General features: G+C 70.3%; 98 protein-coding genes, 7 pseudogenes and 1 riboswitch. Of the genes and pseudogenes, 47 read left to right on the plus strand and 58 right to left on the minus strand.

What is annotated here, in order from left to right; translation table 11 throughout:
• Positions 1-143 precede the first annotated feature (143 nt).
• A complete protein-coding gene (locus ACZ499_RS31365; protein ID WP_468679584.1) occupies positions 144-767 on the minus strand; it encodes a short chain dehydrogenase in 624 nt (207 codons plus the stop codon).
• A gap of 157 nt (positions 768-924) precedes the next feature.
• Between ACZ499_RS31365 and ACZ499_RS31370 the strand changes: the two genes are divergently transcribed.
• On the plus strand, positions 925-1,800 hold the full coding sequence (locus tag ACZ499_RS31370; protein ID WP_468679585.1) for a LysR family transcriptional regulator: 876 nt from the start codon (positions 925-927) through the stop codon (positions 1,798-1,800).
• 213 nt (positions 1,801-2,013) lie between these two features.
• On the opposite strand, the gene ACZ499_RS31375 is transcribed toward ACZ499_RS31370, so the two are convergent.
• Complete coding sequence (locus ACZ499_RS31375) at positions 2,014-2,205, minus strand: hypothetical protein (RefSeq protein WP_468679670.1); 192 nt, start codon at positions 2,203-2,205, stop codon at positions 2,014-2,016.
• Between the two features lie 34 nt (positions 2,206-2,239).
• Positions 2,240-2,383, minus strand: a pseudogene (locus ACZ499_RS31380) (nuclear transport factor 2 family protein); the annotation flags it as partial.
• A gap of 355 nt (positions 2,384-2,738) precedes the next feature.
• On the opposite strand from ACZ499_RS31380, the gene ACZ499_RS31385 reads away from it, so the two are divergent.
• The 4 genes from ACZ499_RS31385 to ACZ499_RS31400 all read left to right on the plus strand — a co-directional run bounded on the left by ACZ499_RS31385 (position 2,739) and on the right by ACZ499_RS31400 (position 5,297).
• The gene (locus tag ACZ499_RS31385; protein ID WP_468679586.1) at positions 2,739-3,143 is read left to right on the plus strand and encodes a TetR/AcrR family transcriptional regulator C-terminal domain-containing protein; all 405 of its coding nucleotides are present in this window, start codon (positions 2,739-2,741) and stop codon (positions 3,141-3,143) included.
• Between the two features lie 104 nt (positions 3,144-3,247).
• Entirely contained in the window at positions 3,248-3,562 is a 315-nt protein-coding gene (locus ACZ499_RS31390) for a hypothetical protein (protein WP_468402017.1), read from the plus strand.
• A gap of 22 nt (positions 3,563-3,584) precedes the next feature.
• Complete coding sequence (locus ACZ499_RS31395) at positions 3,585-4,655, plus strand: M14 family metallopeptidase (RefSeq protein ID WP_468679587.1); 1,071 nt, start codon at positions 3,585-3,587, stop codon at positions 4,653-4,655.
• A gap of 327 nt (positions 4,656-4,982) precedes the next feature.
• Positions 4,983-5,297 carry a hypothetical protein gene (locus ACZ499_RS31400; RefSeq protein ID WP_468679588.1) on the plus strand — a complete coding sequence of 105 codons (315 nt, stop codon included), beginning with the start codon at positions 4,983-4,985 and terminating at the stop codon, positions 5,295-5,297.
• 408 nt (positions 5,298-5,705) lie between these two features.
• Here ACZ499_RS31400 and ACZ499_RS31405 read toward each other — a convergent pair whose 3' ends face one another.
• The 6 genes from ACZ499_RS31405 to ACZ499_RS31430 form a co-directional block, all read right to left on the minus strand.
• Positions 5,706-6,449 carry an aKG-HExxH-type peptide beta-hydroxylase gene (locus ACZ499_RS31405; protein ID WP_468679589.1) on the minus strand — a complete coding sequence of 248 codons (744 nt, stop codon included), beginning with the start codon at positions 6,447-6,449 and terminating at the stop codon, positions 5,706-5,708.
• Positions 6,450-6,628: 179 nt separating this feature from the next.
• Positions 6,629-7,585: a JmjC domain-containing protein gene (locus tag ACZ499_RS31410; RefSeq protein WP_385821347.1), complete on the minus strand. Its 957-nt coding sequence runs from the start codon at positions 7,583-7,585 to the stop codon at positions 6,629-6,631.
• Positions 7,586-7,588: 3 nt separating this feature from the next.
• Entirely contained in the window at positions 7,589-8,812 is a 1,224-nt protein-coding gene (locus tag ACZ499_RS31415) for an MFS transporter (protein ID WP_468679590.1), read from the minus strand.
• 35 nt (positions 8,813-8,847) lie between these two features.
• Entirely contained in the window at positions 8,848-9,972 is a 1,125-nt protein-coding gene (locus tag ACZ499_RS31420; RefSeq protein WP_468679664.1) for a M29 family metallopeptidase, read from the minus strand.
• 101 nt (positions 9,973-10,073) lie between these two features.
• Positions 10,074-10,244: a hypothetical protein gene (locus tag ACZ499_RS31425; RefSeq protein WP_358833204.1), complete on the minus strand. Its 171-nt coding sequence runs from the start codon at positions 10,242-10,244 to the stop codon at positions 10,074-10,076.
• A 329-nt stretch (positions 10,245-10,573) separates the two neighbouring features.
• Complete coding sequence (locus ACZ499_RS31430) at positions 10,574-12,058, minus strand: MFS transporter (RefSeq protein WP_468679591.1); 1,485 nt, start codon at positions 12,056-12,058, stop codon at positions 10,574-10,576.
• 103 nt (positions 12,059-12,161) lie between these two features.
• On the opposite strand from ACZ499_RS31430, the gene ACZ499_RS31435 reads away from it, so the two are divergent.
• A complete protein-coding gene (locus ACZ499_RS31435) occupies positions 12,162-13,058 on the plus strand; it encodes a helix-turn-helix transcriptional regulator (protein WP_468679592.1) in 897 nt (298 codons plus the stop codon).
• Positions 13,059-13,094: 36 nt separating this feature from the next.
• Here the strand turns inward: ACZ499_RS31435 and ACZ499_RS31440 are convergent, their stop codons facing one another.
• The 4 genes from ACZ499_RS31440 to ACZ499_RS31455 form a co-directional block, all read right to left on the minus strand.
• Positions 13,095-13,553 carry a TIGR03618 family F420-dependent PPOX class oxidoreductase gene (locus tag ACZ499_RS31440; RefSeq protein ID WP_468679593.1) on the minus strand — a complete coding sequence of 153 codons (459 nt, stop codon included), beginning with the start codon at positions 13,551-13,553 and terminating at the stop codon, positions 13,095-13,097.
• A gap of 198 nt (positions 13,554-13,751) precedes the next feature.
• On the minus strand, positions 13,752-14,309 hold the full coding sequence (locus ACZ499_RS31445; RefSeq protein WP_468402010.1) for a TetR/AcrR family transcriptional regulator: 558 nt from the start codon (positions 14,307-14,309) through the stop codon (positions 13,752-13,754).
• 5 nt (positions 14,310-14,314) lie between these two features.
• Entirely contained in the window at positions 14,315-14,677 is a 363-nt protein-coding gene (locus ACZ499_RS31450) for a DUF1304 domain-containing protein (protein ID WP_468679665.1), read from the minus strand.
• Positions 14,678-14,803: 126 nt separating this feature from the next.
• Entirely contained in the window at positions 14,804-15,406 is a 603-nt protein-coding gene (locus ACZ499_RS31455) for a DUF4386 domain-containing protein (protein WP_468679594.1), read from the minus strand.
• A gap of 193 nt (positions 15,407-15,599) precedes the next feature.
• Here ACZ499_RS31455 and ACZ499_RS31460 point away from each other — a divergent pair, with 193 nt between their 5' ends.
• Both ACZ499_RS31460 and ACZ499_RS31465 read left to right on the plus strand, forming a co-directional pair.
• The gene (locus ACZ499_RS31460) at positions 15,600-16,253 is read left to right on the plus strand and encodes a TetR/AcrR family transcriptional regulator C-terminal domain-containing protein (protein ID WP_468679595.1); all 654 of its coding nucleotides are present in this window, start codon (positions 15,600-15,602) and stop codon (positions 16,251-16,253) included.
• Positions 16,254-16,795: 542 nt separating this feature from the next.
• On the plus strand, positions 16,796-17,449 hold the full coding sequence (locus ACZ499_RS31465; RefSeq protein ID WP_468402003.1) for a DinB family protein: 654 nt from the start codon (positions 16,796-16,798) through the stop codon (positions 17,447-17,449).
• Position 17,450: 1 nt separating this feature from the next.
• Here ACZ499_RS31465 and ACZ499_RS31470 read toward each other — a convergent pair whose 3' ends face one another.
• From ACZ499_RS31470 to ACZ499_RS31485, 4 genes are all read right to left on the minus strand, one after another.
• Positions 17,451-17,597, minus strand: a complete 147-nt coding sequence (locus tag ACZ499_RS31470; protein WP_468679596.1) for a hypothetical protein — start codon at positions 17,595-17,597, stop codon at positions 17,451-17,453.
• A gap of 150 nt (positions 17,598-17,747) precedes the next feature.
• Positions 17,748-18,194: a nuclear transport factor 2 family protein gene (locus ACZ499_RS31475; RefSeq protein WP_468679597.1), complete on the minus strand. Its 447-nt coding sequence runs from the start codon at positions 18,192-18,194 to the stop codon at positions 17,748-17,750.
• Positions 18,195-18,447: 253 nt separating this feature from the next.
• Positions 18,448-19,167 carry a helix-turn-helix transcriptional regulator gene (locus tag ACZ499_RS31480; protein WP_468679598.1) on the minus strand — a complete coding sequence of 240 codons (720 nt, stop codon included), beginning with the start codon at positions 19,165-19,167 and terminating at the stop codon, positions 18,448-18,450.
• Positions 19,168-19,183: 16 nt separating this feature from the next.
• Positions 19,184-20,116, minus strand: coding sequence for an alpha/beta hydrolase (locus tag ACZ499_RS31485; protein WP_468679599.1), 933 nt, complete (start codon positions 20,114-20,116; stop codon positions 19,184-19,186).
• Positions 20,117-20,278: 162 nt separating this feature from the next.
• On the opposite strand from ACZ499_RS31485, the pseudogene ACZ499_RS31490 reads away from it, so the two are divergent.
• Positions 20,279-20,410, plus strand: a pseudogene (locus tag ACZ499_RS31490) (class I SAM-dependent methyltransferase); the annotation flags it as partial.
• Positions 20,411-20,830: 420 nt separating this feature from the next.
• Here the strand turns inward: ACZ499_RS31490 and ACZ499_RS31495 are convergent.
• Positions 20,831-22,576: a hypothetical protein gene (locus ACZ499_RS31495; RefSeq protein WP_468679600.1), complete on the minus strand. Its 1,746-nt coding sequence runs from the start codon at positions 22,574-22,576 to the stop codon at positions 20,831-20,833.
• Between ACZ499_RS31495 and ACZ499_RS31500 the strand changes: the two genes are divergently transcribed.
• A complete protein-coding gene (locus ACZ499_RS31500; RefSeq protein ID WP_468679601.1) occupies positions 22,557-23,588 on the plus strand; it encodes an NADP-dependent oxidoreductase in 1,032 nt (343 codons plus the stop codon). The genes ACZ499_RS31495 and ACZ499_RS31500 overlap by 20 nt on opposite strands.
• Positions 23,589-23,854: 266 nt before the next feature.
• Here ACZ499_RS31500 and ACZ499_RS31505 read toward each other — a convergent pair whose 3' ends face one another.
• Positions 23,855-25,087 carry a phospholipase D-like domain-containing protein gene (locus tag ACZ499_RS31505; protein WP_468679602.1) on the minus strand — a complete coding sequence of 411 codons (1,233 nt, stop codon included), beginning with the start codon at positions 25,085-25,087 and terminating at the stop codon, positions 23,855-23,857.
• 366 nt (positions 25,088-25,453) lie between these two features.
• Here ACZ499_RS31505 and ACZ499_RS31510 point away from each other — a divergent pair, with 366 nt between their 5' ends.
• Positions 25,454-26,632, plus strand: coding sequence for an AMP-binding protein (locus tag ACZ499_RS31510; RefSeq protein ID WP_468679603.1), 1,179 nt, complete (start codon positions 25,454-25,456; stop codon positions 26,630-26,632).
• Positions 26,633-26,655: 23 nt separating this feature from the next.
• Positions 26,656-27,003: a DoxX family protein gene (locus ACZ499_RS31515; protein WP_468401994.1), complete on the plus strand. Its 348-nt coding sequence runs from the start codon at positions 26,656-26,658 to the stop codon at positions 27,001-27,003.
• Positions 27,004-27,613: 610 nt separating this feature from the next.
• Here the strand turns inward: ACZ499_RS31515 and ACZ499_RS31520 are convergent.
• On the minus strand, positions 27,614-28,375 hold the full coding sequence (locus tag ACZ499_RS31520) for a metallophosphoesterase family protein (RefSeq protein WP_468679604.1): 762 nt from the start codon (positions 28,373-28,375) through the stop codon (positions 27,614-27,616).
• 581 nt (positions 28,376-28,956) lie between these two features.
• Between ACZ499_RS31520 and ACZ499_RS31525 the strand changes: the two genes are divergently transcribed.
• From ACZ499_RS31525 to ACZ499_RS31545, 5 genes are all read left to right on the plus strand, one after another.
• On the plus strand, positions 28,957-29,607 hold the full coding sequence (locus ACZ499_RS31525) for a hypothetical protein (protein WP_468679605.1): 651 nt from the start codon (positions 28,957-28,959) through the stop codon (positions 29,605-29,607).
• Positions 29,608-30,017: 410 nt separating this feature from the next.
• Complete coding sequence (locus ACZ499_RS31530) at positions 30,018-30,476, plus strand: hypothetical protein (protein ID WP_468679606.1); 459 nt, start codon at positions 30,018-30,020, stop codon at positions 30,474-30,476.
• Between the two features lie 9 nt (positions 30,477-30,485).
• Entirely contained in the window at positions 30,486-32,315 is a 1,830-nt protein-coding gene (locus ACZ499_RS31535) for an alpha/beta hydrolase (RefSeq protein WP_468679607.1), read from the plus strand.
• A complete protein-coding gene (locus ACZ499_RS31540) occupies positions 32,290-32,442 on the plus strand; it encodes a hypothetical protein (protein WP_468679608.1) in 153 nt (50 codons plus the stop codon). The genes ACZ499_RS31535 and ACZ499_RS31540 overlap by 26 nt, the downstream gene beginning before the upstream one ends.
• A 486-nt stretch (positions 32,443-32,928) precedes the next feature.
• Entirely contained in the window at positions 32,929-33,465 is a 537-nt protein-coding gene (locus ACZ499_RS31545; protein ID WP_468679609.1) for a hypothetical protein, read from the plus strand.
• Between the two features lie 209 nt (positions 33,466-33,674).
• Here ACZ499_RS31545 and ACZ499_RS31550 read toward each other — a convergent pair whose 3' ends face one another.
• The 3 genes from ACZ499_RS31550 to ACZ499_RS31560 form a co-directional block, all read right to left on the minus strand.
• Positions 33,675-34,178, minus strand: coding sequence for a hypothetical protein (locus ACZ499_RS31550; protein WP_468679610.1), 504 nt, complete (start codon positions 34,176-34,178; stop codon positions 33,675-33,677).
• A 393-nt stretch (positions 34,179-34,571) separates the two neighbouring features.
• Entirely contained in the window at positions 34,572-35,780 is a 1,209-nt protein-coding gene (gene fabV / locus ACZ499_RS31555; protein WP_468679611.1) for an enoyl-[acyl-carrier-protein] reductase FabV, read from the minus strand.
• A 375-nt stretch (positions 35,781-36,155) separates the two neighbouring features.
• Positions 36,156-37,022, minus strand: coding sequence for a hypothetical protein (locus tag ACZ499_RS31560; protein WP_468679612.1), 867 nt, complete (start codon positions 37,020-37,022; stop codon positions 36,156-36,158).
• A gap of 577 nt (positions 37,023-37,599) precedes the next feature.
• On the opposite strand from ACZ499_RS31560, the gene ACZ499_RS31565 reads away from it, so the two are divergent.
• The 3 genes from ACZ499_RS31565 to ACZ499_RS31575 all read left to right on the plus strand — a co-directional run bounded on the left by ACZ499_RS31565 (position 37,600) and on the right by ACZ499_RS31575 (position 40,263).
• Positions 37,600-38,517 carry an endo-beta-N-acetylglucosaminidase H gene (locus tag ACZ499_RS31565; protein WP_468679613.1) on the plus strand — a complete coding sequence of 306 codons (918 nt, stop codon included), beginning with the start codon at positions 37,600-37,602 and terminating at the stop codon, positions 38,515-38,517.
• Between the two features lie 230 nt (positions 38,518-38,747).
• The gene (locus tag ACZ499_RS31570) at positions 38,748-38,942 is read left to right on the plus strand and encodes a hypothetical protein (RefSeq protein ID WP_468679614.1); all 195 of its coding nucleotides are present in this window, start codon (positions 38,748-38,750) and stop codon (positions 38,940-38,942) included.
• Between the two features lie 88 nt (positions 38,943-39,030).
• A complete protein-coding gene (locus ACZ499_RS31575) occupies positions 39,031-40,263 on the plus strand; it encodes a GNAT family N-acetyltransferase (RefSeq protein WP_468679615.1) in 1,233 nt (410 codons plus the stop codon).
• 70 nt (positions 40,264-40,333) lie between these two features.
• Here ACZ499_RS31575 and ACZ499_RS31580 read toward each other — a convergent pair whose 3' ends face one another.
• Complete coding sequence (locus tag ACZ499_RS31580) at positions 40,334-41,233, minus strand: NAD-dependent protein deacetylase (RefSeq protein WP_468679616.1); 900 nt, start codon at positions 41,231-41,233, stop codon at positions 40,334-40,336.
• Positions 41,234-41,475: 242 nt separating this feature from the next.
• Here ACZ499_RS31580 and ACZ499_RS31585 point away from each other — a divergent pair, with 242 nt between their 5' ends.
• The 6 genes and pseudogenes from ACZ499_RS31585 (at position 41,476) to ACZ499_RS31610 (ending at position 46,529) form a co-directional block, all read left to right on the plus strand.
• On the plus strand, positions 41,476-41,634 hold the full coding sequence (locus ACZ499_RS31585; protein ID WP_468679617.1) for a hypothetical protein: 159 nt from the start codon (positions 41,476-41,478) through the stop codon (positions 41,632-41,634).
• Positions 41,635-41,892: 258 nt separating this feature from the next.
• Positions 41,893-42,054: an SflA family class IV lanthipeptide gene (locus tag ACZ499_RS31590; RefSeq protein ID WP_468679618.1), complete on the plus strand. Its 162-nt coding sequence runs from the start codon at positions 41,893-41,895 to the stop codon at positions 42,052-42,054.
• A 115-nt stretch (positions 42,055-42,169) separates the two neighbouring features.
• The gene (gene lanL, locus ACZ499_RS31595) at positions 42,170-44,824 is read left to right on the plus strand and encodes a class IV lanthionine synthetase LanL (RefSeq protein ID WP_468679666.1); all 2,655 of its coding nucleotides are present in this window, start codon (positions 42,170-42,172) and stop codon (positions 44,822-44,824) included.
• A 248-nt stretch (positions 44,825-45,072) separates the two neighbouring features.
• Positions 45,073-45,346: pseudogene (locus ACZ499_RS31600) on the plus strand (ABC transporter substrate-binding protein); the annotation flags it as partial.
• 353 nt (positions 45,347-45,699) lie between these two features.
• Positions 45,700-46,275, plus strand: coding sequence for a DUF5994 family protein (locus ACZ499_RS31605; RefSeq protein ID WP_468679619.1), 576 nt, complete (start codon positions 45,700-45,702; stop codon positions 46,273-46,275).
• Between the two features lie 5 nt (positions 46,276-46,280).
• Positions 46,281-46,529, plus strand: coding sequence for a hypothetical protein (locus ACZ499_RS31610; protein WP_468679620.1), 249 nt, complete (start codon positions 46,281-46,283; stop codon positions 46,527-46,529).
• 221 nt (positions 46,530-46,750) lie between these two features.
• Here the strand turns inward: ACZ499_RS31610 and ACZ499_RS31615 are convergent, their stop codons facing one another.
• The 7 genes from ACZ499_RS31615 to ACZ499_RS31645 all read right to left on the minus strand — a co-directional run bounded on the left by ACZ499_RS31615 (position 46,751) and on the right by ACZ499_RS31645 (position 60,333).
• Positions 46,751-47,308 carry a pyridoxamine 5'-phosphate oxidase family protein gene (locus ACZ499_RS31615; protein WP_468679621.1) on the minus strand — a complete coding sequence of 186 codons (558 nt, stop codon included), beginning with the start codon at positions 47,306-47,308 and terminating at the stop codon, positions 46,751-46,753.
• A gap of 142 nt (positions 47,309-47,450) precedes the next feature.
• Positions 47,451-50,507 carry a condensation domain-containing protein gene (locus tag ACZ499_RS31620; RefSeq protein ID WP_468679622.1) on the minus strand — a complete coding sequence of 1,019 codons (3,057 nt, stop codon included), beginning with the start codon at positions 50,505-50,507 and terminating at the stop codon, positions 47,451-47,453.
• Complete coding sequence (locus ACZ499_RS31625) at positions 50,497-52,356, minus strand: amino acid adenylation domain-containing protein (protein WP_468679623.1); 1,860 nt, start codon at positions 52,354-52,356, stop codon at positions 50,497-50,499. Before ACZ499_RS31625 ends, ACZ499_RS31620 begins: the two co-directional genes overlap by 11 nt.
• 1 nt (position 52,357) lies before the next feature.
• Positions 52,358-54,241, minus strand: coding sequence for a non-ribosomal peptide synthetase (locus ACZ499_RS31630; protein WP_468679624.1), 1,884 nt, complete (start codon positions 54,239-54,241; stop codon positions 52,358-52,360).
• Positions 54,241-57,399 carry a non-ribosomal peptide synthetase gene (locus tag ACZ499_RS31635; protein ID WP_468679625.1) on the minus strand — a complete coding sequence of 1,053 codons (3,159 nt, stop codon included), beginning with the start codon at positions 57,397-57,399 and terminating at the stop codon, positions 54,241-54,243. Before ACZ499_RS31635 ends, ACZ499_RS31630 begins: the two co-directional genes overlap by 1 nt.
• Positions 57,400-57,579: 180 nt before the next feature.
• The gene (locus tag ACZ499_RS31640; RefSeq protein ID WP_468679626.1) at positions 57,580-58,875 is read right to left on the minus strand and encodes a non-ribosomal peptide synthetase; all 1,296 of its coding nucleotides are present in this window, start codon (positions 58,873-58,875) and stop codon (positions 57,580-57,582) included.
• Positions 58,876-58,995: 120 nt separating this feature from the next.
• Positions 58,996-60,333 (minus strand): MFS transporter, encoded by a 1,338-nt coding sequence (locus ACZ499_RS31645; protein ID WP_468679627.1) that lies wholly within the window; start codon positions 60,331-60,333, stop codon positions 58,996-58,998.
• A gap of 556 nt (positions 60,334-60,889) precedes the next feature.
• Here ACZ499_RS31645 and ACZ499_RS31650 point away from each other — a divergent pair.
• Positions 60,890-61,363: an SRPBCC family protein gene (locus ACZ499_RS31650; RefSeq protein WP_468679628.1), complete on the plus strand. Its 474-nt coding sequence runs from the start codon at positions 60,890-60,892 to the stop codon at positions 61,361-61,363.
• Between the two features lie 248 nt (positions 61,364-61,611).
• Here the strand turns inward: ACZ499_RS31650 and ACZ499_RS31655 are convergent, their stop codons facing one another.
• From ACZ499_RS31655 to ACZ499_RS31685, 7 genes are all read right to left on the minus strand, one after another.
• Positions 61,612-62,250, minus strand: a complete 639-nt coding sequence (locus tag ACZ499_RS31655; protein WP_468679629.1) for a hypothetical protein — start codon at positions 62,248-62,250, stop codon at positions 61,612-61,614.
• A gap of 246 nt (positions 62,251-62,496) precedes the next feature.
• Complete coding sequence (locus ACZ499_RS31660; protein WP_468679630.1) at positions 62,497-63,624, minus strand: glutamate--cysteine ligase; 1,128 nt, start codon at positions 63,622-63,624, stop codon at positions 62,497-62,499.
• 686 nt (positions 63,625-64,310) lie between these two features.
• Positions 64,311-65,318 carry a MerR family transcriptional regulator gene (locus ACZ499_RS31665; RefSeq protein ID WP_468679631.1) on the minus strand — a complete coding sequence of 336 codons (1,008 nt, stop codon included), beginning with the start codon at positions 65,316-65,318 and terminating at the stop codon, positions 64,311-64,313.
• A complete protein-coding gene (locus tag ACZ499_RS31670; RefSeq protein WP_468679632.1) occupies positions 65,312-65,992 on the minus strand; it encodes a HEAT repeat domain-containing protein in 681 nt (226 codons plus the stop codon). Before ACZ499_RS31670 ends, ACZ499_RS31665 begins: the two co-directional genes overlap by 7 nt.
• 193 nt (positions 65,993-66,185) lie before the next feature.
• Positions 66,186-66,653: a hypothetical protein gene (locus ACZ499_RS31675; protein ID WP_468679633.1), complete on the minus strand. Its 468-nt coding sequence runs from the start codon at positions 66,651-66,653 to the stop codon at positions 66,186-66,188.
• A 383-nt stretch (positions 66,654-67,036) separates the two neighbouring features.
• A complete protein-coding gene (locus ACZ499_RS31680) occupies positions 67,037-67,240 on the minus strand; it encodes a cold-shock protein (protein WP_468679634.1) in 204 nt (67 codons plus the stop codon).
• A gap of 857 nt (positions 67,241-68,097) precedes the next feature.
• Positions 68,098-68,478 carry a MerR family transcriptional regulator gene (locus ACZ499_RS31685; RefSeq protein ID WP_468401963.1) on the minus strand — a complete coding sequence of 127 codons (381 nt, stop codon included), beginning with the start codon at positions 68,476-68,478 and terminating at the stop codon, positions 68,098-68,100.
• A 75-nt stretch (positions 68,479-68,553) separates the two neighbouring features.
• On the opposite strand from ACZ499_RS31685, the gene ACZ499_RS31690 reads away from it, so the two are divergent.
• On the plus strand, positions 68,554-69,690 hold the full coding sequence (locus tag ACZ499_RS31690) for an alkene reductase (RefSeq protein ID WP_468679635.1): 1,137 nt from the start codon (positions 68,554-68,556) through the stop codon (positions 69,688-69,690).
• 165 nt (positions 69,691-69,855) lie between these two features.
• On the plus strand, positions 69,856-71,571 hold the full coding sequence (locus tag ACZ499_RS31695; protein ID WP_468679636.1) for an RICIN domain-containing protein: 1,716 nt from the start codon (positions 69,856-69,858) through the stop codon (positions 71,569-71,571).
• A 415-nt stretch (positions 71,572-71,986) separates the two neighbouring features.
• Here ACZ499_RS31695 and ACZ499_RS31700 read toward each other — a convergent pair.
• Positions 71,987-72,306 (minus strand): annotated as a pseudogene (locus tag ACZ499_RS31700) (DoxX family protein); the annotation flags it as partial.
• A 175-nt stretch (positions 72,307-72,481) separates the two neighbouring features.
• A complete protein-coding gene (locus ACZ499_RS31705; protein ID WP_468679637.1) occupies positions 72,482-72,976 on the minus strand; it encodes a cupin domain-containing protein in 495 nt (164 codons plus the stop codon).
• An 80-nt stretch (positions 72,977-73,056) separates the two neighbouring features.
• Here ACZ499_RS31705 and ACZ499_RS31710 point away from each other — a divergent pair, with 80 nt between their 5' ends.
• Complete coding sequence (locus tag ACZ499_RS31710; RefSeq protein ID WP_468679638.1) at positions 73,057-73,908, plus strand: LysR family transcriptional regulator; 852 nt, start codon at positions 73,057-73,059, stop codon at positions 73,906-73,908.
• A gap of 393 nt (positions 73,909-74,301) precedes the next feature.
• Here the strand turns inward: ACZ499_RS31710 and ACZ499_RS31715 are convergent, their stop codons facing one another.
• The 3 genes from ACZ499_RS31715 to ACZ499_RS31725 form a co-directional block, all read right to left on the minus strand.
• Positions 74,302-74,628: a DUF4288 domain-containing protein gene (locus ACZ499_RS31715; protein ID WP_468679639.1), complete on the minus strand. Its 327-nt coding sequence runs from the start codon at positions 74,626-74,628 to the stop codon at positions 74,302-74,304.
• A 557-nt stretch (positions 74,629-75,185) separates the two neighbouring features.
• Positions 75,186-75,455: a hypothetical protein gene (locus ACZ499_RS31720; protein ID WP_468679640.1), complete on the minus strand. Its 270-nt coding sequence runs from the start codon at positions 75,453-75,455 to the stop codon at positions 75,186-75,188.
• A gap of 570 nt (positions 75,456-76,025) precedes the next feature.
• Positions 76,026-76,961 (minus strand): LysR family transcriptional regulator, encoded by a 936-nt coding sequence (locus tag ACZ499_RS31725; RefSeq protein ID WP_468679641.1) that lies wholly within the window; start codon positions 76,959-76,961, stop codon positions 76,026-76,028.
• Between the two features lie 134 nt (positions 76,962-77,095).
• Here ACZ499_RS31725 and ACZ499_RS31730 point away from each other — a divergent pair, with 134 nt between their 5' ends.
• From ACZ499_RS31730 to ACZ499_RS31740, 3 genes are all read left to right on the plus strand, one after another.
• A complete protein-coding gene (locus tag ACZ499_RS31730) occupies positions 77,096-78,364 on the plus strand; it encodes an MFS transporter (RefSeq protein ID WP_468679642.1) in 1,269 nt (422 codons plus the stop codon).
• A gap of 339 nt (positions 78,365-78,703) precedes the next feature.
• Positions 78,704-78,896: riboswitch (cobalamin riboswitch) on the plus strand.
• 38 nt (positions 78,897-78,934) lie between these two features.
• Positions 78,935-79,321, plus strand: a complete 387-nt coding sequence (locus ACZ499_RS31735) for a (2Fe-2S) ferredoxin domain-containing protein (protein ID WP_468679667.1) — start codon at positions 78,935-78,937, stop codon at positions 79,319-79,321.
• Between the two features lie 150 nt (positions 79,322-79,471).
• Positions 79,472-79,705, plus strand: coding sequence for a hypothetical protein (locus tag ACZ499_RS31740; protein ID WP_468401956.1), 234 nt, complete (start codon positions 79,472-79,474; stop codon positions 79,703-79,705).
• 325 nt (positions 79,706-80,030) lie between these two features.
• Here the strand turns inward: ACZ499_RS31740 and gap are convergent, their stop codons facing one another.
• Together gap and ACZ499_RS31750 are read right to left on the minus strand one after the other, a co-directional pair.
• Complete coding sequence (gene gap, locus ACZ499_RS31745; RefSeq protein ID WP_371656551.1) at positions 80,031-81,029, minus strand: type I glyceraldehyde-3-phosphate dehydrogenase; 999 nt, start codon at positions 81,027-81,029, stop codon at positions 80,031-80,033.
• Positions 81,030-81,210: 181 nt separating this feature from the next.
• Positions 81,211-82,170: a GlxA family transcriptional regulator gene (locus ACZ499_RS31750; protein ID WP_468679643.1), complete on the minus strand. Its 960-nt coding sequence runs from the start codon at positions 82,168-82,170 to the stop codon at positions 81,211-81,213.
• Positions 82,171-82,307: 137 nt separating this feature from the next.
• Between ACZ499_RS31750 and ACZ499_RS31755 the strand changes: the two genes are divergently transcribed.
• Together ACZ499_RS31755 and ACZ499_RS31760 are read left to right on the plus strand one after the other, a co-directional pair.
• Positions 82,308-82,433 carry a hypothetical protein gene (locus ACZ499_RS31755; RefSeq protein WP_468679644.1) on the plus strand — a complete coding sequence of 42 codons (126 nt, stop codon included), beginning with the start codon at positions 82,308-82,310 and terminating at the stop codon, positions 82,431-82,433.
• 13 nt (positions 82,434-82,446) lie between these two features.
• Positions 82,447-82,908, plus strand: coding sequence for a hypothetical protein (locus tag ACZ499_RS31760; protein ID WP_468679645.1), 462 nt, complete (start codon positions 82,447-82,449; stop codon positions 82,906-82,908).
• Between the two features lie 93 nt (positions 82,909-83,001).
• On the opposite strand, the gene ACZ499_RS31765 is transcribed toward ACZ499_RS31760, so the two are convergent.
• Positions 83,002-84,333: a DUF6236 family protein gene (locus tag ACZ499_RS31765; protein WP_468679646.1), complete on the minus strand. Its 1,332-nt coding sequence runs from the start codon at positions 84,331-84,333 to the stop codon at positions 83,002-83,004.
• A gap of 444 nt (positions 84,334-84,777) precedes the next feature.
• Here ACZ499_RS31765 and ACZ499_RS31770 point away from each other — a divergent pair, with 444 nt between their 5' ends.
• Positions 84,778-85,806, plus strand: a complete 1,029-nt coding sequence (locus tag ACZ499_RS31770) for a C40 family peptidase (RefSeq protein WP_468679647.1) — start codon at positions 84,778-84,780, stop codon at positions 85,804-85,806.
• 1,018 nt (positions 85,807-86,824) lie between these two features.
• Positions 86,825-87,463 carry a hypothetical protein gene (locus tag ACZ499_RS31775; protein WP_468679648.1) on the plus strand — a complete coding sequence of 213 codons (639 nt, stop codon included), beginning with the start codon at positions 86,825-86,827 and terminating at the stop codon, positions 87,461-87,463.
• Positions 87,464-87,516: 53 nt separating this feature from the next.
• On the opposite strand, the gene ACZ499_RS31780 is transcribed toward ACZ499_RS31775, so the two are convergent.
• Positions 87,517-87,702 (minus strand): hypothetical protein, encoded by a 186-nt coding sequence (locus ACZ499_RS31780; protein ID WP_468679649.1) that lies wholly within the window; start codon positions 87,700-87,702, stop codon positions 87,517-87,519.
• A gap of 406 nt (positions 87,703-88,108) precedes the next feature.
• Here ACZ499_RS31780 and ACZ499_RS31785 point away from each other — a divergent pair, with 406 nt between their 5' ends.
• Positions 88,109-88,879, plus strand: coding sequence for an oxidoreductase (locus ACZ499_RS31785; RefSeq protein WP_468679650.1), 771 nt, complete (start codon positions 88,109-88,111; stop codon positions 88,877-88,879).
• Between the two features lie 69 nt (positions 88,880-88,948).
• On the opposite strand, the gene ACZ499_RS31790 is transcribed toward ACZ499_RS31785, so the two are convergent.
• Positions 88,949-89,845, minus strand: coding sequence for a LysR family transcriptional regulator (locus tag ACZ499_RS31790; RefSeq protein WP_468679651.1), 897 nt, complete (start codon positions 89,843-89,845; stop codon positions 88,949-88,951).
• Positions 89,846-90,198: 353 nt separating this feature from the next.
• Between ACZ499_RS31790 and ACZ499_RS31795 the strand changes: the two genes are divergently transcribed.
• Both ACZ499_RS31795 and ACZ499_RS31800 read left to right on the plus strand, forming a co-directional pair.
• On the plus strand, positions 90,199-90,828 hold the full coding sequence (locus ACZ499_RS31795; RefSeq protein WP_468679652.1) for a DUF6629 family protein: 630 nt from the start codon (positions 90,199-90,201) through the stop codon (positions 90,826-90,828).
• A gap of 720 nt (positions 90,829-91,548) precedes the next feature.
• Positions 91,549-92,097, plus strand: coding sequence for a DUF1062 domain-containing protein (locus tag ACZ499_RS31800; RefSeq protein ID WP_468679653.1), 549 nt, complete (start codon positions 91,549-91,551; stop codon positions 92,095-92,097).
• An 850-nt stretch (positions 92,098-92,947) separates the two neighbouring features.
• On the opposite strand, the gene ACZ499_RS31805 is transcribed toward ACZ499_RS31800, so the two are convergent.
• From ACZ499_RS31805 to ACZ499_RS31815, 3 genes are all read right to left on the minus strand, one after another.
• Entirely contained in the window at positions 92,948-94,399 is a 1,452-nt protein-coding gene (locus ACZ499_RS31805; RefSeq protein ID WP_468679668.1) for an amidase, read from the minus strand.
• Between the two features lie 692 nt (positions 94,400-95,091).
• Positions 95,092-96,042 carry a DNA-3-methyladenine glycosylase family protein gene (locus ACZ499_RS31810; RefSeq protein WP_468679654.1) on the minus strand — a complete coding sequence of 317 codons (951 nt, stop codon included), beginning with the start codon at positions 96,040-96,042 and terminating at the stop codon, positions 95,092-95,094.
• A gap of 2 nt (positions 96,043-96,044) precedes the next feature.
• Entirely contained in the window at positions 96,045-96,422 is a 378-nt protein-coding gene (locus ACZ499_RS31815) for a VOC family protein (protein ID WP_468679655.1), read from the minus strand.
• A gap of 86 nt (positions 96,423-96,508) precedes the next feature.
• Here ACZ499_RS31815 and ACZ499_RS31820 point away from each other — a divergent pair, with 86 nt between their 5' ends.
• The 4 genes and pseudogenes from ACZ499_RS31820 (at position 96,509) to ACZ499_RS31835 (ending at position 99,032) form a co-directional block, all read left to right on the plus strand.
• Positions 96,509-96,967 carry a MarR family winged helix-turn-helix transcriptional regulator gene (locus ACZ499_RS31820; RefSeq protein WP_468679656.1) on the plus strand — a complete coding sequence of 153 codons (459 nt, stop codon included), beginning with the start codon at positions 96,509-96,511 and terminating at the stop codon, positions 96,965-96,967.
• Between the two features lie 157 nt (positions 96,968-97,124).
• A pseudogene (locus ACZ499_RS31825) lies at positions 97,125-97,348 on the plus strand (NF041680 family putative transposase); the annotation flags it as partial.
• A gap of 228 nt (positions 97,349-97,576) precedes the next feature.
• Positions 97,577-98,140: a papain-like cysteine protease family protein gene (locus tag ACZ499_RS31830; RefSeq protein ID WP_468679657.1), complete on the plus strand. Its 564-nt coding sequence runs from the start codon at positions 97,577-97,579 to the stop codon at positions 98,138-98,140.
• 10 nt (positions 98,141-98,150) lie between these two features.
• On the plus strand, positions 98,151-99,032 hold the full coding sequence (locus ACZ499_RS31835; protein ID WP_468679658.1) for a hypothetical protein: 882 nt from the start codon (positions 98,151-98,153) through the stop codon (positions 99,030-99,032).
• A gap of 202 nt (positions 99,033-99,234) precedes the next feature.
• Here the strand turns inward: ACZ499_RS31835 and ACZ499_RS31840 are convergent, their stop codons facing one another.
• The 4 genes and pseudogenes from ACZ499_RS31840 to ACZ499_RS31855 form a co-directional block, all read right to left on the minus strand.
• A complete protein-coding gene (locus ACZ499_RS31840) occupies positions 99,235-100,008 on the minus strand; it encodes a polysaccharide deacetylase family protein (protein WP_468679659.1) in 774 nt (257 codons plus the stop codon).
• A gap of 821 nt (positions 100,009-100,829) precedes the next feature.
• The gene (locus ACZ499_RS31845; protein ID WP_468679660.1) at positions 100,830-101,426 is read right to left on the minus strand and encodes an HAAS signaling domain-containing protein; all 597 of its coding nucleotides are present in this window, start codon (positions 101,424-101,426) and stop codon (positions 100,830-100,832) included.
• Entirely contained in the window at positions 101,423-101,797 is a 375-nt protein-coding gene (locus ACZ499_RS31850; protein ID WP_037696304.1) for a PadR family transcriptional regulator, read from the minus strand. The genes ACZ499_RS31845 and ACZ499_RS31850 overlap by 4 nt, the downstream gene beginning before the upstream one ends.
• A gap of 84 nt (positions 101,798-101,881) precedes the next feature.
• A pseudogene (locus tag ACZ499_RS31855) lies at positions 101,882-102,031 on the minus strand (NF041680 family putative transposase); the annotation flags it as partial.
• Between the two features lie 196 nt (positions 102,032-102,227).
• Between ACZ499_RS31855 and ACZ499_RS31860 the strand changes: the two are divergent.
• Genes ACZ499_RS31860 through ACZ499_RS31870 form a run of 3 tightly spaced genes read left to right on the plus strand, consistent with a single transcriptional unit; the run spans position 102,228 to position 106,992 of the window.
• Positions 102,228-102,599: a hypothetical protein gene (locus ACZ499_RS31860; RefSeq protein WP_468401936.1), complete on the plus strand. Its 372-nt coding sequence runs from the start codon at positions 102,228-102,230 to the stop codon at positions 102,597-102,599.
• Positions 102,599-103,894, plus strand: coding sequence for a lanthionine synthetase C family protein (locus ACZ499_RS31865; protein WP_468679661.1), 1,296 nt, complete (start codon positions 102,599-102,601; stop codon positions 103,892-103,894). The genes ACZ499_RS31860 and ACZ499_RS31865 overlap by 1 nt, the downstream gene beginning before the upstream one ends.
• Complete coding sequence (locus ACZ499_RS31870; RefSeq protein WP_468679662.1) at positions 103,891-106,992, plus strand: lantibiotic dehydratase; 3,102 nt, start codon at positions 103,891-103,893, stop codon at positions 106,990-106,992. The genes ACZ499_RS31865 and ACZ499_RS31870 overlap by 4 nt, the downstream gene beginning before the upstream one ends.
• 18 nt (positions 106,993-107,010) lie before the next feature.
• On the opposite strand, the pseudogene ACZ499_RS31875 reads toward ACZ499_RS31870, so the two are convergent.
• The 3 genes and pseudogenes from ACZ499_RS31875 to ACZ499_RS31885 form a co-directional block, all read right to left on the minus strand.
• A pseudogene (locus ACZ499_RS31875) lies at positions 107,011-107,207 on the minus strand (IS110 family transposase); the annotation flags it as partial.
• Positions 107,204-107,464 carry a hypothetical protein gene (locus ACZ499_RS31880; RefSeq protein WP_468679663.1) on the minus strand — a complete coding sequence of 87 codons (261 nt, stop codon included), beginning with the start codon at positions 107,462-107,464 and terminating at the stop codon, positions 107,204-107,206. The pseudogene ACZ499_RS31875 and the gene ACZ499_RS31880, both read right to left, overlap by 4 nt.
• A gap of 198 nt (positions 107,465-107,662) precedes the next feature.
• Entirely contained in the window at positions 107,663-108,226 is a 564-nt protein-coding gene (locus ACZ499_RS31885) for a GNAT family N-acetyltransferase (RefSeq protein ID WP_468679669.1), read from the minus strand.
• Between the last annotated feature and the right edge of the window lie 201 nt (positions 108,227-108,427).

The raw sequence follows: 108,427 nt of genomic DNA on the forward strand, positions 1-108,427 counted from the left end.
GGCGTCTGGCACGCACGCTCGCCGCGTTGTCGGGATCACCCCGATACAACCAGTATCGGGGCGACCCTCCGCCTTGCGATCGCACGCACCAGACGCCGCCGGGCCCGCCCTTCGGGCGGGCGACGCTACTTTCGAAACACGCCCTAGCGCACCCGGTAGATCTGCCCCGTCTGCGCCCCCTCGACCGAGCGGACGTACGCCGTCGCGACGCGTGCCGCCGGGACGGGCTCCATACCGGCGAAGAACGGCCCGTAGGCGGGCAGGGACTCCTCGGCCACCGTCGGGCTCACCGCGTTGATCCGCTGCGGCGGGAGCTCGATCGCGGCGGCCCGCACGAACGCCTCGACCGCGCCGTTGGCCGCCGACGCGGCGGCGCCGGCCACGATCGGCTCCTCCGTGAGGATCCCGCTGACCAGCGTGAACGAGCCGGTCGCGGCCACATGCCGGGCACCTTGACGGACCAGCTCCAGCTGGCTGAGAGCCTTGCCGCGGAACGTCGCCGCGAAGTCGCCCGCGGTCAGCTCGGCCAGCGGCTTGAACACGGCGTCGCCCGCTGCGACGGCCACCGCGTCCAGCGGACCGGCCTGCGCATACAGCCGGGCCACGGTCTCCGGGTCGGTGACGTCGCAGACCACGTCCCCACTCGTGCGGCCCACGCCGATCACCTCGTGGCCGCGCTCCGCGAGAGCCTTGTGCACCGCCGAGCCCAGCGTGCCGCCCGCGCCGATCAGAAGAATCCTCACAACCCACCATCCAATGCTTGCCATGCCTGGAAACGAATCCCGGAAACACAGGGATCTCCCCGGGGAGTTCCCCGGGAGTGCCTCAGGGAGGGAACCGGGCGAACCACCCGGCGCATCCGACGCTACGGATCGCGCCCCGCACCCGGAAATGCCATCTGGGCAGTGACTATGCTTGCCAGGCATGGATGTGGAACTGCGTCACCTCAAGGCCCTGGCCGCCATCGCCGAGGCGGGCACCGTCACTGCCGCGGCCGCCGAGCTGCACATGACGCAGCCCGCCCTCTCCCGCACACTCGCCCAACTGGAGGCCCGCGTGGGCGTCCGCCTGGTCGACCGCTCCTCCCGGCACCTGGATCTCACCCGAGCCGGGGCGACCCTGCTCGGCCACGGGCGCGCCATCCTCGCCCACCTCGACGCGGCACTCGCCGACACCCGAGCCGTCGACCGGCCGCTCCGGCTCGGCTACACGTGCGCGGTCCTCGGCCGGCAGACCGTCCCCCTGCTGCGCTCCTGGCGGCAGGAGAACCCGCACGCACCGCTCGAAGTGGTCCGGCAGGACAACAGCACTGCGGGCCTGGCAACCGGCGACACCGACGTGGCGGTGCTCCGTACCGTCCCCGCCGACCCGCGCATCCGCACCGAGGCCCTCTACACCGAGGACCGGGTCGCCGCCCTGCCCGACGACCACCCGCTCGTGACCCGCGACCGGGTGCGGCTGGCGGAGCTCACCTCCGGCCCGCCCCTCCCTCTGACTCTGTGGCCGGACACCGGCACAGCCTCGGTGGACCTCTGGCCCCCGGCGCAGCGCCCGGACCGCACGGTCGAGGTACGCAACGTCGACGAGTGGCTGAACCTCATCGCCACAGGCGGCGCGTTCGGCGTCGGCGCCGCCGGCACAGCGGAGAGCCACGGCCACCCCGGCGTACGCTTCATCCCCCTCGAAGACGCCCCCGCCGCCACGGTCTACCTCGCCAGCCCAGCCCACCCCACGCACCCGCGCACGGAGGACTTCCTCGCGGCAGTGCGGGAAGTGGTCAGCACCCAGCCGGACCGGTAGGGGCCTCGGCCTGGCGGACTCAGCCCTGCGGGCTCAAGCCGACTGGCCTTCTGAGTGGGTTACCAGTGGGGGCAGTCGGCCGGTTGAACCAACCGTCGGTCTCCGGCTCTCCCGTCCGGGCCGGGCCGACCGTTGAAAGCACCCCGCTTGCCCGCTCGGGCACACGTCGAGCGGGCGGGCTCGGCGGTCGCCGGTCCGGGACCGTGCTGCTGTTCAGCTGAGGAAGTCAACGCGGTCGACAAGACCTTCGCGCGCGCGATAGGCCACCAGGACGCGGATCGGTTCGTCGGCCAGGCCGTGGGCGAGTTCGTGGTCGACCACCCAGTCGCCTTCGCTGATCCGCCCCAGGATCTCCGCCCGGCAGCGGCCTTTGGCGAACAGGGAACAGGGGCGTGTACGAGTCACGCAGAGCCTGACGGCCCTCCAGCCGGCTGCCGTTGCGCCGACGTACCAGGACGTCCTCGGCATAGGCGGCGGCAAAGGCGTCGATATCGTGGCTGTTGTAGGCGACGAGCTGCTGTTCGACCACTTCGCGAGGATCGGTCGCGCGTGCGAGCATGCCCTGCCTGGCCTTACCTGTCATTCTCCACCTGCGCACCGACCGTCGGCCGAACCCACGAAGGCGTTTGGACCCCGCGGCTGCCCCCGCCCCACCTCACCGCTTCGTGCGAGACCGCGGCGCCCAACCCGGCACCCATACCCCGGCACAGCACCATCGACGGCTGCCGCTGAGCGGCCTCCTGTACCTGCCGTAGCTCCCCTGCCGTGTAGGCACCGTCGGTGTGAGAGGCGACCAGCACCGTTGACGCGAGGCCGCCGGCTGCTCAACTACGCCGACGACGGCGCCACCCTGGAGCGGATGTGCCGCACCGTGCACCAGAGCCTGGCGCCCGGCCTGGCGGACCGAGCTGCGGCGGATCGCCCGCGCCTTCGCCGCCGTGGTGCACGACCACCCCGAGATCCTGCCCGTGGTGGCCACCCGCCCGCTGAGCGTGCCCGTGGCCCAGCGCCCCACGCCACTGCTCCAACTCACCGAACACATCCTTGCCGTACTCGGCCGGGCCGGGTTCGACGACGCCGCCACACTGACGATCTACCGCGCCTTCGTCGCCTGGAACATCGGCTGCCTCCTCGTCGACAAGCGACAGGTGATCGACAACCCTGAGGAGCCGGACCTCATGCTGCGCCTGGGGCTGCACCGGCTGCCCGCCACCGAGTACCCGCGCCTGCGCGCGCTCGTACCGCGCCTCGCCGAGTACGACGACGAGCAGGAGCTGATCAGCGGCCTCGACGGGCTGTTGAGCGGGATGCCCGAGGCCCCGCTTGACTCGTTCTACGGCTGAAGCGCACCCTGGGAATACGGGGTACACATCGGACATATATCTACATCAGCCACGCGTCGTCGGCACCGCTGATGTGAGCCGGACGGCGCCCGGAAGAAGCCGTCATGTCCACTGCTCATCAGCTCCTCCGCGTCCGCGTCACAGCCAAGGACGCCGAAACCCTGCGCGCCCTCCTGCGCGAGGCCCGTCCCGATGTCGGGGGGCGCCCGCGCCGGGGCGAGGACGGCACGTTCAGCATCGAGGCGTACGCCTCCCCGGAGCAGGCCGAGGCCCTCGAACGCGAGGGTGTGTTGGTCACCATCATCGAGGACGCCGCGGCCACCGGCCGAGCCCGCCAGGCCGAAGTCGGCGAGGGGGACCGGTTCGCCCCCGACGACGCGGTCCCGCACGGGCTCGCCCTCAAGGTGAAGGACGCCTAGCAGGCCGCCCAGGAGGGACACCATGTCGTACTTGAACACCACCGAGGTCGAGTCCGCCGTGACCAGCCTGGCCACCGCCTTCCCGTCCGCCTGCGACCTCATCGACCTGCCCGAGCCGTCCGTGGAGGGCCGGGCCGGTCACGCCCTGCGGATCGGCACCGGCCCCGCCGGTACCCACGACAGCGTCGTCCTCATCGGCGGCGTGCACGCCCGCGAATGGGGCAGCTGCGAGATCCTCGTGCACCTCGCTGCCGACCTCCTGGAGGCCGGTGCCGACGGTGCCGGGCTCGCCTACGGCGGCAGGACCTACACCGCCGCCCAGGTACGGAGCGTCCTCGACAACCTCGACGTCGTCGTCTTCCCGCTCGTCAACCCCGACGGCCGCCACTACAGCCAGACCGTCGACGCGATGTGGCGCAAGAACCGCAACCCGGCCAACTCCGGTGGTGACCCCGCCCGTATCGGCGTCGACATCAACCGCAACTACGACTTCCTCTTCGACTTCGCCACCGCCTTCGACCCGACCGCCGGAGTGCAGGTCTCCGACGACCCGGGCGACATCCAGGTGTACCAGGGCCCCAGCCCCTTCTCGGAACCCGAGACCCGCAACGTCCGCTGGCTGCTCGACACCTTCCCGCGGACCCGCTGGTTCGTCGATGTGCACAGCTACTCCGAGGACATGCTCTTCGTGTGGGGCGACGACGAGAACCAGTCGCTCGACCCGGCCAAGAACTTCCGCAACACCACCTTCGACGGCAAGCGCGGAGTGGCCGGCGACCTGGCGTACGCGGAGTTCATCCCGAAGGGCGACTCCGACGACAGCACCGTACTCGCCGAGCAGTTCTGCAAGGGCCTGCACGGCGTACGCGGCCGTGCCTACAACCCGATGTCGGCCTTCCATCTGTACCCGACCAGCGGCACCAGCGACGACTACGCCTACTCCCGGCACATCGTCGACCCCCACAAGGGCAAGATCCTGGGCTTCACCATCGAGTGGGGCAAGAGCTTCCACCCGCCGTGGACGGAGATGAAGCGGATCATCCTGGACGTGGACTCCGGGCTCGTGCAGTTCTGCCTCACGACACTCACGTAGACGCACGGTCGGAAGTAGATGCACGGTTGGCACTGCTGCGCTCGCCCGTCAGCGACGGGCGCCTCTCCAGCGAATCCGGGCGCGCCAGAGGTCGTATCACGTGCTGGGTGAGCGGAGTAGCGGGCGTTCCAGGAGGGCCGGGGCGGGCAGGGAGTCTGCCCGCAGAGCGACCACACCGCGACGCGTTGGACGACGGGCGAGCGTGGCATCAACAGGTGCTCCGAGGGGGCTCGGCGTGCCCTACTGCCTGCGGTTTTTCGGGAGAGGGCAGCACGGGAGACCGCCGCGGTCAGCCTGTGGAGTGAAACGGCGATCTTTGGGGGACTTGTGGGACGCAGCAAGATTCCTGTGGGCAACGCGGGCAAGAGCGACCTCTGCCTCTTCATCGAGCCGCTGGGCGAGGACTACTGGCTGAAGCCTGGAGAGGTCTTCACCGTGGGACCGGAGTCCTCAGGCATCGACGTCTGGTTCGAGGCCTCCGTTTCGAAGGACCGCATCACCTTGTGGCTCTACGAGGACGGAGACCCCGCCCAAGTGCTGGTCGGCTACACAGCGGTTGATGCCGACGGCACGCTCCTGGACTGCGGCCACCAAAGGCCCTGGGGCCGGCGCTTCTCCGCAGCCGGCCCGGTCGTGGACTGAGCTTGGCGCTCTCCGCCCTGTGCCGTGCTGTGTGCCGGTTCGCCCACTCTCGGTCCCATCCCTCGTGTCGGAGTCCGGGAGAGGTGTCGAGGCACGGGGTGCACTCCATCACGTGGACCGGCCCGGAGGTGTCCGGGGGTGGTGTCCGCGCTGAGGATCACTCACGGCGTCCGGTTCGGCATCTGCCTCAGCCTTTCCTGCCCCAACGTCACCAGGTCGGCCACGGCCTGCGCAGCGCACACGCGGCCCGCCGTGCGCGGTGGCAGGGCCCAGTGCGGCCCGGGCCGGGCGGTCAGGGCGCCCTCGCCCGGCCCCAAGGCCGACGCTGTTGGCGAATCCGAAACGAAGAGGAAGGCCCCCGGTCCGGCCCCCTCTCAGGTGGGCGGACCGGGGCGGGTGCCACCGTTATCAGCTTGGGTGAGTACCCGTCAGTTCCTGTTCCCACTTGAGCAGATCGTCGAAGTACAACCGGCCCCTCTCCGTCCACTCGGCGACCGGGTCCAGTGCCGCGATGGTTTCCTTGAGACGTCGCAGGGCTTCGTCGCGGCGCTCGGAGACCTCGGGCGGCGCTGCCGGCTCGCCCGCCCAGCGGGCGAGCCCGTACGTCATGCGTGCCAGGACATGTGCAGCGTGCACGGCACCAGCGACTGGTCGTGGATCGGGACGCAGTGCGTGGCTGACCATGGCGTCACCGTTCGTCACGAACGTCTCGAAGTGGTTGCGCAGGTAGAGGGCATGGTGGCCGGTTTCGTGCAGGAGCGCCTCGAAAGCGGCAGGAGTACTTTCGACGCTGGCCGTACCGAGGTAGATGGCCCCGAAGGTCTGTCGAAGCGTGCCGGAACGGAAGGCGCCACCCTGCACGTACACGATGGCGCGGATCAGTAGATCCATTTCCAGGGCGGCTTCCGGCCACACTCTTCGCAGGGTCTCCCGGGCGCCTTCCAGGCGTGCAATTCCCTCTTTCATGTGTGGCGCGCTGAATTCGGTGTCATCTGTGCCACGTGTGCGCTGAATGTCTGTCAGGAGTTGATGGATGCCCCATCGGCACCAGTCGGGGCACAAGGGTGCATCCAGTGCGAGGTGCTCAAGCGGAGGCATGAGACCCGCGGTGTCCAAGCTGCGGATCAGGTCCGCGATGCGCTCGGTGTCCACCGCGGCGGATGTCTGCGCTGCCTCCCACACCAGGCCGGGGTGCAGGCAGGAGGGCTCATGCCCATCCTCAAGATGTGGCTTGAGGTTTCGGAGGACTGCCCTGTGGTGGCTGCGGACCAAGCTCATGGTGCCAGTTGAAGTTATCCCGACCCGGATTGCTTCGTCCCGGCCGGTTCCCATTACACGTCACCTGGTTTCGACTCCACTGACAGAATCTCGGCAAGCCGGGCCGGTTCCGACCTCGAAAGTTCTTCTTCGCGTGCCTGAAGACGCCGCACAATCAGTGCGGATATCATCTCGTCGCCCAGACCATCCAGCGCGCGAATCACATCCTCCCGGACCGATTGCCAAACTTCCCTCGATTGGCCGTTCAACGCCTCGGCCCTGCCAGGCAAGCGGCCTCGCAGCGATTCGGTCCGCTCGGCCACCAGGTCCAGCACATCATGCAGGACCTCCACCCAATGATCCTCCACTCCGTCGGAGAACGTGATGTGAACGGATCCGTCTTCTCCCGTGATCCCCTCATGGTAGTAACCACGCGGCAGATAGAGGCAGTCACCGGGATGGAGAGTGATTTCATGAGCCAGCGGTGTTTTCGGCTTGTCGCCCGGCTTCGAGCGCCTGATGGGCCAGGTTCCCGGCGGTTCATGAAGACGCCATGTCTTGGAGCCCGCCAACTGCCGTATGAAGACGCTCGCCATGTCGTAGTGCACCGGCGCACCCTGTGCGTGTGGCGGAGTCAGGAAGGCATTGGCGGCGACGGGACAGCCGACGTCTTCGGCCAGGTCCGAGCAGAATGATGCCACCTCGGGGCAGTACGTGGACATCGCCTGAAAGACGAGCGTCGCTCCGGCCCGTATCTCGGACACCGCGTACTGAGGATCCACGAGCCCGGACAGTACCCTGCGCTCGTCGGATCCGCCCTTGGTCCTGGTGGCGTCCCGGACGCCGATGTCCTGACCCTGGCGCCATAGCCTGATGTAGGGGGCGCGCAGTCCTCGATCAAAGAGGAGTGTCTGCGCAATCTCCGTCGAGAACACATGGTCCAGCTTGCCCAGACTCCGGCTGACGTGCGGCTTCCTGTCCCGAATGGATGCCAGCATCGACGGGTCATCAAGAACTTCTTCCAGCGCCATCTTCTACCTCCGAATTCTCGATACCGACCGTTCGTCCTGATGGAAATCGCGTACTCCGGGCACGGCCAGCACCAGTGCTGCGGCGGTGAGTTGTACGGCCGCGGCGACGCCGAGTACTGCCGTACGGCCCAGCGCGTCCGCCAGTGGCCCGGCGCTCGCGAGGCCGATCGGCAGCAAAGCAAGGCTGCACAGCGAGTCGACCGCGGTCACCCGGCCGAGAAGTGACGGGGAGAACTGGCGCTGCAGCGCGGTGTGCAAGAGGGCGTTGAAGGGCATCATCGCGAGTCCTGCGATGATGTATCCGCCCATCACCCACCCCAAGGAGAACGGGGTGAGCAATACGAGTGGAACGGTGGCGAAGAGCGCGTTGAAGACGATCGCACTCGTTCCGGGGCGCCTCAACTGAATCCGCCCGATGACGATCGTGCCGACGAGGCCGCTGAGGCTGAACGCGGCGAGCACCAGACCGTAGGCCGAGGGCCCCCCGAACTTTTCCTGCGTGATGACTGGCAGCAGCACCATGTGAGGCGCGACGACGAACATGGTCTGCACCGCGGTCATCACGAGAACGGCTGACGTCCAGCGAACGCGGCGCACCGCGGCCAGTCCTTCTCGACTCTCGCGGACGATGGAGGAGCGGGGCCCCAGCCGTTGCATCGGCGGTTCGGCGACCGCGAGGACGCACACCAAACTGACCGCGAACGTGGCCCCGTTGATGGCGAAAGCCAACCGGGTCCCGGCGGTGGCCACCAGCAGCCCGCCAAGCGCCGGCCCCACCACAGCTGCGGCGCTCTCCATGCCTCCTCGCCATACATTCGCGCTGAGCAACCGCTCCTCGGGGACGACCGAAGGCACCAGACCGCCATATGCGGGGCGGAAGAATGCCTCACCGCTGCCCACGAGGAAGGTCATGACGGCGAGCGGAAGTGTTGCCGTGTCGAACGCTCCCAGCACGACGACGGTGATGGCCGCCAGCCGGAATCCATCAGCGACGATCATCGCCCTTCGCCGCGGCACACGATCTGCCCAGACACCGCCGACGAGCACGAACAGGACCATGGCGAGCATTCGGCCGCCGATCACCAGCCCGACGTCGCTGGCATCACCGCCGACCTCGATCACCCGGAGGGACACGGCTACGGTGAAAAGCTGGTCTCCCACGGCACTGACCGCTTGCCCGGCCCAGAGGAACCGGAAGTCGCGCAGTCCCATGGCGCTGTTGGCCATACGCGAGGCAGGCACTTTGCTCAGGATAGGCATGCTCAGCCGATCGGAGCCGCCGTAGCAGGATCGGTCAACTGGCCGTAGCCGAACCCGCAGCAGTCGCCCGTGATGTCCTCGTCCCTCACCAGCGCCGGGTGCTCGTCCCCGACCAACCGGATGTCGTCCAGGTCGATAGGTACTGCCTCCTCGTCAAGAAGAAGCTCCGCGCCATCGGTAATGAGGTCGAGATGCACCTTCTCCTCGTACCCGACCACGGAACGGTCCTGATTGTGCTGTCCGAATCCGATGTGTACGCCGACTCGCCGTTCATTGATATGGGAGTTGGCCGAGATGAACTGGTCGATTCCCGAGTTCGTTCCGAAGCCCAGCTCGCCCACTCGGGTGCCGTGCGGCTGCTTGAAGCAGAGGTCCACCAACTCACGGACATCGTCATCGACGCACGTGAAGCCTGTGGCGCGCCCGTCTTCAATGTCGACCGTCAACGGGTGAGCCGCCAGCCTGGTGTCGATCCGAGTGATGACGTTGCAATTGAGCGCGCCGTCCGCTACCAGGCGCCCGTCGATCCTGGCGGGGTACGTGGCAATCTCACCCGCCGGAAGAATGGTGAAGCCGCCCGGTCGCCACACGCCGCGATTGCTGATCCACTCGAATCGATCGGAATCGAGGCTGATGCGGAGGTCGGTACCACCGCGCGTGCGGATCCTGGCGCTACGCGCCTTGGTCAGCCGCGTCAGCAGTGCGGCATTGCGGGCACTGAGTTCGTCCGGTCCGAGGTTGAGGGCCTTCTCGAAGAACTCCCGTGACGCGCTGATGATGCGCACCACCATGCACCGGTCACCGCCGAACCGTTGCAGCACGTCGAGGAGGGGCGAGAAGTGAGACATGGTGTCTCGTTCGAGAGTGAATATGATGAGCCGGCCAGTGGCGGGGTCGGCCTCCGATACGGCGGAGTTCAGGCGTCCGGCGAACTCGTAATCCACGAGCGGCCGCATGCCCACGATCTTTGTGCCGACATTTCGCTGCTTCAGGCCGGCCATCAGCCAGGCGGCCGCCTCCCGGCTGTCCGGGGAGAAGGCGACGATGCAGTGATCGCGGTTGGAGATTCCGACGTACCGGTCGAGGAGTGAATCGACTCCATCCCGCAGTTCGCGGCTCGACTGCACAACGCTCAAGACTTATTCCCCCTGGCCTGTGGTCGTTTCCATGGGAGTTCCAGCCGCGGGATCTGGCGCGGCTGGAACTCTCAAGAGCCCTGCAGGATTGATCAGGTGGCTACGAACCAGGCCATGAGCGGGCCTTCTTCGCCACTACCGACCGGTTCGAGGACCTCGGCCGATTCGGCTGCGCCGAGTTCGCGCAGCGCGTCCTCGACCAGGGATTCATAGGTGGCTGGTTCAGTGGTGGTGCCGATTGCTGGGGTGTAAGTCTGTGCCATCTTGCACTCCTCTCAGCCAATAGCTTTCGGCGTGATGCTATGTGGCATGGCCACGTAAGGTCAACATGGGCGCATCGTTCAACTGCCGTTTGTTCACGCCGAGTTGGGGTATTTGACGTCGACTGCGTGCTCGCCCCATTCCCCACCGATCCGGGCGGTGGCCTCCACCTCGGCGCGTGACTCAAGTGTGGCTCAAGCAATACTCCGGCGCGGATTTCTTGGGCGGGAATGGCGCGAGCACGTACGCGGAGGCGAGGTGCACGGCCACTCCGGATGCAGGCCACGCGGCTGGCATGATGCGTGAGAGAGGGTCCAACGCCGCTGACTTTTCAGCCTGTTTGACTCAGTCGGTGATGGCGGCGGGCCCTGTGCGCCAGCAGCAGTGCCGTCAGGGCGCTGGCCAAGAGGCCTCCGGCTACGAGCAGTGTGGTCTCTTGGATGGCGTGTGCCGAGGAGTGCGCCATGTGCCGGTCCGCGCCGGACACGTACACACTGCCGTAGGTCGCGATGCCGACTACCTGCGCGACCTGGGCTGAGGTGGTCATGAGGCCGCTGGCATCCGCGGCGTCGGCGGGGTTGACGTGGGCAAGTGCGACGGTCAGCAGTGGGCTGGTGAGGTAGCCCATGCCCAGTCCGCACACCAACTGCAGTGCGGGTAGGGCGATGCCCCCCTGGCCGTCCGAGCGCATGGCGAGTCCTATGCCGAGGTAGCCGGCTGCCGCGACCGTGCAAGCGGCAGCGATCAACGGCCGGTGCCAACGAGGGGGCAGCTTCTGCCAGGTGAGGCTGCCCGTCGCGACACCGATGGCCAGTGGTGCGAAGGTGAGGCCGGTGCGCGTCGCGGACTCGCCGAGCCCGGTTTGCAGGTGTTGGGAGAAGGAGAACAGGAATCCCGCGTACCCGGCCATGGCGAAGAACATCGTGGTCGCGCTGAGCACCAGGCCCGGAGACCCCACTACCGCGCCGGGCACCAGGGGGGCGCCGCCACGACGTGCCACGGCCCGTTCGATCAGGACGAACACGCCGAGCATCGGCGGCGAGGCGGCGAGACAGGCCCGCGTCCAGGCCGGCCAGTGCTGGTCATGACCCAGCACCAGCGGTACGACCAGCAAGAGCAGCGCCGCGGTCAACGTGATCAGGCCAGGTATATCCAGGCCCTTGGCCACTCGGGGCTTGCCGGGCGGGAGCACGCGCAGTCCGGCGACCGCAAGCAGCACCCCGACCGGCACGTTGATGAGGAACACCGGACGCCAGCTGGTGCCGAACACATCCGCGCTGACCAACAGCCCGCCGACAACCTGGCCGACCACGACGCCGAGCCCGATCACCGCCGCGTACAGACTGAGCGCGCGTGCTCGGGCAGGCCCCTCGAACTTCAGCTGGATCAGGCTGTAGACCTGAGGCATCATCATCGCCGAGCCGACGCCCTGCACCACCCGGGCCCCGATGAGTACGCCCGTGTCCGGGGCGAGGCCGCAGGCGAGCGAGGCGGCGGTGAACGTGACCAGTCCCCACAGGAACACGGCACGGAAGCCGTTACGGGCACCGAGGCGGGCACCGGTGACCAGCAGCGCGGCGTAGGCGATCGTATAGCCGGAAACGATCCACTGCAGTGCCGAGCCGGTTGCATGGAGGTCGGTGTGGATGGTCGGGGTGGCGACGTTGACGACGGTCGAGTCGAGCAGAGCCATGAACACCGCACCCAGCAGGACCACGAGCATCCTGTTGTCGCGGTGCGTGGATGCGGCGGGGCCCGGTGCTCTGGTGCTTCCAGGCCGAGCTGTGGCGGCCTGCCCAAGTTCTGTTTCGCTCATGGCCCGATGATCCGCAGAGTCGTAGAGGGGTACCAGATAACCCTTCATCCTGGTACCAGCGGGTACCTGGTCATACCTCGGCTTCGCCCCGCAAGATGGTGCGGTGACGCTGATCGACTCCCATGCCCCGCGACGTACCGAACTGGCCGCCTTCTTGAGGGCTCGCCGTGAACGCATCACCCCGGAAGAGGCCGGCCTGCCGAACAGAGGACGCCGTCGCACGCCCGGACTGCGCCGAGAGGAGGTCGCAGAGCTCGCCGGGGTCGGGGTGGTCTGGTACACCTGGCTGGAGCAGGGGCGGCCCATCAACCCGAGCGTCCAAGTGCTCGACGCGATCGCCAGGACCCTGCGGCTGGACTCGACCGAGCACAACCACCTCTACCGGCTCGTCGAGAGCCCCAGCGCACCATTGAGCGCGTCGACGTATCCGCAGCCGACGGAGAACCAGGTCATCCTGGACGCCTTGACCCCGCTCCCGGCGACCATCACGACGACCCGCTACGACGTCCTCGCCTTCAACGAGGCATACGCGGCGCTCGACCCGGCCATGGCGCTGCTGCCGGACTCCGAGCGCAATGTGCTGTGGCACCTGTTCACCACGGACGAGCACGTGCAGCCACTCGTCGACTGGGAACGCGAGGTCTCCTTCATGGTCGCTCAACTACGGGCCGAGTTCGGCCACCGCGTCAACGATCCTCGCTGGACCGAGTTCCTCCGCCAACTCTCCGCTGCGAGCCCGCGTTTCGCCGCGATGTGGGCCAGGCAGGAGGTCGCCTCGCCGACCCCGCGCAGCAAGTCCTTCTTCACCGTCGACGGTGACAGGATCACGGTGACCGCGTCCAGCTTCGCGACGGCCTCCGCCCCCGATACCAAGCTGTGGATCTACACACCGGACAGCCCGGCGACGGCCTGGCTGATCGAGGGCCTCATCGACCGCTACCGGCAACGCGGACCCGCCGGCATGCTGGCCATGGGACTCCGGACCGGTGGTGGCCGGTGAGGACGAACGGCTGTGACGGTGACCGGGTGGCCGGTCTCAGCCGTTGATGTCGAGTGCCGTCCCGTACAACCGAGACACCTTCAGCCGGATGACCACCCGGCGCTCGGCGACCAACTGCTCCAAGAACGCATCTTCATCCTGCGGCTTCGCGGCCTCCGGCACCATCGCGAGCAGCTCTCGCCCGGTCGCGTCACCTGGTGTGGTCGTGATCTCGGAGACCTCGGCCTCGCCCTCGGCCACGGCGAACGACCATACATCGGCACCCGGAACATGCACGGCCGCGCGCCGGTCACGCCGGAGCTGCTTGACCTTGATGCGGTCGGCGGTGGTGGAGAACCGTACGATGCGCGCTTCGGCGTCCCAGGTGTAGAGCATGGTGGTGAGATGAGGATGGCCACTGCTCTTGTTGGTGGCGAGGGTGCCGAACTGCTGAGTGCTCAGCAGTTCGGAGAGGGCATCGTCGGACAGGGTGCGGGGTGCTGGACCTTGAGTCATGACGTACTCAACTCCCTTGTGTGCCTGGGCATTCCACCCGCCACCGAGAAGAAGCGGGGGAGTGAAGTGTGCCCGAGGGGCACAGGGACCCGCGCGAACGGTGGAACTGCGCGCTGTGGCGCGTAGGCGAGATGGGCCGGTGCCCCGCGGCCGTGCTCCTGATCGGCTGTCGCTCGCGGGGCGGGGCAGATCGGCTCGTCAGGCCAGGGGGGTGCGGTGCAGGTTGACGAGCAGACGCCAGACCCGCTGCGCGATTCCGGCGGGAGTGGCCTCGATGAGGCCGTGCAGCCAGTCGGCGAGCACCCCGGCGAAGGTCGCGGCGACGGCCGAGGCGACCAAGTCGGGCTCAGGCGCACCGGCCAGGGCGCGTTCGGTGCGACTGCGGGCCCGCAGGTCCTCATGGAGTGTGCGGCCGAGCGGACCGCCACCGCCCGGGCTCAGGAGTTCGCGGTAGAGCCCGGCGTGCGGGGTGAGACGGTCGAAGAAGGCGAGCAGGGCGGGCGGCGGGGTGACGGGGTCGGGTGTGCCGCGCCAGGCGTGCAGGGCGTCCACAGCCTCGCGGACGACATCGGCGCAGGCGTCGACGGCGAGCGCCTCCAGATCGGCGTAGTGGAGGTAGAACGTGGCGCGGCCGACCTTCGCCCTGCGCACCAGCGCGGCGACACTGACCTCCGCCAGCGGGCGACTGGAGCACTCCTCCAGCAGCGCCTGGCGCAGCTTGGCCCGGGTCCGTGCCGCACGGGGATCTTCGTGCACCGCGGTCACCGTGCGAGCAGGACGGCGCCGAGCGCGAGTGCGCCGGGCAGCGCCTGGGCGATCAGGATGCGGCGGTTGGCGGTGAAGCCCCCGTACAGCCCGGCGACCACCACACAGGCGAGGAAGAAGACCTGGACCCGGAACCCGGTCGGATTCCCGGCGATCAGACCCCAGACCAGCCCGGCCGCCAGGAAGCCGTTGTAGAGACCCTGGTTCGCGGCGAGCGGGGCGGTGGCACGGGCCATGGCGGCGTCGAAGCCGGAGAGCTCGCGGCCCGGCTTCTTCTCCCACAGGAACATCTCCAGAACCAGGATGTACGCGTGCAGCACGGCCACCAGGCCGACCAGCACCGTCGCGGTCGTCTCCATCGGTGTACTCACCTCTCACATTTCATGGACAGGTGTCCAGAATACATGGACGAGTGTCCAGCGTCGCCGTAGGGGAAGATCAGGCGGCGCGGCGCGCTCCGACTTCTCCGGCGCACGCCTGGCGGATCAGTCACTTCCACGTGTGCGCCCGAACCCCCGGACGATGAGCCGTACGGCGAGAGCCACCTCCCACGCGAAGACCGGGAGCGCGGCCAACGACCCGGGCACGGAGAGCTGCGCGTAGAGCCCGAACATCACGGCGGCGGCCGAAGTGCAGATCAGCGGGCCGCCGACCAGGCCGAGTACGGCGATGGGTCTGGGCACGAGCCGTGAGCGGTACATCAGCCAGGCCAGCAGGGCTGTGTTCAACCCGAGGGCGATGTTGGGGCCGACCAGGAACGTCCAGTCGTGCACGGCGACCAGAGCGGCGTCGGCGGCGGCCGCGCCCGGCTGTGCCGCCTCCCGTCGCACGGTGGTGAGAGCCAGTACGGCGACGATGCCGAGGAGGATGACAGCGGCCTCCAGGAGGCGGGCGCAGAGGTACCCGAGCGCGAGCCCCTCGCCCCACCGCTTGACGACCGGGAACAGTGTCACGCCGGTGCCGACGATGGCGGCGACCAGGACCAGCTCGCACCACGCCCCGATCAGCGCCCCGTTGTCGGCCCCTGACCCGCCGCCGAGCAGGGGGCGGTAAAGGGCGGCTCCCGCGATGGCGGCGACCTCGGTCACCAGGAACAGCACCCCGGCGACAACCGCCGTCCTTCTTTCTGCATTGACTGCGGTGCCTACGTGGCCTGCGGTGTCTGTCGTGCCTGTGTCCGAGCTCATCTGCGGTCCCTCCCAGGAAGAGGTGTACGGCGTACACCTTGCTGGGACCATAGGTGTACGCCGTACACTCGTCAAGGGGAAAGGGAGGCCTTGGATGACGCGACTGAACCGGGAACGGGTCCTGCGCGCCGCCGTCGCGCTCGCCGACGAGAGCGGGATCGAGTCGCTCAGCATGCGCAGGCTCGCGCAGGAGCTGGATGTCGTACCGATGGCGCTCTACAAGCACGTGGCCAACAAGGAGCAGCTCCTCGACGGCATGGTGGACGCCGTCGTCGGCGAGATCGACCCCCCGACGCCGGGCTCCGACTGGCGGGGCGTGGTGCGGCAGCGAATCCTCTCCGCCCGGAGGACCCTGCTGCGTCACCGCTGGGCGTACCGCGTGATCGAGTCGCGGACCGGCCCGACCCCGGCGGTACTGGAGTACCTGGACTCGATGATCGGGGTGTTCCGGGACGGCGGACTCTCCGTCGACCTCACGCACCACGTGATGCACGCGATGGGGAGCCGTCTGCTGGGGTTCAGCCAGGAGTTGTTCGACGCTTCAGGGGGAGCCGAGCCCCCGGACCCCGCGCTGGCGGAGCGCTACCCGCGCATCGCGGAGCTGGCGGCGGCGGCCGCGCACGAGGGGGATTCCGTGGTGGGCGGGGGCTGTGACGACCAGTTCGAGTTCGAGTTCGCGCTGGATCTGCTGCTGGACGGTTTCGAACGGCTCCGCGCGCAGGGGTGGTCGCCGCCGGCCCGCAGTTGACCTGTCGACCTGTTGACCTATGGATTCGCGGGACCGGGGGGGGCAGGGCTGACGGGAGGTGTTCAGGGATGCCGGTCGGTGGCGCTCGCGCTGACTACGGCGGCTCCCGGTGTCCGGGTTGTGCTGGCGGGAGATGTGGAGGGGGCGGGTGGCTTGCGTGGCGCCCGCGCCCCGAAGAGGGTGATGGCGGAGGATTCGGTCACGAGGTTCGATCTCCGGCGGTCCTGATGTCTCGGATCGGCATGACTCAAGTCCCCGAGGCCTGAGGCGGCCGGCCTCAGGAAAGTGCCGCACAACTCACTGATGCGGAACGAGCGACAGGTGAGACCGAAGACTCCCGGCTGAACAACTCTCCGGATTGCTGACCGAGTTCGGGCCGAATCGGGATCGCGGAAGCTGGTGGCGGATGATGCCCGTGTTGGCACCTCGTACGACTTGTTGCGTCGGAGGCCGACGCAGCCCGGCGTCCAACTGGCCGCGGTGGTCAACGCAATGGAATATGCCAAGCCGATCGCATCGCTCCGGCCTTGTAAGCTCCTCGCATGCCACAACTCGGGGAACCGCACATGCCGGTGAGCGGGCAGCACGTGCGCCAGGCCGTTGCCTACTGCGTCGACGTCCTCGAAGGCGTCCCCGCTGCCCAATGGCACGACCGGGCCGGCGGCTTGGAGTGGACGTGCTGGGAAACCCTTGAGCACCTCGCGGACGACCTGCTCACGTACGCGCTGCGGTTCGGACTCGCGCAGCCCATCGCCGTACCGCGCGTCCCGCTGCGTATCTCCAGCGATCGACCGGACGGCCCGGCCAACGTCATCTTCGGGGACCGCGAGGCAGGACCCCGGGGACTCCTGACCGTCGTGGAGGCCTGCGGCGGACTGCTCGCGGCCATCGTCGACACCGCCGACGCAACCACCTTGGCCCCGCACGTCTTCGGCGCGTCCGACCCCGAGGGCTTCGCAGCGATGGGTATCGTCGAGACCCTCGTCCATACCCACGACATCGCCCAGAGTCTGAGCCGCTTCTCGGAGCCCCCGCAGGATCTGAGTGAGCGAGTCCTCGCGCGCCTGTTTCCCGACGTCTCCGTCATCGACACCCCATGGTCGACTCTTCTGTGGGCCACCGGACGCATCGAGACACCTGATCGCCCCCGCCGGACCAACTGGCGCTGGCACGGCGCACCGCTCGGCCGCAACTGACTCACTGGCCGATCACGCGTACGTAGTAGTTCCCGGAGAGCTGCTGGAGCGCGACTACGACGGGCCGAGCCGGCTGCACCGGCACGTCCAGCGACCCAGCTGGTGGTCGACCGCCGAAGTCCGACCGACCGACTACCGCGAACGCCATGCGGTCGAGTCCGGGATCAACCGGCTCAAGGGCCGCCGGGCTGTTGCCACCAGTTACGACGAACTTGCTGTTCGCTACGAGGTGGCCGTGCTGATCGCAGTCCTCAACGAGTGGCTGTGACCGTGAACTTCACGGATATCTCGGCAAGTCTCATTCGGTTCCCCTCGTGTCGAACGCCTGGGCGACGGCAAGGCTGTCTTCGTAGACATGGTGCCGGGTGACAAGGCCGTCTTCGACGGTGAGGTGCAAAGCGAACCGAGCGCGGTAAGCACGTCCGGTGGAGCGGGCGGTCTGACGGATCTCGCCGAGTACGACTGCGTCGCGGCCATCGACGAGGATACGCTCGACCTCGGTCGCTGCCTGCCCAGGCACATGGTGCTCGGCAAGCTCGCGGTAGTGGGCGGCGGCATCGGCGCGGGTGGAGCGGTGACGTATCCATGGGGTGGCGGTACGGCCGTGCTCGGCCTCCGGCCAGTCCAGCTTCCAGTCGCCCCGCTCGGCATACATCTCAGCGATGCGCGCGGGATCGCCCTCGCCGATCCGGCGCAAGAGTTCCTCCACGACAGTGCGGGTGGTTGCGGGTGCGGCTATGGACACGACTCATCACTCCGATCCGACATCCGCGTCCGACTGACGCGGCGAGATCAGCATTCTCGCCAGCGCCGACAGATCGGCGCGATTACCTCCCAGGTAACGGCACGGAGCGTCAATATCCGCCTGCGTAACAGGCCCTGGCCGCAGACGACCGCGCCGGCCCCTGGCGCATCTGCCCCAGCCCCCGCCGCATTGCACTCGTACTCCTACACGGTGCCTGCTCAGAAGGCTGCTGCACCTCCTCGCCTTCGGATTCTCATGGTCGGGGTGTGAGCGAGGCCAGCGCCGCGGGTCGCACCGCACTGGCGGCGGCCGAGCCGAGTAGTAGTTCGGTCAGGTCATGGGTTTGGGCTTCTTCGCCAGTGGGAGCCGCTGCCGCGATCCGGTCCAGCCGGAAGCCCCGGCCGGCCCGGCGGGTGCGGCACCAGGCGATGAGGTACCAGCGGCCGTCGGCGGTGAGCAGTCCGGCTGGTTCCACGACGCGGTCGCTTTCGTGTCCTGCCGCGTCGCTGTAGGACAGTCGTAGCACCATGTTGTCGGCGAGGGCCTGCTCCACCGCTGAACGGATGGTGGAGTCGGTTCGTGCGGGCAGGGTAACGATCTGTGCGGCGAGTTGTTGGGCCGCCGCCGAGGCGGGGCCGGTCATCGAGGCTGTGATCTTCTGGGCTGCGGTGCGGGCAGCGTCGGCGTAGGGGGTGGAGGCGTCGGCGGCGGCGAGCGCGGCGGTCAGTGCCGAGGCTTCGTCGGCGGTGAGGTGGATCGGGGGCAGGGTCATCTGCGGGTCGATCGACCAGCCGCCGCCTCGCCCGGGTATGGAGCGCACCGGGACACCGGTCTCCATCAGGGTTTGCAGGTCACGCTGCACCGTGCGCGTGCTGACGTCGAACCGCGTGGCGAGCGCCGCGACCGTCAACGGCCGCGGCGCCGCCGCGCGCAACTCTTCCACCAGCGCGTACAGCCGGGCAGTTCGGTTCATGCCGCTGACGCTACCGTCACGCGGTGGCCAGGAAGTCCCGCTGGCGGCGCAGTTCCCGCTCGGTGATGGTCAGGGGGAACAGGGTGAACCCGTGCATCGCGCCGGCGACGACGCCGAGCTCCACGGGCGCACCCGTCGCCTGCCACCGTTGGGCCAGGAACAGCGAGTCGTCCAGCAGCGGATCCTCGGTGCCGACGACGATCCGGGCGGGCGGCAGCCCGGTCAGGCTCGCGAACAGGGGCGACACCTCGGGATCGCGGCGCTGCTCCGGCCCCAACCCTGGCGTGAACAGCTCACAACTGCTCCGCATCGAGTCGGTGTTGCTCAGCAGCTGCCGGGAGCCGAACAACCGCTGGCTTGGTGTCATCGACAGGTCGTAGGGGCCGAAGAGCAGGTGAGCCGCCCGGAACGCGCCGGTGATGCCATGCCGGTCGCGAAGACGCAGCAGCGTCACGACGCTGAGGTGGGCACCGGCCGATTCACCGCCGATCAGCAGCCGTTCCGTACCGAACTCGGCCTCAGCGTGCTCCACCAGCCACCGGGCAGCCGCTTCGCAGTCGTCGGGCCCGGCGGGGAAGGGGTGTTCCGGCGCGAGACGGTACTCCACGCTCACCACGGCCAGCCGTGCCTGCTCGGCGAGCCGCCAGAGCCGCTCGTCCTGCCCATCGGCGGACCCGAACACCCAGCCGCCGCCGTGGATGTGCAGGTACACGCCGTCGACATGGTCCGGCACGAAGACCCGCACCTTCAGTCCGCCCTCAACGACGCGGTCCCGGCCGTACGGCAGTCTTACCGGTGGCGTGTCACCGCCGAGCCGGTTGCCCCGCAGGAGCGCCAGCGTGGCTGCACTCGGCGCCTTCCCTCGAGCTGGACGGCCTGCGGCGGCAGCCTCGAATTGCTCGTTGAACGCCAGGGTCTCGGGCAGGCAGTCCTCATCTGTGATCGTCATGCCGCCGACATTCGCAGCTCCCCGCGACAACGTCCTGTCACCCTTTCCCTGTGAGCTGCGTCATGTGCTCCGTTCCTGGTGCGCTCTTGATGCGATCTGGATCGAACACCGGGGCGTGCGGGCATGCGGCGAGTGGTCGTCGTGAAGCACAACTCGACAGGGGCGGCCGGTTTCAGTGGGGTGGAATGGGTCCCGCTGCAGGTGTCCGAAGCGGGCATCCGTTAGTTCGGCGAGGACTTCTGGGCGGACCTTCTCGCCAACCCGCCACTGGAGATGCTGCGCTGCCGCGCCTAGCCGGGCGAGCCGCAGGGTGGGGGCGGTGCCCACCGTTCCGTAGGTTTACGAGGGGCTGTCTGGCCGTGCGAGTGAGGGCACCGCTCAGGCAGCTGTCGCGTGCGGTACGAGGCCAGCAGCGTCTGCCACCGCCCGGTTGATCCACCCGCGCTTGCACGGGCGACCCGGCCCTGCCATCCCCACAGCAAGGTACCGGTCACATACGCCCGCCACCCGTTGTGCATCGCCGCTGAACCGTTACGCGCACCTGGGCGGCCGCGTGGGAGTGGCTACCACAGGGGCTGCCCGGACGAGGGTGCAACTGCGTTCCGAGCCTCGCAGGGATGGGCCGCTCCCACCGTTCACTGCGGCGGCGTCTCCATCAGCGGCTACCGGCGCCCGTACCTGCCCACCGACCTGCCCGACAGCAGGCATGTGAAGTCAGTGACCAGGCCGGAGTGTTGTTCCGGTGCTCAGGTCGGTCGCGGCCGGCGGCGGCAAGTCCCGCAGGTGGTCGTCGGGTTGCAGGCCGCGGCCGTGCTGGAAAGCGGTGGCGAAGGCGTCCTCGCCCAGGGCTCCTCTCGCGCGCTCGGTGACGCGGTCGACGTCGCCGCGTTCGGCCCGGGGGAGTGGTGCGCCGACCGACTCCCGTACGGTGGCGGCCGTGCCGAGCAGCCGGGCGGCGTGGCGGGGCCGCCCCGCGAGTGCCTGCGCGCCCGCCAGCCCTTCGAGCGCGAGCGCGACCGCCCGGGGATCGCCTGTCCCGCGTGCTGCGGTCATGCCCTCCAGATGCAGCGCCTGTGCCTGGAGGGCATCTCCGTGCTGCTCGGCGACGAAGCCGAGCTCCGCGAGGATCAGGGCCGTCCCGGAATCCACGCCCTGCCTGCGGTTCCACTCCAGCCAGGGGTGCAGATGCGCCTCGGCGGCGTCCAGGTCGCCCTGTCTGCGGGCTCCGAGGGCGAGTCCGGTCGCGGCGAACTGCTCGGCGGGCCGGTGGGATTGCTCGGCGGCCAGCCGCCGCGCCCGCCCGTGGAGCTCCGCCGCGGACGCGTACTCGCCGGTGAGCAGCGCGATCCTGCCCAGTCTGGACAACCGGAACGAGACGTCCGTCCAGAGCTGGAGTTCCTCCGCGATGCGCACACCGTCGCGGTGCAGACGGGCGGCCTCATCGTAGTCCCCGGCGATCTCGGCCAGTACGCCCAGCTGTTCGGCGGCCCTCAGCTGGCCCCACCTGTCGCCGAGCTCGGCGAAGCGTGCCGCGCTGTCGACGGCGTGGCGCTTGAGGCCGGTGAGGTCGCCCCGGTACATGGCCTCGGTGGCGCGGGTGCTCTGCGTCGCGGCCATGCCCCAGCGGTCGTCGCCGTCGCGGAACTCGGCCAGCAGACCGGCGGTTTGACCTTCGACCGACGGGTCGGCGAACCCGCACCGGGCGAGCGCCAGGAACCATCGGGCCCTGGCGTCTGCCTCGTCGTACTCCCCGTCCGTCGGTTGCTTCGGTTGCGCGTCGTCGCCGGCCAGGAGTGTGAACGCGGCCTGCCGGGCCAGCGCGCTGCTGCGGGCCGCACGGGAGCGCGGGTCGCGGGCGGGCACGTCGTCGCCGGGGGCGCCGCAACTCAGCGCCATGTCGAACGACCGCCGGGCCTCGGCGAGGCGGCCGCGTAGGAACCAGTACCAGGTCAGCGCGTTGACCTGGCGCACCGCCAGGTCGGCGGCACCGTCGGCGCTGCCGTCCGCGTCGGGTCCCGCTGCCGCGTCGGCGAGTGCGGAGCGCAGGTTGGCGCTGTCGCTGTCGAGCCGTCGCAGCCATCGGCGCTGGTCGGGGCCGTACAGCCACGGCTCCGACCGCTCGGCCAGCTCGGTGTAGTGGACCCGGTGCCGTCGACGGGCGAGACGCGCACCGTGACCGGGGCCCCCTCGTCGGTACGGACCTGCAGCGGGCCCAGCACTTCGAAACGCATGGCGCCACGCTAGCGCCCGCCCTGTTCCGGCCCGTGCGTGGCCCATGCGTGCCCGTGCGTGGACCGTCAGCAGTTCGTGCGCGGCCCTCGGCAAGGTGGTTCCTGTGAACGAGAAGGGCACCACTGAACGGAAGAGGAAACCCACCATGTCGAACCTGACGAACCCGACGACCACAGTGAACACGGCGACCACAATGAACGCCGAGAACATGACGAACACGACGAACACGACGAACTTCGTCTCCGGCGAGATCCGGCTCGCTTCGCGCCCGGTCGGCGAGCCCACTGCGGGCAGCTTTGACCTGGTCCGCACCGACGTGCCGGAACCGGCCGAGGGCGAGATCGTCGTCCGCAACACCTGGATGTCGGTGGACCCGTACATGCGCGGCCGTATGGACGACGTGCCGTCGTACATCCCGCCCTTCCCCCTCGGCGCCGCGCTGGAGGGCAGTGCGGTAGGCGTGGTGGTCGCCTCGCGGTCCGACGCCGTGCCGGTCGGCGCGACCGTCTCCCACTTCCTGGGCTGGCGTGAGTACGCCGTGCTGGACGCCGCCGCCGCGACCGTCATCGACACCGACCTGGCTCCGGCACAGGCGTACCTGGGCGCCCTGGGCACCACCGGCCTGACCGCCTACGCGGCGCTGACCGAGGTGGCACCGGTGCGTGAAGGCGACGTGGTGTTCATCTCCGCCGCCGCCGGGGCGGTGGGCAGCGTCGCGGGACAGCTGGCCCGCAAGCTCGGGGCGTCCAAGGTGATCGGTTCGGCCGGCGGGCCCGAGAAGACGAAGAAGCTGGTGACGGACTTCGGGTACGACGCTGCCATCGACTACCGCGCGGGCTCGTTGGAGGAACAACTGGCCCAGGCCGCGCCGGAGGGCGTCGACGTATACCTCGACAGCGTGGGCGGCGGCCACCTGCGGGCAGCCATCGGCGCGATGCGCACCGGTGGCCGGATCGCACTGGTCGGCGCCATCGGCGACTACAACGCCACCGAGCCGGCCGCCGGACCCGACAACCTCTTCCAGGCAGCAGCCAAGGAGCTGAACCTGCGCGGCATGCTGGTCAGCAGCTACTTCCACCTCTTCCCCGAGTGGATCGGGCGCGCTGCGGGCTGGCTCGCCGACGGCACGCTGCGCACGGAACACACCGTGTTCGAGGGCATCGACCGGGCCCCGGCCGCCTTCCTCGGTATGATGCGCGGCGCCAACACCGGCAAGATGCTCGTCCGGCTGGACGGGTGACGGCCGTGGCACAGCACGCTCTGCTGGTCCTCGCCCACCCCCGCGGCGACTCCCTCACCGCCCAGACCGCCCATCGCGCCCGCGAACGTGCTGGTGGACGCCGGATACACATCGACCTGCTCGACCTGTACGCCGAGGACTTCGATCCCCGCACCGGCCCCGAAGACGAGCCGGACTGGGCGGACCGGGACAAGGAGTACTCGCCCGAGGTCCGGTCCCACACGGACCGGATCGACACCGCGTGTCGAAGAGCCGCAGATGCGCCGCTACTCGCTCTTGCAGGCGGTGACGTTGTCGCTGGTGCCGGGCACGGCCGCGGCCCGTGCCGCCTGGAAGTTGGCTTCGAACGCGCTGTAGACGGAGGGCGTGGTGATACGGAGCATCGCCTCGTCGTTGTCGCGCAGCGCCGGACCGCTCCAGTTGTGGCTGCCGGTCCACATCAGCTTCTGGACGCTGCCCGCATACATACCGTCTACCAGCACGTTCTTGGAGTGCACAATGCGGTTCGGGGTGGTGCTGTCGGCGTCGTCATCGTGCTGGTAGCAGCGGTTGGTGATGCCGGAGACCCCGTGCAGGGCGTTCCACGTCCCCGTGTCGGTCTCGCTGTAGACGAGGTCGATCAGACACCCCGCCCCGGCGAGTGCGCGCAGCTTGTCGGCAACGTCCTGACGGCTGATCTTCAACATGGCCGCGTGGACGGTCGTACGGTGCGAGCCGGCGGTGTCGGTCCAGCGGCAGGTGATGTTGTCCAGCGCGTTCACGACGGTGTCGGTGGTTGCGTCGGTGCCCGCGCGCGGAAAGAAGTAGTACTTATACTCACCGGCGTTGCCGTACGTGTACGACCAGGCGCTGCGGTTCTGCGCGGGAAGCTTGTCGAAGTAGGAGAGGTAGCCGCCGTACAGCTCGGTGTTGCCCACGACGGTGATCGAACTGTTCCAGTAGCGCGTGTAGTTGGAGGGCGTCAGGTTCGAGGTGAGCTGCATCACGACGTTCTTCTGGGCGCCGCCGCCGACACTGCCGGCCAGCAGGAACTTGTTGTGGTTGATGCCGGTCCCCGCCGGCCCCAGACAGGAGCTGCCCGTGGCGCAGAGCTTCACGTACGAGCTCTGCGAGGTGTCCGTACCGAGAGCGGCCCGCAAGATGTCGTACGCCTGCGGGTAGTCGCGGGTGCTCGCGTCCAGGACCACCTTGACGCTGAGGCCGCGGTCCGCCTTCGCGGCGACCAGTTCGTTCGCGACGGTCTCGTCCCACAGGTGGTACATGGCCAGCCGCAGCGAGGTTCCGCTGTCGGCGTTGGCGACGACGGACCGGACCTGGCTACGGATCGCCTGCTGTGCCGCGCTGTCACCGGTCGGATCGTTGAACACCGGGCCCGTGGTCACCGTGGCGGCGCTCGCGGTATCCACGGGTCCGACGAGCATCCCGGTGAGCACCCCCGTGGCGACGGCGAACGCGCCGACTGCGGTGCGCAGTCGGCCGGGTATGAGGATGCGTTTCATGTCTCCCCCTGTCAGATTCAAAAATCTCGCGCATCCTAGCCGCGCGTGGGGATCACTCGGCAGGGGCCGCACGTGCGGCGTGCCGGCCCGTCCGCCGGACCAGGGAGGCCCCCTTTCGGGGGGGCTACAGGGTTCGTCAAACGAATCGAGCCGCGTTTAGGCGAGGTGCGGGGCAGCGTGGCGCTGGAAGTCTTCCGCCTGAGTGCACCGCCAAGCTGCCGCGGTCTCCATGCCGTCGTTGGTCGACCACACCGCTGCCCAGGTAGTTCCCCAGGTGATCCTCTACTGCCCGAGGCGGCGCGTATCCGGGACACGGGCGGCCGTGACCGAAACCGTGCCGAGTGATACCGGGAAGGAGTCCGAAAGATGCTGGACGGCTGTGCCCCGCTCCTGTCCGAGACCATCGGCCGCTACTACGACCACGGTTACTACCGGGGTGCTCCACCCCAACTCCTCGCCGAGCACGCCCGCAGGTACGCCACTCGTACAGCTCTCGTCCACGGCGGACATCGCCTCACCTACCGTGAACTGAACCGCCGTGTTGATCGCGTGGCTGCCGGGCTCGTGCTCCGCGGCGGCGACCGGGTCATCGTCCAGCTCCCGAATGTGCCCGAGTTCGTCATCACCGTCTACGCCCTCATGCGTGCCGGTGCCCTCCCGGTGTTCGCGTCCATCTCTCACCGCGCCGACGAGATCGGACACCTCGCCCGTATCGCCGAAGCCGCTGCCTATATCGGCCCCAGCCTCCACCGCGGCTTCGACCACGCCAGAATGGCGGCGGAGATCAGCGACGACCATCCGCGTCCGCGCCGCGCCTTCACCCTCGATGGCCTCGATGGCGCCCAACGGGGCTTTGCCACCGCCCCCAGCGGATGCCTGTTCTTCCCCCTGCGCTCCGTGGACGCTCCGAGAGGCCCGGACCACACGTACGACCCCAATGACGTGGCGTTCTTCTTGCTGTCGGGCGGCAACAGGGCCTCCCCCCAGCTCGTCCCGCGCACCCACAACGACTATGCGCATCAGACCCGGGCGGCAGCCGAACTGATCGGCCTCGGCCCCGAAGACGTCTACCTCGCAGCCCTCCCGGCGGAGTCCAACTTCACCTTCGGCTGCCCCGGCATCGTCGGCACCCTCGCCACCGGCGGCACCGTCGTGCTGATCGACGACCATGTCCCCGCCGACGCCTTCCGAGTGATCGAGAACGAGAAGGTCACCGTCACCTCCCTCGTCCCCGCTGTCGCGCAGCTGTGGCTGGACACCCTCAACGACGGCCAGTACGGCCTCTCCCGCCTGCGCCTCATCCAGATCGGCGGCGCACGTCTCCACCCCGAACTTGCGGCCCGCATCCCATCGGCCTTCGACTGCCGCCTCCAACAGGCTTTCGGGATGCGGGGCGGTTCAGCCGTGGTCGTCGCTTCGGCGGCCACAGGCCGAACATCTTTCAGATTTCCATGCTGGCGCTGTCACACATGCGCGTTGCCGCGGTTCAGCGAGGTGTGGGGGTCGCGCAGCGATGCGTGGCCTTCGCTCCAGATCGTCCGCTGAAGCAACCCTCATAGGAGTATCCGATGTCCCTGGCATACATCATCGTCGCCGTTCTCACCGCGGCCTGGGTCGGCTTCTCGGGATTCTCTCTCCTGCGCCGGGCTGACTTCGTGACGCAGCCGCTGATCGAGTACGGCGTCCCGCGTGCCTGGTGGACCCTGCTGGGGGTGGCCAAAGCGGCCGGCGCGGTGGGCCTGCTGGTCGGTCTGGCGGTCCCGGCGATCGGTATCGCGGCCGGGATCGCCCTGGTGCTGTACTTCCTGGGTGCGGTCGTCACCGTGCTGCGGGCACGCTCCTACAAGACCGTCGCCTTCCCCGTCCTGTACCTCGCGCCCATCGTGGCCACCCTGAGCCTCGGCTACGCCGCCTGACCCGCCGCCGCCGGCCGAAGCCATCGTGCCGGGCACGAACAAGCGCTTGCAGACCGACCGTCGGCCGTGGCCGAGGAGTGGATTCGTCACGCCCCACGACCTGCCCGCCCGTTCGGACCACCGTCACCTCGATCGCGCAGTAGCGATCGCGGGCTGCCTGCGGCGTCGAGACCGCGGACAGCCCGCACTTGCCCGGTGCCGACGCGTCGCGCCCGGCCCGGCAGGCGCCGTCCAGGTGCAGTCCGTCACCGGATCCGGATTCCGGCGCAGCCGACGCACCGGTCGCCGCTGCGGTCCCTACCGGGTGCACGCGCGGCGCAGTCACCCGACCATTACGGTCGGGTGGCTGGTGGGTGCTGTGGCCGTCAGCGGCCCCGGTCTGTCCTGGCCCGCGGTTGGATCATCGCGGAATGTTCGCTGCCTCACGGCTGCCGTTGGGCGAGTGGACGCGCAGCCGCAATCGGGCGTGTATTCGCGGAGCGCATCGGCAACTGGCCGTGACAACACCTCGGTTGAACCTCGGGAGGGTGATGGTGGCCCGTGGGACGGTGGGCCCTGTTGCTCATGAAGTCGGTGTTCGGATACCTGCCGTTGTCGAAGGAGGCGAGTGTCACGGGCTGTGGTCGCGTCCGTCCCGTGGGGCGAAGGTTGTGAGGGCGTCGGTGTCGGTGGCGCGAGCGTGCAGGAAGTAGTCGGCCCACTCGGCGATTTCGGGGTAGGAGGAGTCCTGGACGAGCTGAGTGACGGCGGCCTCGGTGTCGAAGTTCGTGGTGCGGAGTTCGACGCCCGGGCCCAGGAGGGCCCAGTGCGCTCCGGTTCGTCCGTAGGGCATCCCGATGCTGCCCGGGTTGACGACAAGTCGGCCGTGAGCCAGGCGGACGAACGGCATGTGGGTGTGGCCGCAGACCACAGTGCGGATGTCGGTATCGAGTCCGGTGAAGACTTCTTTCCAGCGGTCGAGGCGGGAGTCGACCAGGACGACCTCCTCGTCGTCACGTGGGGTGGCATGGCAGAACAGCACCTTTCCCAGGCCACTTACGGACAGGGAGAGTGATCGCGGCAAAGAGCTGAGAAGGTCGAGATGGTCCTGGCGGAGCTGTGCGGCTGCCCAGGGGGCGATCGGGTCCGGGATCGTGTCGCGTTGCCCCAGGCGGTATTCAAGGAGTTCGCGGTCGGCGTTGCCGCTGATCCAGCTGACGCGGTGGCCGAGGCTGGTCAGCAGGTCGAGCACCTGGGTCGGTTGCGGGCCGGCGGTGATGTCGCCGGTGAGCACGATGTGATCGGCGGTGCTGACGTCTGGTTCGGCGAGTACTGCCTCCAGGGCCGGCAGGACTCCGTGAATATCGGACAGGACGGCTACTCGGTTCAGCATGGTCACCACTGTGGGGTGAAGACAGCCGAGCGGTGGGATCTTTCGCTTGGCGCGTAGCGCAGGGCGGTTTCAGCGCGCTTGGTCGCCGGGCGCCCTCCGGCTTCTCGCGCACCGCGTTCGACCAAGCCGTGCGCGAAGCCCTGCCGCCCTGGCGCGATACCCCGCCACCTTCGCCGCATGTGCTCTGCCGCGCACCCGCCTGGCGGCGGGCCTTCGCCGACCCTGCCGAGGATCTGCGGGCTCTGCTGCGCCGGCCGGTCGACGACCTGGCCCGTGACCCGCGCGGAGTGCATGCCCGTGAGGCCCTGACGGCCGCCTACTTCTCCGGCGCGCCCACCCAGGAGGCCGCCGCCCGTCGTCCGGGCTGCCGAACACCCTCTTCGGATCTCGGATCTCGGATCTGGGTCTCGGATCTGGGTCTCGGACTCGGACCTCGGAAGACTGGAATCCGCCGATGCGCCCCCACCCCCGTGCCGCCCTGTCCACCCTCACCGTCGCCCTGGCCGTGGCGACCACCTGCATCCAGGCCACGGCCGCCGCCCCGCCCCGGCAGACGGCTTTACCCGGCTACGGCCACGACTATGACGACGTACTCGACCTCAGGGGCACCCCGGCGGTGGCGCTTCCCGGCGGCGCTTCCCGGAGGCGAGACGGACACCAACCCGGTCAACATCTTCGCGGACCAAGGGGCTTGGCATGCTTACGCCCTGCCGGCGGCGGACAACCCGGCCGGATACGGCGGATTCACCGGCCCTCTCTACATCGCGCAGGAGTACCCCTGGTGGCTGAGCACCGCCTTCAGCCGCATCCGGCTGAGCGAGGACGGCCGCACGCTGGATCTCGCCGGCGGCGGCACGCCGCGCTTCACCGCGGGCCCCGGAGCCCTGGTCCAGGCGTACGACCTCGGCGGCGGTCTCCGGCTCACCCTTGGGCTCCGGTACGCCACGCACCGCACCGCCCTGGTACGCGCCGCGGTACGCAACACCGGCCCAGCCCCGCGCACCCTCGGCGCCGACGGGACCGGAACCCTGCTGCGACCCATGGAGCGGCTGATGTATTCGGCGGCAGCGCGCGACGAGTCGGTGGCGCGGCACATGCATCGGTTTGCATCCCGCCTGATCGGTCCGCTGCGTTTCTTGAACCCCGTGGCACTGGCCAAGGCTTCGGCCGTCACCATCAAGCATCGCGGGACGGCTGTGCCACCCGCGCCCCTGTCGCACACAGGGTCATGACCGGCTCCCCTCCCACTCCACTCGCTCGCGGAAGCGTCCGCAGGGAGGAGCTGCTCCGGGGGCCTGTGGAGGGGTCCAGAGGGGAGACCCTGGTTTCCCTGGAGGCCCATCAGGCCAATTTCCGTACCACAGAGCGTCATTCGTCTCCATGGCACCACAGGGTCCGAGCTGCCCGGACGGTGCGGAGGGACTCCGTCCGGGGCGATCAATTTGAGCCGGGCCGGTCTCAAGCGGTGTGCCAGGGTGGGCCACGCTGCGGCCAGGCGCGGAGACATCGGGCCACTCGGTGAGGGCACCAGGGGGGTGGGGCTCCCGTCCGTACGGTCCGCGGCGGCCCTCTCATGGGGCGCGGCACAGCGGGACCACACACCCCGGGGCACGTCCGGGGGCCACGGGGGAGGAGACCACGCATGGCGTGGGACGAGTGGGAACAGCTGAAGCAGGACGCCGCCCAGCGGCACGGGTCGCAGACGCGGCTCAACCATTACCCGTCCGATGACGGGACCGCTCCGGCGACAAGCAGTGTCACCGGGGGCCTGCAGTCCACCCAGCAGGTGTGGAACAAGGCGGGTGAGGGCGTCGGAGGGCTGAAGGAAGGGCTGGGCAAGGCCCTGACCCAGCTGGCCGACGGGCAGCAGGGGGCCGACGCCGCGGGATGCCTGACCGCGGGGGCCCAGAAGGACGTGTACGACTCCTGGTCCCGGTACCTCAGGAGCGTCGATGAGCGCTGCGGCAGTGTCAAGGAGGCGCTGGAGAGAACCGGGCACGACCTTCTCCTGACCGACGACGCCGTGAGGGACGCGTTCGGTGCCATCGACAGCCGGTACGCCGACACACCCGCTGTCGGTGGCCAGAGCCCGGGGCGGTGACGGGCTGCCGTGGATCTCGCGACGCTCAAGGCACTGAAGCCGTCCGAATTCGCACAGGCGGCTGACGGTTACCGCGCGAGCAGCAACATGGCCGCCGCGGCCAAGGATCACATCGACAACGTCGTCGCAGCCGGCATACGCGGTTCTCTCAGCGGGGTGGCCCGGGACGCCGCACTCGCGGAGCTGAAGCAGCTGTCGGCCAACTTCCACTACACGCAGATCGAGTGCGGGCTGGTGAGCGCCGCGCTCAACGGGTTCGTCCACGACATGGACGTGGCCCGCGGCAAGCTCCTGTCCGCGCTCGGCGACGCGGAGACGTTCAGGTTCACGGTCGGCGCCGACGGCAGCGTCACCTACCCGGCCGGGCAGTCGCGCAACAGCGTCGAGTTGCCGCCCCCCGGCGGCACTGTCGCCGCGGGCGCGGCGCCGCAGGCCCCCGGCGCCCAGTCCGCCGTCGCCCGGCTGGACCCCGATCCCAACCCCCACCGCGCCGAGGCGATCGCCCTCGCGGACCGTATCGCCGCCGCCCTCAGAGAGGCGACGGAGGCGGACGCCAAGTGGGCGCCGAGAATACGGGCGCTGAAGGCCGACGACGACCTCACCGTCTCTGCCCACGACCTCGCTGACGCCCAGTCGGACATGGCAGGCGTACGGGAGGCCGGCCAGCGTTACCTGGACTCCGTCGGCGGACCCCCGAAGGACGCCACTCCCGCGCAGAACGCCGACTGGTGGAAGGGTCTCACCCCCCAGGAACAGGAGGCGTACCTCTCCCTCAGCCCCGACCTCGTGGGCAAGCTCGACGGTCTGCCCGCCGAGGTCAGGGACGAGGCCAACCGGATGGTGTTCGACGAGAAGCAGGCCGAGTACCGGATCAGGCTGGACGCGATCCCGAAACCGCCCGCCAACGAGTGGACCTATGTGATGACCCGCGCCGGGGCCGCCAAGACCCATACCGACGCATGGTCGAACTGGGACCGGAAGTACGGCGACGACTACCGCCACCTCACCGCCTCCCTCAAAGGCATGGAATCCATCCAGAACCGTTTCGACATCACCGGTACCGGAGGGCTGCCCGAGGCATACCTGCTCGGCTTCAGCCCCGACGGGCGCGGCCGCGCCATCGTCGCCACCGGGAACCCGGACACGGCGCAGCACCAGGCTGTGTACGTGCCGGGCACGGGGTCCGACCTGGCCAACATCGCGGGCAAGATCCACGAGATGAACGACCTTTGGCGCCAGACCCACCAGGCGTCCCCGGGCGCCTCCGTGTCGACCATCACCTGGCTGGGCTACGACGCGCCCCATGACCCCGTCAAGGACGCTCCCTTCGAGCACTACGCCTACGACGGCGCCCCGGCCTACCGCCGGTTCATGGACGGCCTCGACGCCTCCCACAACGGCCCCGGGGAACCGCACCGGACGGCCATCGGTCACTCGTACGGCAGCACCCTCATCGGGGCCGCGGCGCAGAAGGGCGATCTCAACGCCGACGACGTGATCTTCGCCGGAAGCCCGGGGGTCAAGGTCGGTTCGGCCGGGCAGATGGACGTACCGAAGGGACATGTGTGGAACGAGGAGGCCGACGGTGACAAGGTGCCCGACGTCGGCCGTTTCGGTCTCGGTGGCAGCCAGTGGAAGATCGGCGGCGGAACCTTCATCATCCCCAGCGACGACGTCTTCGGCGCGAACCAGATGAACACCCGCGCCGAGAACATCGGCCCCGAGCATTTCAAGAGTTCGCAAGGGCACAGCCACTACTGGGCCCCGGGCACGACCGCGCTGAAGAACCAGGCGCTGGTCGTGGTCGGCAGGTATGGAGACGTCACTGCTCCCCGGTAGCGCGGCGCTCCCGGACGGTGCCGCCGCGCGCGGCACCGTCACCGACCCGCCGGGCCCGACCATCGGCATCGAGGTCACGTCCGGCTGCTGCCGGGTACCCGAGGGGCAGACGGTCGAGCACTCCTGAGCCGGGACCGCTACAGGCCTGGCAGCGCGTGCCCTTGGATGCCCAACCCATTCGTACGTTTGGGTACTGCGGCGGAAGAGATTGACCACACAGACATCGAATTGCAGCGCAAGATCGGCCAGTTCACCGAATACCGCCGCAGGATCGCCGAACTGGCCGGCAGCGAAAGGCTCGTCCCCCCGAGGTGGTCGCACGGGATCTGACTCCGGCTCAGGCGGATCGCTGGTCCGGCATGCGGAGGCGGCCCGGTGGGCTATACCGACCACGGCCGTCGAACGCAAGGCCTAGTCGTGGAGTTCACCGAAATCGACTACGTGGACATTGTGCTGCAGTGATGCCAGGTGAGCAGGTCGTGGGCAGGCTGAAGCCCCGTGGGCGAGGGGGCCGCCGCAGGCTCTTCACGGGATTGCCGGACCCCCGCCTCCTCGGTCCTCTACGGTACGAATACGCCGCCCTGCCCATCGCGGCCGCCTGAGGAGGAACCCGTTGTTATCGCGTTATGGTCCCCAGCATGCTCCTGCCGGCGATGTGAGCGCGGCCCTGATGATCATCGACTCTCGGCTCAAGGAGATCTACAGCGGCAAGAGCGGGACCGACGCCGAACAAGAGGCGCTGATCGACCAGTTCATCGCATCACTGGGCTCGAAGGGGGCCAATGACCTACTGGACGGCGCCTGCACGCTCATCTACATGTTCATGACGTGGCTGCGGAAGGCCCACGAGGAGCACGGCAAGGAAGTCATCGAATACGTGGTGCCCAACCTTGTGGCCGCGATGCGGATGATGCCCAGGAGCGTCCGCCCCGAGGCCATTCCCACCATGGCCGGCCTGGTCATCGCCGCGGGCACCGGCCTGAGCCCCAGCCTGTGGCGCCAACAGTACGGAGACTGGACCGAGCAGGAGATGACTGCCCTGGAAGTCACCGCCTTTCTGCTCGCGGAGCACATCAACCGCATCGCCGACGACCGTGACTTCGCCACCCGCCTGATCACCGAAGCGCTCTCCCGCTCCGACGGAGACTGACGTGGCCTACTTGGCCCATCTGCCACGACGCTGCTGACTGGCGGACGAGCGGACGGAGGGGGCCAAACGGGCACGTACGGCATTGAGGGGGTGGAACGGCTACGTGCCGACCGCGGACCGCGGCCGAGGAGCAGGAGCTGGAGCTGGACAGCGAGCTGGACCGGCGCCGGGCTTCAAGTGACCGGCCGGTGAGCGGCGTGATGACCCGGTCAGCCGGAGCCGGTGTACACGAAGAGCTGCGGGGACCAGGACGTGCAGTTACGCCCCTGGCCCTCGTCGATCGACTGGGCGCACGCTCGGACCTTGAAGTTCCAGCTGCCGATTTCGGGGTTGTCCCAGGTCGCGACGCGGTTTTCTCCCATGCGCCCTTGCCAGGTGCCCCATTCGCGTCCTGTCGGACGGGCGTACGACACCTCGTAGTAGGCCCACCGGGGGCTCGAATTGCCGCCGTAGTACAGCTTGAGGGTGTGGGAGCAGCCGTCGTACCGGCCGCCGATGTACGGGGAGTACGTGTACTTGTACTTCGTAGGAGTGCCGCCGACGCTGGTGTCCCGGGCGGCCGGCGGATAACCGTCACGGACAGTGCACTGCCGCCCCGGAGCCGTGGCCGATGCCTGCGCCGCGGCTACGCCGGGCGCCACCGCCAAGCCGGCGGCGATCATCAGCGCCGTGCAGAAGAGGGCCGGCGTGCGCCGCCGGTTGTGGACGTTCATGGTCGCTCCCTTCGTCACCGGAGAGTCTCGCGTGACGACGGAGTGACGGACACTCCGTGCCACGCCAGCTCCTCCTTTACCACGGAGGCCAGGGCGGTTGCGGTGGTCCCTCAATACCAAGAATACTGGGAAGAGCTGAACGTCACGACCCGGCGCATCTACGAGATCCGGGGGGCAACCAGGCCGCAGCGAACGTAAATCCGCCGTAGGCAGCCACAACGGGCCGGACGGCGGCTCCGTACCGTACACGTGCCAGGACACGACCACGCGTTCAAGACGCCGCCCGACCAGGTAGTCAGACGCACTCCGGCGCCGTCCAACGGGCACCCGTTCGACTTCCTCGACTCCACCCCGCGACTTCACCGACGCGATCGGCGCCATTCGTGGCGCGGGTCAGATGGTGGGAGTGGGCCAGGGGACATCGGTTTCGACGGCGGCGGTGTAGTCGACGCCGGGGACGGAGAAGCCGTAGAGGCGGCGGACTTCGTCGCTGAACCAGTCGAGATCGGCGAGTTCGGTGATGGTGTCGCTGGTGGCGGTGGACCAGCGTTCGGCGACGGTGTTCTGCACGGCGGGGTCGAGTTCCCAGGTGTCGAGGCGGACCCGGCCCTCGTCGTCGAGGTCGAGGGGGCGGGCGCCGGTCAGCTGGTCCCACAGCTGCACTAGTTGACCGATCGGGGCCACCATGGCGTCGCCGAGGACGCCGCGCAGCAGCCCGACGTAGAGGGCGATGCCGGGGATGGCGGTGGAGGACTGGGTGACGGCAGCGGCGTTGACCGACGTCACGGCCCGGCCGCCCAAGGTCTTGCCGAGGCGCTCGTCCAACGTGCGTGCGGTGGCTTCGAGATGGGCCTTCGCGGCGCCGATGGTGCCCTGCCGGTAGATCGCCGCGGTGAGTGGCGAGCCGATGTAGGACAGGGCGGCGGTGGTGAAGCCGTCGGCGAGCAGGGACCGGTCGGCCAGGAACGTGATCCACCGTTCCCAGTCGGTGCCGCCCATCACCGCCACGGTCTGCTCGATGTCGTCGCCTTCGGACGGCTCGGTGGTGACCTCTTTGACCTCCGGGGCGCCGTACTCGTCGAAGACGAGGGTCTTGGTGGTGTTCGGCGAGCCGATCGGCTTGAGGACCGAGGCGTACACGTTGCCGGTGTCCGGGTCGGTGCGGCGAGGCGCGGCCACCGAGTAGATCAGGAAGTCGAGCCGTCCGCCGAACCGCTCCGCGAGGAGGTCGGCGACCTGCTCCTTCATCGCGTCGCTGAACGCATCGCCGTTGAGGAAGACCATGTCCCGCCCGTGCTGTCGGGCGAGCCGGTCGGTGGCGGCGGTGCGATACCAGCCGGCCGTGCCGGTGCGGCGGGCGGGCGCCTTCTCGAAGCACACGCCGATGCCGCGGATACCTACACGGGCCAGGCCCGCGATCGTAGCGGCCAGGCCGTACCCGGCGGACGAGCCGATGACCAGAGCCACCGGTCCTTCGCCCTCGGTGGTGACCGGGGCGGGGACGGCCTCCCACATCTCGTCCACCAGCTGTCGGCAACCGCCGGGATGGGAGTCGAGGAACAGGAAGCCCCGGCTCTTGGGCGCAATGACGCGTTCGCTCACGATGTGGTGTCCCAGGTGTCGTCACGGACAAGGACGCGGCGGCCGTGTCGGCCACCCCGTCCTGCAAGTCTGCGGCCGTGCGGGTGAACCCGGTGATCATGACCGGCACAACGATGCCCAGCCGGGATTGGAGGGTTCCCACCAGCTCTGGCGGGGACCGCTGGCGGCACCCAAGTCCCATCCCGCAGGGTACGGGCCGAACCTGTCAACCGGCAGGAGCGTCTCGGCAAACCCTTATTCCGCGTCGGCGGGTTGCGCACGCGGCACACCGACTTCTGGCCCTACGGATGGCGCAAGGTCACCGGCCAGTGCGACTCGCCCGGGTCGGTACCTCGTTCGCCGAACCCGGGCAGCCACCAGCCGCTGACTGGGGCCTTACGGGCGCCAGTCAGCCTCCAGGTCATGGGAGTCGCTCTTGGTGAGTCGGGTCAGCGCGGCGCCGTTGGCCCGTACCAGGTAGAGGTGTTCGGGGTCCGCGTCGTCGGCACCACCTCTGGTGAAGACCAGGCGGCTGCCGTCCGGGGACCAGGAAGGGTTCTTGTCGTTGAAGCGGTCCTTGGTGATGCGGTGGAGCCCGGTGCCGTCGGGGCGGGCGAAGTAGAGGTGGGCGAATCCGGAGGAGTCCACGCGGCTGAAGGCGATCCGGTTGCCGTGCGACCAGTCGGGCGTCCAGTCGTAGGAGCCGGGCGCGGTGACCGCCGTCTGAGCCAGGGTGGACAGCCGGATCCGCATCACCCTGCTGTGTCCGCCCGCGTCCGCGCGGTTGAACGCCAGATACTTGCCGTCCGGCGACCATGTCGGATGGAGGTCGTCCGCCGTGGTGTGGGTGAGCCGGGTGGCGGGAGTGCCGTCGATGTCGGCCACATAGATCTCGCTCTGGGTGCCGACCGGCTTGGCGTAGGCGATCCGCTTGCCGTCCGGGGACCACGCCGGGTCGGAGGCGCCCTTGGTGCCGGGGACGGCCTTCAGGTCGCCGCCCGAGGTCTTCATCGTCCAGATGCCGTCGATGGCGCCACCGGATCCATGGCGCACGAAGGCCACCCGCTTGCCGTCCGGAGACCAGCTGGGCATCACGTCGCTGACGGTGGAGGTGTGGGTGAGTGCGACGGGCGTGCCGCCGCTGGGGGAGAGCGCGTAGAGGTCTTCCGTGGGCGCTGCCGTGGTGTAGCGGGCGAAGACGATCGGGTGGTCCCCCGCCGCCCCCGCGTCTGCCGCGGCGCCGAGGGTCAGTGGTGCGGCCATGGCGATAGCCGTGGCGGCGGTCACCGCCGCGCGGCGCCGCGCGGTGCCGTTTGCACCGGTCCTGCCGATTGTCCGAGACCTCGCGGCGGTTCTGCCGTTGCCGGTGCGGTGTTGTTGGTATGTCAAGGTGTCCACCCCGATCCCTCCGTGCGGCCTGTTGCGGGCCGCTTCGGTCCGTGAACATCCCACTGATGGGGCGCTGGGGGAAGCAGCTGCACCTGGCAATACGAGCCCTGTGACGTGGTCCGTACACCGCTGTCACATGCCATGTACGTGCGAACGCACGGCGGCCATGGGTCAGAGTGCCCGGGAGGGTCCTTTGGAGGCGCCATGTCCTCGGCCCCGGCGCTTCTCGTCGGGAGCGCTCGACGAGGGAGACCCCGTGGTGGTAGCGGAGGTGCGGCATCGCGTGCCCGAGGCACCCTATCCAGGCCGCCCCGCGGTATGGCAGGCTCCGGTCCGGCCGGAGCGGGCGGCCCGTACGACACCAGCCGTCCGCTTCCGCACGGCAGGCGTGGACCGCGCCTGCCACTGGTGGAGAAACCGCACGAGCCATGCGACGGGAGGCTGATCGGCAATGCGCACATCAGGCCGGAGCACAGCACGGACGACGGCACTCGCACTCCTGGCCGCCGCGGCAGTCGCGGTCGGCGCGACGGCGACCACCCCTGCGGCGGGGGCACCCGCGGCGAAGAAGCAGGGGCCGACCTCGGTGGCCTACATCGAGGTGAACAGCAACAGCATGCTCAACGTCGGCAAGTACAGCCTGGCCAACGGCGGCGGCAACGTCTTCGACATCGCCGTGGTGTTCGCCGCCAACATCAACTACGACACCGCCAAGAAGTCGGCGTACCTGTACTTCAACCCCAATGTGCAGCGCGTCCTCGACAACGCGGCGACACAGATCCGCCCGCTGCAGGCGAAGGGCATCAAGGTCATGCTGTCGGTGCTCGGCAACCACCAGGGCGCCGGGTTCGCGAACTTGCCTTCCAAGGCAGCCGCTTCGGCGTTCGCCAAGCAGCTGTCCGACGCCGTGAGCAGATACGGCCTCGACGGCATCGACTTCGACGACGAGTACGCCGAGTACGGCAGGAACGGCACCGGCCAGCCCAATGACAGCTCGTTCGTCCACCTGGTCTCCGCGCTGCGCGACAACATGCCGAACAAGCTGATCTCGCTCTACAACATCGGCCCGTCGGCGACGAGACTGTCCTACGGCGGCGTGAACATCTCGTCGAAGTTCAACTACGCCTGGAACCCGTACTACGGCACCTGGGGTGTGCCCGGAATCGCCCTGCCGAAGGCCAACCTGTCACCGGCGGCCATCGACTTCGGATCGACGTCCTCGACCACTGCGGCGAGCCTGGCCAGGCGGACCGTGAGTGAGGGCTACGGCGTCTACTTGACGTACAACCTGGACGCCTCCGACCGGCACACCTATGTTTCCACCTTCACCCGGCAGCTGTACGGAAGCGACGCCGTGTACACCCCCTGAGGCGCGGGGGCCGGCCACCGGTGCGCCGGCACAGCGGCTCACGTTCCCGGCGTGCGCCTGCGGGGTGACCGCTCCGCCGCCCGCACCGGCCAGGCCGACGAGAGCCGGGTGCACGCGCCGAAGTCGACGAGCAGTTCTCCGCGTTCTACCTAGACACCATCCGCCAACTCGTCGCACTCCTGGTCAACCAAGCCGCGCTCCATGTCGCCGCCGACGTCGCCCAGGACACGATGGTCAAGACGTACCGCCGCTGGAGCGACCTGGACAATCCAGGGGCTTGGGGCCACACGGTCGCCTCGCGCGCCCTGGTCCGGCGGGTCGCGTCGGTCGAGGAGGGGCTGGTCGACCAGGTGCCCGAACCCACGTCGCTGCTCGCTCGCCCGGACGCCATCGGCTCCCCGGCAAGTCCCCGGCCATGGTCGTAATTCGCTTGACCTGGCCACGGAGCAACGCTGCACTGTGGTGGGACACCATGAGGGGTGGTGCCGGTATCGCGGGGAGGCAGCGGCAGCAATGGAGATACGTTCCACGACCGACCAGGACCGGGACGTCTTCGTCGACACCCTCCATGCCGCGTTCGGGCGCTTCCCGGAAACCCCGGTCGAGGGCGGCGGGGTGTGGTGGGCAGCGCTCGAAATGGACCGCGGCCTGCTCGCCATGACGGCGGACGGGCGGCCCGTCGGGACGGCCGGTGCGTACTCCTTCGAGCTCACCCTGCCCGGCGAGATCCTCGTCCCGGCCGCCGGGGTGACCGCCGTCGGTGTTCTGCCCTCACACCGACGCCAGGGCGTGCTCAGCGCGATGATGCGGCATCAGCTCACCGAGCTACGGGCCCGAGGGGAGTTCCTTTCCGTACTGCTGGCCTCTGAGGCCCTGATCTACCGCAGGTTCGGGTACGGACCGGCGACCTGTACGCAGCGGCTGACGGTGCCGCGCCACCAGGCTGCCCTCGCCCTCCCTCGGGCGCGCGGAACGGCCGACGCTCCAGCGACCGGCTCGGACACCGGCTCGGTGGAGGTGCTGCGGCGTGCCGACTGTGGCGAGATCCTGGAAGAGGTCTACGACCGGTACCGCCGCGCACAACCCGGCGCGCTGTCCCGGCCACACCGCTGGTGGGCCCTGGGCGCGGGGCAGCCCCCGATCTCTCCGGCGTCGCGTTACGTCGCCGTCCACCGGGACGCCGACGGCGTTCCGGACGGGTACGCCAGCTATTCGGTCGGCGAGCCCGAAACCTTGACGGTCGACGAGACCATCGCCGCAGACGACGCCGTCTTCACGGCCCTGGCCCGGTTCGTACTCGGACACGACCTGGTCACCCAGGTCGTGTTCAAGCACTTCCCGCCCGAGCACCCGCTGCGCTGGCAGTTCGCGGACTTCCGCGCCGGCCAGGTGAGCAACAACACCGACTGGCTCTGGGTGCGGCTGCTGGACGTCCCGCGTGCGCTGACCGCGCGCGGCTGGTTCATGGACGGCGAGCTCGTCCTCGATGTCCACGACCCGTTCCTCGGCGAACACGGCCGCTACCTGCTGACCGTCCGGGACAGCAGGGCCGAGTGCGTCCCGACGGACCGGGAGCCCGACCTGTCCCTGGACGTGAGCGACCTGGGCTCGATCTACCTTGGCGGCACCGCTCCGAGCACGCTCGTGCGGGCCGGACACATCCGCGCCCACCGCCCGGGCGCCGCCACCCTCGCCGACGCCCTCTTCCGCGCCGAACGCTCCCCGCACTGCCTGCACTGGTTCTGACCGCGCGCGCCGAACCCGCACAGGTCCTGTCGGCCGGGCGCCAGAGGGCTTCAGCGGTGCTTGCCCTCGGTCAGACCGTCGCCGGGTCGTCCACGGGGATGCCCAGGTGCTCGGCGACGGTGGTGAGGGTCGTTCCCAGGGGGAGTGCGACCCGGGTGACGGCGTGCTGGTCGCCCCGGGTGGGGTCCCGGTTGACGATCATCACCGGGGTCCCGGCCCGGGCGGCCTGGCGTACGAAACGCAGTCCGGACATCACGGTGAGCGAAGAGCCCAGGACCAGCAGGGAGGTCGCCCCGTCCACCAGTGCGCGGCAGTGCGCGACCCGCTGGGGCGGAACGGTTTCACCGAAGAACACCACGTCCGGTTTGAGGATGCCGCCGCAGACGGTGCAGGGCACCACGTGGAAGTCCCCGACCTGTTCGTCGGTGAGGTCGGCGTCGCCGTCGGGGTTGATGGCGGCGGCCACCGGCGCGAAGCCCGCGTTGGCCTCCTCCAGCCGCCGGGCGAGCTCGCGGCGCGGGCTGAAGTCGCCGCACGAGAGGCAGACGACCCGGTCCAGGCTTCCGTGGAGTTCCACCACGCCGTCGCTGCCCGCGGCCTGGTGCAGTCTGTCGACGTTCTGGGTGATCACACCGCTGAGCAGGCCGTGCCGCCCGAACGCGGCCACGGCCCGGTGTCCGGCGTTGGGCCGGGCGCGGCCGAAGGTGCGCCGGCCGAGGTGACTGCGCGCCCAGTACCGGCGCCGGGCCTGGGCGCTGGCGGTGAAGTCCTGGTAGGTCATCGGCGTGTGCCGGCGGAGGCTTCCGCCGTCGCCCCGGTAATCGGGGATGCCCGACTCCGTGGAGAGGCCGGCTCCGCTGAGCACCAGCACACCGCCGGTGCTCAAGGCGTCGGCGACCGGTCCCAGGTCCGTGGTGCCGGGCGGCAGGCTCGCGTCGGGGGTCCAGCTCAGCGTGGGGCGCATGCGCATGCGACCAGCGTACGAAACGGGCGGGGCGCCGGCACAGGGCCGTCCTGTACGGGTGGCCACACCGAGCGCACCCCCGGGCAGGCCGCCGGGCGGACGCGAGGAGGGCCCGTACCGTGGCCGGACGAGGCTACGAGTGTGCCCACCGGCCCGCGCCCTGCGTTGGGAGGGGTGAGGGTGAGCTTCTCCAGTTGCTCCTCGGACGGCGGGGGAGGGCGCGTCCGTCGACCCGTCAGCGGCCACGCATGCGCGCCAACCTGCTGTCCGACCCCGTCGCCGTACACGCCTTCATCGGCGGCGCGCCGGACACCCCCCGAGGCGCTGCGTTCCCGCTGTGTGCGGTGGGTTGCCTGATCGGCCGATCCGGCCCGGTCCTGGTGGAACTGGGGCATCCGGTTCCGTAAGGAGGGCTGACTGGTCGGCGCGTTCCAGGCGACGATCGAAGCAGGCCGTGGTGGGAACGCTGCCCACGCTCGTCCTCTCCCGTCTCGTCGTTCCCGCTGCGAGCGGCCCGCTTCACCTCCGGCGATCCCGCCGCCCGGGGTATGCGGATCAGACCTCCGGTCCTCCCTCTTGCCGGTTCGTTCGGCGTCGGTGAAACTGGCATGCGCTTGACAATCTCTCCACCGAACCTTCCCCTTCTGTGCACAGAAAGGACCGCCATGAGCCCTCTGGCACTGCAGATCCGCGACGCCGGCCCACTCGACGTGGCCGTGGAGGAAGAAGAGATCCCGTTCGAGGAACAGGCAGACCCCGGCCGCGGTCTCCAGGCATGTCTGGCAGACCCCTGGGTGACGGCGACGACCCGCTTCGCCTGCGACTAGGCGAGGACCGCGAGTGGCGGCCGGACCGGCCTCGGCCGGTGAGGACAGGTCCGGGACGGCCGCCACCGGCGTGCACCGCACGGGCCCCCGCGCGTCGCGCGGGCGAGAGACTTCGGTGCCCCGGTCCGGCCGGACGGGCCCGGAGCACAGCCTCGACGAGCAACTCGGGAACCTGCTCGTCGGATGCGAGCGGCGTCTCGTCGCGGACGATCAGTGGCTCTGCCTGTTCGCTCCCCACCCTTGGGCAAGTGAGCTCCCCGCCCATGGTTGGAAACTGCACGTGTCCGCCCGCGCGGAGGACCTGTCACGGGTCGCGGACCTGGTCGTCCCTGTGCTGCTGCGCTACGTCTGCGACGCCAAATTCGCCCGCGACGCTGCGGTGTTGGGCCTGATGAACAGTGGAGCGCTCGATGCCGCGCTCGTCGGGAAGGCGGTCACCGTCTATCCGCGACCGGAGGAGGTGACGGCGCTGGGCGGTGAACTCGCAGACCTCCTGGCCGGCCGGCCGGGCCCACGGGTGCTCAGCGACCGGCAGATCCGCTCCGATGCCCCCGTCTACTACCGCTACGGCCCGTTCCGGGCAACGGGCACCGACGATGCCGCGCTCGTCATGACCGGCCCCGACGGGGTGCGCTTCCGTGGGCGCGCGGGCACTCGCTACCGCCAGCCACCGTGGACCGCCGACCCGTTCCGGGCCGCCATGCCGCCCGCGAGCCGTCCTGCCCGCTTGATCGGCGGGCGATACCGGCTCACCACGGGCATCTCCCGTTCCCCCCACGGTGACGTCTACCGCGCCGTGGACACCGCCTCCGGCGAGCGCGTGATCGTCAAACAGGCCAGGGCCTACGTCGGCGAGGGCCCCGACGGTGTCGATGCCCGCGGCCGCCTGCGGCACGAGCACGCCGTTCTGCGAGCCCTCGCGGGCGTCGAAGGCGTCCCCCAGGTTCGCGACCATCTCCGGCACGGCGACGACGAGTATCTGATCAGTACCGACTGTGGGCGCCGTGACCTGCGCCGCGATGTACTCGGCCACGGCCCGTACGCGCCCGCCGCTGAACCCGCGCCCGCGGGCTCCGGAGCAGTCGGTGCGACAGCGGACAACCGCGAAATCGCCGCGTTGGCACGCCGTTTGCTGGCCGTGCTCGACGCTGTGCACGCCCGCGGCGTCGTGGTGAGTGATCTCAAGCCGTCCAATGTGGTGCTCGGCGAGGACGGCACCACGTACCTCGTGGACTTCGGCGTCAGCGCGCTGCACGGTGACCGGCCCGCCGGTGCGACGCCTGGCTACTCGATGCCGGTGTACCGCGCGGGCGAGCCGCCCGGGCCGGCCGACGACCTGTACGCGCTCGGCGCGACCCTGCACTTCGCGCTGACCGGCATGGAACCGGTGGTCGTCGACCGCGACGAGGCCGTCAACCGGGACCGCACCCTCGCTTGCCTGGCCGCCGTGCTCCCGGACGCGGCGCACCGGCCGGTACGCGAACTCGTCGCCGGGCTTGTGGACCCCGACCCTCTACGGCGTGCCGCCTGTGCACGGCGGTGGCGCGGGCAGCCCGCACCGGTGGCCACCGGGCGCCAACTCCCGTCACCGCCAAGGGTTACCCGCGGCCTGCTGGACGACCTGATCGCGCACACCGTCGCGATCTGTGCGACCGCCGCCGGCGAACTGCCCGCGGGACCGCAGCCCCGGCACGGGCAACAGCACTTCGGGCTGACCCTCTACGACGGTGCGGCCGGCGTGGGCCTGGAGCTGCTGCACCACCGGGAACAGCCGGGCGTCCCCCAGGCCGTGGCCGGCCTCGCCCATCGCACCGCCCGCCACACCGCCCTGCCGGCGCTGACCGCCGCGCTGTACACCGGCCGCACCGGCGTCGATCTCTTCCTCGACGCGGCCGTACTGACCGGCACAGCCGAGGAGTTCGTCCCCCCGCCGAGCCTGCGACCCTACGACGACACCGGTGACCAGATCGGCGGTGCGGCGGGCGCCGGGACCGGGCTGTTGGCGCTGGCCCGGCGCGCGCACGCGGCGGGGCGGGACGAGGAGGCCGGCGCGCGGCTGGCCGCAGCGGGAGAGTGTGTCCGCACCCTGCTGGCTGCGGAGGGCGGGCGGGAGCGTTTGGAGCCGCAGCGTTCGGCGGCGGCGTCCGAGGCGGCGTTCCCGTTCGGCTTTGCCCACGGCCGGGCGGGCGTCATCCACTTCCTGTACGCCTACCACCGCTTCACCGGGGACCCGGCCGCCGGCACGGCGGCCCGCTCGGGACTGGACGAACTCGCCGTACACACACCCCGCCTGTTGGCGCTGGCCGGCAGCCCCGAGGCCCACCGGCGCTACGGGTCCTGGTGCCGCGGACTCGCCGGGATCGGAACCCTGCTGATCGAGGCGGGCGGCCACGAGGGGGACCCGCGCCTGTCGGACCTGGGGGTGCGGTGCGCCTGGGCTTGCCGCGACCTCGCGCCCCGGATGAGTCCGGTGTCCCAGTGCTGCGGGCTGGCCGGCGTCGGCGAACTGCTCATCGACGCCGAGGCCGTCACCGGCGACGGCAAGCTGCACCGCGCCGCCGAGGACGTGTTGGGGCTGATCCTGTCCCGCAGCGGCGGCACCCTGCGTCGGCCGCTGTTCCCCGACAACACCCTGGCCGCTTCGGGACCGGGGTGGGCCACCGGCAGCGCGGGCGTCCTGTCATTCCTGCGCCGCCTGCGCGACCACGGCGGCCCGCGCCTGTGGAGCGACAGCGCACCGGCCCCCGCGCAACCCCTCTCGGGAGACTGAGCCTGTCCAACGTCTTCCTGCGGGCTCACGCGGGTCATTCGTGGGATCGGCGAGGGCTTCTGGACAGCCCCCCTGCGTACCGAGGTAGTAGTCCGCAGCCCCTGGCACACATACCGTTTCGTCCGGCCAGAGAATCTTGTCGACCTTGGTGCGCTCACCACTGCTGATGCAGTTGCCGCAGTGACGGCAGTGCGTGTTATCACTCCCGGAGGGCTTTGCAACCGAAAGCGAGAGGGAGACGCCGACACATGAATGCGCCACCATCCCCACGGGGAGCGGAGCGGACTGACGGATCATCCGTCCGGATCGGCGCTCTCGTTCCGCTGACTCGGCCCGGCTGGGTGGAGGCGGGCCGGCACTTGCTCGCTGGGCTTGAGCTGGCGGTTGGCTACGTCAATTGACGCCGGCGGGATCGTCGGAAGGCCACTTGAGCTGGTGGTCCGGGACAGCGCGGCCGACCCGGACAGGGCCGCGGCAGCCGTGGACGAGCTGGCGCGCCTGGGCGTGGCCAGGCTGCGCGGGGCGGTGTCGCCGTCTGCCGACCAGTGCGGTGGCGGGGAAGATCTGAGCGGCCCGGGTGACGTTGTCGGCCCGGACGGCACCCGGCCATCGCCTTGCGGAGGGCATGGACGCAGGCGCCCGGTCGGCGACGTGCGTGCGTCAGCCGTCGTTCCGCGGCACTGGCGCCGCTCGCCACAGCACACCCGCTCCGCCGCCCGCAGGAAAATAGCTGGTCAAACCGGTCAGAGTCGGTCGAATCGGCGTACAGTGAAAGTACCGGGAGTATTTCGCACACCGGCTTCAATGTAGGTGTCATTTCCGGCGATCACGAACAACCGGGCTGCCGACGGGCAGCCCGGGGGCAGGTCCGCACGATGACCACCGTCCTTGACCGGACCGCACCCCGCGACCTCGCCGTAGAGTTCCCGGCACGCTTGTCCCTCACCCCGAAAACCACCCTCGCCGGTCAGCTCGACGGGGCCTGGTGGCCCTGCTCGCGCGACCTCGAAATCGAGCTTCCGCCGCTCGCGGCCGCCCTCGACGAGCCCTGGGGGCGCATCACGCGCGTCACCGTGAACCCCACGCTCTGGCCCGTCATCCCGCGCCTGGTTCCCGTGGCCGGGCACACCGTCCATGTGGGCTGGTTCACCGAACAGCACCCCGACAAGCTGATCCTGCTTTCCCACACCGTCGGCCGGTGGGACCTGCTGGTGATCCCACCCGAGACCGAGCCCGCAGCCGCTGCCCGCTTGATGGCCGCCGCAGCGATCCCCGGCAGCGTCCTCACCGCGGGCGTCCTGATGGCCAACGAAGCCGCCATCGGGCGCGACATCCGGGACGACCGACGCCGGCAAGCCATCTGGGAAAGCGATGGCGGGGCCTGCATGTCCCCCATCGGGAACCCGATAGGCAGCCGCGCCCTCCCGGCGCCCGGCAACACCTGGAGGTGAGCAGCATGGAGACGTTCGTCATCGTCGCGGCGATCATCCTCGCGACCGTTATCGGAATGGGCCTGATCCACCTGCTCAACGCACAGCACGACGCGCGTATCGCCGCCTTCCACTTCAGCGCCCCCCTGCCGAGGCCTCCCGGCCAGCCGGACGACACCGGCCGTCGAGCCCACCGCGCGGATGCCGACCGGCGAGGAACAGGCGCTCCTCCGGCCGGAGCGGCGAGCGGGGCTCCACGGCGCCCCACTCGCTGACTCCTTGCCCACTCCTAAGGGACCTGCGGTTTCACGCCGTGACGGCGGTGCCTTCCAGAACGGCCCCTGGAGGCCGTGGCAGCCGGACTCAACTCCCGGCCCAGAAAGGCGCTCGGCTGGGAGGCCCCAGGCGAGCGCCTTTCGAAGGTGCTGAGCTCTGATCACAACGACTCGCGTGGTGCGACGATTTGCTGAATGCGCCCAGGGCTGGGGCACGTTGCTCAGAACGTCCACCGTGTATGGGTGTACGTCCCGTCGTCCCGCCCGAAGCCGTACGCCGTGGCCGGGGCCACCGCGTACACGACGGCGTCGCCCTTGCGGAACGCGTCCCCGAGCCCGTGGAAGGTGCCCTGGGGTGAGGTGATGTGCGCCCCGTATTTCGCCTCGTACGCCGCGATGACCTCTTCCAGCACCGCCGGATCGGCAACTGGCTCCGCCCTGCCCTCGACCACGAGGTCGAGTCCTCGGGTGAGCGCGTTTCCTCCGGTGGTCAGCGCGCAGTGGCCGTCATGCGCCAGGTTCCGCGCCTTCTGCTCGCCCGCACCGGTGGAGAAGAAGAGCCTCCCGTCGTGCCAGGCGGCGATCACGGGAGTGACGTGCAGCCGGCCGTCGGGCCGTACGGTGGACACCCAGAAGATCTCGGCGGACTGCAGTTGGCGCTGGGCCTGGGCCCATTCGGTGGGGGTGACGTCCGCGGCCCCCGGACGGGGATTGAGCGCGGAGCTGTACCGGGCATCGAGTTCGGTCGAGGGTTCCTTGGCAGGTTCCTGTGTGGGCATGGGGATCTCCTTTCTCTGCCCCATAACGACCGGCTGCCCGTAGCGAAATCATCGCCGCGCGTGAGTCGGCGGGGCGCCAGGACCTGAGGGCCGCATCACCTGGGTGGTGTGCGGTCGGCCTCCGCAGCACCCACACGGGCCGTCAAGCGTTGTCGTCCGTCATGCCGTCGATCATCTCGGCCAGTACGCTCCGCCGGTCCTCGCCCGGTTTTGCCCGGAGCGTACGGGCCAGGCGGCGGCTGTCGTAGTGCCAGCGGTGGTCGAGATCTTGCGCGACGTCGTCGGTCTCGCGGACGTCGCCGCGGGTGGCGAGCAGTTCCGTGAGGTCGTGGGCGAGGTCGTGCCAGGACACGTGGCCGCTCACGGCGTTGGCGACGCCGTGGACGGGGCGGTCAAGGCACTCGGTCACCGCGCGGGCCAGGGCGGCCGCGTGGACCCAGGCGGCTCCGTACCAGGGGTGTCCGCCGGTGCCGGGACGGGGCAGCTCGATCGGTTCGCCTTGGCGCGCGGCCTGGTACAGCGTGCCGAGGGCGCCCCAGCGCAGCTGCTCGCGCAGCCGCTCGTGCGCGCCCCACACGATCGGTGACCGCACGGCACTCGCTCCGCCGCGTCCGTTGGTGCCCGCGGCGCGCAGCACCATGGCCTCGCAGTCGATTTTCGCCCGGCCGTACGGGCTGATGGGCTCGCAGGGTGCTGACTCCTCCGGGACCTGGTCCGTGTGGGGGTGTCCGTAGGCGTCGACGCTGCTGACGAAGACGAACGGTCCGCGGCTCCAGGCGTCGACCATCGTCTCCATGGCAGCCAGGTCCACTTCGGGCCGGGTGAAGGTGCAGGCTGCGTGGATGATCGCGTCCGCTTCCGTGACGGCGTTGCGCAGTCCGGCCAGGTCGGTGAGGTCGCCCGCGACGACATCGACGCCCTCGGTGGCGATCAGATGGGCGGACTCGGGCCGGGCCAGGGCCAGCACGGGGCGGCCCTGGGCGGCCAGTTCCCGCAGGATGAACGCGCCGACGCCGCCGGTCGCGCCGGTGACCAGCACCGTGCCCGGGCGGACGGCCCGGGCACGGGCGGGCTTGTTCGTGGTCTTTGCGGCGGCCTGCTGTACCGCCCGCTCGTCGAGGAGCGCGGCGAGCGCCCGGGGCGTGCGGGCCTGGAGCACGTCGAGGCCGGTGAGCGGCAGGCCGAGCCCGGTGCGCAGACGTTCGGCGAGCTGTACGGCGATGAGGGAGTGGCCGCCGAGGGCGAAGAAGTCGTCGTCGGGCGACGGCGTGAGGCCGAGCAGCGAGGTGAAGGCCTCGGTGACGGTTCCGGCTCGCGTTTTGGACGGGTTGCTCGGCGTGGGGGGCCCGGGCAGCAGGGCGGTGTCGGGGGTCCCGGCGGTCGTCTCGGGCAGCGCGTCCAGCAGCGTGACCGCGGCGGGCACGGACTCGGGTGCGAGCGAGCGGCGCAGCAGAGCGAGCAGTTCGTTGCCGGAGGGGCCGACGCTGTCGTTGAGGACGGCGTAGGCAACGGGCGGCCCCTGGACGGGCTGGACGACGAGGGCGTCGGAGACCTGCGGGTGGGCGCGCAGGACATGGGCCGCCGGGTGATCGGCGCCGTCCGGCGCGCTGTCCCCGGCGGACGGGATCGCCTCGTCCGCATGACCTTCCGGCGAGGCCTGCGCGCCGGGGACGTGCGGTGTGCCCGAGGCCGAGCGCCGGGCGGCGGACGGGCGCGGTGTGCTGAGGCCGGGCAGCTTGCTCAGTGCGAGCTCCGGGCTGGCCGCCGCCGCGTCGAGGAAGGCGGCGTAGTCGCGTACGGTCGCCTTCGCCGCGGCGTCGTCCAGCGCGTTGCGGTCGAACTGGACCAGCGCCGTGGGCTGTTCGGCGTCGCCCAGGCTCAGGCCGTAGGACAGGGTGAACTTCGCGCCGCCGGTGGGCACGTCGACGTACTCGGCCGAGGTGCCTGGCAGTCGGAGCACCGTGGGCTCGCCCAGCACGTCGGATGTGACGCGGACCAGCGCGGTGCCGTCGGCGCCGCGTGCCGTGGCGCCGAGGCGTTCCAGGACGAGGTCGAAGGGGAGGTGCCGGTGGCGCTGGGCCTCCAGGAGCGCGTCGCGCACGCGGTGCAGCAGCTGGGCGAAGGACGGGTCGCCGCCGGCGTCGACGCGGACGGGCAGGGTGTTGACGCACAGGCCGACCAGGCCGCGCATGGCGGTGCCGCTGCGGTGGGTGCCCGCCACACCGATGACGAGGTCGTCGTCGCCGGTGAGGCGGTGCAGCGCGGCGAAGGCGGCGGTGAGTGACACCGCGAAGAGCGTGGCGCGTCGCTCGGCGCCCAGCGTCCGCAGGGAGTGGGGCAGCGCGGGTGGGAGAGGGACGGTGTGTACGGCTGCCGACGGGTCGGTGGTGCGTGGCGCGAGCGTCGCCGGCGGGGGCAGGCGGGGCGGGGTGGCGTCGGCCAGCAGGCCGCTCCAGCGGTCCAGTTCCGGCTGGAGGCCGGGAATCTCGTCGTGCTCGCGGCGCGCGTAGTCGGCGTACTGCGGCGGTACGGCGAGGACGGGGCGGCCGGAGCCGTCGACGGCCGTGGTGTAAAGGGCGGCGAGTTCCTCGGCCAGGGTGTCCAGGGAGCCGCCGTCGACGGCGATGTGATGGAGAGTCAGTAGAACGGTGTGGTCCTGCGGTCCGTGGCGCAGAACGCGGGCGCGTACCGCCTCACCTGCCGTGAGGTCGAACGGCAGGGCCGCCTCTTGGCGCAGCAGCGCCGGGGCGTTTGTCGTGGCGGTGTCGACGACGGGCACGGCCATGGTGTGCGGGGCCGGGAGCACTTCCTGGAAGGGCTCGCCGTCCTGGTCGGCGTAGCAGGTGCGCAGGATCGTGTGCCGGGCCACCAGTGAGGTCAGGGCGGTGGCGAGCGCTGCCGGGTCGAACGGGCCGCGCACCCGGGTGGCGAAGGGGACGTGGTAGGAGTCGCCCGCGCCGCCGAGCCGTTCCATCAGCCACATGCGGCGCTGGGCCCGTGACAGGGGGAGGCGGCTGGGCGTCGAGGCGGTGCCGGGCTGGGCGGCATCGCTCGCTGCCTGCCCGCTGGTGTCCGGGGCCGCGTGGGTGTCCGGGGCGGCCGGGGCGCGCCGGGCGGCGGTGGCGCGGGCCCGGCGCAGCAGTTCGTGCTGGAGCCGCTGCTGTTCGGCTTGCGCCGTGGAGTCGGCGTCAGTGGACATCGCTGTGCTCCGGGGTCTGGGGGTGGAGGTCGCTGTGGGCGGCCAGCAGGGCACGTTCGATGAGGGAGGCCTGGGCGGCGACGGTCGGGGCGGCGAAGAAGTCGGCGAGAGCGAGCTCGACGCCGAGTTCCTCGCGCAGGTCGTCGGTGACGGCGAGGGCGAGGAGGGAGTGGCCGCCCAGGGCGAGGAAGTCGGCGTCGCCATGGGTGACCTCGCTGCCCAGGTTCCGGCTCCACACCTCGGCGACGGCCTCCTCCAGCGGGCCCATCGCCGGGGTGGGCGTCGCGGTCGCGTCCTGGGCGGCGGCCTGGATGCGGTCGCTCAGCGCGCGCCGGTCGACCTTGCCGGACGGGGTCAGGGGAAGACGCTCCACCAGGGTGATCGTGTCGGGCACCAGGTGGGCGGGCAGGACGGCGGTGAGCCGCTCGCGCAGCGCCGAGGCGGCGGGCACGGGCCCGGGGGCGGCGACGACGAACGCCACCAGGCGCGCCTCGGGCGTGCCCGCGCCGTCGACTGTCACGGCGGTGTCGTCCACGTCCGGCTGCTGGCGCAGGGCGTGTTCGACCTCGGCGGGTTCGATGCGGAACCCGCGGACCTTGACCTGGTCGTCGTTGCGGCCGTGGAAGTCCAGGGTGCCGTCGTGGCGGGCGGAGACGATGTCGCCCGTGCGGTAGAGGCGTCCGGCGGTGGGGTGGTCGACGAACCGCTCGGCGGTGAGCTGGGGCTGGCCCGCGTAGCCGTGGGCGAGCCGGGCGCCGCCGACCCACAGTTCGCCCCGGTCGCCGTCGGGGACCGGGTTGCCGTCGGCGTCCAGGACGTGGACGGTGGCCCCGGCGATGGGGCGGCCGATCGGCAGCGGGGCGTCGCAGTCGGGCTCGGTGACGGTGTGGGCGGTGGCGAAGGTGGTGGTCTCGGTGGGTCCGTAGCCGTTGACGAGCTCCAGCCAGGGGAAGGCGGTCAGCACGTCCCGGGCGTGGCTGGCGGCCATGGCCTCGCCGCCCACGATGACCGAGCGGAGCTGGGCAAAGACGCGGGAGCGGCGGGCGGCGAGCTGGTGGAAGAGCGCCGTGGTGAAGAACGCCACCGTCACGCCGTGGCGTTCGACGTGGCGGGCCAGGTCCTCCAGGGAGGGCCGCGGCACGGTGCACACGACGACCGCGGCGCCGTTGGCGAGCGCGGCCCACACCTCGAAGGTCGAGGCGTCGAAGGTCATGGGGGAGTGGAACAGGACGCGGTCGCGGGCGGTGACGGTGAGGTAGTCGGGTGCGGTGACCAGTTCGGCGATGGCCCGGTGCGCGAGCGTGACGCCTTTGGGACGGCCGGTTGAGCCGGAGGTGAACATGATGAAGGCCGGGCTGTCCGGGGCGGCGCCACCCGCCAACGGGCCGCTGTCCAGGGGCTCTTCGGGCAAGGCGAGTACGGGGCCGGTGAGCGCGGCCGCGTCCAGCAGCTTGGTGTCGCCGACGGTGAGGGTGACGCCCGCGTCGGCGATCATCGCTTCGGTGCGGGGCCGGGGCTGTGCGGGGTCGAGCGGTACGCACACGGCTCCGGCCCACCACAGCGCGAGTTGCGCGATGACGGTGCGGGCGGAGCGGGTGGTCAGCAGCGCCACCCGGTCGCCGGGTGCCACCTGGTGCTCGCGCAGGTGTGCGGCGAGGGCGCGGCCGGCCTGGTCGAGCCGGCCGTAGGTGAGGGTGGTGTCGCCGTCGACGACGGCCAGGGCGTTGGGGGTGCGTTCGGCGTGCCGGGCCACGAGGTCCGGCAGCGTCGTCGGGTGCGCCGGGGAGCCGGGCCGGGCCTCGGCTGTGGGCTGCGTGGTGTGGGCGGGCTGAGGTGTGGTGGGTGTCATGTCAGGCTCCTGCCGGTCGCGGGGTCCGGCGCTGGTCGAGGAGGGCGGCGAAGGCGCGCAGGTCGGTGCTGCGCAGCAGTTCGTGGGCGCGCGGGCGGATGCCGGTCTCGCGCTCGATGACCGCGAGCAGCCGCGCGGCGACGACGGAGGTGCCACCGATGTCGGTGAAGTTGTCGCCGAGTACGGTCGCGGGCCGCCCGAGGAGTTCGCGTACGGTCGCCAGGACCAGTTGCTCGCCAGGGGTGGCGTCGGCCGGGTCGTCCACGAGGGCGGCGGGCGCCGCGGGGGCGGGGGCGTCGGTGGCCAGGGCGCCCCGGTCCACCTTGCCGTTGGCGTCGAGCGGGTAGGTGTCGACGAAGTGCACGGCGGCGGGGACGGCCTGCTCGGGGAGCCAGGCGCGGACCGCGGTGAGCAGGTCACCTGGCGCGGGCGTCGTACCCTCGGCGGGTTTGACGTGCGCGACCAGACGGGCCGGACCCGAGCCGTCGCGCTGCACGGTGACGACGGCCGTGCGCACGCGGACGTCCTGTTCGAAGGCGGCTTCCACCTCGGCGAGTTCGATCCGCACCCCGCTGATCTTGACCTGGTTGTCGAGGCGGCCGAGGAACTCCAGGCTGCCGTCGGCGCCCATGCGGACCCGGTCGCCGGTGCGGTACAGGCGGTCGACGTCTTCCAGCGCCGGGTGCTCGGGCGGGGTGGTGAAGCGCTGGGCGGTCAGCTCGGGGTCGAGGTAGCCGAGCGCCAGGCAGTGGCCGCCGATGCGCAGTTCGCCGGCCTGCCCGCGGGCGACGGGCAGGCCGTCGTCGTCGGTGACGACGACGGTGACACCCGGCAGCGGGGTGCCGATCGGCGGCGGGGACACGTCGCCCGCGGGCCGGCCGGCGGCACGCATCGCGTAGGTGGTGGTGACGACGGTGGCTTCGGCCGGACCGTAGGCGTTGTGGACGGTGGCCGTGACGTCCGGGCCGGGGCGGCGGCGCATGCGGTCGCCGCCGACCACCAGGTGACGCAGCTTCAGGTCCTGGGGCCAGGGCCGGTCCAGGAGTGGTTCTACGGTGGGGGTCGCCGCCACGCAGACGGTGACGGCGGCATCGCGCCACCAGTCGGTGAGCACGGCCGCGTCCCAGCGGGTGTCGTCGGGGGCCGGGACCAGGGTGGCACCGGAGGTCAGCCCGGCCCACAGCTCCAGCAGGTGCGGGTCGAAGGCGACGCCGATGAGCAGGGACTGCCGGTCACCCGGCGCCAGACCGGTGGCTGCCCGGTACCAGTCGAGGGCGACGGACAGCGAGGCCTCGGCCACGGCGACCGCCTTGGGGCGGCCGGTGGATCCGGAGGTGAGGACGGCGTACAGGGCGCCGTCGGGGGCGCGCCGTCCGCCCTGCGGGCGGGCGGCGAACGCGGCCACCGCGCCGGCCGGGGCGTTCACGCCGGCGGTGGGCAGCGGCAGCGGGGTGTGCTCCCCGTCGCGGTGGGCCGCGGGCAGGACACCGGGGTCGCCGATGAGGCAGGCGACGTCGAGGTCCTCGGTGACGGCCTGGGTGCGGCGCTCGCCGGGGCGCGGGCCCAGCGGCAGATAGACGGCGCCGATCCGGGCGAGCGCGACGGCGGTCACCACCAGGGCGGTGGAACGGTCGAGGCAGACACCGACCAGGTCCCCGGGACGTACGCGGTCGCGCAGGGCGGCGGCGACGCGCTCGGCGGCGGTGGCGAGGTCCTCGTACGTCCAGGTCCGCGCGCCGTCGATGACGGCGGGGGCCTGCGGAGTGAGTCGGACATGGTCCTCGAAGCGGGCGAGGACGGTGGTCGGTTCGGCGTCGGGGCCGTGGGCGATGCTCGCCACCGTGGTGGTGGCGGTGGTGTCGGCGAGAGCGGGGGACTGGATCATCACGACTCCGTGGAGGCAGGGGCGGTGGCGGCGAGGGCGTCGGCCTGGTCGGCGAGCACGGGGTTGCGGAAGAGCACCTTCAGCGGCGGGCGCGTGCCCAGGTGGGGCTCCAGCCAGGCCGCGAGCTCGGCGGCCAGCAGCGAGTGGCCCCCGATGTGGAAGAAGTGGGAGGCGGTGTCGAAGCGGCTGTGGCCGAGAACCTCACGCCAGCCGTTCACGAGCAGCGCGGTCATCGGATCGTCCGGCACGGTGGCAGCCTGCTCGTGCCCGGATACGGTCCCGGCCTCGGGCGCCGCCGGCGCGACGGGGTCGAGGACGGCGGCGCGGCGGGCCAGTACCGTACGGTCGGGCTTGCCGCCGGCGAGGGTCGGCATGGTCTGCAGCCGTGCCCACCGGGCGGGCACCAGGGGCCCGGGCAGACGGTGGCTCAACTCGGTGTGCAGGGCCTTCTCGTCGACGTCGGAGAGGTCGGCGCCGTCCTCGAAGAAGCCGACGAGCCGGGGCGCGGCCGGGCTGTCACGGTCCAGGACGACGGCGCAGGAGCGGCCGCCGAGCGCCGCGGACGCCGCCGCCTCGATCTCTTCCAGCTCGATGCGGTGACCACGCAGCTTGACCTGGTTGTCGCGCCGCCCCAGGAAGTACAGCAGGCCGTCCAGGCCGCGGTAGCCGAGGTCGCCGGTGAGGTAGACGCGCCGGCCGCCGAGCGCGCCGACGGCGATGAACCGGGCGGCCGTCGCCTCAGCGTTGCCCGGGTAGCCCTCGGCCAGGCCGGGCCCGGCGATGGCGAGTTCACCGACCCCGCCGGCGGGCAGCGGGCGGTGGTGCGCGTCCAGGACGTGGACGCGCTCGCCCGGCAGTTCGGTGCCCAGGGGGATCTCGGCGCCTTCGGCCAGGGCGTCGCGGGATATCTCGTGGACGGTGGAGCTGATGGCCGCCTCGGTGACGCCGTACGCGTTGAGGACGGTGGCGTCGGTGTCGGCGAGGATGCCGCGCAGGGTCTCGGCGGGAAGGCGCTCGCCGCCCAGGACCAGGAGCCTGGGGGCCCAGCTCTGGTCGCGCAGCGCGGGCCGCAGCTCCTCGCGGGTGGAGAGGAAGTAGCTGGTGGGCAGGTTGGCGACGGTGACCCGGGCGGAGGCGAGCAGCTCGGCGAGCTCCGGCCCGGTGGGCACCTCGTGCTCGGGCACCACCAGGCACGCCCCCGAGTGCAGGGTGGGCAGCACCTCCTCCAGCGCCACGTCGAAGGACGGCTGGGCGAACATGAGGACCCGGTCGGCGCTGGTGAGGGCGAACCGGTCGGCGGTCGCGGTCAGATGGTGCTCCAGCGCCGCGCGGCCGACGGCCACCGGCTTGGGGGTCCCGGTGGAGCCGGAGGTGTGGATGACGTAGGTCGTGGCGGCAAGGACGTCGGCGGCGTGGGCGCGGGGAAGTACGGGCGCGTCGATCCGGGCGGTGGGCAGGGATTCCGGCAGGGCCGGGCCGCCCTCGCCGGTGAGGACCAGTGCCGGGGCGAGCCGTTCGAGCAAGAGGGCGATCCGGGCCGGCGGATCGGCGGGCGACAGCGGGCAGTAGACGGCGCCGGTGCGCAGACAGGCCAGCAGGGCGACGACCGAGTCGGCTCCCCGGGGCAGGACGACGGCCACTGGCCGGCCCGGCGTGATGCCCGCCGCGCGCAGCCGCTCGGCGAGCGAGGCGACGCGCTCGTCGAGCTCCCCGTACGTCATACGGCGTGCGCCGCACAGCAGGGCGGGCAGCGACGGGTGGTGGGCGGCCACCGGATCCAGCAGATCGCGGCCGGTCGGGACGGGCACGGCCTCGGCGGCCGCCTCCACCGCGGCCGGGGCGAGGTCGGCCAGCGGGGCCTCGGGAGTGTCGAGGTAGGCGCGCAGCAGGTCAAGGAAGCGGCCGGAGAGCAGCCGGGCGACGTCCTCGCCGAACAGGTCGGCGTCGTAGTCCCACACCAGCGTCATTCCGGGCGCGCCGTGGCGCGGGGTGACGCCGCGCCGGTCGTCCGGCAGCAGCACCACGTCCAGGTCGAAGCGGGTGGTGCCGGTGTTGAACCCCTCGAAGAGGGTGATGTCCAGGCCCGGCAGGTCGATCTCGGGCAGCGGAGCGTCGTGGGCGCTGAACATGACGGAGAACAGCGGGTTGTCGGCGCCGGAGGTGTGCAGGCCGAGCGCCCGCGTCAGCTCCTGGACCGGTACGTCCTGGTGCGGCAGGGCGCGGATGAGGGTGTCGGTGACGTCGTCCATGGTGTCCTGGGCCGGGGCGGTGGCGTCCAGGGCGAGCGGCAGGGGGATGGTGTTGACGAACATGCCGACGGCGTCCTCGTAGCCCAGGGGCCGGTTGCCGACGGCGGTGCCGATGACCATCCGGGAGCGGCCGCTGTGCCGGCGCAGGAGTTCGGCGAACAGCCCCAGCAGCGTGGCGAAGGGGGTGAGGCCGCGCTCACGGGTGTGCTCGCGCAGCCGCTCGGCGAGATCGGCGCCGATCGTCTGCCGCAGCTGTCCGCCGTGGTGCCTGCGGCGGGCGCCGGGGCGGGCGAGGCCGGGCAGTGGCAAGTCGTGCGGCTGGTCGCACAGTTCGGCCTGCCAGAAGTCCAGCGACTCAGGGGCGTAGGCGGTCTCGGTCCGGGCCTGGATGTGGTCCGCGTACGAGGGGGCGGGCGGGAGCGTGAGGGTTTCGCCCATGACGCGGGCGCGGTAGACGCGGAAGACGTCGTCGAGCAGGATCGCGAAGGAGTGCCCGTCGTGGATCAGGTGGTGCTCGACGTGGACGAGGCGGTGGTGGTGCTCGGCGAGCCGTACGAGTGTCCAGCGGATCAGCGGTGCCTCGAAGGTGTCGAGCGGTGTCTCGGCCTCGGCGCGCAGCAGGTCCTGGAAGGCCGCCTCGGGGTCGTCCTTTCCGGTGAGGTCGACGGTGTGCAGCCTGGGTCGGCACTGCTGGGCGACCCGCTGCCCGGGTACGGACCCGGGCAGGGCGACGAGTTCGAGCCGCAGGCCGGGGTGGCGTGCCAGGGTGGCGCCCAGGCCCTCGTGCAGGGCCTCGGTGTCCAGGGGGCCCCACAGGTCGAGTGCGGCGGTGAAGTTGTAGGCGCGGCTGCCGGGCTGCATCTGTTCGTGCAGCCAGACGATCTCCTGCGAGGCGGAGAGCGGAAGCATGGTCGGTCCCTGAGGTCGTCGGGGCGGTTTTCCGGGGCCCGGTCACGGTCGTGGCCGGGTGGGGTCGTACGGGCGGCTTCGCGGGTCGCGCGGGGCCGCGCCGGAGGAACATGGGAATGGGCAGGGGAGGTGGGTGACGCTTGGCGTCTGCGCTGCCGTGGTGTGCTCCCGGCGGCGGGGTCAGCCCGCGGTGTGCGCCGCCGGGAGCAGCGCCTGGGTGAGCGCGTCGAACGCCCGGTGCGCGGTGGCGTCGTCGAGCACCGCGCGGTCCCACACCATCCGCAGGCGGATCTCCGCCCCCTGGGTGACGGAGACAGCGAAGGGACCGCGCACCGGTCTGCCGTCGATGTGGACCTCCCGGCCCTGAACACCGGCCAGAACCAGGGGCGGGCGGCGGCTGTCGTCGTCCACGGTCAGCAGTCCGTCCAGAGCGCCGTTCCAGCCAGGGCCGGCGGACCGTGCGGCGGCCACCACCGCGTCGAAAGGCATGTCGGCCCGGTCGAGGTCGTCCCACCAGGCGTCGGCCGTCGCCTCCGGTCCGGGCCCGTGGCCGGTGACGGCCGGGAAGACGACGGTGTTGAGGAAGCAGCCGACGACCGGCTGCGCACCGGCGGGGCGGCCGCCCCACGGGTAGCCGAGCGGAACGACGTGATCCGGGCCGTACAGCGCGCTCGCCGCGGCGCGGCAGGCGTCGAGCAGTCCGGGGAAGGGGACGCCGTCGTCGTGCGCGGGCAGCCGGACCTCGGCCGAGCCGCTGGGGAGCGTGCCAGCGGGCACGCGTTCCGGACGAGGCAGAGGGGCGTGGGTGCGCACGGCGCGCAGCCGGTCCGCCCAGTAGGCGGCTGCCTCGGGCGTGTCCGCGTGTTCCTCGGCGGCGAGTTGGAGCAGCACCGCCTCCCGGTAGGCGGCGAGTTCGGCCTCCGTCTCCTCGGGCGCGGCAGGGGGCTCGGCGGTGTCCTCGGCGTATGCGGCGCCGAGTTCTTCGGCGATCCGCGCCAGCGACCTGCCGTCGCAGACGGCGTGGTCCAGGGCGATGGCGAGGATGTCGTCGGTGCGGTGCTCGTTGTCACGGGCGAGGAACAGGCGCAGGGGAGGGCCCTGCGGATCCCAGGAAAGCAGTGCGCGGCGCAGGGTGTCGGCGGGGCGCTCGCCCGGCGCGGGAGCCGGGCGGGTCACGCGGATGTCCGGTTCTCCGGTGTGCAGGACGGGGGTCCCGCGTACGACGGCGGGCCGCGAGCGCAGGGCGGTGTGCCGCGCGGCGAGTCGGCGGGCCGCCGCTTGCAGGCGAGCGGGGTCGACGGTGCCGTGCGGGAAGGCGAAGAACATCGGCACCACGTCGGGGCGCCCAGCCGGGTCCAGCGAGCGCACCAGTGCGAAGCGGCGCTGTGCCCCGGTGACGGGCAGCAGGGCGCTGGACCCGTCGCCGGCGGTGATACCCCGGTAGCGGGCCAGGTACTGGCTCGTGATGCTGGGCACGGAGTCCTCTTCTGTCGTGGTGCGGTCGTGGTCTGGTTGTGGTCGGGCCGGGTGGGTCGTGGGCGCGGGGGCGCGGGACGGGCCGCGGCGCAGGCTGCGTGCGCGGCCGCGATGGTTGGTTCAGCGGGAGGGGGTGGGGGCGGGCTGTCCGTCGCCGTCCGCGGCGGTGTCCTCCCGGGGCGTCTCGGAGGTGGAGTCGGAGAGGCCCTCGGGTCCGGGCAGGTCCCGCATGCGGCGCAGCGGGGAGAACAGCAGCGGCAGCGGTACGAGGAGGAAACCGGCGGCGCAGCAGGCGAGTGCGGTGCGCGGACCGAAGGTCTGGGCGAGGGCGCCGCCGAGGAGCGCGCCGAGCGGCAGGGTGCCCCACATGAGGAAGCGCAAGGTGGCGTTCATCCGGCCGAGCAGCCGCGGCGGGCACAGTCCCTGGCGGAAGCTGACCTGGGCGATGTTGTAGACGACGGCGCCGAAGGAGATGCCCGCCGATCCGGTGGCGAACAGGACCGCGCCCAGGGTGCCGTGCCCGGACAGCGGCCACAGCACGGCGAACGGTCCGCTGAGGAGGACGGACCACAGGATGAGCCGGGCCTGCCCCCACCGGGCGGCGAGCCGCGCGGAGCACAGAGCGCCCAGGAGCCCGCCGACCGCTGACGCGGACAGCACCAGTCCCAGGGCGCCCGGATCGAGTCCGACGACGCGTACGAGATGCACGGTCTGGGTTGCCATGAGGACGGCCATGCACAGGTTGCCGAGGCCGGTGGTGAGGGCGATGACACGGAGCAGTGGATGGCCGGTGACGAAGCGGATGCCTTCGCCGATGTCCTTGCGCAGGGAAGCGTCGGCGGGGGCCTGGGGCAGTTGTTCCGGCTGCTTGATGCGCAGGAGGACCAGGGCGGACAGCACGTAGCCGAGGGCGTCGGTGAGGACGGCGAGGTGCGCTCCGACGAGCTGGACCAGCCCGCCTCCGGCCCCCGGTCCGGCCACCTGCGCCGTGGAACGGACAGTCTCCAGCGCGCCGTTGCCGGCCATGAGCTCCCCGCGCGGCAGGATCTGCGGCAGGTAGCTCTGGTGGGCGACGTCGAAGAACACCGTCGCCACTCCGGTGATGAGCGCGACGACGTAGAGCTGGGCCATCGTCAGGGCGTCGGCGACCGCGGCGGCGGGGATGCTGGCCATCGCCACGGCGCGCACCAGGTCCGCGCGGATCATCAGGGGGCGCTTGCGCATGCGGTCGGTGAGGGCCCCGGCGGGCAGCCCGACGAGCAGGAAGGCGGCGGTCTCCGCGGCGGTGAGCAGGCCCACTTGGAGGGCGGAGGCGTTGAGTTCGAGGACAGCTACGAGGGGAAGGGCCACCAGCGTGACCTGAGCGCCGAGTTGTCCGGCGGCCGCTCCCGCGAGCAGCAGCCGGAAGTCGCGTCGGCGTATCGGGCTACCCGTGGAGGCTCCGGTTGTGACGGACATGTGAACGACCTTCACCGAATGGTCGATCGGGAGTCAAAGGATCACGGCCAGTTTCGGTCGAGTCTTGTCTCCACTTGCCGGAAAGTCGGAAGAATTTTCGCCGAACTCGCGGTAACTCCGCATGAATGCCTGCCACTCGGTGTGTATGGCGGGACCGGCGTGGGCTGATGCGGGCAGGCGAGGCCCGGGAGTGGGGACGGGTGCCCGGCACGTGGAGTGACGGGTTCGATCCTGACTGAAAATGACCACTCACGATCATGTTGTTGCGGAATCGTCAATTCCGTCAGTTACAGGGCGTATGCGGTGTTGATCCCCCGCGCGGTGGTGACCACGGGCCGTCGAGGGCGCAGGCCGCTCAGCCCACCGCTCTCTTCCGTCATCCGATGGAGCGGGTGAGGGGCTACTCGCGAGTTCCTGCCACGTCGGCCGCAGCCCCTCCCGCACCGGTGGACGGACGGTTTCCGCGATGTTGTCCCGGGTACCCGGCGCCATGCACGCACGGACGGGAGTCGGCAGGCCTGTGGCGGTTCCCGTCGGAGACGATAAGGAGGAATTCATGAGCACGGTCAAGGAAGCGGTCGACGTGGAGGTCCCGATCCGCGAGGCGTACAACCAGTGGACGCAGTTCGAGGAATTCCCCCAGTTCATGGAGGGCGTCGAGGAGGTCAGGCAGCTCGACGACCGGCACAACCACTGGACCACCAGCATCGGTGGGGTGCGGCGTGAGTTCGACACGGAGATCGTGGACCAGTTGCCTGACGACCGGATCACCTGGCGTTCCGTCGGCGGTGACACCCAGCAGCGGGGATCGGTCCAATTCGAGCGGCTGGACAACACCCACACCAGGGTGGAGTTGACGATGGAGGTCGAGCCCACCGGGGTCGCCGAGAAGGGCGCGGACGCGCTGGGTGTGATCGGTCGGCGTGTGAAGGGAGACATGCGTCGGTACAAGGACTACGTCGAGAGCGGTGGCGACAGCGGTGGCTGGCGCGGGCGCATCCGGCCCGGAAACCCGGGCGAGACTCTCTGACCGGTCTCTGACCGATCACACACCCGCACTGATGTGACCCCAGCGGTGAACCCAATGCCCGAGCCGTTGAAGTCGGGCTGCCGACGATGGCCGTACGGCGACGGGACAGGCGGCCGGTCCGGACCCCCTACCGGGCCGGACCGGCACGAACACCGCCTGCCGACGGTTGCTGGGAAGCAGCCGTCGGCGTACTCCGCCCGGGCCGTGAGCCCGCTCCACCTGGTGGGGGAGCCGTAGGCCAGCCGGTCTCAGACAGCGGTGGGGAACCGCTGCCAGACGCGGTGGCTGCCCAGAAGCGTGGTCACCTGCTCCAGGACACCCCCGGCGTCCTCGCCCAGGACGACGCCGGGGGTGTCCGCGGTCAGGCCGAGGGTGTGGAAGAGCTGACGGGTGTCGTTCCAGCCGCCGATGGCTCTGCCGTGCCGATGGGCCTCAAGGAACAGGGCCTGGACCCGAGGGTCGATGGGGCCCGGCTCGGGGAGACCCGGCTTCGCGTCCCGGGCGCCGTAGGCATCGGAGCCCGGGGAGGGTGTCCCGGCGCACAGCAGCGCGTCGAACTCCACCGACCGCCCTGCGGCGAACGTCCGCTGGACGGTGACCGCGCCGTCCCCGCTCCCGAGGACACCCCCCACCGGCGCGACGACGAGGGGCACCATGCCCGCGTCGAGGACGGCCTGGCGTACCCGCGCCACGCTTTCCAGGTCCCCTTCCGGACCGGTGATGAGTACCTCGGGGGAGACGGGTCCCGGCTGCCCGGCACACCGTCCTCGGGCCCGGTGGGCTCCCGTGCGCCGCCGCGCAGGACATCCGCGACCTTGTCCGTGGCCGCTTTCATGGAGCGCTTGTCGGTCATCGTTTCTCCGGGCGTTCGGGCGAGTGACAGCCATGACCGGTGCGGGCGCTTTTGAAACCGCCGCCGAAGGCGTTCGCGTCCGGGGCGGCTGATCATGTTGACCTCCCTCGTGCGCAGTGCCGCACAAGCCGCTTGGAAGCGATGTCCTTCGACCAGGCGGCCGGGATACCGCGGCAGCTCGCACGGCCCGGGCCCTGCCCGCGGGGGAGCGCGGCCGGTCGGCAGGAGGGCGGCGGGCGTGGTGCGGCAGACCGGCCGACCGTGTGGGTGCAGAGGGCTGCTACACCTGCGGGTCTTCTCCGCCCGTGGTCAGCTCCGCGCACCGGGTCACCACGCGGGCCAGGTCGCCCTCGTCGTGCAGCAGCCTGCGCTGCGTCTGGGCGCCGTTCCCCCGCCGCTCCAACTGCGCGATGCCCTCCCGGACGAGTTCATCGTCGTCGTGGTCCACGAGCACCGCCCGTACGTGCTGGTAGAGGGCGCCCACCGCTGCCACGGGGGACGTCTCGCGCATGGTCTCGGGGTGGAGCAGCGGGCCGTCCAGGCCCGAGCGACCGGCGCGCCAGGAAGCGAGCCGCAGCAGACTGGTGCCGATCCGCGCCGGTGGCCGGCCGTCCCGCCAGGCGCGTGCGGCTGTCTCCACGAGGCCGCGGGTGAGCGCGGCCAGCAGGACGGGCGTGGCAGGGTCCAGGCAGACGTCGGCGACCCTGATCTCCACCGTGGGGTAGACGGCCGACAGGCGGGCGTCGAAGTAGATCATGCCTCTGTCGCGCAGCACTCCGGTGTCGACCATCGCCGTGACCTGCTCGTGGTAGCGGTCGGCGGAGCCGAACACGTCCACGGGTCCGGCCGAGGGCCACCGGTTCCACACACGGCTGCGGTAACTCGCGTACCCACTGTCCTGGCCCTGCCAGAACGGAGAGTTCGCGCTCATCGCCGTCAGGACGGACAGCCAGGGCCGGATGCGGTCCAGGACCGCCACTCCTTCCTCGTCCGACTCGACGGCCACGTGGACATGGCAGCCGCACGTCAGCTGTTCCTGCGCGGTCAGCCCGAACTGTTCGCCCATCCACTCGTAGCGCTTGCCGACGTTCAGCAGGGGCCGCACGGGCAGGGGAGATGTCGCGATGGCCGCCACCACGGCCCCGGCGGTCGCCGCGTGCCGGGCGGCCTCATGACGCCTGCGCCTGATCTCCTCCTGGAGCTCACCCATCCGCGTCACCGGCTTGGTGGCGAACTCCAACTGCTCCTTCTGCAGTTCCTTCTCCAGCTGATGGCTGGACGTGACCTCGCCAGGTCCTTCCCAGGCCTGCCGCTCGGCTGCCGCCAGCACCGCCCCGGCGACCGCCTGCGGAAAGCCGCTGCGGGCATCGACCAGCAGCAGCTCCTCCTCCACACCCACGCTACGCATACCGCCGCCTCCACCGCCTGCCAGTAGCCCTCCGTGTGCCCGCCTTCACGCTGATCATGTCGGGGCCGGCCACGTTTCGGCGCCGCCACCGGCCGTGTTCCGGGATCGACAAACCGAAAAGGCGGAACCTGGCCAGTGACAACTAATGATCCCTACTTCCGGGGCATCGACAGCGCCCGTGATCTGCCAGCTGGAATGAGCGTCGAACCTGCCAGTCCACCCGCCCGGCGGGGGGACATGTCCTGGGTGTAGCGGATGCCGCCGCTGCGTTCCGGTTCGCTCGGCTCGATACGCACGGTCCCGCCCGGGATATCGACTCTGAACAAGGTGAGCGCTCCCCCCAGTTGGGCTGTCCCACATGTTCGGGCCGCCGTGGAAGGTGCGGGATGATTGGGCGCCGCTCCCGATCAGCGCTGCCGAAGTGTTCTCGCGCACGGCACGGACCCGCTGAGCGGCGAGCCGCTCGGCCCGGGAAGCCAACGCACTACAGCCTCGGCCTGCCCGTGCCCCGCTCCGGAAGAGAGCACCTGACGACTGCGCCGCCGTCGAGGCGACCCACGCTGCGATGTCGCGGCAGCGCTGCGGAAACTCGGCCAGGAGGTCCGCCGTCCCCCTTCGGTGGGCGGTGATACGTCCGGGACCTTCCGCCCCGCGGGCCGCGTACGCGGCGCCCCAGGAGTGATCCGTCACCGCCCGTCGCATAGCTGAAGGAGGTAGGTCGCGGTCAGCGCGACGGCACGGTCCTCGTCGTGCGACAACTCCACGAGGGCACGTGACGCAGTCGTCCCCGGGATGCCCGCCAGCGCCTGGGTCAGCCGTCCGCGTGCAGGCGCTTCAGTGGTGTCGTGGGCGAGGCGGTCGACGAGCCCGGTCGCGATCTGATCCGCCGTCGCGGTGTCGCTCGCCAGCACGCTCAGTGCATCGGCTGCATCGGTGTCGTTCTTTCCTTCCACGATCATGTCGATGAGCGTCGGGACCGCATCGGCCATTCCACGTGTCCCGAGCGCCAGAGCGGCATACCCGCGTACCACGGCGTCGGAGTTCGTGAGAGCGTCCCGCAGCTGCCCGGTGGCCCCACCTCCGGGCAGCTCGGCGAGGGCCTGAACAGCACGTTTCCGCACCGCGGCCACCGGTGAGCCGAGGCCCTGCGCCAGCAGTGCCGAGCCGCCGTCGTCGCCCGACCGGGCCAGCGCCCATCGAAGGGCTCCGGCGACGTTCGGCTCCGTCTCGCTCAGTGCCGCCTCGACCAGGGCCTCCACCGGCACCGGAACCTCGTTGCCCGAGGAAAGGGCCGCGCGCTGGCGCGTGTCGGCGCTGTTCGACCCCAGCGCCTGGAGGAGCGCAACGACCTGGAGGACGTCCTCCCAGCCGCCGGGGTCCGCGGCATCGATCCGGCACAGCCGCGTGAGCAGCTCGGTCTCCGCCGCGATGCGTTCGCGCGTCTGCCGGATGAGGTCCCCGACGAGCGCCGAGGGCGTGAAGCCGGGGTCGTCGAGTGCGCGCCCGATCTCACGCAGCGACAGCCCCAGCGACCGCAGGCTCTCGATATGGAAGATCCGCCGGATGTCCTCGCCGGAGTACTCCCGATAGCCGGAGCCCGTACGACCCGAAGGCCGCACCAGACCGAGCGACTCGTAATGCCTGAGCATGCGGGCACTGACCCCGCACCGCCGCGCCACCTCACCGATCAACACGTCCCATCGTCCCTCCTGGCCGACCCGTCGAGGGCCACGACGCGCTTCGCCTCCTCGATCGCGAACTCGAATCCGGCGTCCGGGTCGCGCAGCAGCCGTTGTGTGGCGAGCGCGTGCGCGCGCACGCGTGGGTCAGGGCCCGTCGTCGCTGCACGCAGAGCCGGCACCATCGCTTCACCCAGCGCGACCAGCGCCCGGCTGAGACTCAGCTGCGTCTCCCGCTCACCGCGCCCGAGCTGCGTCGCCAACACCGCGGCCAACGCGGACTCCTCGCCTTCCGGCACGAGCACGACCGCGGCCCGCCAGGCGCTCCGCGCCACTTCGTCGTCGGCGTCGGACAACAGTGCCCGTGTGATCGCCGGCCACGCCTGCCGGTCTCCGATCTTGGACAGCGTGTGCAGCGCCTGGCTTCGTGCCTGCGGATGCTCGGAGCGGACCGCACGGATCAGCTCGGGGAGCGTCAGGGATACCGGGTGGCGTGTGAGCGCCCAGGTCAGCATGTCGCGGACGAAGAACTCGGGCTCGACTGCGCATCGTTCGATGAGCTTGTCGACGAAGCGCGGGTCAGGCGTCGTGCCGACCGCCAAAGCAGCTTGCAGTCGCACGGACGAGCGGCCGTCCTCCAGCCCCTGGAGCGCTCGGACCGCATCCGTGTCCTGTCTCGTGATCGTCATCGGACCACCTCCTTGGCAAGCAGTGAAAGCCCTGTCACCGTGTCAAGGTCAACGGGGCCCGTTGCGCGATCACCAGGCACCTGCTGCGTCCCACAGAGTGCACTATTGGGCACTGTGCCTGGTGAGTTGCTGGTCACGGGGGCGGGGGCACTTGTGCCGACCGCTGGTGGATGACTTCGGTGGAGATCGTCGGTCACCGGGCGACTCTGACGGCTGCCATGGTCAGCGCGCTCTCTTGATGCGGTTGAGTCGGCCTTGCGGAGGCTTTGCTGTGCCGTCCCAGCCTCATGCGGGACAGCGAGCTGCAAGGCCAGGACGGCCTTGACGGTCCGGTGGGAGCAGAAGTCACTTCCGGCAGCCTGCGCCTCCATGGCCATTGGCGCATGGGCGCGCAGGAACTCCTCCAGCGCTTTCCGGCGGTCGGCTTCGGCGCCACATGTTCCGATGCGAGGTCAACCAGGGCCACGAACCTCTGGCGCCTGCCCTGGTACGTGCAGACGCTGACCGCGACCCCGCCCTTGTCCGCGATACGGGCGTCGTCCCCGATGGCGGCCTTCTGCGGATTGCCCATCCGAGCCAGGGAGTCGCGCTGTACGGCGACCGGATCGGTGCCGACATCGGTCACGTCGTCGGTGACGTACACCGCCTGCTGCTTGTCCACGAAGACGGAGCAGGTGGAGGTCGTGGTCCTGTTCCAGGCACTCGGTTACCGGCGTCGCCAGCAGGTCCACCGCGTTCTGGGCGAACAGTGCACGGACGTGCGGCCGATGGCGTGCACCGTGACGCGAAGGCGTCCTTGAGTCAAGTCGACGGATACAGTCCCGCCCGGGCGCGGTCAGCACACGTGGTCGCCGTCGTCGGGCAGGCCGCAGGAGTCGTGCTCACACAGTCTGTTGCTCAACACCCGACCAATGAGGAACGCGAGGTTCCGACCCGACGACGTTTTGCGGTCGAAGGCCTCGGCCCTGACGCGGTGTGAGCGGACACCACCACGGAGGGCCACGGTGCAGGTGTGGCTCCGAGGCCCTCCGTGGTGCTGAGCGGTCAGGCGGTGGTGATGTTCTCCGCCTGCGGGCCCTTCTGGCCCTGCGTGATGTCGAAGGTCACGGTCTGGCCTTCCTGGAGCTCACGGAAGCCGGAGGAGTTGATGTTGGAGTAGTGGGCGAAGACGTCCGGGCCGCCGCCGTCCTGGGCGATGAAGCCGAAGCCCTTTTCCGAGTTGAACCACTTCACAGTTCCGCTGGCCATTGCGCGTGCCTCTCAGTTGATATCGGGTCCGCACCACGCGGGCCCGGAGGTGATCGCCCTGGTCCCGCACTGCACAGCAAGGCGCCCGCACCGGAGCGCGGGCAGGTACTGCGAACCACGACATCTGACTGTGACGCTACACGGTGAAAGCAGGCACCACCAGAGAGCAACAATCATGATTCGAACGTGACGTCAGACTCCCCACCGGCGCGGGCCGGTGGCCGACAGGAGGGTGGAGGGCCGGCTTGGTGGGCGATGCCGCGCCAGCACCTGCTCAGTAGTGGTCCTGCATCAGGACCCGAGCCCCCTGCGATTGCGCACTGAGCGGGGAGCGGGGAGCGGGGATATGAACCGGGCTGCGCGCGTCCTGGAGGTGCCGGGACAGGGCCCCTTTGTCAGAGATGAGTTGGCCGAGCACGTGTCGCATGCCTGGTACCCCTGCGTGGCGTATGACGGGCTACGGCTGTTCGGTATGAACCCGGCGACGGGTGCGGTCTCCTGCGGGTTCCCGCACGGGTTGGGCCTCGACCTCGTCAGGGGCCAACTGTACGAGTCGTACCTGGGGACCGACCTTGTCAGCCCCGTCGATGTCGCCCACCTGGCGTCCCCAGTGGGGCTGCTCGGCGGGGCCGGCCGGCTACCGTCGGGCTGGGGCACAGCCGGTCACCGGCGTGCCCGCAGGTCACTGGCCGCCCATGGCGGCGGCTCGGAGCTGCGGCTGCTGCTGCGGGACGCGCGCCGGACCGTGGGGGCCTGCTTGGCCTGCTGCGCGATGAGGGCGGCAGACCGTTCGGCAGGGACGAGTCGCGCATCCGGAGAGGGAGGAGACGGATGGCCCGGCGGACATGTGTCGGCTCCTACTGCGCGGCCGCGGCGTGACGTGGCTCTGCGGCGAGTTCCATCACCTCGTCCAGGACGTCGCGGGAGCGCAGCAGATCGGCGATGAGCTGGTCGATCCGCCTGCGCTCCTGCGCGAGTTCGGCGACCAGCCGCTCCGTCGCCTGCGCGGAGGGACCACCGTCCGCGTCGCGCATGCAGGGCAACAGCGCCGCTATCTTGGTGCTGTTGAGGCCCGCGGCGTACAGGGCCTGAATGCGGATGACCCGGTCGACCGCCCACTCGCCGAACTGACGGTGGCCGCCGGGAGTCCGCTCGGCGGTCAGCAGGCCCTGCTTCTCGTAGTAGCGCAACGAGCGTTCGCTCACGCCCGTCCGTTCGGCCAGTTCCCCGACCCGCATCTTTCCCCCTGCCCGCGACGGGATCACCCCGTCCCCCTTGAACCTGACACCGGTGTCAACTTCTACCGTACGGTCATGACGCACACAACAGTCAACTCCAGCCTCTTCGCCCCCGCCCACCTCGGCCCGCTGTACCTGCCCAACCGTCTGGTCATGGCGCCGCTGACGAGGAACCGGGCGGATGCCGACGGTGTTCCAGGGGCCCTGATGGCCACGCAGTACGCCCAGCGCGCCTCGGCCGGGCTGATCATCGCGGAGGGCACCACGCCGAACGCCGCGGGGCAGACCTACCCCAACATCCCCGGAATCCACAGCGCGGCACAGATAGCGGGATGGCGGCAGGTCACCGACGCGGTGCGCGCCGAAGGGGGAGCGATGTTCCTTCAGCTCCAGCACGGTGGCCGGGTGGGGCACCCGGACAACAGCGGATTGGTGCCGCAGGCCCCCTCGCCCATAGCGCTCCCGGAGACGATCCATACGCCCGCTGGACGGCGGCCTTCCGTGGTGCCCCGTGCCATGACCGTCGAGGACATCCACGCCACCGTCGCCGACTTCGCCCAGGCAGCCCGCAACGCGGTCGAAGCGGGCTTCGCCGGGGTCGAGGTGCACGCTGCCAACGGAATGCTTCTGCACCAGTTCATGGCCGAGAACACCAATCTGCGCAGTGATGCCTACGGTGGGTCGGTGTCGCGCCGCGTCCGTTTCGCGGTGGAGGTGACCAGGGCCGTGGCCGACGCGATCGGCCCCGAAAGGACGGGGCTTCGGATCTCCCCGGCGCACACCGTCAACGGGATCGAGGAAGGCGACACCGCGCGCATCTACGACGAGCTCATCGGGGCTCTGGCGGATGCCGGACTGGCCTATCTGCACCTGGAGTCCGCCGATCCGGAGCAGCCGGTCTTCACCCGGATCCGCAACAGCTGGCCCGGCACACTGATGGCCAACCCGAATCTCGGCTGGCCCGCCCCCATGCCCGCAGACGGCGGGCGGCGCGCCGGAGAACGCCTGCTGGCAGCGGGTGCCGATGTGATCGCGCTGGGTCGCGCGTTCCTCGCCAACCCCGACCTGGTCGAGCGCCTGCGGACCGGCGCGCCCCTGAACGCGGTGCGGGACAAGTACACGATGTACGTGGGTGGGCCGACCGGCTACACCGACTACCCCACATTGAGCGAGGCGGCCGGCCGGGTGTTGACCTCGGGACGCGCGGCTTGACGGCGGGGCCGTCGGCTGTGGCCCAGGGACGGAGATGCGCTGGTCCGGCCCTGCCGCCGGCCCGGCTTTCGTTTCGGTACCGACGCCCGGCTCGCGGTGCTGACCTGCGTGAAGACCATGTAAGGGAGATGATCATGGCACGTCGACGGCAGTTACCCTGGCCGAATGAAACTCATGTTCGGACGAAGGAGTCGCCTTGCCCAGCTTGCACTGGGGGTGACGGTAGCCGCCTCCGTACTGCTCCCCGTCCAGTCCGCCCAGGCCGCCTCCGGCCTGGACCCGTTCACCGCGAACTTCAAGCTCACGCGCGTGGACGGGGACAAGACCAACCTCATCACCTCCGCCGAGGCCGCCGGAGTCGCCAAGGCGTCCGTCACCGACGTCCTGGGCACTCGTACGGGACGCCCGGGCCTCTGTCACGCCACCGGGCTGAACGGCGCTCTCAAGCCCGACGGGTTCTGTTGGGACGATGAGGACGACAGGTCCAACTACGCGGATGACGCCGGTGGTTGGATGCCGCAGGGCTTCGCCGGTTCGCATGCCGCCACCGCCGACGGGCTGTACGAGGGCCGCTCCCTGACGGCCACCTCCTGGTACCACGGCACGTATGTCTCGGGTCGCACTCCGACGACCGTCGAGGACTACGCGAGGGTCTCGATCGCAGAGTCGACCGGTGGCCAGGTCAAGTACGGGCACATCGCGCTCGTGGAGCCGGTCAACGGCAATTTCAAGCCGCTTGAGTACCCGTCGCACTCGGACGGCGTCGCCTGGTACGGCAACAGGCTGTTCGTCGCCAACGGCGCGGAACTGCAGGTCTTCGATCTGACGCGTATCTGGCGCATGAACGACACCACGAGCGCCCTCACCCGTCTGGCTGCGGGCAAGACCTCCGCTCGTTTCCACCTCTGGGCGATGCCGCTCGTCGCCCGCTACAGCACCGTCAGTACCGCCGCGGTCGACAACATCTCCACGGCATACGTCAACAACAGCCCCCGCGCCTGCGGTCCGGCCGTCCGCGACGAGCTGTGCCTGAGCAGCCTGAGCGTCGACCGCTCCGGCGCGACGCCGGCCCTGGTGTCGGTGGAGAACAGGAACGGCGCAGGCGCCCGCATCGTCCGCTGGCCGCTGTCGGCCCTCGGCACCGGCACTCCCACCACGGTCGCCTCGGAGACCACGGGCTACACCTCTCCCGTGTGGGGCATCCAGGGCACGGCCACGGACGGCACCAACTACTACATGAGCGGTACCTGCCCGACGTACTGGCCGGGTGGCACCGAGCTCTACTCCTGCATCCACGTGGCCAAGCCCGGCGAGGCGCCGCATGTCCTCACTCAGGCACCGCAGCTGACCCAGGGCCTCTCCTGGGACCCCCTTGCCAAGCGGCTCTGGGGCGCCAACGAGGCACTGGTGGACTCCAGCGGGCCGCGCCGGGTGGTGTTCAACGTCGAGCCCGACGCCGGCAAGCCCGTCGACGGCTGGAGCTGGCTCACCAACTTCCACCAGGCGGGCTCCGTCTGCGCGACGCCTCAGGGCAACGCCACCGCCAACGGCACCCCGATCACCGTGTGGAGCTGTACGGGATCGGATGCCCAGCGGTGGAAGTACGAGAACGGTCTGATCGTCCACAAGGCCAGCGGCAAGTGCATCACCCCCGAGGCCAACGGCGCGAACACCAACGGCGCGCTGCTGACACTGTGGACGTGCAACCCCTCAAGCGACGTCCAGCGGTTCTCCCCCTCGGCGGACGGCAGCGCCGTCAACGCCTACGGCAAGGCCATCACGCCGAAGGGCAACTCCCTGGGCAACGGCGTCTGGCTGACCCTGTGGACCCAGGGCAGCCCCACTCCTGACGTCCAGGACTGGGCGGTGAAGGGCTTCTAGCCCTACCCCCGTTGCCAGAACGCCGGAGGGGCCGGCCCGTACCCGGACACCCCCGGCGAATGCCCTTCGCGACGTAACGTCGGTCTGTTCCACCGCCTTGGTGGGGCAGGCCGACGTGGTGTTCGGGGTGGAGGTGAGGGTGTCGTTGCGTCCTGAGGCCATGGGGGTCTGCCGGAGAAGACGGCGTGGGCGACCCGCGGCTTCCCGAAGGGCTGTCTGGCTGTCCGGGGGCGGGATGTGCTCGGCCCGGTATGCGTCGATGGGAGTTTGCTGGGGTGTTGGGGTTCAGTCAGTGGGACGGGACGAAGCCCGCTGATTTGGTCGAGGAGGGGCGGCGCTCACGGCCTGCGCCGATAAGCGGTCCTTCGCCCTGCGGCCTCCTTGCGGTTCCAGGGCGAAGGCCATGCGGCCAGGGCCCGGCGTTGAGCATGGCCTGCCGGTCTTCGCCGGTCGGGTGCACGATGAGCGCCGCGATATGCAGGAGCGCGAACCCGATGGCCGCGGCCAGGACCAGCCAGGGCGCGATGCCGGTCGCCGGTGGCAGTTGCAGCGCGCGGCGCCCAGAACTTCGAGCCTTCCCATTCGCCTGGCGGCGGGCGGCGGTATGCGGTCCACCCAAGCCATCATCGGGCGGAGCAGATCGTGGCTGCGGATCATCTTGACCACGCCCGCGCAGAGGTAGCAGAGGTAGAAGGAGGCGAGCAGTCCGGCAATGATCCAGTACACGATGGTCATGATTTCCCTTCAAGGGCCACCGCTTGTGGGTGACCTGCCGACTCCGGGGGAGCGCTCGGAACCGGCAGGTGAGACTGTGTGAGCGACTCGGACGCCGAGAGGTGGCGGCACCTTGGCGGCACCTTGGCTGTGCCGGTCCGGTGGCGGGCAGCCGGGCGATGTCCGCCCGCCGTCTTCAGGTGAAGTCGGTAGCGGGCTCGGTGGCGTAGCGGCTCATCGTGTGGATGCCCCCCTGAGGGGTCAGAGGCCTGCCGTCGGCGCTCATGCTCTGGAGGTCTCGGAAGTACTGCACGTACAGGTCGGGGGTGAACATGCTGAGCATGACGGCGGGTCGGTCGGTCACGTTGGCGAAGGTGTGCGGGGCGCCGGGCGGGACCATCACGAGCGTGCCCGCGGTCGCGTCGTGCTCCTTGTCCCCGACGGTGAAGCGCACCGTGCCGGAGATGATGTAGAAGCCCTCGTCGTGCTGGGCGTGGCGGTGCTGCGGCGGTCCGGAGGTGTGCGGGGCGAGGACGGACTCGGTGATCCCCAGGCGGTGCCCGGTGTGGCTGCCGTCTTCGAGGACGCGCATGCGCGTGGTGCCCATGACGATCCTCTCGCCGTCGTCGGGGCTGATCACCGATACGGCGGGGTCGGTCTGCGGTTCACTGGGCTTCGCTTCGTCGGTCATGCTCCGAGTGCACCGCCAGGGCCCTGCGCGTGTCCAAGACCCGTTCCGCCACGTCGATACCTTGCGCGTATCGTTGCAGCGTGGAGTTACGTATCCTGCGCTACTTCGTGGCGGTCGCCGAGGAACTCCACTTCGGCCGGGCCGCCGCCCGGCTGCACATGAGCCAGCCGCCGCTGAGCCGGGCGATCAAGCAGCTGGAGACCGAGGTCGGTGCCCTGCTGTTGGCCCGTTCGCCTGCCGGCGTCACGCTCACCCCGGTGGGGGCAGTGCTGCTCGACGAAGCGCGGGCCCTGCTCGACCAGGCCGACCGCGTCCACGCCCGGGTGACTGCGGCGGCCGGCGCCGCGACGCTCACCATCGGCATCCTGGGCGACGGCACCGACCCCGGTATCACCAGGCTGGCGGACGTCTTCCGCCGAAGCCACCCCGGCGTCGACATCCGCGTCCGCGACGCCGACCTGACCGATCCGACCTGCGGGTTGCGCGCCGGGCTGGTCGACGTCGCCCTGACCCGTGCGCCGTTCAACGACACCGCCCTGACGGTGCGTGAGCTGCGCAGCGATCCGGTCGGTGCGGTACTGCGCGCCGACGATCCGCTGGCCCGTCGCCACGACTTGAAGCTGGCGGAACTGGCCGACCGCCGCTGGTTCCAGTTCCCGCAGGGAACCGACCCGATCTGGCAGTCGTACTGGAACGGCGGCAGACCGCGCGAGGGCCCGGTGGTGCGCGTCGTCCAGGAATGTGTGCAGGCCGTGCTCTGGAACAGCACGGTCGGCTTGGCCCCACTGGGACACGATCTGCCGGAGAACCTGACTGCGGTTCCGCTGGTCGACATGGCGCCAAGCCGAGTGGTCGCGGTGTGGAACGACGGCCACACCAACCCGTTGATCCGTTCGTTCATCGAGATCGCGATGGGCGCGTACCGCTACTGAGCGCCTACCGTCCCAGCCGGGCACGCCCCAAGTGCCCAACAAGCTGGGCGCGCACGGCAATCCATGCGGGGCCTCCGAATCGGTGCTGCCGCAACTCGTGAACCATTCGAACGCGATGGCTCTGAGGACCGCCGTCCGAAGTCATGGACGGGGCCAAGCCAACAAGTCCCTGCCGTGCGGCAGGGGCTTGCGTGGAGACTTTCCCGTTGTGACGGATGCACAGTTTCCGAGGCAGTGGTCGGTCGGCCTCTGCGTGTGCCCGGCGAGAGAGACCTTGCCGGTCAGCCGCCCCGGGACCGGACGCGCGGCATTGACGTCAGCCGGTTGGCCGGCCGGGGCTGTGGGCAGAGACCGCGCCTGTGGCTTACAGGCGTGGCTGTCGTCGCTGCCGCCCTAGAGTTCCTCCCCCGACAGCAGGGGTTCGAAGGACCGGTAGGCGTCGTAGTTACTGAAGTGTCTGCTGTACACCTCGGATCCGTCACCGAGCTCGGTGTCGAGGGCTTCGCTCACATCCACGACGTGACGGAGTCTCCAGGTGATGGTCTCGCCGAGGTCGTTTTCGTAGCTCGTTTCCAGGCCCTTGCCGTGCGCAAGCGCCTTGCCGCGAGCCTCCTCCTCGTCCTGTGCCGTCAGCAGGACGAAATTCTCCTGGTAGAGCGGAACATGGTCTTCGGCCGTGCTCGATGCCTCGCACAGCAGGACGGCGACGTAGACACTCATGCCTGGAGCCTACTTCTTGAAGCGGTTGTCGTTCAGGAGCTTCCAAGGACCTCTCGCCGCAGCCCTTGACGTACCCCAGAGTGTCGCCGTAGCGCTGCCCGGGAAACTCCTGCCGGATGGAGCCCTTGCGGCAGCGGGAGATGAAGTTGGTCGCGATCTCGCCCAGGTTCTCGTTGGCGACGCACGCGTCGGCTGCGATCGCGACTGCGGTCGTCGTGCTGTGCTGAGGTTCGCCAGCGCTCTGCCCGGTCGTGGCTGTCGCCATGCACCCAGCCCGGGATCCGACCAGTGCGGTGATCGTGGCGACAGCCGTGGCCGCCAAGCGGGCGATGGTGTGTCTCATACGGATGTCCGCCTTCGTGCTCCAGAGGTCGGCGGTCACGCGGCTGGACTCAGGAGCCGGCCATCTTCCCGTACGCGATCCACACCTCACCCTCGCCGTTGAGGCTGACGTCGCCGGTCTTGTGGAGCCCGGTGTACTTGCCCCGGTACTTCCTGCGCTTCCATTCGTCGTTGGGTTGGCAGGTGTTGAGGCCTTCGCGCAGTGCGGCTCTCGGTCAGTCCGTGGACAGCGCGTGCGCCATGCTCGTGGCCCTGGTCTCCTCTGCCCCCTGTGGATTGCCGGAGTGCTGGCGCAGCGTTGCGGTGGCGAGGTCCAGGAAGTCCAGTACGAGGCCTGTGCAGTGGTTCTCGGGTACCGCCAGGCAGGTCTCGACGGGCAGGGCGTCGGTGACGGCCAGATAGACGAGGTCGGGGCGGGAGTGCGAGCGCGCGACGCTGACGGGGACGAGTGCGATGCCCTGCCCGGAGGCGATCACCGAAGTCATGATCACCAACACGCTCAGCCCGATGCGCGCCGTGGAGTCCCTCCACCCGCTGGTCGCCCCGACCGGGACCATCGGCATCATGTCTCCGGCCAGGGAAGCATCGCATTGAACACCGAAGGCGGACAGGACCTGCACCGGGCCGGCAAGTCCGCACCGAACTCGGCGGACCCGACGCCGATCTCAGTGTGGAGGAAAGCGTTCCCGGGGTGGCGGAGACGATCGAGCGCCAGCAAGGGAAGCCCGGACTTCACTTCCTTGATCACCAAGGGCAGGTCGTGCCCTGGTAGACCCGGGGGCCGTCGCGGCTGCACGTCTGGCATCCACATATGTCCGCTCAGGTCGGTGCTCTGCCACGGCCGTGCAGTTGACGCCGTTCCACTCTGGCGCCGTCACCAGCGGTTGTCTGAGGTTTCCGGGCCGGATCGGCAGTTCGCAGCCTTGATCACTGCCAAGACATGTGAGGCACACGGTGGGGGAGAGCCGGAGTGTGCCGACGGCCACCCCCGCCCCCGAAACCGTCCGTCACCGTCCGTCGATCCGGACACGATGCCCGAAGACGCGCGGCGGCGTTCAGCGCGGAATCACCCAGTCCGGCGCCCAGGTCCCGGCGGCGTCGTGCCCGGCCGCTGTGGCGGCGAGGTGGGCGCGGAGAGTGGCCAGTGCTGGGTGGGGGTTGTCGCGGTGCCACAGGAGCGAGTGCGGGTAGACGGGCGTCGGGTCGGTCACCGGGATGCGGCGCAGTCCGTGGTCGGCGGGCCAGACGAGGCGGGTCTGCTCGCCCATGAAGGTGGCCAGGGCCGGGGTGTCGGCGATGGTGTCGAGGAGCGCGTCGGAGCCGAAGTTGGGGCCGGTCGCCTCGATGGTGAGGCCGAACTCGGCGACGAGGTCGTCGTAGTAGGCGCTCCACTCGGTACCGGGGACGAGGCCGGGCATCCAGATCCGGTGCCCGGCGAGCTGGGCGAGGGGCACCGACCGGGCGCCCGCCAGCGCGTGGGCGGGGCCGGTGAGGAGTTGGAGCGGCTCGTCGAGCACCCGGACGGACTCGATGTCCTCGGGAAGGGGCCGGCCGGGCGCGGCGAGGGCGCGGAAGGACGCGTCGATCGCACCGGACCGGACGGCGACGATGGCCGTCTCGATGTCGAACAGCATCACCACGTCGAGCTCGATCTCGGGGTGCGCGTGGTGGAAGCCGCGCATCAGGCCTGACGGCGCGACGCGCGAGGCGATCACGTCTACGCGCAGCGGACGGCGGCCGGGGCGCACGGAGGTGACCGCGCGATCGGCGACGCGCAGCAGCTCGCGCGCGTGGGGCAGGAACGCCTGCCCGTCGATGGTGAGCTCGGCGCCGCGCGCGGTGCGGGTGAACAGCCGTACCCCGAGGTTGCGCTCCAGCGCGGCGATGCGCTTGGAGACAGCTTGCTGGGTGACCGCCAGCTCGGCGGCGGCCTCCTGGAACTGCCTTGCGTCAGCGGCGGCAACGAAGGTCCGGACGGTGTCGAGGTCCATGCCGGCACCTTACGGGTACAACCATTGGTTGTGACCCGACGGTCCTGCGGTTGTTTGACCCCCGGGGAAGGCGCTCGCTTTGATGCTTCCGATCGCGGATCGGTTGTGCGGGTGAGTGGCGAGGGGCGGCGGGCATGAGGGTCGGGCACCGGCTGGGACATCTGCGCGGACATAGGCTGGGGCGGCGGTTCGGCTGGCTCTGGGGAGCGTACGGGACCAGCGCGCTCGGCACCTGGCTCGCCTTCGGCGCGTTCCCGCTGATCGCCATCCAGGTGCTGCACGCCGGACCGGCCGAGGTCGCCGCGCTCTCCTCCATGGGGGCTGCGGTGGGCGCGGCCGTGGCGGTGCCGCTCGGCCCGTGGGTGGAGTTCCGCCGCAAGCGGCCGGTGCTGATCGCGATGGACCTGGTGCGGTTCGCGGCGCTGCTGACGATCCCCGCCGCGTACGCGCTCGGCATGCTCACCTTCCTCCAGCTCCTGCTGGTCTCCATCGTCGTAGCAGCAGCCGACATCACCTTCCGTGCCGCCTCCGGCGCATACCTGAAGACGCTGCTGCCGGCCGAGGACCTGCTCGTCGCCAACGCCCGATTCGAGTCCACGGCCTGGACGACCACGATCATCGGACCGCCGCTGGGCGGCGCCGCGATCGGGCTCCTCGGTCCGGTGGCGACGGTGGTGGCCGACGCGGTCAGCTACCTGCTCTCGGCGCTGGGCATCCGCGCGACAGGCGGGCACGAGCCGCGGCCCGAGCGCCGGGAGGGCCCGCGCATGCGGGCCGGGGACCTGCTCGACGGCTGGCGGTACATCCTCGCCGACGCGACACTGCGTCCACTGCTCCTCAACACCGCCTTGTTCAACGGCCTGGTGATGGCCGTCCAGCCGCTGCTGGCCGTCCTGATGCTCGGCCGGCTCGGCTTCGCACCGTGGCAGTACGGCCTCGCCTTCGCCGCGCCCTCAATCGCCGGACTGCTCGGTTCACGGCTGGCCCGACCGCTCGTCACCCGGTTCGGGCAGCACCAGGTCCTGGTCGTGGTCGGGGCGCTGCGCGCGATCTGGCCCGTCGGCCTGGCCTTCCTGGGCTCGGGCACCGCAGGGCTGCTGCTGGTGATCGGCGTCGAGCTCGGGCTGATCTTCTGCTGCGGGGTCTTCAACCCCGTCTACGCCACCTACCGCCTCGAACGCACCGCGACCGATCGCGTCACCCGCACCCTGTCCGCCTGGGCGGTGACGACCAAAGCCACGACCGCGCTCCTGACGGCCGTCTGGGGCGTACTGGGCAGCCTGCTCGGCCCACGTACGGCCATCGGCCTGGCCGGCGTGCTCCTGCTGGCAACGCCGCTGCTGCTCCCTCGCCGCGCGGCAGCGCATTTCTCCGAGCCGGAGCCGGCACCGAGCCGCACCTGACGGGCCGCCACGGCCGTCACCGCTTGTTGGCCATCGGCCTCTGTTGCGAGACCCGCCACACGCTCATCGGCTCGTCTGCTCCGACGGCTTCGCCCTGACCAGCCCTTCGACCGCCAATCCCTCAGCACGGCTGCCGCGCCTGCGAACGCCTCAACTGCCCCCTCAGAGCGCCGCACCACCCCTCGGGCGCTCCCTGCGGATCGACCAGAACACCACCACCTTCATCCCCTGACCCGTCACCGATCGCATGACTTGACCAGGCAGCCCTGGCGCGCCCTCTCCGGCGGCGAACCACAGCGCGTCCGGATCGCCCACCCCCGGGCGACGGTGGTGACGCGCTGCCGCCCGACGTGCGACGATGCCCGACGACAAGGCGACGCGGAACGAGGAAGCCGGTGGAATTCCGGCGCGGTCCCGCCACTGTGATCGGCGAGCGAACCCCGAACAGACCACTGCCCGGACACGGGCGGGAAGGACGGGGCGAGCGGCGACCCGAGAGCCAGGAGACTCACGTCGTCGCCTCCTTGACGAAACCGGGGCGGATCTCCCCGGAGGAGGAGCGTGAGCGGTATGTCGGAGCGGCAACCAGAAGATGACGCCGGACGCACCCCAGCCGACTCGGCCCCGTGCCGGATCGTGGTGTGCAGGGACTGCTGCTGCGGGAGCGCGAAGGTGCCCGGAGTCGACCACGCGCAGCAGAAGGCGCGGCTTGCCGAGAACGCGCCCGTACGTGTCTCCGCCTGCCTCGACGTCTGCGAACAGGCCAACGTGATCGTCGTCCAGCCCTCTCGTGCCGCACGCGTCGCCGGTGCCCGCCCGGTCTGGCTCGGTTTGGTCAACGATCCCGACGCCACGGACGACATCGCCGCCTGGGTCCAGGCCGGCGGCCCCGGCATCGCGCCCTGTCCCGACATCCTCGACCTCTACGCCTTCACCCCACGCCGAAGGGCGCGATGAGCACGCATGGCCGTCCGGCCCGGCGCCCGTCCCTGAACGGCGGCTGGTCCAGAACGTGTACCGGAGCCCGCTTGGTGGTCCACTACGCTGATCACCAAGCGGCGAGCGTACGGGTGTTCGCCATTTGGCAATTCAGGGGGAGCGGGGGCCGTGGCCAAGCCTGTACGTGCCGCAATAGGGGACACCTGGATCAGGTGCAGCTTCTGCCAGGGCGATGTTTTCCGGGACCGCGAGGTGAAACTCAACAGCTCCGGGGCGGAGTTCATGAACCTCGGCTGGGCGAACGAGTCGGCAACCGGGCTGATCTGCTGGAACTGCGGCTATGTCCTCCTGTTCGCGAACAAGAGTCTGAAGCTGTACAAGGTGGAGAAGAGCCAGGGGTGACGCCGCGTCTGGGACCCGTGCGTCAACCTCCGCCCAGCACCCGCTTCAGCTCCGCCTCGTCCATGCTGGACCGGCCGTGGATGCTACGGCGCTGGGCCTCGGCGTAGAGCTGGTCGTACGCCGGCCCCTGCGATCCGCCGTGCGAGCGCTGCCCGCTCCGCTTGGACGACGACGTCTCCTGCGTAGCTTTCGGTCTCGGCGTGTGTCCGGCGTGGTGGGACGCGGGTTTCCAGCTGGGTGAGGCGGGTGACCAGCCCGCACGCGGCGGTGGTGACGTGCGGCCCGTGCCCGATGTCGCGGCTCGGACCGCCCCGGCGCCCGGCTGTCACCGCCCGGCGAGCAGCTCCAGTGTGTCGATCACCCGGTTGGAGAAACCCCACTCGTTGTCGTACCAGGCGACCACCTTGACATGGCGGCCGTCCACCCGGGTGAGGGCCGAGTCGAAGATGGACGAGGCCGGGTTGCCCGTGATGTCGGAGGACACCAGCGCGTCCTCCGAGTACTCCAGCACGCCCGCGAGCGGCCCCTGCGCCGCCGCGCGGTAGGCGGCCAGCACGTCGTCGAGCGTCACGTCACGCTCGACGGTGGTGTTGAGCTCGACGATCGAGCCCACCGGCACGGGCACCCGGATCGAGTCGCCGGACAGCTTGCCGTCGAGGTTCGGCAGGACGTGGCCGATCGCCTTGGCCGCGCCCGTCGTGGTCGGCACGATGTTGACCCCGGCGGCGCGGGCGCGGCGGGGGTCGCGGTGCGGGCCGTCCTGGAGGTTCTGCTCCTGGGTGTACGCGTGCACGGTCGTCATGAACCCGTGCTCGATCCCGGCGAGTTCGTCGAGCACCGAGGCCAGCGGCGCGAGCGCGTTCGTGGTGCAGGAGGCGTTCGAGACGATCGTGTGCGCCTCGTGGTCGTACGCGTCGTTGTTGACCCCGAACGCGAGGGTGACGTCGGCGCCCTCCGACGGCGCGCTGACCAGGACCTTCTTCGCGCCCGCGTCCAGGTGGGCGCGGGCGGCCTTCGCCGAGGTGAAGCGGCCCGTCGCCTCCAGGACGAGGTCGACGCCCAGCTCGGCCCAGGGCAGGTCGGCCGGGTCGCGCTCGGCGAGCACCTTGATGCGGCGGCCGTCGACGACGAGCGTGTCCCCGTCCACGGTCACGGGCCGCCCGAGCCGGCCGGCCGTCGAGTCGAAGGCGAGCAGCCGCGCGAGGGCGGCGGGCTCGGTGAGGTCGTTCACGGCGACGACCTCCAGATCACTGTCTCGTTCGAGCAGCGCGCGCAGCACGTTGCGTCCGATGCGGCCGAATCCGTTGATGGCGATGCGAGTCATGGGTGATGTCCGTCCCTTCGGTTCGCCTCCAGACTCGCGTGGGACGCCCGGCAGCGGCAGAGGCGTGAGCGCCATGGTTCGAAAGGATCTCGCCAAGGGCGGCGGGGCACTGCGGCAGGGGCGCGAGTCGCCCCGCCGCCCTGCGCCGAGCGAGCGCCCCGCATCGAGCCGCCCCGAGGGTTCACTCCCCTCGCGCGAACGTCCGCCGGTACTCCGTCGGCGTCGTCCCCAGTACCCGCTGGAAGTGCAGCCGCAGATTCGCCCCCGTCCCCAGCCCCACATCCGTCGCGATCTGCTCCACACTCCGCTCAGAACGCTCCAGCAGCTCACGGGCCATGTCGATACGGGCGCGCATGACCCACTGCATCGGCGTGTACCCGGTGTCCTCGACGAAGCGCCGTGAGAAGGTGCGCGCGGACACCGCCGCGTGCCGGGCCAGCGCCTCCAGGGTGAGGGGTTCGTCGAGGCGGTGCAGTGCCCACTCGCGGGTGGCGGCGAACCGTTCGCCCAGCGGATCGGGAACGCTGCGAGGCACGTACTGTGCTTGCCCACCGCTGCGGTAGGGCGCCGCGACCAGGCGCCGGGCCGCGTGGTTGGACGCGGCCACACCCAGGTCGCCGCGCAGGATGTGCAGGCACAGGTCGATGCCGGAGGCGGCACCGGCGGAGGTCAGCACACTGCCCTCGTCCACGAACAGGACGTTCGCGTCCACCCGTACGCGGGGGTGTTTTTCGGCGAGTGCCCGCGTGTAGTGCCAGTGCGTGGTCGCGCGCCTGCCGTCGAGCAGGCCCGTGGCGGCGAGCGCGAAGGCACCCGTGGAGATCGCGGCGAGCCGCGCGCCCCGGCCGTGGGCGGCGACCAGCGCGTCGAGGACTGCCCGCGGCGGGTCCTCGCGGCCCGGGAAGCGGTAGCCGGGGACGAAGACGAGGTCGGCCCACGCGAGCGCGTCGAGGCCATGGGCGACGGCGTATGACAGGCCGTCACCACCGGTCACGAGTCCGGGCTCCGCCCCGCAGACCCGTACCTCGTACGGCATACTCGCGCGGGTCGTGAACACCTGCGCGGGAATGCCGACGTCGAGCGGCTTCGCGCCTTCGAGCACGAGGACGGCGACGCGTCGCAGAGGGGTTGAGGCTGGCACGGGGCAAGCGTACGAGGACGGTGGGATGCCTCCGGCCGACGCCGCCCGGTTCGTGGGGGCCCAGCTTGATCACATCACCCGTGGTGCCCTGCCGGGGGACCGCCGGCGGCGCTCATCGAGCTCACCCGTCCGGGTGCATGGCCGCTGACACCATCCGGGAGGCGTTCGCGGGGGTGGAGCGGCGCGCGCTCGGCAACCTGCCCGCCGAGGCGGTCGCCGTACTCCGCCAGACCTTGCAGGCCGTGACGGAGGTGTCGTCGTGACCGGGCAGGAGAGGTGGCGGCGCAGGCCGACGGCGACGCGTCCGCGTCCGTGTTCGCGGAGCTGATGGCCGAAGTGATGGCGGGCGCCGAGCGGTTCGGCCACCGCGAGCACATACACCTGACGTGGCTTGCTGTGCGACGGTGCGGCATGCCGGCAGCGGACGGCCCGGTCAGCGATGGCATCCAGCGAACCGCCCGCTACGCAGGCGCGCCCCAGAAGTACCACGTGACCGTCAGCCGCGCCTGGGTGGAACTGGTCGCACACCACGCGGGTGAGCCCTCCGCAGGGGACTTCACCGCGTTCGCCGACCGCAACCCCGCAGTGCTCGACAAGCGCCTGCTGTCCCGCTTCTACCGCTCGGCCACGTTGGCCGGGTCGCAGGCGAAGAACGGCTGGGTCGAGCCCGATCTCGTCCCCTTTCCTCGGCAGGATGCCGGGCCGGACCCCGAGCGGCAGCACCTCCGAGAGGCATAGCAGCGCCGTCGAGGCGAAGCAGCAGTCGTACGGCGTCGCAACGGCCGCATCACCGTCCCGTACGACGTACGTCCCGTACGACGCACCCGGCGTTCAGCGCCCGAGGCGTCCGCGGAGTCCAGCCCACCGTCCGCGTCGCCGGCGGGGTGCGGCTCGTCGCATGGCGGAGCGGATCTGCGCGACGGTCTCCGAGGGGCCCAGTTCGTGGCGCAGGTTCAGCAGATATCCGGCGGGGTGGCCCGCGAGGGCCTGTCTGCGCTGGTCGAGCGCGCCCTTCGTCGCTCCGACGAGGCACCCGGCGACCACACCCGCCCCGGTGACGGCGGATGGCAGGTTCACGGTATTGGCCAGTACGCCCAGCGCCGTTGGAGGCACGAGCGTTTGAAGGCTCAGTACGGCCCGGGCGGGTTGCATGCCGAGCCGCCCGAGTTCACGCTCCATCGTCTCGATCGGTTGCGCGATGTTCCTCTCCACATGGTTGCGCAGCCTGGCCGCTCTCACCTCGGGATCCCGCACCCCGCTGATCTCGACGAAGTCCGGCGCGAGGGAGTCGAGGAACGCGCGGAACCGCATCAGCTCCGGCAGCAGGCGTCGCCGTGCCTCGATGATCCGCTCTACCGGGACCTCGGCGATATCGCCGGGGAGGACGGACTGCAGGGCCAGCACGGCGAACGTCTGATGGGCGTCGACTCGCCCCTCCGTCGTCGTCCCGGTCTCGTCGGCGAGCAGGGCGTGCGCCATGGCGTCGATCGTCCAGCCCGAGGTGGCGGCACAGGTCAGTGCCTGGTCGGTCACCGGGGTCATCCCGTTCTCCCTCGCCACCACGTCCGCGAGGATCGTCAAGTAGACGCGGGCCAGGCTTCGGTGCATCGCAACGGTGTGTACGTCGAGGACTCTTCCGTCGTCTGCGCGGCGCCACTGGTAGTTCTGTGAAACCAGCAGCCCGGCGTCCGCCAGCCGTACCGTCAGGTCATAGGAGAGCTTCGTCGGATGCACCTCCTCCAACCGGCTGTCGACCGGCAGGAGTTCGTCGTACACGTCCCGGGTGCGCAGGGACTCGATCCCGAGTGCGTGGGCGCCGTACCGCGGGATGAGTTCAAGCTGGTACCGGTTGAGGAAGTCGAAGAACAGCGCGTCTATTTGATCCTCGGTACTTGGCCATGGATCCCGCGGGAGGAAGCCCGGGTCCACTCTCGTCAAGATGTCGCCACTCACCCAGGACCCGCGGATCCGTCCCCGGTCCGGCCTCACATCCACGAGGAAGTCGAGCTCGTCCCGAAGCCGCTTGACCGTGTCCGAGTCCCGCAGGTCCCGGTACCCCACCGGAAGGATGCGCCCGAGCTGCGGCCAGTGCAAGGCCGCGGCCTTGACCCACGCGTCGCCGGGCAGGTTGGCGTACGGGAAGTAGAGGGCAATGTCGCTCACGGGCAACACGATGCCCTGTGCCCGCCCAGTGGCGAAAGACGTCGGCCCCCGCCCTCGGCAACCCTGCCCGTCCGCAGACCACGCAGTGGTTGAAGGATCCTGACCCGACGCGGGAAGTCGGGCGAGGCGGCGTCCACTGCTGACCAGCGGACCGCGGCCTGCCCGCGGTGGCAGTGTGTTGGCTCCCGAGCCGTCACGCGCTGGTGCCCCGCCATACCCCCTGAGTGAGCACTGCCGTTGACCCCGCGTACCACGTGTGCGATGTGTGTAAAAACTGTGCTTCGTGAGGCAGATTTTTCTCACGGGGATTTGAACCGATCACAACTTGGTCACTAAGGTCAGGTCTCGAACCTTCGCGCGATGGATCACCTATTCGGGGTGTCGGCGAAGGGGCCGCCATGTCTGCGCAGTTCGGCGGCTCTCAGGAAGAAGGAGCTGCCTTCCGTGGGGTCCCACCGTCGTCCCAAGCATCCGGGCCGCGCCCGTGTCACCGTGTTCACGGCGACCGCCGCTGCAGCCGTCGCCCTCAGCTCCCAGGCCGCCAACGCCGCGCCTGCCAAGCCGAGCAAGGACGAGGTGAAGTCGAAGGTCGACGAGCTTTACCACCAGGCGGAGAAGGCCACCGAGGAGTACAACGGGGCCAACGAGAAGCAGACCGCCCTCCAGAAGGAGGTGACGGCCCTCCAGGACCAGGTGGCCCGCGGGCAGGCCGAGCTCAACGTCCTGCGAAACGGCATCGGTTCGCTCGCCAGCGCCCAGTACCGCTCCGGCGGCCTGGACCCGTCCATTTCGCTCTTCCTCTCCGCCGACCCGGACAGCTACCTCGACAAGGCTTCCGCGGTCGACCAGTTGGGCGCCAGGCAGGCGCAGGCCCTTGAGACCATCCAGTCCAAGCAGCGGGCCCTGGCGCAGAAGCGTGCCGAGGCCGCCCGCAAGCTCGCCGACCTCGCGGACGTCCGCAAGACGGCCGGTGAGAGGAAGAGGGCCTTCCAGGGCAAGCTCGCCGAGGCGCGGACGCTCCTGAACACCCTCACCGCCGCCGAGCGCGCCGAACTCAAGCAGGACGACAACCGCGCCAGCCGCGGCGCCGGCGAGCGCGTGAACCTGGGCCACGAGAAGCCGGGGTCCGGGCGCGGCTACGCCGCACTGCAGGCCGCCGCGACGCAGATCGGCAAGCCGTACCAGTCCGGCCACGAAGGCCCCGACTCCTACGACTGCTCGGGTCTGACCCAGTGGGCCTTCGCCCAGGTGAACGTCCACATATCGCGGGTCACGTACACGCAGATCAACGACGGCAGCCCGGTCAGCTTCAACGAGCTCGCCCCCGGCGACCTGGTCTTCTTCAACAACCTTCTGCACGTCGGCATCTACGCGGGCAACGGCATGGTGCTGCACGCTCCAAAGCCCGGTGCCTTTGTCCGCTACGAGAAGATGAGCTACCTCGGCAGCTTCTACGGTGCCCGGAGAATCTGACCGCCTACCCCCCCGGCCGTCGTAAGGCAGCCGAACGGCAGACGGGCAGCCCACGGTTGCGTGTGCCAGGCCCTCCTGCTTGCGGCCTGTTTGACGGGTCGGCTGCATCCCGCCGGGGATGGCACGCGACGTCCGCCACGTGATCCGCGACGTGCTCGCCGAGGCCGGCGCGAGCATGGGATCCGCCGTGGGGCAGGAACCGGGAACGGGGGAGACGGCTGGTGGTAAGAGCGAGTTGAGGGGCCCCGGACAGGCGGCACCGTCATGCGCATGCCCGGCCCCGAGCACCAGGAGGACGGTGGGCTGAGTGCCGTCGCGGCCGCGGGGCGGGCTGCACCGGTACCAATTGCGCCTGCATGACGCGTACGGCTGTCGTGCGCTTCCAACTGCCGGGCGCGGGCACGGCCGTGCCGGTCGCCGACCCGGTGCTCCTGAAGGCCACGGCGCACATGGACAAGCGGCCCGAGGAGCTGTTCGCGTTCCTGGACCCGCTGTGCGAGGCGGGGCAACCTGCAAGTGCTCCCCGCCGACGAGCACACGCCCTGGCGTCGGCTGCCGCGGGGACTGCGTCTCCCCGCGCTCGCCCTCCGGTTCGTGCTGATCTGCGGATTCGTGGCCCTGGGAGCGGCACTCGCCTGAGCCGGCCACGGGCGGGCTCCAAGTGCGGCATCCTCGCTCCATGGGGGATCGGCGATTCGACCTGTGGACGGCGGCCGGGGCGGTCGCTGCGGGCGCCGTACTGGCAGCGACCTCGGTGGTGCTCGCCGCCGGGCGGGCCCGGGGCCGACCTGGGCAGCGGCCACCGTGGGTGCGTTCGTCGCGTGTGCGGCCATCACCGGGAAGAGGGCCGTGGAAGCTCTGGGAACACGGCTGGCCTAGCCCGTCGAACGAGTCGTACGCCGCTCCGCCGTGAGGAACGCGCTCCTCGGCCCGGCACAACGGGTCGTCGACTCCCGTGAGCGCATGGCGTTGAGCATTCACACGGCGATCCCCCTGCCTGGGCACGCCGATCAAGGGGTTGTCGAGCAGCCTGCAGGAATACATTCCGCGCCGGATCGACTCCGACATCCGCGCATGGATCAGGGCACACATCCGGACCGGCGGGCTCGCGGTGCTGGTGGGTGAGGCGGCGGCGGGCAAGAGCCGTTGCCTGTACGAGGCGCTGTGCGCCGAGGTCCCCCTCTGGGGGTTGCCCCATATAGAGACGGGTGCGCAGCTCAACGCCCCGGTCCGGGAGGGCGTCGATCTGCCGCAGTCCGTCGTCTGGCTCGACGAGTTCCAGAACTCCTTCGGCGACGAGGCGCTGACGGCCCCGGCGGTACGGCAGTTGGTTGCGGGTCGGCGCGGCCCCGTTCTGATGGCCGCCATCATCCGCACCGAGGAGTTGGACAGATCGCTGCACTCCACCGAGCCGTCGACCGACGCCCCCGAGCGCTCGGACGCGATCGGCCGTCGTCACGCCCGTAGGTCGTCCGACGCCCTCCTCACCCGCAGCCGGCATTCACTGAGGGCCTCCTACGGCGAACCCGGCGTGCAGCGACACGTGCGCATCCTCAGGCGCTACGCGGAGTGCCTCGCCGACCAAGGCGACGCGGCCGGAGCCGCGGAGTGGAACTCCCGGGGTGACAGGCACACTTCGCCCGGCTCGCTACCGTGATGTCGTCGGCCGCCGCTGCACCGGGTACGGGTGGTCGCCCATCAGCGCGTCCGTCACCGGCGGACTCCGCGGGCGAGGCGGCCCAGCTCCGTCGCGTACATCCGGATGGTGTTCTCGATGACCGCTTCCGCCACGCCCGGTGTGGGCAGCTCGGCCCGGCTGGTCTGCAGGGCCACCCGGACCGCGCGCATCTCGTGCTGGAGCTGGAGCTGGAGCTGTGCGTGCCGGGCGAGGATCACGTGGGGGCGGGTGAGCGGTGAGTAGCCGGCGTAGGGGCCGGCGGCAGGTCGCGCTGCCAGCGGGTGGCCGCGCGTTCCCAGTCCCGCGTCCCGGGTTCCTTGACCTGACAGGGCAAGTCCGAGCGCCGGAGTGCCGCCCCACGGGGCGGCGACCTCGCTCAGCGACGGCGTGAATCCTGCCTTCGCGAGGCCGCTGCCGCGCCGGCCACGGGCGAGGGGCCGGGGTGCTATAGGAATTCCCTATAGCACCTGCTGACATTTCGTCTTTGCCTCTCGTTCTTTTCCGGACGTACCGTCAAACTGCTCGACGAGGTGCTCACCGCGATTTATCCGAAGATTCGCGCTCTGCGCACGCCGATTCTTCTTACGTCGAGCGGACGAATTCGTGATCGAGAGGACCGGTGGCATGACCACGATCGAAAGCGGCTCGGGAATGCGAGAACTCGCGGGAAAGCGGGCCCTGGTCACAGGTGGTTCTCGGGGGATAGGAGCGGCCATCGTGCGCCAACTCCTGGACGCGGGCGCCGAGGTGCTCACGACCGCCAGGTCGGGGAGGGGCGCGGTGCCGGAGGGGGCCACCTTCGTGGAGGCCGACGTGCGGACACGGGCCGGAGCGGAGACGCTCGCCGCGGCCGCGCAGGAGGTGCTCGGCGGGGTGGACATCCTGGTCGACAACGCGGGTGGGGCGCGACCGTACCAGGACGCCTCGGCCATCCCCGACGAGGAGTGGCAGGACCAACTGGACCTGAACTACCTGGCCTCGGTGCGGCTGGACTCGCTGCTGACACCGGGGATGCGGGAACGGCGTTCGGGGGTGGTCGTGCACGTCTCCTCGGCCGCGGTCCCCCTCACGCCACCTCCGTTCCTGCACTACACGGCGGCGAAGGCGGCGCTGGAGAACTACAGCCGGGGACTGGCCCTGGAGCTGGCCCCGTTCGGAATCCGGGTCAACACCGTGACTCCCGGCAAAGTCGCCACCCCCGGCGGCGAGGCAACGCGGGAGCAGTGGGCGCGCCTGGCTCCGGGGCCGGGCCAGGACAACACCACCGTGCCGCTGGGGCGAGATGGTCAGCCCGACGACATCGCCCACGCGGTGATGTTCCTCGTGTCCGACCGGGCGAGCTGGCTGACCGGGAGCAATCTCGTCGTGGACGGCGGTGAATTCCCCAGGGGTTGACGTCGGCGGCATTCCGGAACACCAGTTTCGACACAAGGAATTGAGCGGTGCCCGCTTCCTTCTCGCCCGTCAGGACACCGGTGAGAAGGAAGCGGACTCGGACCAGGTCTCCTGACGCAGGAGGTCGAGCAGGGCCGCCTCCGCCGGGCCCGCGCCGTGCCGGACCACGGCAATGACGGGCTGGGACATGACCGGGAACACCGGGCGCACGAGGTGCTCGTAACCGTGGGGCACCGCGGAGGCCGGGACGAGCGTCACCCCCAGCCCGTGGTCGGCCCAGCGCACGGCCGTCGCCGTCTGGGACACGCGGGCGACCGTGGTCGGGGCCAGATCGTTGTCCCGCAGCACCTCCCGCAGCACGCCGTCGAGCGCGCTGTCGCGGTCGAACCTCACCCACGGCTCGCCCTCCAGCTCGCGCAGCTCGACCCGGTCAGCGGCGAGCAGCCGGTGCCCGGCACCCAGCACCACGACGAACTCCTCGTCGCCGAGGTGGTGGGCGTCGGCGGGGCTTCGCTCGCACGCCGCCATCAGGGCAAGGTTCAACACGCCCCGGCGGCACAGCCGCTCCAGCTCGGCGGAGCTCGGTTCCTCGAAGACGGTGACCTCCAACCGCGGGAAGCGGCGGCGCAGCGCGCCCAGCGCGCCCGGCAGCTGCCGTGTGCCAAAGCCCATCTGCACCGCGACCACCAGCTCGCCCACCAGCTCATCGGCACCGGCCCGCGCCGTCGCCCTCGCCCGCCGCGACGCGCTGACCGCGACCTCCGCCTCCCGCAGGAACGCGCGGCCGACCACGGTGGGCACCAGCCCGGTCGGCGTGCGGGTGAACAGTTTCACACCGAGTTCCCGCTCCAGGCCGCGGATCTGCTGGGACACCGACGGCTGAGCGACGTGCAGCAGCTCCGCCGCCGCCGTCACCGAACCCTCCTCGGCAACAGCCAGGGCGTACTCGAACTGACGAAGGCTCATCGACTCCCGTCCCTCCCTGCGTTGGACTGCGATCACTCCGTTGTAATCTTGTAATCATAGTCGAATGAGTGGAGCGAGGACGGCGCCGCGCTGTTGGTGCTGCTCAAGCGGGACCCGGGCGAGGTCGGCTTGGATGCCCTACTGACGGAGATCAGCAACCCCCCGGCCGGGCGGTACCGACTGGGGGCGGAAACGATTGATTCCGCCCCCGACAGGGTGCTACCGGATGGAGCCGTCGGCGCCGCCGTCGGGCCCCAGTGCCGCGGGACCTTCGACTCGCCCGGGATGCCGGGCGTAGCCCCGAAGGAGTGTCCGGCGCGCTCCCTCACCAGCGCGGCCGTAGCGTTGCTGGCATGTGCTGGAGTGCGACGGCCGACCTCGTTGCGGGCGTGGGCATTATGGCGGTGGGGGCCGCCTCGGTGACCTTGGCGGCCCGACGCCCCCGTGACCTGCCGCTGGCCGCGCTGCCTCTCCTCTTGGGGAGCCATCAGATCATCGAGGCCGCGGTGTGGCACAACCACGGGGGCACCGGGCCCGCCACTGTCGCCTGGGCCGTCATCGCGCTCCCGCTGCTGGTGCTGTGGGTACCGGCGGCCGTGCTGTGCGCCGCGCCGCCGAGCGCCCGTCGCCGCCTGCTCATTCCCCTGGCGGTGGGAGCCGCGACGGCGGCGGCACTCACCTACGCGCTGGCGACCCGCACCGTGACGGCCGAGATCCGTGGGCACACCGTCGGGTACTTCCTGGGGCTGCCGCAGGCGGAGCTGACCGTCATCGGCTACCTCTTCGCCACCATCGGCTCCCTGCTCCTCTCCGGCGACCGGGGCCTCGTCCTGTTCGGTGTCCTGGTTGCCGTTGGGGCCGCGGCCTCCTTCGTGCTGTGGCGGCAGGAGTACATCTCGACGTGGTGCGCGTTCGCCGCGGTGTGTTCGGTGTTCCTGTTGCTCTGGGCCAGAAGGCGACGTCCGCCAATTCCACGGCCGTGAGGCCGTCTCGAACCTTGAAAGCGGCGGCGGTCCGATCGGGCTCTGTCCGCACCCTCTTTGGCCGGCCCGCAGAAGGGCGGTGTAGGAGCACCAGCGAGCGCAGAGTCGGCACGGTGCTCCGGGCAGGGCCCCCATCACCGCATCCCCGAACTTGGCGCTTCCGAAGGTGCTGGGTGAACAGGAGCCGGAGCCGCAGCCGGAGTGGGCCGCACGGCGGGTGACGGTCTGGAGGGCCGGCTGGGCGGTTGTCGTGGTGCGGGTGCGCGAACTGGCCGGGACCGCGACGGGAGCGATGGGGCCCGAACACCATTTCGCGTGGCATACGCGGCAGCGGCTCAGGCGGGGATTGGCGTTCACGGTCTCGCCGGGACGGTTGAACGGTTTCGAGAGGTTGGTCCGCCGTCGTGGAGGCAAGGAGGCCGCCAAGAACGGCGACGCCCAACAAGCGGGCCTGTGCCTCGCACGGCACCATCACTGTCGCCGCGGTCCGGCTCTGGCTTTGTCCATGATCCGCCGGACAGGACCTGGCGGTGAGGCGCTCGAAAACCAGTGGAACAGCGCCGCTGTGCTGCCTTACCGTGCTGCGGAGCCAAGTCATCCAGGCAAGGACGTCCCGTTGTACACCCTGTGAGACCTCCCGAGAGCTGATGTGTCGCGCGTCGCGCATGTGCGCCGCGCTCCTTTTTGCTGCGGACTTCTCACTGAAACCGGTGTACTTCTGTGCTCAATGACTGGGTGGTCATGCCCACCTGCCTGCCCACCGTTCTCCGCCGTTGCCACACGTGCGCGTCCGAGCGCTTCCGGGCAAACGGCAAATTTCGCGTCAACGCAAACCACAAGCTCATCGACGCCTGGCTCCTCGCGCTCTGTACCGCATGCGGGGACACGGCAAAGCTCGCGGTCCTGGAGCGGATCAACGTGCGCTCCGTACGACCTGAGCTGCTGGACCGGCTGCATGACAACGACCCTGGCCTGGCAGCTGAGCTGCTCCAGGATCCGGTCGTTCGGCGCCGTAATCGCATCGCCCTCGACTGGGACGACGCCTGGCGCCTCGACACCGGCGGATCGGATCACCTGGACCGCGAGGTGATCGATGTCTCGGTCCGCTTTGCTGCGCGGATCCCCGTCCGGCCGGTGCGGCTGATCGCTGAAGGTTGCGGTCTTTCGCGTGCTGAGGTCGAGAGACTGATCACGGAGGGGAAACTCGTTTCGGCAATCCGGCTGAGCGGCAAGCTCTCCGGTGACTTCACCTTCACGCTCAAGCGCTGAGCCCTCCTCGGGGCCAGGGGCCTGTCCGGCACGATCCCCCGGACAGTCCCTGGCCCTGATGAGACGAACTGCCCGATCACGTGTGGACGATCGAGTCGTTCCCCAGGGGGCAGTCCACGAAAGTACCCAGCTGGGCGACTGAGCAGGCCACCTGAGAAGTGGTTGAGGTGGGTTGCAGAACCGGCATGTGATCACGCGGCTGTGTCAGGTGAACCCGTGCCAGTGGACCTGACGGCCAGGAATGAAAGGTGAGTTGTGCGTTGATCCGTGTCGCGTGAGGAGTCACCGGGTTCTGGGGGCCGCAAGGGAGGCGAGTTCGTACGTCACAGGGCTGCCGAGCCGTCCGAGTTCCCCGGTGCCGTGGTGGGCGGCTCCACGGACTCGTCGGCCGCTGATCCGGACGGTCGCGCCTGCATCCTCTGCCTCGCCCACCACGCTCCGGCACTCCTGCCACAGCGGGGGAGGTCCTGGCCACGATGGCCGACTGCACCTGGTGGCGGCGTGCGGCACCGACACGGTGGAGGACGGCCAGCGGTGGTGGGCCGTCATGGTCTTTGAGACGAGCGACCGCCAGCCGTCCCTCGCGTTGGGCCCCCGGGCGCCGGAGCCACCCCGGCACCCGCCCGTGGTCCTCGTCGACATCGACGGGGACCCGTGTTGTCGCCGGAGCCACCCCGGCACCCGCCCGTGGTCCTCGTCGACATCGACGGGGACCCGTGTTGCTCCGAAACGCTCCGAAACGCTCCGCAGCCTCCGGCCGAGCGCCGACCGCCCGGTTCGCTCCACTCGACCGACCGCAGTGCCCGACCCTGCCGGGCCGGGCACTGCGACGGACACCAGGTCGTACGCCCTACTTCGGTACCTGGAAGCCGCCGATCTCCTGTTCGAGCAGTTCGGCCAGCCGCAGCGGGGTGCGGTCCTCGAACATCGGACCGATGAGCTGTACTCCCACCGGCAGGCCCTCGGGGGAGCGGCCTGTGGGTATGGCGGTGGCGGGTAGGCCGGGCATGGTGGGCAGACCGGCCCAGACGAGCAGGTCGAAGTACGGGTACTCGACGCCGTCGATGTCGAGCCGGCGTTGCCGCGGATCGGGGTTGTGGTCGTGCGGGAACGCGGGAGTGGGCGTGATGGGACACACCACGGCGTCGAACTCGGCGAAGAGCTGCCGCCAGCCGTGGCGGTGGAGCTCGCGACGACTGTTCGCCTCGATCCAGTCGTGGTGGCTGAAGACCATGGCGCGCAGCCGCGCCGCATCGAGGCTCTGGTCGTCTGCGCTCAGTTGGGCGGCGAGGGTCCGCAGCTGCTCGTACGCTTCGACGGGAAAACGCGCAACGGTGCTCGAGAACAGCAACTGCGTGTAGAGCATACCGGCTTCGGTCAGGTCGGGCAGCAGTGGACTGTGTCGCTCCACGCGGGCGCCGGCGTCGACGAGCGCGTCGGCCACCCGGTTCAGGCCCGCCCGCACGGCGGACCCGGTTGGTATGAGGGGATGCTCATCGAGGATCAGGACCCGGAAGTCGCTGAGCCGCTCGTGGCGCGCGGGTGGCAGCGTCAAGTGGTGCGCCATACCGAGCGTCAGCGGGTCGGGTCCGGCCATGACGTCGAGCAGGAGCGTGAGGTCGCGGGCGGTGCGCGCCATCGGACCGACGACGGCGAGGTCAGGGTCGACCGGCAATGCCGGCGCGTCCGGCGGGACCATACCGCGGTTCGCCGCGAGCCCGAGTGTCGGCTTGTGTGCGTAGATGCCGCAGAAATGTGCGGGGGTGCGCAACGAACCGGCGAGGTCGGAGCCGATGGACAGCGCGCCGAATCCGGACGCCAGGGCGGCTGCTGATCCGCCGGAGGACCCACCCGGCGTGCGACCGTGATCCCACGGGTTGTTGGTGGTGCCGTAGATCTCGTTGAAGCTCTGCACGTCTTGCAGCCCGACGGGCACGTTGGTCTTGCCGAGCACCACCGCGCCTGCGGCCTTGAGCCGCGACACCTGCACCGCGTCCTCGGCCGGCATGAAGTCCCGGTGTTGCGGCATGCCCCAGGTCGTGGGCAGCCCGGCGATGTTGTAGGACTCTTTGACCGTCACCGGAATGCCGAGCAGCGGCTGGTCCTCACCGCGGGCGCGTGCCTGGTCGGCACTGCGCGCGGCGGCCCGCGCACGGTCGAAGTCCGGTACACAGATCGCGTTGATCGTCTTGTCGTCCCGCTCGATACGGGCGATCGCATGGTCGGTCAGTTCCGCCGAGCTCACTTCACCGGCGCGCAAGGCAGCCGCGAGTTGTTCGGCCGTCTGAAAATTCCACTCCATGAATCCGACCGTACGGGCTTCTGGGGCAGGGCATGAAATGCCGCTTTGCGCAACGGGATGGATGCCTGAATACCCATCATGTTCCTCTCCGGGCACGGACATTGGCCCGAACGCTGCCGATGGCGACGCGCGGAGGGTCGGTGTTCGGCCGGAGAGTTCAGAAGACCTTCGGCGCGAGCGCCCGTGGACTCCGTCGCTACGTGGACTCCTGGAAATGCGCCGCCAGTTCGGCGGAGTCGGCATCGCTGCGAGGCCGGGGCGGTGTCGACCACCTCGTATGTGCCCGCCATAACAATCTCCAGCGGGTCGTCGGGCCGCAGGTGCGCGGCCTCGTCGTTCATGGGCCGGTGGCGCCGTACAGGTTCATTGACGGCCAGCTCCGCTTTTGCGCAGGGTGAGCCGGTTGAGTGATGCCCCGAGCAGGCGGCCCTTACGGGTGGGCGGGAGTGGCCGGCCCATGACCAGGGCGTTCCCGCAGCCCAGACACCACACCGAGGACTACGCGATCGTGACCGTCACGAAATTCCGACCAGACCCATGGAATTCACCGGCCCTGCTCGCCGTTCCCCGCTCGGTCGAGTGATCAACACATGCCCCGGGGTCTGCCCGAGTCGGTGTGGCTGTTTTGAACCGGGCGCCGCACGGGTCGCGAACGGGATGCGGCTGGTCGGGTGATTCCAGACGGCGCATGGTTACGTCCCCCTGTGCGTGCGCAACAGGAGGGCGACCCAGCTGCGGTAGGGCGCCCAGTGGTCGCTGATGTCGGCGAGGCGGTTCGTGTCGGAGGCGTCCTGATTGCTCAAGCCGTAGGCGCGCGCCATCGCGGCGTGCAGTCGGGGTTCGTGGCGTGGGAAGACATCGGGGTGTCCGGCGCCGCGGATGAGGATCAGCTCGGCGGAGAACGGGCCAATGCCGGGCAAGGCCTGAAGGTGGGCAAGGGCGTCCTGGGCCGGCATCGCCCGCAGTTGGCCGGCGTTGAGGTCGCCGGCGAGGGCTGCGTCCGCGAGGTGGCGCAGGCGTTCGACCTTGGTGTCGGGCAGCCCGGGGATGCGGTCGAGTTGGCGCAGGGCCAGTGGGGTGGGGAAGGCGTGCAGGGTGCGGCCGGCGACGGTGACGTGTTGGCCGTGGTGTTCGGCGATGCGGGCCTTGATGGCGGCGGCCTGGACCATGCGGATGCGGTGGCCGATGACCGCCCAGGCCGCTGCTTCGTACGGGGAGTGGAAGCACACCGGCCGCAGTCCCGGGAATGCCGAGATGAGGTCGGCTACGACGGGGTCGCCCTTGGCGAGTTGGGGAAAGCCGCCGCCGTCGACGTCGAGTGAGAGGATGCGCGCCAGCTGCTGCCGCACCGTATCCATCCCGGGGGAAGGCGGAACGGGCTCGGTTTCTGGGGCCGTCCCGGCCCGCCCCTCGCCGGGCGGGCCGGTGTCCACCATGGCTTGCGCCTCCACGATGCCCTGGGGGCCGTCTCCCTGCCTCACTTCGACGCCGACGGTCGAGTGGCCGTCGTCGGCGGGGAATGCCAGGCGCAGCACCTGGCCTTGTGCGGTGTCGTGATACCTGGCGGGGGTGAATCCCTTCAGGAAGCCGAGAGCGGCTGCGAGGGAGAAGGGTCCTTGCGGGGTGATGGTGAAGGCGTGCACGGTCAGCTCCCGTGGGCGGTGATGGCGTAGCCCTCAGGGCCGAGGAAGGTGAACATCGTGCCGAACGGGCCGTCCTGCGGTGCCTTGACGATGGGGGTCCCGGCGGCCTGGAGGCGGTCGTGGAGGGCCTGGGCGTCGCTGGTCCTGAACCACAGGGCGACGCCGAGGCCGGGCCGCTCCACGCTGTCGAGGTCCACGCCCGGCAGGGGCTCGCGGACGGCGAAGGCGACCGGCTCGGTGGTGAACACCACGGCGCCGGGGGGCGAGGCGGGGGCCCGGCGCAGCCCGAGCTGCGTCTCGAAGAAAGCGGCGGCCGTCTCGACGTCACGCACCTGCAGTGCGATGAAGTCGGGCCCGGTGACGGAAACGGCGGTGGCCATGGGGGTGCTCCTCAGACTTGCTCGATGTCAGGACTTTGACATACGCGAAGGTAGGTGTCTTCGCTCATGTATGTCAAACTCCTGACATGAGCGATGGGACAACCACCGGCCCGATCCCGACCACCGACGTGACCGAGCGACTGGGCTACCGCCTCAAACGCGCCGCGGCCGCCCTACGCGGCGCGATGGACAGGGCCCTGCGCGAGTACGGACTGACCGTGCCGCAGTACGCCTGCCTCGAACTGCTCGACCAGCAACCCGGGCTGTCCAACGCCGAACTGGCCCGCGGCACCTTCGTCACCCGGCAGTCCATGAACGTCGTCCTGCGCGGACTGCAGGACGACGGCCTGATCATCCGCGCGACCACCACCGACCACGGCCGCGCCCTGCCCGCCCACCTCACCGAGGAGGGCCGTCGCCGCCTCGCCGCGGCACGCTCTGCCGTCTACGCCATCGACCAGCAGATGACCGACGCCGTCCCGCCGAAACGCCTCGCCGCCCTTCTCGCCGACCTGGACCGCATGGCGGAGACACTCGGTGGGTGAACGGGTCTACGGCTCGATGGGCGGGCGCCGTGTGCCGCCGTTACGCTGAACGATCATCAGTCGGCCCCGATGCTGCCTCGCCCCGGTGACGGGCGCAGGTCGCATCGGGGCGGTGGTCGAGAACGGAACCGCCTGCAGGTATCGAGACGGCTGCGTGACCCCCCAGGCGGCGGACCGCTGGACCTGGCGCGTCATCACCGCCCACACCCAACTCCTCCTCGCCGCCCCGCTCGCCGCCGACCATCGCAAACCCTGGGAGAAGGTCACACGCCCCGGCCCCGGACGGCCACCCGGCTTCAGGACCGGCATCCCGTCACCCACCACGACGTGGGCGAAACCGTCAAACGACCCAGCACCCTCTACGAACGAGACCAGGTCGAACGTCAAGGCCCAAGAGTGCGTGCTGGCAGACCCGGGTTGGTCACCGCCCAGCTGATGGAACAACCCTCCCAGCCAGGACCACCACCCGGGTTACGCGATTAACCGACAAATAATCAGTAGGGGTGGAATTTCCGCAAGGACCCTATATGGCTTAGACATGTTGCGCTGTCATATTCGTGTCAGATTGCCCCGCTCATCTCGTCGCACCCATCAGGGGAAGGCAGGAACATGGGGAGATTCAGGTACGGAACCACGGCGGCGGCCATCGTGCTGGCCGCCTTGGGATCGCTCGCGGCCGCGGGAGGCACGGCTCACGCGGAAGCGGGTCAGGACACCATCGGCATGCTGAAGCAGGAGAAGACCCAGTGGTGCTGGGTTGCCTCCGGGCTGACCATCGCCAAGTTCCAGGGCTTCGGCTCCACACAGACGGACTTCTGCAACCGGGCCCAGCCCGCCTACGGCTGCAACAACCAGCCCGCCACGCTCGACGACATGGCCAGGGGCTGGAGCAGCCTCGGCATGGCCCACTCCGGCTCGGGCCTGAGCAGCGCGGCCACGTTCAACCAGGTGTACACCGACGTCAAGGCGGCCCGGCCGATCGGTGCCCGCATCGGGTGGACGTCCGGTGGCGGCCACATGAACGTGGTCTACGGCTTCGACACGTCGAACACCACGATCGCGGTGGCCGACCCGTGGCCGGACACCGCCACGTACACCTGGTGGAAATACAACGACTACGTCAGCAACGGCTCGTCCAAGTGGACCCACTCCCGCATCGGCATCTCCCGCTAAGGCAGGCGACATGCGCGACACCAGCGGCACCAGAACGTCCAGCAAGCGGGCGGACTCTCGCTTCTCCCGCCTGTCCATCGTCTTCGCACTGAGCGCATCCGCATTACTGTCCGTCGTCGGTCCGGCCCACGCGGCCCCGGCCAAGGACCCCCTCTCGGCCGATATCCCCGACTACCAGGCCGCCCTCAACGCGGTGAAGTCCGCCGACGTCCGCAACGCCGTCTGCCGCTTCCTGAGCACCCCGGTGCCCAGCGGCGGCACCGGCGGGCCGGTGCAGACGATCCCCGAGACGGCCGAGCCGTGCCAGGGCCTCCCGGCCTTCACGGTCAAGGACCCGTTGGCGCTGAACGAGATCACCCCCGGGTTCGTCGCGGGCACCTCCCAGCCACTACCCACCGAGGCGGTCAAGCTGGCGCAGCTTGTCTCCTCGCTGAACACCACCGTCAACGGCCGCAACGCCACCGTCATGCTCGCCCCCACCCAGGGCGGCGGCTGGCACCTGGCGGCCGTGCGCGACGGTGACAGCGACGCCACATACGCCAGCAAGGCCACCGTGGGCGCGCTGGTCTTCACCGAGCCGCAGATCCGCGGCTGGTACCAGCTCAAGCTCACCACCGTCGAGCCACTCAACGACCAGGCCCGGCAAGGACTGGGCGGCCAGGCGTCGGTGTCGCTCAGCGACTACCAGAAACTGGTCAAGGCCCGCTACGCCGACAAGCTGCCCGGCTCGGAGTACGACACCAAGGGGTATTCCAGCGGCTACAGCCCCCGGCACAAGGCGGACGACGCCTCGTCCTCCATCCCGCTGATTGCCGGCGGTTCCGGCGCGGCACTCGTCCTCGCGGGTGGGGCCGCCGTGCTGCGCCGGCGTCGGCGCGCAAGCATCTGCTGAGCCCGACCCCGTACGCCCCCTTGCTTCGCCACGGCAGCCAGCCGGGGCGGAGCGAGGGGGCGTACGGCCGACCCGCCGCCGCTCGACCAGGGATTTCCCACACGCACGGAACTTGCGACGGCCGCTCGTCAGCTGGTCGGCACATTCCAACGGCTGACCCGGGGCCGGCGCCTCGAACGCCGGGACCGGCCATGGCCGGGGCTCAGTGGACCGGGAAGCCGAAGGAGTAGCCCTGTTCCTTGAGTCGGGGGAGGAGGCGGCGCAGGGCCTGGACGGTCTGGGTGCGGTCGCCGCCCGCGTCGTGGAAGAGGAGTGTCGGTCCGTTGTGCAGCTCTCGCTCGACGGTGGCGACGATGGCGTTCGTGCCCGGACGCTCGAAGTCCTTGCTGTCCACGTTCCAGCCCAGCGGGCGCATGCCCCGGGAAGCGGCGAGGTTGCGGCTGTAGGGGGTGAAGGCCCCGCCGGGTGCCCGGTAGTACATCGGGCGTACGCCCCCGGACGCTTTGGTGATCATGCGTTCGGCGTCGAGTATCTGCTGTGACTGGTAGGCCTGGGGTTGTTTGTCCATGGCGGTGTTGTGCGACACCGAGTGGTCGCACAGCCGGTGTCCGGCCGCGACCACCTTCTTCACGAGGTCCGGGTGGGCCTGCGCCTGCGTACCCACCATGCAGAACGTGGCCTTCACGCCGTACTCGCGCAGCAGGTCGAGCACTTGAGGGGTCCACACGGGGTCGGGGCCGTCGTCGATGGTGATGTTGATGCCGCGCGCCCCCGCCTCCGAGGCGTGCGCGATGGTCGCTGCGACCGGCTTGACGTCACTGCTCGGCGTGGCCGGCGCGGTCGCTTCTGGTGTCGAGTTGCCCGCGGTGCCGGCCTGGGCGGTCCACAGCGAGGCGCCGGTGGCGAGCATCGTCACCCCGAGCGCCGCCCCGGCCACCTTGCCGTACCAGCCTCGCCCGCCGCCATGCCGTGCCATGTCCGCCCCTTTTCGCGCAGTCCCTCGCCGATTCCCGGTCGCCTTGCGACCACCTGGCAGGACGAGGCACGGCGGCCAGGGGATGCGTCTGTTACCGATCACGGACAATTCCGGGAGAGTTCGCGGACAACTCTCTACGAACAGCGGCCGGAACCGTGCCGGTTGGCTCGATCGCGCCTCCTCCGGCACCGGCGCGCACCGGCCGCGGCCACCCGTACCGACTACGTCGGCGTACGGCGGTTCACCGGGAATCTCCGTACCTCGATGCGGGATCGTCACCTGGCGACGGCCGCCTTTCGGCAGGTCGGCACATTGCACGGGTTGGCCCGACCGCTCCACGATCCACCGCCGCGGCACAAGCACGAAGTCGGTCGCGCCCTTGGGCTCGGCCTGGCGATGGTCTTGACGGTCAGGCCAAGTCCACGGGCCCAGGAGCAGGTGAGTACGTGGTGGTTACGCACCGGGCACGATCGGACCGTCGATACTGCCGCTCCACCGCCTGTACCACCGTCCTGCTCCCGCAGGGCATCGGCGGGATATGCCCGCACGCGACGGGACGCTCAGGCCACCGGCTCCTCAAGACCGGGCGCTGACGGTCGCTCATGGCGGGCAGCCCTTGTGGAAGTCAAAGGCGTGGATGGCCTCTTCGAGCGGCTGCTGTGCGTCCATGCCGCCGAACTGCCGCTCGATGCCGTGCGGTGGCAGGGCTACCAGGTCGCTGGTGGGCGGTCATCGACCTCTCGAGCTTGTTCCTCAACAGTGGGCTTGGTCGTGTGGTCACTCCTTGGAGTGAGTGCCGGGTACGAGGGCTGTGGCCGCGCTCAGGCGCGGCGGACCCGCCAGAGCCAGGTTGCCGTACCGGCCAGCAGAGCGACCGTCGCCAGGTTGGCCAGGAGGGCCGGGGTGTCGCCCGCCGGGCCGCCGCTGGACTCGTTCCAGGCGGTCATGACGGCAGTTGGCAGGACGGCGGTAAGCATTACGCCAGTGGTCTTCTGGACGGCGGTCCAGTGCACTGAGGTGCAGAGAAGTACCGCGCCGGTGACGCGGAACAGGACGCCGATCAGCGGTCCGGGGTGGCCGGGGAAGATCATGATGAAGGGCAGCGAGCAGGTGAGCATCAGGAGCGGGACCAGGGGGTGCACCTTGCCGCGCCGGGCGGGTGCACCGACACCGCTCCGGGCCGGGGCCCCAGCGGCCCCGTTTTCCGCCTCGGCCAGCGCGGTCGCCGCGATCGTGCGGGGGTCCCCCAGCTCCGCCAGGACCTCGCCGATCGCTGCATCGGGGCGTTCGGCGCGCGTCACCTCGATGTGTTCGGTGAGGTCGGCGAGGAGTTCCTGGCGGCGGTCGGCGGGGAGCGCGGAGGCCTCGCGTTCGACGGTGGAGAGGTAGTCGCGTACAAGGTCGGTAGAGGTCTTCATGCGAGGTCTCCGGTGGAGGGGTGGGGGGTGGTCAGGAAGGCGTCGACGGCGTTGCGGAAGCCGGGCCAGACGCGGGTGAACTCGTCGAGTGCTGCCCGGCCGCTGTCGGTGAGCGCGTAGTAGCGACGGGGTGGTCCGGAGGCGGACTCCTGCCAGGTGGTGGTGACCAGGTCGTCGCGGCGGAGCCGGGAGAGCAGCGGGTAGACCGTGCCCTGGCTGGTGGCCAGGGCACCGGAGTCCTCCAGGGCGTGGAGGAGTTCCACGCCGTAGCGGGGGCGGTCCCGCATCAGGGCGAGTACGCAGTACTCCAGGACCCCCTTGCGCAGTTGGGCGGCTGCCCGGGCCTGCTTGGTCGAATCACCTGGTTCCATGCGATGCAAGATACCTGGTGGGGCAAGTGGATGGGAAGCGGGGGCGCGGATCCCCTGGGCTTGTCCTGGACATCGGGCATCACGCAGGGCGGTGAGTGTCGCAGGGCGTTTGGCGGTCTGGCCCATGTCGTAGCGGGTGGCGGGGTGGCGGTTCTTCGAGCCGGGTGGTCGTCCTGGGCCCGGCCGGGTGGGTTTGGGTACACGGGCCGGACTGCCCAACTGGAGGCGGATGTTTCCGGCTGTTCAAGCAGCCCCATACGCCGTGGGGCGCCTGGCGACCGGTGAAGTACCGCCGGGACGAGGAGCCGGAGGGCCTGGGCGGTGGGGCGGAGAGGACCGTGGCCGCCCCGGGTTGCGACCTCCACCCGAGGTGCCATCGTGGGAGTACAGGCATTGCTCGGTGACCGATCGCATTGCCGAGGGTTGAGCCATGGAAGACGAGCAAGCACACGTCGTATACAGCGATGACCAGTTCGACCTGGACATCCGCGTCAAGATGACGACGCGGGAAGTCGACAGGTTCGTCATCGAGGACACCCACAGCTGCGCCAGTACCTGCGGCGACGAATGCACGAACAGCTGTGCCAGTACCTGTGCGGGCAGTTGCCCCGTGTTCGACACCCCCAACGAGACCGAAACCTGTGAGACCTGCGGCTCCTGCACCTCGGAGTGCGACCGCAGTCTCTACGAGGATCACTACGTCCTGGAAGTCAGTCAGGTCCGGGCCGACGGGGTCACCCGCAGGGTCGCCGGTGATCATGTCATCCGCCGCGTCGTCGAGCACGACCCACGGGAAGGCTGATGGCCCCGCCCGCCTGGCAGCCGGCCATCGGCGATCCGCAGACCGTCGCCTCGGTGCGCGCCATCTCCGTGGACGTGCTCTCGCGGCTGCGTGACCCCGACATCGTCGAGGGAGCGCCGCTGCAGGGACGTCCGCGATGGACGGCCCACAGCGCCGCCCAAGGCACTTGCGGCCTCGCCCTCGCCTTCGGACATCTCGACCGGTGCCTGCCCGGCGAGGGCTGGGACCTCGTGGCCCACCACCACCTCAGCCGTGCCGTCGACGGCACGGCGTCGAACCCCGTGGGCACCCTGGGACTCTTCGCCGGCCTCACCGGAGTGGCTTTCACCACCTCGTACCTGGCTCACGGCGGACAGCGGTACCGCACCCTGCTCGGCGGCATCGACGACAGCCTGTACACCCGGATTCCCCGACGGCTTCCCGCTGTCACCGGGGAGGGCCTCGCCGTCGGCACGTTCGACCTCGTGTCGGGGTGGACCGGGGTGGCCGCATATCTCCATTCCCGGCCGACCGGCCCAGCCCGGGACCGCGCTCTCAACACCGTGCTCGCCTGGCTCGTGGACCTGTCCCGTGCCGTCGACGGGGTCCCCGCCTGGCACACCCCCCATGCCCTCATCACGGACGAGAGCATGCGCGATCGGTACCGGACCGCGGTCGCCAACTGCGGTCTCGCCCACGGCATCACCGGCCCCCTCGCCATGCTCGCCCTCGCCCACGCCGACGGCCCGGTGGGCGCGGGGCACACCGAGGCGATCCGCCGCACGGCGTCCTGGCTCGCCTCACACCAGGTCGACGACGCCCGAGGAGGGGCATACCCGTCGGTCGTCCCGCTCGGTGAGGACTCCGCCGCACCGTCGGCAGCCCGCGACGCCTGGTGCTACGGCAGCCCCGGTGTCGCGCGCGCCCTCTGGCTCGCCGGCACCGCCCTCGGCGACCCCGACCTGACCCGTACGGCCGTCGCGGCCATGCGGGCCGTACTGCGGCGACCCGTCACCCGGCGGCGCATCGACTCGCCCGGGTTCTGCCACGGCATCGCCGGGCTTCTGCAGGTCACCCTGCGATTCGCCGTCGACACCGGAGACGAGGAGATCAGCGACGGCGCGCGCCGCCTGGTCGACCAACTGATCGGCGAATACCAACCGCAGGCCCCGTTCGGCTATCGCAGCGTCGAGCCTGACGGCACCCGCGAGGACCGGTCCGGTCTCCTCGAAGGCGCCGCAGGGGTCGCCCTCACCCTTCTTGCCGCCGCCACCCTCGAACCACCCGCCTGGGACCGGTTCTTCCTGCTGTCATGAGCGCCGACGCCTCCCGTGGTCCCGGCACTCGGCGACGAGCCGCCCCCCGGGCATCGGGGCTCTACCGCTGTCTCGACCACTTCGTGATCCGCACCCCGATCCTCCCCGTCACGGACTACCCCGCAGCCGAGGACCTCAGGCGAGCGCCCGCAATCGCTCGCGTCCGGGACAACGAGCACGCGCGACGTGCCGTCGTCGTGTCCTCGTTGCCCCTTGCCACCTCATTGCTGGGGCCCGTACGCACCGAACGCGACCGGCGGCGCCTTGAGTCGAGCATCCTGCGCTACCTCATTCGCCTCAGCACCCGGCCCACTCCCTTCGGGCTGAACGCCGGTGTCGCCCTGGGGCGTTGGGGCACGGTCACCGACGTCCGCCTCGCCGACCAGCCTCCCGACGTCCACGCCCGTGTAGACATGCACGCCCTCGTGCACTTCGTCACCGCCCTCGAATCGCGAACCGAGATCCGGGAGGCGACCACGGTCATCGCCAATCCGGCCGTGCTGCACCGCGCCGGCCGGATCACGTTGAGCGGTGTCGAGGCGGCCCTCGGGGCGAACGGCGGCGAGAACGTCACCCTCCGCGCCACCGGCGCCGCCACTCGCGCCCTCGCCCTCGCCCGCACACCTGTGGCCTACGCCGACCTCGCCGCCGACCTCCTGGAAGCCGTCCCCGGAGCCACTCCCGACAAGGTCCACGATCTGCTATACCGGCTGTGGCGGCACGCGTTCCTCCTGACGGACCTCCGCCCACCGCTGACCCACCTCGACCCCGCGGGACATGTCCTCGACCACCTCGGCCGGATACCGGCAGCCGGCACCGCCGCTGCGGACCTCGGCGAACTGCTGGCCGCGATCCAGGACTGGGAGAGGCAGCCGGCCGGTACCGGCGCCGCCGCTTTCCCGGCGCTCGCCGACCACGCCCGCCGCGTCACGGGCTTCGAAACAGCCACACCGCTCCAGGTCGACACGGTTCTGCCCCTGGCGGCCTGCGAGGTGTCACGCAAAGTGGCCGACGAAGCGGTCCGGGCGGCCGAACTGCTGCTGCGGCTCACCCCGTTCCCCTTCGGCGTGCCGCAGATCAGCGCGTATCGGCGCGCGTTCGAGGTCCGCTACGGCACCGACCGGGACGTGTCCGTCCTCGAACTCCTCGATCCCGTCACAGGCCTCGGCTCACCGTCCCTCCTGCCTCCGGTCATTCCCGCCAAAGCCGCCCGGGCCGACACCTTGCTCCGCCTCGCCACCGGTGCTCTCCACGACCACCTCACCGGCATCGACCTCGACCAGGACACCATCGACCGACTCGCCCTCTGGGAAGCGGCCCCCGAGCGGCTCCCCGCATCGCTCGACCTCTACGCCATGGTCTCTGCCCCGTCACCCGCCGCCATCGACGCAGGCGACTTCCACCTGGTCGTGGGCCCCAACGTCGGTGCCGGAGCAGCCGGACGCAACCTCGGCCGCTTCGCAGGCATGCTCACCGGTGCCGTTCCCGCCCTCGGCGACATCGCCGACGCCGAACAAGCCGTTGAAGCCGGCCGCATTCTGGCCGAACTGGTGTACCTCCCCGAGAAGACCCGCTCGGCGAACGTCATCGTCCGGCCCGCGATCCGCGACCACGAGGTCGGCATTCGCACCAGCGCGGAGGACGGACCTGCCCGCTACATCCCTCTCGACCAGCTCGCGGTCCGCGTAACGAACGGCAGGTTCGCACTGATCTGGGACGACGGCACGGGGGAACTCCGACAGGTCAGCGTCTGCTCAGGACACATGCTCAACAACAGCCGGGCCCCCGCCGTCTGCCGTTTCCTCGCCGATGTGAGCCGCGACGGCACCGCCCAGATCGTCGGCTTCGACTGGGGCCCGGCCCGCGACTTCCCCTACCTGCCCCGCGTCACCTCCGGCCCGGTCATCCTGCGCCTGGCCCAGTGGCGCATCGACCACGCCACAGCGCACGAGTGGGCAGGGCAGCCGGACCGGTTCCCGGCCGTGTTCGACGCCTGGCGCCGCCAGTGGCGGGTGCCCCGCTACACGTACCTCACGAGCAGCGACGCGGCCGCGGACCACCGGCTCCTCATCGACGCCACCGCGCATTCCCACACCGATGGGATACGGCGAGCCCTGAACCGTCTGCGGCCCGACGGCAGCGTGGTCCTCCAGGAGGCCGTTCCCGGCCTCGACGACGCCTGGGTCAGTGGGCCGAACGGCCGCCACACCGTCGAACTCGTGGTGTCCATGACCCGCAACGCCCCTGCTCCGCGCTCCGTTCCACCCAGCAAAGCCGGCGCCCGGGTGGCGAGGGCAGAACGGCTGCGCCCCCCGGGAAGCGACTGGACCTTCGTCAAGCTCTACGGCGACCGGCAGGAGGAGGAAGCCCTGCTCGTCGGCGGCATCCGCGAGCTCCTCCGCTCGCTGGACGGCCATTCCGACCGACGCGTCTTCCTGCGCTACTCGGACCCCGAACCCCACCTGCGGCTACGCCTGCGCGGCAACCCCTCCGTGCTCGTCCCCGCACTCAGCGACTGGGCCGGCACCCTCCTCGCCGACGGCCATCTCTCACGGTTCACCTTCGATGTCTACGATCGTGAGATCGAACGCTACGGCGGCCTCATCGGGATGGACGTCACCGAACAGCTGTACTCCGCCGACAGCTCCGCCGTTCTCGACCTCCTCTCCCTCGAGCACGCCGGGAAGTCCCAGCTCGACAGGACGGGCCTGGCCCTGCTCACCATTGACGACCTGTTGACCGGGCTCGGCCTGAGCGAAGCCGAGAGGCTCCGCTTCTACCACCGGGAGAATCCCCAGCGACGGCCGGCGGGCGCGGAGTACCGCACCCGCAAGGCGGAATTCTGTGACCTGCTGCGCGGACCACCTCCTCCTCTCATTGGCGACGTCCTCACCCGGCGTCGCCCTCACCTGGCAGACGTCGCCGACCGGCTCGCCGATCTGAAACGCCGCCGGCTACTCGGCAAGACGCTGCCCGAGCTGTGCCACAGCTACGTACACCTGCACTGCAACCGCTTCCTTGGCGCGGACCGTGCTGCCGAGAACACGGCGTTGGAACTGCTCTACCGCACCCGCCACAGCCTGGCATCAGGAGCCTGAACCCCGATTCGGGGCGGTGGCCATCCGGGCAGACCCGCCAGCCAGGTCGTCGTCGAACCCCGCGATCACGGCCAGTTCGGCGACCGCCTCGTCGGCGGGATCGATCGTCCGCAGAGTGTGGGGCATCGCTCTGGCGGCGTCCGCGATGATGAACGCGTCGGGGCGTCGGTCTTGGTCTCGCCGGGATACAGATCGGCGACTCGCCGCGTCGTCAACGCGGCCGCCGGAGTCCGGGGTGCCATGGGAAGCAGTGGCTCGGCTCGTCGGCGTTGAAGTCGACCCGGGTCTTCGGGGTGACGAGCAAGGCCTCGATCTCTGGGCAGCTCAGGATGTGTTCGGCTGCCGTGGCTGAGCAGCCGACGTAGGTGGAGACCAGGTCGGCGTCACTGGTGACGACCCAGCCGCGGTCTTGTGTCCACCAGAACTCGGGGCCGTCCGTCCTGCCCGCGTCGGCGGCCACGGCCGCCCGCACGGCCTCAAGGTCAGCCAGTGAGGGAGCGCCGGATCAAAGGCGCGTTCTCGCTCGCCCTCCATCAGGGCGCCACGGTTCCGCCGCCACCTGGACGCTCGACCCCGAACAGGCCATCCCCACCACGGATATGGTGATCATCGCGCACGAACGAACGCGGAGCGCCAGCGGGTCTGCGCCGGGCCTTCGTACCTGGACGGGTCAGCTTGGGTGACGGAAGTCCAGCATGTAGAAGACCTTGTCGTAGCGGCGTTCGCCGACAGCGACGAAGTCGGGCAGACGGCCGTATTCGGTGAAGCCCAGCGACCGGTAGAGGTGCAGGGCATTGGTGTTGTCGCCACGGGCGTCCAGGGTGAGGACCTCGATACCCGCCTGCCGAGCGTCAGCGATCAAGGCGGCGGTCAGCGCCCGACCGATGCCACGACCATGGGCAGCAGCATCTACCGCGATCTTCTCCAGATCGGCGTGTGGCCGATGGGTCGGCCGGGCGTAGCGGAGCCAGTACCCCAGCCCGACAAGCCGACCGCCGAGGTAAGCGGCACGCAGGGCGGCATCCCCGGCCTGGACCGCAGAGACGACGTGGCCCAGAAGTTCCGCTACCTCATCCCGCGAGGGTGGTTCGACCCAGCCCAGCGCGGCACCTGCGCGGACCAGGTCCGCCAGGATCTGGTGGGCCGACTCCGCCAACCGGGCCTCCAGCTCCGGATCGGAAGTCAGCTCCATGGCGTCAAGGATGGCGGGCTCAGTGGTCACACCGCTGGTCATGGCCGGATTCATGACCAGCAGCCTAGCCAGCCCAGGGCCAGCCGGGACCCCGCGAGCCTCAGCCGCAGCCACGCCGCTACTGACCCACCGTCCCGGCAGCTCCCACTACTGAGGTTTTCAGGGTGGGGTCGGTGGGTTGATAGTCAGGCCGGTCGCGGTGAGGCAGCCGTCGATCAGGTGGGGCTGGAGCTGGATCCTGCG

Source organism: Streptomyces sp. NPDC031265 (assembly GCF_055570295.1).

Coding starts and splice junctions, on each gene's coding strand:
- ACZ499_RS31365 (WP_468679584.1), bottom strand. CDS start 767: ATGGCAAGCATTGGATGGTGGGTTGTGAGGATTCTTCTGATCGGCGCG.
- ACZ499_RS31370 (WP_468679585.1), top strand. CDS start 925: ATGGATGTGGAACTGCGTCACCTCAAGGCCCTGGCCGCCATCGCCGAG.
- ACZ499_RS31390 (WP_468402017.1), top strand. CDS start 3,248: ATGTCCACTGCTCATCAGCTCCTCCGCGTCCGCGTCACAGCCAAGGAC.
- ACZ499_RS31395 (WP_468679587.1), top strand. CDS start 3,585: ATGTCGTACTTGAACACCACCGAGGTCGAGTCCGCCGTGACCAGCCTG.
- ACZ499_RS31410 (WP_385821347.1), bottom strand. CDS start 7,585: ATGGCGCTGGAAGAAGTTCTTGATGACCCGTCGATGCTGGCATCCATT.
- ACZ499_RS31415 (WP_468679590.1), bottom strand. CDS start 8,812: ATGGCCAACAGCGCCATGGGACTGCGCGACTTCCGGTTCCTCTGGGCC.
- ACZ499_RS31425 (WP_358833204.1), bottom strand. CDS start 10,244: ATGGCACAGACTTACACCCCAGCAATCGGCACCACCACTGAACCAGCC.
- ACZ499_RS31430 (WP_468679591.1), bottom strand. CDS start 12,058: ATGAGCGAAACAGAACTTGGGCAGGCCGCCACAGCTCGGCCTGGAAGC.
- ACZ499_RS31440 (WP_468679593.1), bottom strand. CDS start 13,553: ATGACTCAAGGTCCAGCACCCCGCACCCTGTCCGACGATGCCCTCTCC.
- ACZ499_RS31450 (WP_468679665.1), bottom strand. CDS start 14,677: ATGGAGACGACCGCGACGGTGCTGGTCGGCCTGGTGGCCGTGCTGCAC.
- ACZ499_RS31460 (WP_468679595.1), top strand. CDS start 15,600: ATGACGCGACTGAACCGGGAACGGGTCCTGCGCGCCGCCGTCGCGCTC.
- ACZ499_RS31465 (WP_468402003.1), top strand. CDS start 16,796: ATGCCACAACTCGGGGAACCGCACATGCCGGTGAGCGGGCAGCACGTG.
- ACZ499_RS31470 (WP_468679596.1), bottom strand. CDS start 17,597: ATGGCGTTCGCGGTAGTCGGTCGGTCGGACTTCGGCGGTCGACCACCA.
- ACZ499_RS31480 (WP_468679598.1), bottom strand. CDS start 19,167: ATGAACCGAACTGCCCGGCTGTACGCGCTGGTGGAAGAGTTGCGCGCG.
- ACZ499_RS31485 (WP_468679599.1), bottom strand. CDS start 20,116: ATGACGATCACAGATGAGGACTGCCTGCCCGAGACCCTGGCGTTCAAC.
- ACZ499_RS31500 (WP_468679601.1), top strand. CDS start 22,557: ATGACGAACACGACGAACACGACGAACTTCGTCTCCGGCGAGATCCGG.
- ACZ499_RS31505 (WP_468679602.1), bottom strand. CDS start 25,087: ATGAAACGCATCCTCATACCCGGCCGACTGCGCACCGCAGTCGGCGCG.
- ACZ499_RS31510 (WP_468679603.1), top strand. CDS start 25,454: ATGCTGGACGGCTGTGCCCCGCTCCTGTCCGAGACCATCGGCCGCTAC.
- ACZ499_RS31515 (WP_468401994.1), top strand. CDS start 26,656: ATGTCCCTGGCATACATCATCGTCGCCGTTCTCACCGCGGCCTGGGTC.
- ACZ499_RS31520 (WP_468679604.1), bottom strand. CDS start 28,375: ATGCTGAACCGAGTAGCCGTCCTGTCCGATATTCACGGAGTCCTGCCG.
- ACZ499_RS31525 (WP_468679605.1), top strand. CDS start 28,957: ATGACGACGTACTCGACCTCAGGGGCACCCCGGCGGTGGCGCTTCCCG.
- ACZ499_RS31530 (WP_468679606.1), top strand. CDS start 30,018: ATGGCGTGGGACGAGTGGGAACAGCTGAAGCAGGACGCCGCCCAGCGG.
- ACZ499_RS31540 (WP_468679608.1), top strand. CDS start 32,290: ATGGAGACGTCACTGCTCCCCGGTAGCGCGGCGCTCCCGGACGGTGCC.
- ACZ499_RS31550 (WP_468679610.1), bottom strand. CDS start 34,178: ATGAACGTCCACAACCGGCGGCGCACGCCGGCCCTCTTCTGCACGGCG.
- ACZ499_RS31560 (WP_468679612.1), bottom strand. CDS start 37,022: ATGGCCGCACCACTGACCCTCGGCGCCGCGGCAGACGCGGGGGCGGCG.
- ACZ499_RS31565 (WP_468679613.1), top strand. CDS start 37,600: ATGCGCACATCAGGCCGGAGCACAGCACGGACGACGGCACTCGCACTC.
- ACZ499_RS31570 (WP_468679614.1), top strand. CDS start 38,748: ATGGTCAAGACGTACCGCCGCTGGAGCGACCTGGACAATCCAGGGGCT.
- ACZ499_RS31575 (WP_468679615.1), top strand. CDS start 39,031: ATGGAGATACGTTCCACGACCGACCAGGACCGGGACGTCTTCGTCGAC.
- ACZ499_RS31580 (WP_468679616.1), bottom strand. CDS start 41,233: ATGCGCATGCGCCCCACGCTGAGCTGGACCCCCGACGCGAGCCTGCCG.
- ACZ499_RS31585 (WP_468679617.1), top strand. CDS start 41,476: ATGCGCGCCAACCTGCTGTCCGACCCCGTCGCCGTACACGCCTTCATC.
- ACZ499_RS31590 (WP_468679618.1), top strand. CDS start 41,893: ATGAGCCCTCTGGCACTGCAGATCCGCGACGCCGGCCCACTCGACGTG.
- ACZ499_RS31605 (WP_468679619.1), top strand. CDS start 45,700: ATGACCACCGTCCTTGACCGGACCGCACCCCGCGACCTCGCCGTAGAG.
- ACZ499_RS31610 (WP_468679620.1), top strand. CDS start 46,281: ATGGAGACGTTCGTCATCGTCGCGGCGATCATCCTCGCGACCGTTATC.
- ACZ499_RS31615 (WP_468679621.1), bottom strand. CDS start 47,308: ATGCCCACACAGGAACCTGCCAAGGAACCCTCGACCGAACTCGATGCC.
- ACZ499_RS31620 (WP_468679622.1), bottom strand. CDS start 50,507: ATGTCCACTGACGCCGACTCCACGGCGCAAGCCGAACAGCAGCGGCTC.
- ACZ499_RS31625 (WP_468679623.1), bottom strand. CDS start 52,356: ATGACACCCACCACACCTCAGCCCGCCCACACCACGCAGCCCACAGCC.
- ACZ499_RS31630 (WP_468679624.1), bottom strand. CDS start 54,241: ATGATCCAGTCCCCCGCTCTCGCCGACACCACCGCCACCACCACGGTG.
- ACZ499_RS31635 (WP_468679625.1), bottom strand. CDS start 57,399: ATGCTTCCGCTCTCCGCCTCGCAGGAGATCGTCTGGCTGCACGAACAG.
- ACZ499_RS31645 (WP_468679627.1), bottom strand. CDS start 60,333: ATGTCCGTCACAACCGGAGCCTCCACGGGTAGCCCGATACGCCGACGC.
- ACZ499_RS31650 (WP_468679628.1), top strand. CDS start 60,890: ATGAGCACGGTCAAGGAAGCGGTCGACGTGGAGGTCCCGATCCGCGAG.
- ACZ499_RS31655 (WP_468679629.1), bottom strand. CDS start 62,250: ATGGCTGTCACTCGCCCGAACGCCCGGAGAAACGATGACCGACAAGCG.
- ACZ499_RS31660 (WP_468679630.1), bottom strand. CDS start 63,624: ATGCGTAGCGTGGGTGTGGAGGAGGAGCTGCTGCTGGTCGATGCCCGC.
- ACZ499_RS31670 (WP_468679632.1), bottom strand. CDS start 65,992: ATGACGATCACGAGACAGGACACGGATGCGGTCCGAGCGCTCCAGGGG.
- ACZ499_RS31680 (WP_468679634.1), bottom strand. CDS start 67,240: ATGGCCAGCGGAACTGTGAAGTGGTTCAACTCGGAAAAGGGCTTCGGC.
- ACZ499_RS31685 (WP_468401963.1), bottom strand. CDS start 68,478: ATGCGGGTCGGGGAACTGGCCGAACGGACGGGCGTGAGCGAACGCTCG.
- ACZ499_RS31690 (WP_468679635.1), top strand. CDS start 68,554: ATGACGCACACAACAGTCAACTCCAGCCTCTTCGCCCCCGCCCACCTC.
- ACZ499_RS31695 (WP_468679636.1), top strand. CDS start 69,856: ATGAAACTCATGTTCGGACGAAGGAGTCGCCTTGCCCAGCTTGCACTG.
- ACZ499_RS31705 (WP_468679637.1), bottom strand. CDS start 72,976: ATGACCGACGAAGCGAAGCCCAGTGAACCGCAGACCGACCCCGCCGTA.
- ACZ499_RS31715 (WP_468679639.1), bottom strand. CDS start 74,628: ATGAGTGTCTACGTCGCCGTCCTGCTGTGCGAGGCATCGAGCACGGCC.
- ACZ499_RS31720 (WP_468679640.1), bottom strand. CDS start 75,455: ATGACTTCGGTGATCGCCTCCGGGCAGGGCATCGCACTCGTCCCCGTC.
- ACZ499_RS31725 (WP_468679641.1), bottom strand. CDS start 76,961: ATGGACCTCGACACCGTCCGGACCTTCGTTGCCGCCGCTGACGCAAGG.
- ACZ499_RS31730 (WP_468679642.1), top strand. CDS start 77,096: ATGAGGGTCGGGCACCGGCTGGGACATCTGCGCGGACATAGGCTGGGG.
- ACZ499_RS31735 (WP_468679667.1), top strand. CDS start 78,935: ATGTCGGAGCGGCAACCAGAAGATGACGCCGGACGCACCCCAGCCGAC.
- gap (WP_371656551.1), bottom strand. CDS start 81,029: ATGACTCGCATCGCCATCAACGGATTCGGCCGCATCGGACGCAACGTG.
- ACZ499_RS31755 (WP_468679644.1), top strand. CDS start 82,308: ATGGCCGCTGACACCATCCGGGAGGCGTTCGCGGGGGTGGAGCGGCGC.
- ACZ499_RS31785 (WP_468679650.1), top strand. CDS start 88,109: ATGACCACGATCGAAAGCGGCTCGGGAATGCGAGAACTCGCGGGAAAG.
- ACZ499_RS31790 (WP_468679651.1), bottom strand. CDS start 89,845: ATGAGCCTTCGTCAGTTCGAGTACGCCCTGGCTGTTGCCGAGGAGGGT.
- ACZ499_RS31795 (WP_468679652.1), top strand. CDS start 90,199: ATGTGCTGGAGTGCGACGGCCGACCTCGTTGCGGGCGTGGGCATTATG.
- ACZ499_RS31805 (WP_468679668.1), bottom strand. CDS start 94,399: ATGGAGTGGAATTTTCAGACGGCCGAACAACTCGCGGCTGCCTTGCGC.
- ACZ499_RS31815 (WP_468679655.1), bottom strand. CDS start 96,422: ATGGCCACCGCCGTTTCCGTCACCGGGCCCGACTTCATCGCACTGCAG.
- ACZ499_RS31820 (WP_468679656.1), top strand. CDS start 96,509: ATGAGCGATGGGACAACCACCGGCCCGATCCCGACCACCGACGTGACC.
- ACZ499_RS31830 (WP_468679657.1), top strand. CDS start 97,577: ATGGGGAGATTCAGGTACGGAACCACGGCGGCGGCCATCGTGCTGGCC.
- ACZ499_RS31835 (WP_468679658.1), top strand. CDS start 98,151: ATGCGCGACACCAGCGGCACCAGAACGTCCAGCAAGCGGGCGGACTCT.
- ACZ499_RS31840 (WP_468679659.1), bottom strand. CDS start 100,008: ATGGCACGGCATGGCGGCGGGCGAGGCTGGTACGGCAAGGTGGCCGGG.
- ACZ499_RS31845 (WP_468679660.1), bottom strand. CDS start 101,426: ATGAAGACCTCTACCGACCTTGTACGCGACTACCTCTCCACCGTCGAA.
- ACZ499_RS31850 (WP_037696304.1), bottom strand. CDS start 101,797: ATGGAACCAGGTGATTCGACCAAGCAGGCCCGGGCAGCCGCCCAACTG.
- ACZ499_RS31860 (WP_468401936.1), top strand. CDS start 102,228: ATGGAAGACGAGCAAGCACACGTCGTATACAGCGATGACCAGTTCGAC.
- ACZ499_RS31865 (WP_468679661.1), top strand. CDS start 102,599: ATGGCCCCGCCCGCCTGGCAGCCGGCCATCGGCGATCCGCAGACCGTC.
- ACZ499_RS31870 (WP_468679662.1), top strand. CDS start 103,891: ATGAGCGCCGACGCCTCCCGTGGTCCCGGCACTCGGCGACGAGCCGCC.
- ACZ499_RS31885 (WP_468679669.1), bottom strand. CDS start 108,226: ATGACCAGCGGTGTGACCACTGAGCCCGCCATCCTTGACGCCATGGAG.